This window comes from Ruegeria sp. E8 (assembly GCF_056533985.1).
Window position 1 is genome coordinate 230687 of record NZ_JBQFOY010000005.1, and the last position, 82031, is coordinate 312717.

Genomic DNA, 82031 nt, shown 5'->3' on the forward strand with positions numbered 1-82031 from the left:
TATCGGGTTCGTCAGGCACGGGCGCTGCCGTTTCAAGCGGGATGTCCGGAGCGATTGCCGCCTGTTCCAACGGGACAACGGGAACTGCCGCAGCCTCGGGCGCCGGAGCGATCGTGGCGGCAGGTGCAATGGATGGTGCGACCACGGTCTCGGCTTCAACGGGTGCTGCGCTCCCGTCAGTCGTGCCAACCGGAGTTTCTGCAACCGAGTCGGGTTCCACCGGCGGCGTTGCGGCCGTTTCCTCGGCGGTGTCTGAGCTATATTCGGGCGGGTCTTCACCATCTGGCGCGTCGGGTTGAGGCGGTTCCGGTGCCGTCGGTTGCAGAATTTCAGCGGTACCGGTGTCAGGCGACGGCACTTGTTGAGGGTCGTCCGAGGCCACACGCGCATCGCTGGTCGGTACCTCCGCCGGTTCAGGTTCCGGTGCCGTCTCGACCGGGGGGTCGGGCACTTCTGCGAGTTCAGGTTGCACCGGTTCGGCGGGGGCATCCGCCAAATCTTCGAAAGCATTGCCCAAGGCGACCGTGTCCGCTGTGCTGTCCGACGCAGGCGGTGCTGCCGGACCAGGCACAACAACGCTCAGGCCAAAACCGTGAGCCAGCAGCGACACGAGCAGGGCAATCGTCGCAACAGCCAGCGACCGGCGGATCATTCGAGGGCCTGCTCGGTCACGAGAAACACCGAGGACGCGCCAAGGCGGCGGAGCGTGCCGGTGACTTCGATCAAGCGGACGCCAGAGACGTTGCGGTCGGGTACGATCCTGACGGGTTCGCTGCCGTGACCCGTCATGTAAGCCTCCGGATCGGTCGCTGCGCCGCGAAAGCTCAGGCTTCCGTCCTGGTGCAGCACCAATGCGTCGGGCGGTTCCCGCCCTTCAAGCTCGGCTGTGTTCACAAGCTCCAGATCTGGGTCGAGCGGTGCCGCCAACGTGCCGGTGATCAGGAAGAAAATCAGCATCAGAAAGACGACGTTGATCAGCGGGATAGTCGAGTCGCGTTTGCGGCGGGGGTGGGCGTGGCGGATCATCGGCTCACTCCAACACCGTTACGCTCAACCCGTCGCGTCCTCGCAGACGAACCAGCAAATCCACCAGGCGCTGCGCAGAGGTATCAGCATCAAGGCTGACGAGAACCAGCCCGGTCTCGACCTGCGCGGCCAGCTCATCGAGCGAGGCCGGTGCGCCATTCAACGTCAGCCGCTCTGGGCCAAGCTGAACAAAGACCCGTTCCGTCGGTTCGCTGGCTGCTGCACCCCCGGCGGTTGCGCTGCTCAGCTCGATCTCGCTGAAACGCGAGAAAGTCGATGACAGCATGAAGAACAGCAAAAGCAGGAAGATCACGTCGATGAGCGGTGTCATCGACATGGGCCGTCTGACAAAGGGCGCTGCCCTACGCATGCTCGGGCGTGTCCGAGGAGGCCTCGGTGCCCGCCGCCGCGATGGCCTGACCCGGCACCAGCACGGTGCGCAGGGCTTTGTCCGCGAAGACCCGTTCGCGCGCGGTGCGGCTTTCGAACCAGGAGAGCAGCATCGAAGTGGGCATGGCCACGGCAAGGCCAACTGCCGTGGTCACCAAGGCGACCCAGATGCCACCGGCCAACAGAGAGGGATCGACAGAGGAACCCGCCGTCTGCAGGCTCTGAAACGCTTCGATCATGCCCAGGACCGTGCCAAAGAGCCCAAGCAACGGGGCGAGCTGCGCAATGGTGTCCAACAAACGAAAGCCTCTCTCAAGCCCGGCAAGCGCCAGACCCGCTTCGGCGTCCAAACGATCATCGAGGCTGGGCGTCTCGGGCCTACCCATTGCGGCGGCGACAATCGGGGCGAGGTAGCTGCGGCTGTCGGCAAGACGCGCCCGCGCCATCTGCCGGTCTCCCCTGTCCCAAGCTGCCAGCGCCTCGGACAGAACCCGGTGCCGACCGACCCCGCAAGCCGCATATTGCCAGATCTTGTAGATCGTTACCGCCAAGGTCAGCACAGACATCACGATCAGTACCGCGACCACCGGACCGCCCAGGGCCAGGATCTCGCGCAGGGCTCCAAGCGGGTTCATCCGAGAAGCTCCACATCGACACGGCTGCTTGGATACAGCGCCTCATGGCAGACCTTGCTCTCGGTCCCCGCGACAACGCAAGAATTCGCCCCGTTGATCAATGCCCGTCCCACCATGTCGCAGGCCATGCCGGGCAGATCAAACTGGCGCACGCGCGGTCGTCCTACCGGTAAATCGCGGAAATCGAAGAGCGACAGGCGCACGACACTACCGGTTGCATCGAATATCACGGTCTCGAACACGGCTTTGTCGATCTCTTCTTCTGTCATGTTTTGCGCAAAAAAGGTCAGGCGGCAGGCGCCATCAACATCCTTAAGCGCGTTCAGTTCAATAAGAAGGCCCGATGGCCGCTCCGTGGTGACCTGCGCGAGCAGCGTTGTCTGAAACGAAGATGCTACGACAACAAGCCCGGCAAGAGCAAGGCGGCGAAATAGCATGGTTTGTCTCCCGAGCGCAGATTTCTTGAATGCCATAGAACCGCGACACTCCGCGTCGGCTGTGCCAAAACTATGCCAACTCGTCCCTGCTTTAAAGGGCCATTCGGCTCTATTGCATAAATGGGCTGGGTATTCATCTCATGAATCCAGCATGGTAACTGTCATACATGAGCAGTTGATTCCCTACGAAGTACGAAGACCAGGAACTGGCCTTCGTACAACACGGCGCTGAAGCAGCGCGGTTCACTATCGATCTGGTTTGATCCTGAGACGCCCTGGCATGCGGCTCCGGCGGGCATGCGCGGTCGTCAGCCTGAGTTCAGCGATGCTGCGGTCCAAGTTTGCCTGACGCTGAAGGTGCTGTTCGGCGTGCCCGTTCGGCAGACGACCGGTATCGTCGAAAGCCTGCTGCGGCTGGCCGGGCTTAACCGGAAAGTCCCAGACTTCAGCACATTTTGCCGCCGCCAGAAGACGTTGAATGTCGCCATCCCCTATCCGCCTTGAACGGGCCTAGGCTCTCTCGGAACTGCTCGATAAACTCAAGCGTCACCAGTGACGGTTGCTTCAAAACCGGGCGCACTAGGGAAAGTGTATGTGACAAGAGAGGTTTGAACGGTCGGTAGCTCAATCCGTTGCCTGCATATTGGACGGCGTCCAACTCGCTCACCACGGAAACCCCGACACCTTTTACCGCCAATTCACAAGCCGCCGTGAACTGCCTGACTTCAATGTGGGAATTCAGTTTGACGTTGGCATTTTGAAACGCTTTTGAAAGTTGTCCGAAAAAATCGCTGTCGCGCCGTGTGTGAATAATCTTGGCATTTGCAAGATCCGTAGGTGTCACCTCGGAGAGTTTTTCCAATTCATGTCCGGTAGGAAACACGCAAACTGTACGGACATCGATGTCGCTGCTTTCGACAGCCGGATGCCCGTTAAAGCTGTCTGTGATTCCGAAATCATATTGCTCACCGATCATCCACTCGAGAATGCGTTCCGGTCTGTCAGGCTCGATCGTCATGGTTACACCTGGCCGATCTTCTAAAAACGTGGCGACGACGTTGGGAAGGTGACTGGTGGCGAACCCGGGCAAACATGCGACGCGGATGTGTCCAGCTTTGCGTTGGGTTATGTCCTGACTGACATCCGAGATCTGCTTCATCAGCTCAATAACACGCTCAATGCTGGGTTGCAGGTAACGCACCTCCTGTGTCGGCACTAGCCTACCTTCGCGGCGATCAAAAAGTTGAAACCCAAGCGATTTTTCCAGATCGGAAAGCAACCTGCTCACAGCTGGCTGACTGACTCCCAGATCAGAAGCGGCCCCCGTAACCGAGCCATTGATGGTTGCCGCCATGAGCGCCTCCAACTGTCTGATCCTCAGGGTTTGGCTCATTTTTAGTCCTATTTGTTGCTGGCGGTTTCAAAAACTATAATGCAATGTTATGTTTTTTGCCAATAATAAGGTCTTGAATTATATTCATCCCGATGTAACGTCGGTGGAATAATAATCTCACCAGATGCGCACTGCGCTTGGTGTTAGTGACCGCATCAGTTTGATGCATGGGAGGAATCATGAATAAGCAATTTCTCGGCGCTCTCGCCGTAACTACTGCGTTGTCCCCCGTGGCGGCGATGGCCCAAACTGAAGTTCAGTTCTGGCACGCCTTCACCGGCCGACTGGGTGAGCTTGTTAAAGCGCAGGTTGAAGAGTTCAACGCCAGCCAGGATGAATTCGTCGTGGTCGAAAGCCACAAAGGCAACTACTCGGAAACCCTGAACGCGGGCATCGCCGCCTTCCGCGCCGGTGAACAACCCCACGTCCTGATGGTCTTTGAGGTTGGCACCGCTACAATGATGTCGGCCGAAGGCGCGATCAGACCGGTCTACGAAGTGATGGCCGAAAGCGGCGCGTCATTTGATCCGGACGCATATATTGGCTCTGTCAAAGGGTATTATACAACCACTGACGGAGACATGCTTTCGCTGCCTTTCAACTCGTCCACACCGGTTCTGTGGGTCAACCGCGACGCGTTCGAAGCGGCCGGCGTTGATCCAGACACGGACCTGTCCACTTGGGAAAAAGTTGGCGACGTGCTTGACCAGCTGAAAGCTGGCGGAGAAGACTGCCCGCTGGTCACCGCATGGCAAAGCTGGATTCACCTTGAAAACATGTCGGCCTATCACGACGTCCCGTTTGCCTCACAGGACAACGGCTTTGCCGGTTTGGATACCGAGCTGATGCTGAACGGCCCGGCGCAAGTGGCGCACCTGACCGCTATGGGTGACTGGGCCAAGGATGGCAAATTCATCTACACTGGTCGCAGAAATGAGGGCGGCGCGAATTTCCGGTCGGGTGAATGCGCTTTGTTCACCGAAAGCTCTGCCGGATACGCGGGCATCAAAGCAGAGGCCGAGTTTGATTTCGACGTGCGCCCCCTGCCCTATTGGGAAGCTGTCACCAGCGAGCCGCAAAACACCATTATCGGTGGTGCATCCCTTTGGGTTATGGAAGGCCATGATCCCGAAGAATATAAAGGTGTTGGTGAATTCTTGAGCTTCCTGTCCTCGTCTGACGTTCAAGCCAATTGGCACCAGAACACAGGTTATCTTCCGATCACGGCCGAAGCGGGTGAGGTGACCCGTGCAGCGGGCTTCTATGACGAAAACCCCGGCACTGACATCGCAGTTATTCAAATGACCGCGAAAGAGCCGACTGCGAACTCGAAGGGTCTGCGCCTGGGTTCCTTTGACCAAATCCGCGGCATCATCGACGAAGAGCTCGAGGCCGTCTGGTCCGGTGAAAAGACCGCTCAGGAAGCGATGGACAGCGCAAAGGAACGCGGTGACGCGTTGCTGCGCCGGTTCGAATCCGCCAATCAATAAGGCGTAACTTCATGCGGGCCCCATCCGGGCCCGCATTTTCTTTCTTCGGTGGACTTTCTGGATGGAAAAACGCGTCACTTTTCGCGGCTGGCTGTTGCCATTGGCGCTGATCGCCCCTCAGGTCATCATCTCCGCCGTCTTCTTCTTTTATCCCGCTGGTCAGGCCGTTTGGCAGTCCCTGTTCATACCTGACCCGTTCGGCCTGTCGTCTCAGTTTGTGGGGCTGGGAAACTTTGAATTCCTGCTGAGCGACAAGTACTACCGCGCGTCTTTCGTCACAACGGCCGTGTTTTCGACGCTTGTAACACTCTGTTCGATGATCCCCGCGCTATTTCTGGCGGTCATCGCGGACCGGCTGATCAAAGGGTCGGGCGTCTATCGAACATTGCTGATCTGGCCTTATGCCGTTGCCCCCGCCGTGGCCGGTGTGCTGTGGTTGTTCATGTTCAATACACGTGTCGGCGTGGTGTCTTGGTACCTTAGCCAACTTGGCTATGACTGGAACCATGTTTTGAACGATACCGAAGCTATGGGGCTGGTTGTCGTCGCCTCGGCCTGGGGCCGCATCAGCTATAACTTTTTGTTTTTCTTTGCAGCGCTGCAATCCGTGCCCCGATCCGTAATCGAAGCGGCGGCGATTGACGGCGCGCATTTCTGGCGCCGGTTCTTCACGATTGTATTGCCGCTGCTATCCCCGACAGCCTTCTTCTTGCTGGTAGTCAACGTTGTCTACGCCTTCTTTGAAACCTTCGGCGTTATCCACACGATCACGGGCGGCGGCCCGCAACAGGCGACGACGATTCTTGTCTACAAGGTCTTCTCGGACGGGTTTGTCGGGCAAGACCTTGGCTCATCCTCGGCACAATCAGTCATTCTGCTGATCGTGGTCGGCCTGCTGACCGTGATCCAATTCAAATACGTGGAAAAGAGGGTGCATTACTGATGGCGGCCCAACATCACGGAATGGTCGAAAAGCGCGGCGCGGGCATCTGGCTGACCCATGCGTTCATGATCCTTGGCGTTCTGATCATCTTCTTCCCAATCTGGCTGGCCTTTGTGGCCTCGACCGTGACCCAGGCAGACATCGTCTCGCCGCCCATGCCCGTTGTGCCGGGCGATCAGTTCTGGGTGAATTACAAGGCGGCGTTGTTCTCGGGCATAAACGTGCCCGTCGCGACGATGTTGTTCAACAGTCTGGTGATGGCCATTGGCATTGCTGTAGGCAAAATTGTCATTTCGCTGCTGTCCGCTTTTGCAATCGTCTACTTCAAGTTTCCTGGCCGGACGACGTTCTTCTGGCTGATTTTCCTAACCCTGATGCTGCCGGTCGAGGTCCGTATCGTTCCGACGTTCGAAGTCGTCGCCGGGTTCGGCATGCTCAACAGCTATTATGGGCTGATCTTTCCTTTGATCGCCTCGGCCACGGCAACGTTCCTGTTTCGTCAGTTCTTTCTGACGATCCCCGACGAACTGGCCGAAGCTGCCCGCGTGGACGGGGCTCGCCCGATGCGGTTCTTCATTGATATCGTGGTGCCGATGAGCCGGACCAATATCGCGGCACTGTTCGTGATCCTGTTCATCTATGGCTGGAACCAATACCTGTGGCCGCTTCTGATCACGACCGATCCCGAAATGAACACCATCGTGATGGGCATCAAACAGATGTTCCCGTCTGGCGATGACTTTGCACATTGGCCAACGATTATGGCCACATCCATTCTGGCGATGATCCCGCCGGTCATCGTGGTGGTGTCGATGCAAAAGCTTTTTGTCCGCGGCCTTGTCGATAGCGAGAAGTAAGAAATGGCAACTGTCACCCTTGAAAACGTTAAAAAGAGCTTTGGCCCGACGGACGTCATCCATGGCATCGACATCGATATCGCTGATGGTGAGTTCATCGTGATCGTTGGCCCCTCGGGCTGTGGCAAGTCCACGCTGTTGCGGATGGTTGCGGGCCTGGAAACCGTGACTGCGGGCGAAATCCGGATTGGAGAGGAACGGGCCAACGACAAAGAGCCGATGGATCGCGATATCGCGATGGTGTTTCAGAACTATGCACTCTACCCACATATGTCTGTGCGCCAGAATATGGGATACGGCCTTAAGATCGCCGGGCTGCCCAAGAACCAGATTGACCAGAAGGTGACCGAGGCCGCCAAGCTGTTGCAACTGGAACCCTTATTGGATCGCAAACCAAGACAACTTTCCGGCGGCCAACGTCAGAGGGTAGCGATGGGTCGGGCTATTGTCCGAGAGCCCGCCGTCTTCCTGTTTGATGAACCGCTGTCGAACCTAGACGCTAAACTACGTGTCCAGATGCGTCTGGAAATCCGTGAACTTCAGGAGAAGCTGGGCATCACCTCGCTTTACGTAACTCACGATCAGGTCGAAGCGATGACGATGGCAGACAGGATGATCGTCATGAACGGCGGTATCGCTGAGCAGATTGGCACACCGTTAGAGGTTTACGAAACACCAAGAACACTGTTCGCGGCACAGTTCATTGGCAGCCCCGCGATGAACGTGTTTGATGCCCGGCGGGAAAACGGGACGGTCAAGATCGGTGAAATAGAAGTTGGCCCATCTGCGGGTCCTGATAGCGCGTTGAAGCTGGGCATCCGCCCGGAACACCTGTTGTTGGATGATAATGGTCCGCTGGAAGCGGCGATCCAGATGGCAGAACCGTTAGGGGCCAATACTCTTTTGCACGGTCAACTCGCGGGAGTTGGCGGAATGATCACAGTAAGCCTTCCGGGCGTCCATCCGATCGAGGGCCGGCATCCGAATATGCGGTTCTCGGTCGCCTCCGAGCACATGCATCTGTTTGACCAATCAACCGGGGAAAGGCTGAAAAGCTAATGGGGTTTCCACAGGTCGAAGCATTTCGTGGTGGTAACAACCTGATCCGTGTTGTGGGACATCGAGGGGCAAGAGGCGTTTTGCCTGAAAACAGCATGATTGGCTTTGGCTTCTCGCTGTCCATCGGCGTACCGCTTCTTGAATTTGATGTTGTTCTGACGGCCGATGACGTTCCGGTTATAACCCATAATCATCGTCTGCACGCATCTAGCTTTCGCGACAGTAATGGCCTGTTTCTTTCCGGAGAAGAGCCGAAAGTCTCTTCTCTGACTTTCGAGCAGATCCAGCAATTCGATATTGGACGGTTAGACGGGCATTCTGCCTATGGCCAACGCTTCCCGGATCAGGCGCAACTGGACGGCGTTCGTGTCCCAAGGCTGCTAGACTTGCTCGATTTGGTAACCGAACCAAAATACGGCGATGCCTGTCTGATGCTCGAATTGAAGTCGGATCCAGCTCTGGCTCACGATGCGGATTATCGAGAGAACTTTGTTGGGCGGGTTCTTCAGGAAGTTCGCGCCAAAAGTCTATCTTCGCGCGCGGTTTTGCACAGTTTCGATTGGAACCTTTTAGCAGAATGCCAGCGACAGGCTCCTGATATGCCGTCTTCTTACCTTACGCAACTTCCGGAAAACGAGGGTGATGTAGGCGAGGATTCCTCGAAAGCGGTTTGCCCGGATTTTCGCGGTCGCTGTGACGAAATTCCACTTTTGGTCAAGCAAGCCGGTGGTTCGCTTTGGTGCCCATACTATGCGGATGTGACAGCAGAAAATGTGGCCCTCGCAAAAGAGTTGGGCCTGTGTGTTGCCGTTTGGACGGTCAATGAGCACGAAAATATAGACAGAATGATCGATCTGCGCGTGGATGCAATCGTATCTGATTACCCCGGGCGGGTTCAAAGGCATCTGTCCGATTTAGGCATGGGGTGGCATGTCGGCAACCAGTGAATTCTACGTCGCTAATTCGTGGCGTTTTTTATGTTTCTTCCATGTCCGTGGTCAGGAGTTTTGGGCCAGTTGGCAGCCTGACCTAAGAGAGGATCTGGTTCATCCGGTTCGCATGTTTATGCGGCGGATTTGCGGTGAAGCAAGCGCCGGGTTTCGATTGTCTTTTGTTTGATCCTTCCTCGTTGTTTCAGAATGGTGTGGCCGCGTCCGAAGCAGACGTCAGCGGGCGTGAGGTTTTGCAGGCTTTCGTGGTAGCGACGGAGATTGTAATGCTCGACGAAGGCGTCAATCTGCTGCGTGAGATCGCCAGGCAGACAGTAGTTTTCCAACAGGATGCGGTTCTTGAGGGTCTGATGCCAGCGCTCGATCTTGCCTTGGGTTTGCGGATGATATGGCGCACCACGCACGCTATCCATTTGCTGATCTTCCAGCCAATCGGCCAGTTCACCGGAAATGTAGCTGGACCCGTTATCGCTGAGCAGACTCGGTTTGTGCAGCACCGTTGCCTGATCACAGCCCGACGCCTGTAGCGCCCGGTCCAGCGTGTCTGTCACATCCTCGGTCTTCATCGTTGTACAAAGCGTCCAGGCAATGATGTATCGGCTGTACGCGGACCAGGCGGTGCAAACGACGAATTCCTCCTCGCCGCCACTGCCCAAAACCTCAGCAAATTGGCGAAGATCTTTCCCGCATTGCAACAAACACAAAACGCCTGACCGGAAAGCCGCTCGACCTTAGTTCAGGCGCCCCCACTACGCACCAGCAATACGTTGTTATTTTTATATAATTTCCGCTTTTTTTTGCTGTTCGCCGCACGAGCAATATACAGAGAATTACAAACTCACCAAATGCGGAATTGCAGCCATTTAAAACCAAGAAGGGAACGACCGCATTCGGCACCCGATACGGCCAGAATTCTAAGCCCTAGTTCGACGCTCACTGATTTTGCAGGCGCTATAATCGTACCAATTCACTGTTCGTGTAGCCTGGATTGCACAACTGAGAAAAAGACCGAACATATCAAGTGTCGTTCATTCGGAATGCGGCACCGTCGGGCTTGGTTTCTGCTTCTTTTGCCAAATTCCACGGTTCCCGAGGAACAGGAAAGACAGCAGCGCTGCCACCAGCGACACGAAGAGGATCGCAAAAATCACATCAGACAAAAAATGCCGACCAAAAGCAATGCGAAGCAGCGCCCCAAATACCGAAACCGTGAGCGCAGATCCGAAGACAATTCGGCGCAATGTCTTGTTTCGAAGAAACCGAGTCAGAACGTAAGTTGAAATTGCAAAAGCTGCTGCTCCGGCGGCTTCGCCCGAGACAAATGAGCAATTCGCTTGACACTGAGCAACGATCTCAAAGGGTGGAGAGAATGAAAGGCTGCCACCAAACTCCACAACATCAGCCGGTCTGGCACGACCCCAGAACGACTTCAGCAAACCGTTGACCAAAAACGCGGGCCCGATCAAATACAGACAGAAAATGAATCCCCACACGCGCATCGGCACGCCGATGTATGTGCTGGACACCAAGCCTACAAGAACACCGCTTAACGCGAGCATTGCCATATAGAAGTATGCATTCTGTGCCGCTTCTCGAAACGCTGTCAAAGCCGGGGAACCTGCGGCAGCGAACTCTTTGACCGGCTCCCAGAATAGTGATGATACCCAAATATCAATCCATGGGGCTGAAGCGAACAACGCTTGAAAGGAAGCTACCAAAATAAACAGCCATATCATGATCCGGGTTCGATTATTTAGATATTTCGCCAGGTAGTTCAGCGGATTATGGTCTCGGGTGGTTGTAGCCAGATGGATTGGTTCGAACGTTTTCATGGGTATCACGGGATTTCTGCGCTTGATGTCATTTCGATGGATCATGGCGCTGGTGAGTAGTGGCAGCGGACAAAATAAGATTACGTTTATTGATTATTTGAATGTCATTCTTTTGAGTACGTCGTGGCCTTCCATGCGATGCTTCACGACGGCTGCGATATGACCGGCGACAACGGCAAGCATAGTATAGGCAAGCCATCTGTGAATGGTCGCTGTTATCGTTTCGAGATTGTAGCCCCACAGAGTCTCCACCGTCGGGAAAACCTTAGGCATCGTCAGGCCGAACAAAGATGTTCCATGTCCACCAAAATCCGTCTCGGCCCACCCTATGAAGATGATCATCAGCGGCAGAACGTAAAGCGTCAAGTGGCCCAAATGCGACAACACTTTTTCCCAGTTTGCCAGCGCCGCCAAAGGGGCCGGGGGCGGTGTAATGAACCGTATTGCTATGCGCACCACGATAAGGAACAGCAGCAGGACGCCCATGGAAATATGAAGCGAAAACAGGGTTTCCTCTATTGCTGAATCATCTGGCACCAATTTGGTCATCGCGTATCCACAGGCCCACATGAAGACGAAACAAATCGCCATGAGCCAGTGCAGAATCCGCGCGAAAAAGCTGTAACGTTCCATGTTAGCTATCCTTTCACTGAAGCTATTCGGCGAGGTGCTGCATGGGGATTAAACATTCATGCATGGATGCTGGAGCGGTTTCTCAACTGCGTTAATGGTAAGGGTTCTTTCGCGAACGGTCACATCTCGACCATTCGCGATGGGGCAGCTAGATACTCTTTATGAAGTTGGATCATGTCGCTTTCACTGCTGGACTCTTCAGAAAGACCCTGCTCGCCGCTTTGATCGGCGCGGGCTTCGTAATGGTTCTCGAACCAACCCATACGGCAAGCGTTCCAATATTGGCGGCATTTGCACTTTGGTTTACCCATCTATTCCTGGCGGCGGTACTCTTTCTGGCTGGGGTCTTGTTGTTTCAACGGCTCAGGTGCCCCGACCCGCTCCCGGCAATCGCTGCTGCACTTCTGTTGCCTATACCTTTCGCCCTGGTTTCACTCGGCTTGGACGTTGGCTTCGACAACGCAGATGATGACCTGGAAGCAGCTGGATCACCCGTTTCAATTTTCTTGAATGAGGTCGTTACAACCGCCCCTCTCGCCTTGGCTGTGGCACTGGCAATGACATTTCTTCTTCGCCGAAGTCCTTCAGATCAGAACGTCCTTAGGTTAGAAGAACAACCAGAAGAAGCTTCCCCGACATTGAAGCAACTCATTAACAGTGTCCCGCAGTCTCTGGGCGATGATATCATTCGCCTGCATGCTCAGGATCATTACGTGGAAATCGTGACCTCCAAAGGAAGCGCTCTCCTATCAGAACAGTTCGGCGATTGTTTGAACAAACTCAAAGACTTGGACGGCATTCAATGCCACCGATCACACTGGATCAGCTTAAAGCATGTCGACAACGTGTCGCGTAAAGGCAGTGCGTACATCTGCAGGATGAGCAATGGTGATCAGGTTCCCGTTAGCCGGCGAAGAAATGCAGAGTTGCGCGATAGGGTTGGCATTCGGGTCTCACTCGCTCAGAAGCCATAACGCGCGCTTCGAAAAGAGCCGCTATTCATAAGTTCCGCGGCATTGGTAACAATGGGCTGAATCCGTTGAAAAACGCGCGCTTGATTGTTTGGCATGGTGCTGATTCACTTCTCCCGACGCGCGGGAGGATTGGTGATGATGGGAGCGCGGTAAGTGGCTCAGGCGGCGTTGTTTTACGAGTTCTCGCTAGGAGGTCACATTCCACAAAATCATCTGCTGCGTGCTATTGCACCGGCACTTTAAGGGGTTAGGACTTTTCCACTGTCATTTGGTCTCTGACGCGCGGCTTTTCAGAACCGAAGCGATGCGTGCTGATCCCTTAATTCCGATAACCAAAATTCCCTTTGAACTAGGGTACACTTATTCCCCCGCTTGCACCCGTTTCTTCACAAAAACGAAAGGGTCGAACGCCACAGAAGTATAGATTTCAATCTATGCGAACGTACCAAAATGGCATTTACGGTAATTGACTCCCCAAAAAGGAACAAAATTGGTACCATTCAATCAGAATGTTACGTACATCTATCTTCGCATTCTTCTTATCTGCCAGCCCGGTTTTCGCCGAGTCTGCCCGCATTGCTGACGAGTGTATGGGCAATGCGACGGAAAGCTGTTTCATCATCATCGATGGGAAAATCACCACCGAGACGCTGAGCGCAGTCGAGGTGGCGCTGGAAAACCAGATGGACGGGTTCAAGGTTCTGTTGAACAGCGATGGAGGATCGTTCCAAGCCGGTCTGGCCCTCGGTCGGCTCATAAGGGAATGGGGTCTGCATACCGAGGTCGGTCGAGCGACCTATGTGGACTCCACCCTGAACAATGCTGCGTTCGAGCGGTTCGATGATATCGAAGATGGCCAATGCGTGAGCGCCTGCGCCTATGCCTTTCTCGGCGGCGTTGTCCGCAAAATCAACGGGAACAGTCGGCTGGGATTTCACCGCTTCTACCTCGCGCAAGGCGATCTGCCCGGAGAAGGTGGTCTGGCGGCGGGACAGCTTGTTGCAGCCGATGCCGTTTCATACCTTGTCGAAATGGGCGTGGACGCCCGGATCTTTGTCACCGCGAGCAGCGCGGGCGAGACAAAAATGAACTACCCGACACCGGAAGAGTTGGAGGAATTCGACCTTGTCACGCCAACCGGGTATTCACCGTTCTCCATTGAGCCATACCGGCAGGGTATCATCGCGGTCAGCCGACGACTGGATGCAACCCGTGGCTATGATCACGCTTTTCAGCTCACAGCTTATTGCAGGGGTGGGCAGCCACACCTTCTGCTGACAGCCGATCACCCGTGGATCGGCGATGCAGGCAGCGGACCCGAAGATGCGGTTGTAACCCTCGATGGGCGACAGATCCCGGTTCGGGGCTTTTCGGTGCACGCGGACGACACCAACAGCTATTTCACATTCCAATTGGCATCTTCGGACGTGCCCTCGATCCTGTCCGCGAAGAATTTGAGTGTAGTCTACATGCAACCGCGAGTCTCCGGCGGGCCGCAAGAAGCCAAGATCGAAATCACTGAAATCGACTGGGAAATGCTGTCCGCGGCATTTCGGTTCTGCATCTGAGGATTGAATGATGATGAAATATCTGCCGATCATCCTTCTTGCCCTTGTTGCCACGCAGGGGCTTTCGCAAGACAGGGAATTCTACCGGCTACGGTCAGACGATCTGCAATGCATCGTCGACAATATCGGGCTTTATCGGGCCATGGGTGACCTTGTCTATGTGGATGTCACGGATTGTCCACCAGAGGGCGAAGCAAGCATTCTCGACAATCTTGTGAATGAAATTCCCAACCCTGAGTTCTCCGAGGAATACGACAGTTTTCTGGTGCTGACCTCGCCAAATCTCAACTGCCTGAGCGGGGTAACCCTATCAGAGAGCTCCGATGCTTACCGGTTCTATCCAGACAATTGCCGGGTTGAAGCGGAATGACCAGGGTTGAGCGCATCGAATTGTCGCTTAAGGTCATTGCCACTCTCATCGCAATCTTCGGCATCTGGAAGTATTTTGCGGATCGACATAGTGAGCGCATCGTGGCGGCGCAAAACCGGTCGCTTGGCTATATCGAGCGTTTTGGCGGCTCTGATTTGGTCGCAGCGCGTGGTCGGCTTCTGGCCTTTTGGCAGGACTATCCGGAATTGGTGGTTGCCACCAAAGAAGGGAGCTTAACCGAACCCGGATATGCCCTAGCCGTCGATGCGGTCTATCGCGCGCATGAGAACCGGAAACAGGTGGATGAAGCGTTGTTTCGGATGCAGGTATTTCTGGACGAAATGTCGTTTTGCCGCAGTTCATCCGCCTGCGATGCGGCAATACTTGACGGGTTCTTCTGCAACTACGTCAGGCGGTTTTCACGGTCTTACAGACCGTTTTACGCGCGTCTATCGAAGGACATCGGCGCGGATCCAATCGACGCAAGCTTACGAAACTTAGCCAAGGAGTGCGCGGGCACAAAAGAACAGCCGAATGATTGATCTATTCGACACAATTCCTGAAAGCGGTCGTAATCGCCGGAATCACATTTTCCGGAGAGCCGATGAACCTCTCGGACGTGCAAGCGCCATAGTCATTTAGAAATAGAAAAGATGGATCGTCGCCGACCCAGGGATTGAAGCCAAGCGAGAAGCGCACGATAAACCCTTCGCCATGATCGATGATCGCTGTATTTTCCATCGTCACCCGGTTTCCGATAACGAAACGCGCGCCCTTGCCTGCATCCAAATCCCCCATCCGAATGCATTGATCGCCGATCCAGCTTTTCAAGCTCCAGCTACCGTCTGACGATATCTCATTGGGCGCGTAAACCTCGAAGAATGCACCATCACTTGCAATACAATACGCCGACATTCGGTATTTCTTGTCCTGCCGTTCTGAACGCGCGATTACACCGTTACCATGGGTGTCGATACTCCAGGACGACCAGGTCTTTGGGGCATAGGAAAGGCCGGTTTTTACCGCTTCGTCGCCTGCCTCGATCCAAGACATCTCTTCCGGGCCGCTCAGGCTGGCCTTGGCGAAAATTCGGCCATCCACCCCCATTTCAAGCACATAGCTAAGGAGGATGGCAGAAGCCTCTTGCTCAGACCCTTGCACGACCAGCGCGGGGCCCGATGAGTCATCGGTGACCGCCCGCCCGGGCCTGTAGAACTGATGCACACCGATGGCGGAGCCCGTTTCTATCCGTCGCTCTATGCCCCCCATAAATGCATAGGCGCAGGCCGAGGCGCACTTGCCCGGTGTGCGGCGCGTGAAGGTCCAGTGGCCGACCCCGATCCATTCAGGGTCTACCTCGTGGCTTCCAACCTCGGTGGCAAAGCCGCGGCGGCGCAATTCGCGCCCCAACTCGACCCCCTGCGCCAGGTTGCCACCAGAGGAATTGAATCGGATTCGTCTGGGCAACCAGTCGGGCCCGGCGTCCAGGAATGCTATAAAATCCTCGAGTGTGTGGGAGGTGATCGGCCCCTCCGCCTGGATCCAGGCCGCATCGTCGCGGCGGTGGTCGGAGCCGGCCAGTTCAAATGTCATTGCCATCGCAGGAATCGCGCCCAATAGCACGACAACCGTGGCAAATAGTAAAGTGCACCTAGTCATTGAACGCCCTTCGCCGACAATCAATTCTCAGATGAAACTCCGTTCAATATCTCACCCGGGCTAGCATCCGTCAAATCCACAGGAGAACGCTGAAGAAAAGCCGCAGAAGTGCCATAACATGCGTGATTGGAGCGCTTTCACTCAGAGCAGCCGGGCAAGGGTGTGATGCGCGCAACTCTGATCATAGGCTTTTTGTCAGCAGATCTGGCCGAGGGGTTGGCGTATCTCAGAGCTGGACGAACGGAGCTAAGCAATCGGCAGACAACTTGCCAATCGCGAAAGTCAAAATCGGACCCTACCACTATTGATGGTGAACAGGTACCGCATTGCGCTTACCAAAGCCCCATCCAACATCTTGTTCCGGCAATAAATTTATGAGGCTGGAGTCTGGACAGGAGGTTTCAAGTTTAGCTCTATCAAGACTGCACTTGCCGCCTGTATCCAACGCTCCTTCAGTGCGCTATTGCCATTGTGGCGCAAGCCCAGGGATTTCAACAATGCAAACCGCTTTGGGTCATCACCGCCGAAAGATACCGCTACGCGAGGCCACCAATAAGTCACCGCATCTTGCATTTGCTCGGCCATTCCATTTTCGGCCAGTTTAACTGCGCCTTCCAGTGCCAGTTCGCCATGATGTGCCTCAATAGGAGCAATCTGTCGGAAGGCGTCGGCAAGTGGTTGGTACGAAACTGTTGAAAACTCGGCCAACTGCTCCGCTACGGCACGGCTCATCAACAGGTTCATGATCACGGCGTCGGTCCAATCTGAGATCGGGTAATTGAACACGGCAAGGCGCATGTCATGCGCGCTGCGGGTCGCACCGATATCCTCATCGCGGTTCAGCCGCGCGGTCCAAGGGTGGTGGGTGACGTATCGCTCGGTATCTGCACCAAACTCGCCCATGATTTTCAAAACCCGGTCGGCATGATCGGTTTTCTCAAGCACAATTTTGGCGGCCGCGATCCGTTCCTTGATGCCCGGCCCCTGATTGATGATGTCTGCAAAACCGGCGGCCCCGGCCAATTCGCTATCCACAAAGGTGGCCATCAGCTTCATCAATTCCGCGCGGTAGCGTGGCGGCACGTTGGTCGGATTGGTCAATACTCCGCCCGCGGCCAGATAGCTGTCGAGTGTCATGGCTTCGGTCATTGATCCTCTCCCTTTACTGATCGTAGTCCACGACTACGCGGTCGGTCACAGGATAAGCCTGACAGCTCAGAACATAGCCCTTTTCGACCTCGTAATCCTCGAGCGCGTGGTTCGCGAGCATCTCGACCTCGCCCTCCAACACGCGACAGCGGCAGGTGGAACAAACCCCGGCCTTACAGGCGTAAGGCGCGTCCATGGCGTTTTCCAAGGCAGCGTCCAGAATGGACTGATCCTTGGGCAGCGTCACGGTCTGAGTGGACCCGTCAAGCGTGATCGACGCACTGGTCTGGTTTGCTTGCGTGCCCGCATCCGCTGCACTTGTCCTGCGCTTGGCCCGGCCCGGTTGGGCGCTGGCGAAGAGTTCGAACTTGATCTGGCTGTCGTCAAGCCCATGCTCTCGCAGAGCGGCAGCAATACCCAGCATCATCGGTTCTGGTCCGCAGATGAACGCCGTGTCCACGTTTTTGATATCGATCCAGTGCTTGAACAACGCGCTACACTTTTCCTGCGTCACCAGACCGGTAAAAAGATCAATCTCCTGCGCGTCGGTCTCAAGAATGTGGATCACGTTCAGGCGGCCCATATAGAGGTTTTTCAGATCCTCCAGCTCCTCACGGAACATGATCGTATTGATGCCCTTGTTGGCATAGATCAGCGTGAAGCGGGATTTCGGCTCGCGCGCCAGTGTTGTTTTCAGGATCGACAGAACAGGCGTGATCCCCGACCCGCCAGCAAAGCCAAGATATTGCTTTTCCGCATCCGCTTCGACAGGCACGTGAAAGCTGCCCATCGGCGGCATCGCCTGCACAACGTCGCCAACGCTCAGTTCCGCATTAGCCCAGCTTGAGAAAGCACCGCCTTCAACCCGTTTAATACCAACTTGCAGAACACCGTCATCCTTGCCCGCGCAGATCGAGTAAGAGCGGCGCAGTTCTTCACCATCAAAATCGCGCCGGAACGTCAGGTATTGCCCCGCAGTGAAGTCGAACTGATCCGCTGCGCCATTCACGGGCTCAAGGGTCACGACGACCGCATCACGGATGGTTTTGTGGATGTCGGTGACTTTCAGGTCGTGAAAACGTGCCATCCGGTGCTCCTCCTCAGATGCACTTGAAATAGTCAAAGGGTTCCAGGCAGTCGGTGCAGCGCCAATGGGCCTTGCATGGGGTCGAGCCAAACTGGCTGACTTTTTCAACGGCTTTGCTGCCGCAATGCGGGCAACGCTCTGGTCCGCCTGCCGGTTGCGGTGGCGCGATGCCATAGTCTTCCAGCTTGGCGCGGCCTTTCTCGCTGAGCCAATCGGTGGTCCAGGCCGGTGAGATGCTGGTTTCGATCCGCACATCCCCAATCCCGTGATCGCGCAGGGCGGTTTCGACATCCATGCTGATAACGGACGTCGCCGGACACCCGGAATACGTTGGTGTAACCGTAACGATCAGCGTTTCAGCGTCCCAACGCACGTCGCGAACGATGCCCAGATCCACGACCGAGATCACCGGGATTTCGGGATCGGGTACGGCGTCCAGCCAGCTCCAGATCTGATCTGTCGAGATATGCATCCGCTCTTACCACTTGGCTCCTGGATAGGCGCGTTGCAGCCATTGCATTTGCGTCAACAGATGGCCCAGATGCTCGGTGTGCATTCGGCCATCGCGCCCGCCCTTATGGGCGAAGCGGCTTTCCGGAATGGTCAGCGTTGCCTGGGTCAGGATCCGCTCGACCAGTGCGTCGTATTCGTCGCGCAGGTCGGTCGGGTTGGGAGCGATACCTGCGGCGACCATTTCGGCATCAACGTCGTCGCTGGCGAACATCTCACCCACATAAGGCCATAGGTAATCCAGCGCTTCCTGCATCCGGGTATGGCTTTCCTCGGTCCCGTCCCCGAGGCCAACAACCGTATCGCCAGAGCGTTCCAGATGGTAGGAGACTTCCTTGCTGGCCTTGGCAGCTATTGCTGCGACACGCTCGTCCGAAGATGTCATTAGGCGCCCCAGCATGATCGAGTGCCACGCGTCGAAAAGGAATTGGCGCATGAGGGTCCGACCGAAATCACCATTCGGCACTTCCACCAGAAGCACATTACGAAAATCCCAGGCGTCGCGCAGAAACGCCAGATCATCGGCGCTCTTGCCGCCATCGACCTCGCCCGCAAGGCCAAGCCACATCTGAGTCTGACCGATCAGGTCCAACGCGGTGTTTGCCAGCGCGATGTCTTCCTCCAGCACAGGCGCATGACCGCACCACTCGCTGACCCGATGGCCGAGGATCAGGGTGTTGTCCCCCATACGCAGCAGGAATTGCAGCAAAGCGTCGTTGGAAACCAAAACACTCATTACATCGCCCCCACTTCATCGGGAATGTCGAAGAAGGTCGGGTGGCGGTACACTTTGCTTTCGTTGGGTTCGTACAGCGGGCCTTTGTCACTGGGTGATGAAGCCGAGATATTGTTGGCCTCAACCACCCAGATCGAAACGCCTTCGTTGCGGCGGGTGTAAACATCGCGCGCGTTCTTGATCGCCATTTCCGCATCCGGGGCGTGCAGCGATCCGACATGTCGGTGACTCATCCCATGTTGGCCGCGGATGAAGATTTCCCATAGGGGCCATTCGGTATTCATCGGGTTTCCTCCTCAGGGTAAGCTTATTCAGCAGCCAGATTGCCAGCTTGTTTCTTGCGGGCATGGGCCAGCAAGCCATCGCGGACCCATTGGCCATCATCCCAAGCCTTGTTGCGTGCGGCCAGTCGGTCGACGTTGCAGGGCCCATTGCCCTTGATCACATCGAAGAATTCCGACCAATCAGGTTCCGAGAAATCGTAGTGTCCGCGCTCCTCGTTCCATTTCAAGTTCGGATCAGGAATAGTCAGGCCCAGATACTCGGCCTGCGGCACGGTCTGGTCGACGAATTTCTGGCGCAGCTCGTCATTGGTGTTGATCTTGATCTTCCACGCCATCGACTGCGCGGAATGCACCGAGTCCTTGTCGGACGGGCCGAACATCATCAGCGACGGGTACCAGAAGCGGTTCATCGCATCTTGGGCCATCTTGCGCTGCTCGGGCGTGCCCTCGGCCATCTTGCGGATCGCGTCATAGCCCTGCCGCTGGTGAAAGCTCTCTTCCTTGCAGATACGGATCATGGCACGTGAATATGGCCCGTAGGATGTACGCTGTAGCGGCACTTGATTCATGATCGCTGCACCATCCACCAGCCATCCAACCGCGCCGATATCGGCCCAGTTCAGCGTCGGATAGTTAAAGATCGACGAGTATTTCATGCGCCCGTCCAGCAGCATCTCGGTGATCTCATCGCGGCTGACGCCCAGCGTTTCTGCCGCGCAGTAAAGGTAGAGCCCGTGGCCGGCCTCATCCTGCACCTTTGCCAGAAGGATCGCTTTGCGCTCTAGCGTCGGGGCCCGCGTGATCCAGTTGCCTTCGGGCAATTGCCCAACAATTTCGGAATGCGCGTGTTGCCCGATCTGACGGATCAGGGTCTTGCGGTAGGCCTGAGGCATCCAGTCCTTCGGTTCGATCTTGATATCGGCATCAATCCGCGCCTGAAATTCAGCCAGCTTTTCCGGATCTTCGTTTGATGCCTCGGATTTCACCATCTGAGCATACATGTCCCGTCTCCTCCGTTACACGCGTTCAAGAATAAGGGCCGCGCCCTGACCGACACCCACACACATGGTGCAGAGCGCATAGCGCCCGCCGGTACGTCGCAATTGATAGGCTGCCGTCAACACCAGCCGAGCGCCCGACATGCCCAGCGGGTGGCCTAGCGCGATTGCGCCACCGTTCGGATTTACCTGCGGCGCATCATCGGGCACACCCAATTCACGCAGCGTTGCCAGCCCCTGAGACGCGAAAGCTTCGTTCAACTCTATCACATCCATCTGATCGATGCTGAGCCCGGCACGTTCCAGAACCTTACGGCTCGCCGGAACCGGACCGATACCCATAACGCGCGGCGCGACTCCTGCAACAGACATGCCGACCACACGGGCCATTGGGGTCAGGCCGTTCTTGGTGGCAGCGGCTTCGTTCGCCATCAGGATTGCGGCAGCGCCATCATTCACCCCCGAAGCATTCCCGGCCGTTACAGTTTTTTCCTGTCCGTTGACACCTTTGAGACTCGACAACTTTTCCGCCGATGTTCCCGGACGCGGATGCTCATCCGTATCAACAACAATCGGATCGCCTTTGCGCTGCGGGACCGAAACCGGAGTGATTTCATCCGCAAATATGCCTGCTGCATGCGCCCCCGCCCAACGCGCCTGACTGCGCGCGGCAAAAGCATCCTGATCTTCGCGGCTGATGCCATAGTCTTCGGCGACGTTGTCGGCGGTCTGCGGCATGGAATCCACGCCATATTCCCGTTTCATCTTCGGGTTCACGAAACGCCAGCCGATCGTCGTGTCATAAACCGCATTGCTGCGGGTAAACGCCGACGTGGCCTTGGGCATCACAAACGGTGCACGGGACATGCTTTCCACCCCGCCCGCGATGGCCAGATCGTAGTCGCCGGCCTTAATTCCACGCGCTGCCATTCCAACGGCATCCATGCCGCTGGCACAAAGGCGATTTATTGTAGTTCCAGGCACTTCAATGGGTAACCCGGCCAGCAGCGCCGCCATGCGCGCAACGTTGCGGTTGCTCTCTCCTGCCTGATTGGCATCCCCATAAATCACGTCGTCCACACTGGCCCAGTCAACCTGAGGGTTGCGCGCTTTCAGGGCCGCCAGCGGAAGAGCGGCCAGGTCATCTGTGCGGATCGAAGACAGCGCACCGCCATACCGTCCAATCGGAGTGCGCGTCGCGTCACAAATGAATGCGTCCATCTTAGATGTTCTCCTGTTCCTGCGGAACACTATCAACCGTCTGGTCGGTTAATAAATCTTCATCCGATTCGATGCAAGACTTATGTTACCAATTCTCACATCCCGCAAAAACTCTGTAACATTAAAAATTGCTACCCAAAACGGAGTTTGTGCCCGCAAAGACGGTAGGAGCGGCCTTGAACTCACAGCCGGATTCCAAGTTTTTCACCAAATGATGACCGGATCAGGGTTGGTCGACCAGCTCGGTTTCCAAAGTCGCTAGGGTCGGGCGAGGCAATCTTTCCAACAATTGCGAGACAGCTTCTTTGCATTCAGCACCCTTCCATCCATCCGGCAAGAAATCCTTCGGCAGGTTAGGGTGACGCAGCACGATACGGCGCCAAGCGTGCACGATCAGAACGCGCAAAACCGCAGATCGCATCGGATCCCCCGCCCCCTCGTCAGGCAGAAGCCGATTTACAACCTGAATTGCGTCCCAAATTTGATCGTAAGCAATCCTCAGCGATTCCGGCCCACACAGATCCCGAAGCCAGTTCGGAACGGAAATAGTGTTGCTTTCAACACCCAATAGATCCTCAATATCTTGAGGAACCGGCCCAGGGGCCATGGCCGTTGCCGGGTTCAACAGGATGTAATCCCCCGTCAGCATCAGATCCGACAATTCCTTGCGGGAATTCTCCGAGTTGCTGGCGACAAGTACATGCCAGATCTCCGGTAAGTTCGTTTCGCTGGAATAGATACGTGGCGCAGCTGCAGCGCTTTGGCGGCGACCAAATTCCGTAAGCTGGTGCACACTGTTTCGCCCAACTCGTGTGCTTTCGATCCAGCCTTCCTTACGCAACCGGTGCAGCGCTACCCGTGTCGCTTCCGCCTTGATCCCGACCAGGTTGGTGAGCGCGGTGATCAGTGTACCGCTAATCTGATCCGACCCATCCTGCGCCAGATCACCAAAAATCGTGACCAGAACAGACCACACACGCTGCGTACCCGTTGCAGTCAGTTGGCTGACACAGGTCTCGAACCAATCTGGAGCCGTATCTTTCATGCGCCAAGTATATTCAGGCCGGAAGGAATTGCCATCCGGCCCCACGTACTTAGTAGGCGACCATAGTCAATAGCTCATATTCGGCGACCATTTCATCGTCCTGCTGAGTCAGCGTGACATGCCAACGGACCTCGCCATACTCGTCGTTGCGCTTGGTCTTGCTCTTGACCGTCAAACGTACCTTGATGGTATCTCCCGCCTCGACCGGCTTCATGAAACGCAACCCGTCAAGGCCGGTATTGGCCAGAACCGGCCCCTCATTCGGTTCAACAAACAACCCGGCGGCAAAGGATAGCAGCAGGTAGCCATGCGCTACGCGACCCGGGAAGAACGGGTTACGTTCCGCTGCCGCCTGATCCATGTGGGCATAGAACGTATCGCCGGTGAAATTGGCGAAGTGTTCGATATCTTCCAAGGTGATGGTGCGCGGTGAGGTGTGGATGGTTTCGCCAATCGCAAGGTCATGAAACCGGCGCGTGAATGGGTGGGCGGGGCCTTCGACCTCGGTCGCGCCAGGCACCCACTTGTTCCCAATAGCCGTCAGCAGATCCGGCGAACCTTGAATGGCCGTTCGCTGCATATAGTGCTTCACGCCACGCACACCGCCCATCTCTTCGCCACCACCGGCCCGCCCGGGACCACCATGAACCATATGCGGCAAGGGAGAGCCATGGCCGGTGGATTCCTTCATCGAGTCGCGATTGTTGAAATACAGACGCCCGTGATAGGCCCCTGCCCCCATGGCAACCTGCCGCGCCACCTCTGGATTATGAGTAATGACCGACGCCACCAACGACCCCTGCCCCCGGTTCGCCAATTCGATCGCATGATCAAGATCGCGGTATCCCATCACTGTGCTGACCGGGCCAAAAGCTTCGGTGTCATGCACACGCTGCGCCGCGTCCGGGTTGGCGCAATGATAGAGCATGGGCGGAAGGAACGCGCCTTTCTCGGCATCCGCACCATCGACTGCAAAATCATCTGGGTTGCCGAAGACACGCTCGGCCTCTTGCCCGATGATTGCGGCCTTTTCCAGAACATCGCGTTTTTGACCATTCGACACCAGCGCGCCCATGCGTGTGGTTTCCAGCTTCGGGTCACCGATGACCGTTTTGGACAGCCGCGCGGACAACGCCTCGATCACGGCTTGCACCTGTGGTTCAGGCGCTATGATCCGCCGGATTGCGGTGCATTTCTGTCCCGCTTTTGCGGTCATCTCACGCTGAACTTCCTTGATGAATAGGTCAAATTCCGGCGTGCCCGGCTCTGCATCGGGGCCGAGGATCGAGCAGTTCAGGCTGTCCTGTTCCGCCACGAACCGCACCGAGTTCTGCAGGATCACAGGGTTCGAACGCAGTTTCAGCGCCGTATCGGCGGATCCGGTGAAACTGACGACGTCCTGCATTGTCAGGCGGTCCAGCATATCGCCCAGACCACCCGATACCAATTGCAGCGCCCCCTTGGGCAAGATGCCGGATTCAAGCATCAGCCGGACGCACAGTTCAGTCACATAACACGAGCTCGTTGCCGGTTTCACAATGGCCGGAACACCCGCCAGGAGCGTGGGAGCCAGCTTCTCCAACATCCCCCACACAGGAAAGTTGAACGCGTTGATATGAACCGCCACTCCGTGCAGAGGGGTGCAGATGTGTTGACCCAGGAAAGTGCCATTGCGGGAAAGCTGCTCGACTTCACCATCCAGATAGACATGCCCGTCCGGCATCTCGCGCCGACCTTTTGAGGCGAAGACGAACATCGTACCGATGCCGCCATCGATGTCGATCAGGTGATCCGACTGCGTAGCACCTGTGTTGAAGGACACGTCATACAAGGCCTTCTTATGCTGCCCCAAATGCAGGGACAGTGCTTTGAGCATCTTAGCCCGCTCATGAAACGTCATTTTGCGCAAGGCTGGTCCACCCACGCCGCGCGCATGGTCCAACATCCCCTGCACGTCCAAGGCACTATTGCCTGCCGTCGCGATGACTTCGCCTGTGACAGCGCTTGCAATGTTGCGGGCACCTTCGCCGGGCGAAACCCATTCACCGGCAGCAAAGCTGGAAATCTGTTGGATTGTCATGAGCGTCTCCTAATCTGTCTAGCGATCTTCGCGCAGCCCTTTGTTGGTTTGGCGAAATCCTATTTTAAACCGTACGGTCGGTCAATCTTTTCCCACGTCGAATTCGCTAACCGCACACCTTAGACCAGCGCGGGCAATCGCGCGAACCCTCTGAATCGGATCCGCCCACCGCGTTCAGCACCATCAGTGATGCGATAGTCGGGAAACCGAGCCAGGAACCGACCGACAGCCACCCGGCCCTCCATACGCGCCAAAGTCAGGCCAACGCAGGTATGCGGCCCTCCGGCAAACGCGTGATGCTTGTTGGGGCGGCGATCCAATACCACATCATCGGGCCGTTCAAACTGCCGCGGATCGCGGTTGGCCGCGCCGATGCACAGGTGAATATCAGTGCCGGTTGGAATGATCTGGCCGTGAAACGACACATCCTCGGTCGTCAGGCGATTGCCAAACTGATTAGGACTTTCCAACCGCAAAAACTCGTCCACCGCCGTGTAGATCAAATCCGGATCGGCCAGCAACTCGGCTCGTTTGTCGGGGTGCCGGTCCAACAGCTCCAACGCATTACCGATCAGGTTGGTCGTGGTCTCGTGCCCAGCGTTCAGGATGAAAATACAGTTCTGATACAGCTCAACCTCGGTCAGGCCGCCATCCGTATCGTCCTGAATCAGCCGGGTAAGGACATCCGTCGCAGGGTCCCCAGGATTGGCACGGCGATCTTCAATGATATGCCGAAGAAATTCCTTGAAGTCTGAAACCGAACGGTTGCCCCATTCTTCCTGTTCAGGTGTCAACTGAGGTTCCAATGCGCCGAGAATGGCCATAGACCAATCGCGCAGAGGCCCCCGCTCGGATCGGGGTATGCCCAACAGGTTACCAATGATCTCGATTGGGATGGCCCCGGCAAAATCCTCGATCAATTCGACCGTGCCCTTGACCTGCATCTGGTCCAGCAAGCCATCGACTAGCTGGATCAAGCCCGGCTCCATCTGCGCCAAAGCGCGCGGGTTCATCGCACCCACCATGACCTTGCGGACACGAGTGTGCAGTGGCGGGTCGTTGAACACAAGGCTGGTGGTGTGATGTTCGAACAAAGGGCTGTCGATCCCGTATTTGGGGCCGAAAACTGCCTTCTTGTCGGATATGAACCGTTCCGTGTCCCGATAAACGAGATCCAGATCATCGTATCGCGACAGCACCACTGTCCCGTCAGGTTGCCAGCAGACGGGTGTGTCCTCGAGCAATGCTGCGTAGGTTTGGTACGGGTCCGCGTGGAATCCTTCGGGCAGTGCGGTCAGGGAAAACATCAGTGACCCATCGCCCCCATATGTTCAGGAAGGACCAACACCAGCCAAGGCACTAGAACGATCAGGGCCAGACGGAAGATGTCCGCCACCCAAAACGGTGTAACCCCTTTGAAGATTGTGCCGGTCGACACATCCCCGACCACACCTTTCAGGATGAAAACGTTCAAACCGACAGGGGGTGTGATCAGGCTGATCTCGGTCACAACAACAACGACAATGCCGAACCAGATCGGATCATACCCCAACGATGTGACAAGAGGGAAGAAGATCGGCACCGTCAGCAACAGCATCGAGAGCGATTCAAAGACACACCCCAGAATGATGTAGATTCCCAGGATCATCAGGATCACCACAAAGGGTTCCACCTCATACGCCGTGACCAGAGCGATCAGCGCTTCGGGCAGACCGGCAAGGTTGATGAAATTCGAAAAGATCTGCGCACCGATCAGAACCGAGAACAAAGCCGCCGCAGTGTAGGTGGTTTCTTTCAACACCTCAAAGGTCGACCCTAACGTAAGCCCGCCCCGCGACAGAGCGATTAGGAAGGCGCCCATGGCACCCATGCCTGCGGCTTCGGTCGGGCTGAAGGTCAGGTTCAGCGGATAGAAATCGAACACACCATACAAGCCGCCAATCACAAGAAAGAACAGCAGCAGTACGGCCCAGACCGAGCGCAGCGCTGAAAGACGCTCACCCCAGCCGTGGCGTTCGCCCGCCGGACCGGCCTCGGGCCTGCGCCAAACAGTCCAGCGAACCGCGAACAGGTAGAACAGGATGCCCAGCACGCCCGGGATGATCCCAGCGACGAACAGCTTACCAATCGAGGTTTCGGTCAGCAGGCCATAGATAACCAGGATCACAGACGGGGGGATCAGAATACCCAGCGTGCCACCTGCCGCAATCGACGCCGTAGATAGCTCATCCGAGTATCGATAGCGGCGCATTTCAGGCATGGCGACTTTGGACATGGTCGCAGCGGTTGCCAGAGACGAGCCACAAATGGCGGAAAACCCGCCACAAGCCGCGACCGTCGCCATGGCGATACCGCCCCGAAAGTGACCCAGAAAGGCGTTCGAAACCGCGTATAACTCGCGCGCCAATCCGCCCTTGTTAACGAACAGGCCCATGAGGATAAACAGCGGAACGACGGACAGGCCGTAATCCTGCGCCGTGTCAGTGATCTGACGCCCCACCATCGACATTGCGGCCTTCAGTCCGCGCTCGGACAGGATGCTGCCGCCGCGTTCATATGCAAACCCAAGTGTCCCCACGAGCCCCATCGCAAACACGATGGGCAAGCGCACCAGTACAAGAACAAGAACAAGGGCAAAACCGATCAGCGCGGCAGTCATCAGGCGTGCTCCGACAAGGTTTGGGGGGCAAAGATGTACAAAAGGCCAGTCACGACCATCGCAACAGCCGTGATCGCAGTGAACCCGGCAATAAACCAGCCAACATAGAAGACAGGGATCGACAGGTATTCGGTGACGTCGCCATAGTCCCGCGCGCGTTCAGCCAGAATCCAAACGCGTTGGATCGGCCAAATCAGCATGATGCCGGACACCAGATAGACAATCGCGTCGCGCGCCCTACTCAGCCGTAAACGTGCAAATATTCCATCCGTCAAATCGACCGCGATTTGACCCTTCCCCGCCGAGATCATCGGCAAGACCGAGAACACAAGGATTGCCATCAGAATCCGGGTCAGTTCAGTTGCCGCCTCGATAGGGGCATTGAAGACAGAGCGCAGGATGACGTCGAAAAAGGTCATCACCATCAGGATGAACAGCGCCACACAGGCCAGCACGGTCGGCACGATACTGATGCGACGCGCGAAGGTCACGAGAGATTGCATGATAAACCCCCAACGGGTGAATATGGCTGGCGGTTCAGTCCCGCCAGCCAGGCTGCGTTACTGGGCAGCCATTTCATTTACGATCATGTCATAGGCGGCCTGGGCATCGACGCCGGTCCCGTTGACCTCGTCAATGACTTTGGCACGTACATCAACCGCGATCGTATTGAACTTTTCCAGGTCTTCAGCGGATGCAGCGTTGATCGCGTTGCCTTCAGTATCCACCGTCGCTTCACGGCCGATCGCGTCGATCTCATCCCAGATCTTGCCGATTTCGCGGCTCAGCGGCTCGCCAAAGACGTTCTCTTCCAAAGCCGCCTGCAGTTCTTCGGGCAGATCGGCAAATGTGTCCTCATTCATGATGAAGGCAAATGATCCGCGATACAGGCCGCCTGGAACTTCATACACGTTTTGTGCAACTTCGGTCAGCTTGAAACCCTTGCGGGATTCAAATGGCATGACCACACCGTCAGCCGCTTTCGAGGCCAGAGTTTCGTACACTTTTGGCGCTGGCACCTGAATACCCGTTGCGCCCAGCGCTGTGCCCACGTCACCGCCAACACCACCTGGGATACGGACCTTAAGGCCAGAAACTTCATCAAGCGTGGTCACAGGGCTGCTCGAATGAAGCTGCGCCGGACCGTGGGTGTGCAGAGCGATCACTTTGACGCCGCGATGTTCATCCGCCGCCTTGAGATGCTGATCGTACGTGCGCCAGTAGGCAACCGAAGCTTCTTCGGCCGAGCCCTCATATCCGGGCAGTTCGATCATCTTGGTGGTGACAAACCGGCCCGGCTGATAACCGTGGAAAATGATCGAAGCATCTGCGGCGCCATCCATGATCAGGTCCATCTGAGCCGGAGGAGGGGCAAGGCCCAGCTTCAATTCCGCAGTGACCTGACCATCGGTGGCCTCTTCAACCATCTCGACGAATTTCGGCCACATCTTGGCGTTGATGCCATGGGTCGGCGGTGCCCAACTGGAAATGGTCAGCGTGTAATCCGCCGCCAACGCCATGGTGCCCGAAACGGCGAGCGCGGCTGAGGCCAATAGTGTGCTCAAGTTGGCTAGTTTCATGGTTCTGTCTCCTCCCTACGAAACATGACTCAGGAATGCGTTAATGGTCACTTTTGTAACTATCAACATGTTAGTGGTTTCCAAAACGGCTCGCGACGCGCCACGATCCAGGGCTTTCATTCGCTGCGGTTAGCATATTTGCGTGCACCTCGTTGGTTCCGATTTCGTTGCAATAATTCATCGGCCCACCCCTCCAACGTGGGAAGCCGTAGCCATGGATCTGAACCATATCGACGGCTTCAGCGTTTTCGGCGATCCCTTCTTCGATGATCAAAGCACCCTCGTTGACCAGAACGGCCAGTATGCGAGAAGTGATATCTTCTGCCGAATAGGCCTGGCGAGAGACACCCTGCTTGGCAGAATAGGCCTCAATCAACGCTTCGACTTCGGGATCGCGGATCGGCTTGCGATTTCCATCTTCGTAGCGATACCACCCTTTGCCAACACGCTGGCCGAAGCGCTCCATCTCGCAAAGCTTGTCAGCGACTGTAACATAGCGTTCGTTTGGGTCTCGGGTCGCGGCATTGCGTTTGCGATTGGCCCAGGCAATTTGAAGACCGGTCAAATCCTGCAACTCATACGGACCCATCGGCATTCCAAATGCCCGCATCGCCTGGTCCACTTGATAGGGCAACGCACCATCCGCCAGCAGGTAATCGGCCTCGCGCCGATAGGCGGCCAACATGCGGTTGCCAATAAAACCATCGCAAATCCCGGACAGAACCGAAACCTTGCGGAGCTTTTTTCCCAGCGCAAACCCGGTCGCAATAACTTCGGGAGATGTATGCGGAGTATGCACAATCTCCAAAAGCTTCATGACATGGGCAGGGCTGAAGAAGTGCAGACCGATGCAACGAGATGGGTTTTCAATACCGTCGAATATCTCGACGGGGTTCAGATAGGACGTATTGGTTGCCAGAATTGCATCAGGGTGCATATGGCTGGCCAATTCCGCAAACACCTGCTGTTTGACGGGTAGGTCTTCAAAGACCGCTTCAATTGCCAGCTGTGCATCAGCTGCTTCCGCATATGTGTCCGCGGCACGAAAGGCGGCGAGGTGATCCCGAAGTTGCGCCTCGGTCATCTTTCCCCGATTGACGGCACCTCGCAGCAAGCCCTCAACCCGGTTGTGGGCGGCCGCCGCGGCATCAGGATCCCGCTCGATCAAAGTGACCGACAACCCACCATTCAGCACAGCGGTTGCAATTCCCGCCCCCATAAGCCCCCCACCGACAACGGCGATCCGAGTGATGTCACGCGCGCCTGCGCCCTTGATCAACGACGGTTTGGACACACTGCGTTCCGCAAAAAAGGCGTGGCGCAATGCACGACTTTCAGCGCTTTGGCGCAATGCCAAGTGGCGAGCACGCTCTTTCGGTTGCGCTTTCGAATATGGCTCAGCAGACCAGCTCAGCGCAGTCAGGTTTTCCAGCGGTGATTGCTGCCCCTTGGCGCGTTTCCTCAGGGCTTGGCGACTGACCTCCAGCAGATCAGGCGCGAACTCAGCCACAGCCCGCTGGCTGACAGGAGCTGGTCGTTCGGGCAGGTCCGCAACAAAGTCCAATATGGCGACCTTTGGATCCTCGGAAATAAGGTCAACACCCCCGAGCTTGGCAAGAGCCTCGGCTTTGATGATTTTGCCGGAACAGGCCATGTCGATTGCAGCCTCCATTCCGACGAGGCGCGGCAAGCGTTGCGTGCCCCCTGCCCCCGGGATCAGGCCCACATTGACTTCTGGCAGACCAAATCCAGTACCCGGCGCCGCAATCCGCCAGGTACAGGCCATGGCGATCTCGAACCCGCCGCCCAGCACATTTCCGTGCATACAGGCAATAAACGGCACCTCGCTGTCTTCGATCTTCTGTGCAACGTCAGGCAAATGTGGCTCAACCGGTGGCGCGTCGAACTCGGACATGTCGCCGCCTGCGATAAAGGTGCGTCCAGCGCAGCGCAGCACGGCCACACGCGCGCCTTTGACGGCATCAACCGCGTCAGACAGCCCTTGCCGAACCGCGGTCGAGGTCGCGTTTACAGGCGGGTTGTCAATCGTGACCCACGCCACGTCGCCCTTAAATTCAACGCTCACCAGCGACGACTGCAACATTTGCCATCCCTTTGATCGGTCCAGATTCGGTTCTGGTTTATATATTGACCAACCGTTCGGTTAATGCAATGATTAAGTTGAAACGAGAACAGATGAGACCGTCATGAGAGATACGATTCTTGCAAAAGATCATGGGAACTGGGTCGAAATAACCCTGAACCGTCCCGACAAGCTGAACTCGTTCAATGAAGAAATGCATATTGCCCTTCAGGACGCTTTGAAAATCGCGCGCGATAATGGGGCCCGTGCGATTTTGCTGACCGGAGCCGGACGCGGTTTTTGCGCAGGTCAGGACCTGGGCGACCGCGACCCGTCAAAAATGGATTGCCCGCCCGATCTGGGAAAAACCGTGCGCACCTTTTACGCACCTTTGGTGAGGCTGATCCGGTCTTTGGACTTTCCGGTAATCTGCGCTGTAAACGGCGTCGCCGCGGGCGCGGGAGCGAACCTGGCACTGGCCTGCGATATGGTTCTGGCCGGAGAAAGCGCAAAGTTCATTCAAAGCTTTTCCAAGGTTGGATTGATACCGGACACCGGAGGCAGCTGGCACCTACCCCGTCTGTTGGGAGAGGCCCGCGCCAAGGGGCTGGCCCTGACAGCCCAACCCCTTCCGGCCCAACAGGCCGAAGACTGGGGGCTGATCTGGAAGGCGCTGCCAGATGATCAACTGATGACAGAGGCGCGCGCCCTTGCAGAGCAATTCGCCAATGGCCCCACCCTTGGGTTGGGTCTGACAAAAAAGTGCATTCAAACCGCGGCCACCACGTCGCTGAGTGATCAGCTTGAGATCGAAGCTGACGCTATGAAAACCTGCGGTGAAAGCGCTGACTATGCAGAGGGCGTGTCCAGTTTCCTGGAAAAACGCGTACCAAATTTTCAGGGACGTTGAAAATGACGCCAAAGGAACGCGCCGAAAAATCCGCCGCCGCAATGTGGGCAAATGACGAAGCCAGCAAATGGTTTGGGATGAAGATTGCCGAGGTCGATGAAGGCCATGCGATCCTGACCCTGACAATCGCGTCCAATCACTGCAACGGACACGGCATTTGTCATGGGGGCGTCACCCATGCCCTGGCAGACAGTGCGTTTGCGTTCGCCTGCAACAGCCGAAACGTGGCAACAGTCGGTCAGCACACGATGATAAGCTATCTGGCCCCCGGAAAGAACGGCGACCGTCTGACAGCCACCGCGACCGAGGTCACTGTGACCGGGCGCAACGGCATCTACGACGTCCACGTCACCAATCAAGACAACACTTTGATCGCCGAGTTTCGCGGCATCTCGCGCGCTGTTGGTGGTCATAATTTCGAAGAATAGCTTCGCGACTGGAGGAGTTACGCGATGGAAGACCTTACCCCAAACAAAGCGGATCTGGACCCGATCGAGATCGCCTCGATCGACGAAATTCGTGCCACGCAGCTTGATCGCCTGAAGTGGGCCGTACGTCATGCCTATGACAACGTGCCGATGTATAGACAACGGTTTGACGAGACTGGCGTGCATCCTGAAGACCTTCAACAGCTGTCTGACCTCGCGAAGTTTCCGTTCACGTACAAGAACGATCTGCGTGACAACTATCCCTTCGGTCTTTTCGCGGTTCCACGTAGCGAGATCATTCGCCTGCACGCTTCGTCCGGTACGACGGGCAAACCTACGGTGGTAGGCTACACCAAGAATGATATCGACAACTGGGCAGACCTGGGCGCGCGCTCCCTGCGTGCCTCGGGATTACGCAAGGGCGATATGGTGCACAACGCCTATGGTTATGGGTTGTTTACCGGCGGGCTGGGCGCCCATTACGGAATCGAGCGTCTCGGCGCGACCGTGGTTCCCATGTCCGGTGGTCAAACAGAAAAGCAGGTCAGCCTGATCAACGATTTCCGCCCCGACGGGATCATGGTTACCCCGTCCTATATGCTCAATATCCTTGAGCAGTTCCACAAGGCGGGTCTGGACCCACGCGAAAGCTCGTTGAAGGTTGGCGTCTTCGGTGCAGAGCCCTGGACCGACGCCATGCGGGCCGAGGTTGAGGCCGCGTTTGATATGCATGCCGTGGACATTTACGGCCTGTCCGAGATTATGGGCCCCGGGGTGGCCAACGAATGCGTTGAAACCAAGGACGGCCCGGTGATCTGGGAAGACCACTTCCTACCGGAAATCATCGACCCCGCCACCGGAGAGGTCCTGCCTGACGGCGAAACCGGAGAGCTGGTGTTCACGACCCTCACCAAAGAAGGGCTGCCAATGATCCGGTACCGCACACGCGACCTAACGTGCCTGTTACCCGGAACGGCGCGGTCCATGCGTCGGATGGCCAAGATCACGGGGCGAAGCGATGACATGATGATCCTGCGCGGGGTCAACGTCTTTCCCAGCCAGATCGAAGAGCAGGTCATGGCGACAGGCGGCCTTGCCCCCTACTATCAGATCGAGTTGTACAAATCCGGTCGTATGGATGCCATGCGGGTCTTTGTCGAAGCCTCACTGGATTCAGCAGATGAGCTGTCAAAAACGGCGGCAGCGCGGATGCTGACCAAGCGGATCAAGGACGTCGTTGGCGTTTCCACGGAAATTGTTGTAGGTGACCCCGGCGACGTCGAACGCTCACAGGGCAAGGCGAAGCGCGTCATCGACAATCGCGACAAGGAATAAGCCGTGGCCCGGACAATCGCCAAAGACCACGACCAGAAACGGCAGCAAATCCTGAAAACGGCGGCCAAAGTGTTCGCTGATCAGGGGTTTGACCGTGCTTCCATGACCGTATTGGCCAAAGAGTGCGGAATCTCAAAAGCAAACATCTACCACTACTATGACAGCAAGGATGCCATTCTGTATGACATCCTTGAAACCTATCTGCGCGAACTGCGCGACCGAATCTGCAATGTGGATCTGAACGGTCTTTCCCCAGATCAAAAGCTGCGTAAGGCGGTGCGTGAAATTCTCTTTGCCTATCAGGGCGCAGATGACGAGCATCGGGTGCAGATCAGCGGGATGAGCACGCTTACGGATGAGCAGCAAAAACGACTGCGAAACTATCAGCGCGATCTGGTGAATTTTGTTCGCGACATCCTGAATGAACTGGCACCCGCGTCGTTTGAAGGTGATCAGGACAAGCTGCGCGGTGCTACCATGTCGGTTTTTGGGATGCTGAACTGGTACTATATGTGGAACACAGGTGCGGGTGCCAAAGCGCGCGAAGACTATGCCGATTTGGTCAGTACACTGACAGTGCACGGGGTGCAAAACCTGTAAGTGAACAGGACAGACGAGCCGCAATTGAAACCGACACAAAGGGCCCCGTCTCGCCTGAAAAGTGTTTTCGGCGCCGGCTTGCCTGCGACCGTGCACATCACCAGACTAGGCGTATGGATTTAGTGAGCAGCCTAACAAGGATCACAATGTACCGTTCTTTCGCAAAGACGACTTCTCGAAAGAACTGAACTCGCATTCAAAAGCACCAAATTACCGGTCAGAGCTGATGCAGAAGCCAGTCGGAAAACACCTGTACGGTTTCCGCGGCTGCAACGCGGGGCGGCCGAACGATGAAATACCCGTAGTTCGGAAGTTCGGTATCGGAAAGCCGAACCAGTTTTCCGTCATTCAACTCACCCATTACAAGATTATCCATCAAAGCAATTCCCTGACCGTCGATCACGGCTTGGACCCGCACATTTGGATCCGGTACAATCAGCACGTCCCTTCGGCTCTGCTGAGGCAGACCCGCCGCGTTCAACCATTCTGACCAAGCGTTGCTGTCATCACGGTCTCGCAGAAGGGTCAAACTGGACATCGCGCCCTCAATTCCGAAAAATGCGACCTGTTCCGCGGCCTCCTGATTGCCGACCGGAAAGGAACGCAGGGGCATGAACAGCGTTACGTCACCGTCGCTCCAGCGTCCATGGCCCCACCTGATGGCCAGATCAACATCTTGCATCTCGAACTCGGAAAACTGAATCATCGGTTGAATCCGCAGTTGCACGTCCTGATGTGACTGCATGAACGACATCAGCCGGGGCGACAGCCAACGGGCTGCGAAATAGGTCGAAACTCCAACCGTCAGCGTACGCGACACGGCTTGCTTGATCTCCTTTAATCCGGCTTCAATCTCTTGATAAGGGACCTGACAGACCGCCAACAGCTTGAGCCCTTCACCTGTCAAAGCCACTCCGCGCGTTGTGCGCCGAAAAAGGGTTAACCCCAGATCGGTTTCAAGCGTCTTGATCTGATAGCTGATCGCGCCCTTGGTCATGTTCAGCGCACCGGCCGCCTCAGAAAAGCTCGGGTAGCGAGCGATTTCTACGAAAAGCCTGAGAAGGTCATGATGGCGAAAGTGGCTGGGCATAATCTTGTGTATAAATTTTTTATACATCGCGAAAAGATATTTTCGATTTTCAGCGCTTTTTTGACATGCAAACTGATCCCCGGTTCTTTCGAAGCGGAGGGAAAGCGTTGGGACGTTTGAACACAACGTCGGATCTTGTGACGTCAGAAAGTCGTCGGCGCAAAACACACCGTCGCCGCCTGTCTCGGCACAATACACCGCTTGAACCCTCGTCTTTCCGAGGGCGCCGGATTCCGGCCTACGATCTTTTGGAGGAACGAGCTCTGGCAAGAATTGAAGAACAGGCGGATTGGGTACTTGATGAAATCGGCATTGAGTTTCGTGGAGACAGGGATGCCTTGGACTTATTCGCTCAGGCCGGGGCACGGGTTGAAGGCGAAAGGGTTCGCTTTGAGCCGGGACACGTGCGCGAAATATGCGCCACCGCCCCTGCTGAGTTTCAACTTCATGGCCGCGACCCCAGACACACAGTGACCCTGGGCGGGAACAATCTGGTTCTGATGCCCGGATATGGCTCACCATTTGTGAGCGATCTGTCCCGAGGTCGGCGTTATGCCACGCTGGAGGATTTCCACAATTTCGTGAAGCTCGCCTACATCTCCCCTGCCCTGCATCATTCTGGCGGCACTGTGGTAGAGCCGACCGATGTGCCGGTGAACAAACGTCATCTGGACATGTTGCTGGCGCATCTCACCCTGTCGGCCAAACCCTTCATGGGGTCCGTGACCGCCCCCGAAAGGGCACTGGACAGTATCGAAATGGCCAGATTGGTTTTCGGGCGTGACTTCGTCAAAAACAACGCTGTCATGCAAGCCAATATCAACGTCAATTCGCCGTTGATCTACGACCACACCATGTCAGGCGCGTTGCGTGTCTATGCCGATGCGAACCAATGTGTCTGCGTTTCCCCGGCGATATTTGCGGGTGCCATGGGGCCGCTGTCGCCCGCCGCCGTCGCGGCGCAGACATTGGCCGAAGCAATGGTAGGGATCGCCCTGACACAACTGGTTCGACCCGGCTGTCCGGTTGTTTTTGGCAGCTTCCATTCAACGATGAACCTACGCAGCGGCGCGCTGACCTTTGGCTCCCCCGAAGCAAACATGACGACAATGGCCCTGAGCCAGCTTGGGCGAAGGCTGGGTGTACCGGTACGATCTGGTGGAGGGCAGATCACGGCGTCCAATGCTCCGGACGGTCAGGCGATGCAGGACAGCACCGGCGCAATGTGGGCCACGCTCCTGTCCGGGGCGCACCAGGTCTGGCACGCGGCCGGCTGGCTCGAGGGTGGTCTTGTCATGTCCTACGAAAAGTTCGTGATGGATCTCGACCATTGCGGCGCGATGCTGAAACTGCTGCAAGGGTTCGAAACCGCGGACGAAGACTTTGGCCGTGATGCCTATTTTGAGACCGGCCCGGGTGAGAACTTTCTGTCCACCAGCCACACTTTGCGCCACTATACCTCGGCCAATTTCGAGCCACAGATATCAGACGCAGGTCCTTATGAGACCTGGGTCGAGAAAGGCGCACGCACCTCGGATCAGCGCGCTTCTGCCCGATGGCGTCACATGTTGGACGATTACCAGCAACCAGAAATGAAACCCAGTGTTCGATCGGCTTTGGAAGCCTTCGTTTCTGATCGCAAAGCGGCGATGCCGGATGAATGGCACTAGGAAGGACAGTCAATAACGAAAGAACTCAGCCGCACATCGGCCCTCGCTTCGCACCATACGGCACTTGGTTCGGGGTTAGAGGATTGGAATGGAAATGGTGGAAAACGATGAATGCGAAAGCGTGTATGAAAAAGTTGGCGATCTGCTCGACACTTGAGTGGCAGCACACTTTGGAAAAACTCCAATCAAATATTATTGGTTTTTGGATACATTATCCTGTATGAACGCAGGCGACGTCTAATTCAAAAGGGATCACATGTTCAGGAAACGCGCCGCTGAATGGGGTAAAAAGGCATGACAGTGATCTGTTTCACAAACCAGATGGATTTCGCACGTGATGTGCCAGACCGAATTGTTTGTTTCCGTCAGGGTGTGACGGAAAAGATCTGCCCAACCTGGCAGATCTTCGGCAATGCAAAATCCAGAAACATTCGCAAATACGTAGCCAATGTGCGCTGAACACTACGGCCCTTGAAACCGTAAGGAAGGCTCTCTCAATGTCCCAGAATATCTTCACCGGCACCATGCCAGCCCTGATGACACCTTGCAAAGTCGACCGGACACCGGACTTCGATACTCTGGTACAGAAGGGCAAGGAAATGATCGCGGCAGGCATGTCCGCCGTTGTCTATTGCGGCTCGATGGGCGATTGGCCATTGCTGTCAGATGCGGAACGAATGGAAGGCGTCGAGCGCTTGATTGAGGCAGGCTTGCCTGTTGTCGTCGGCACTGGGGCGATTAATTCAAAATCAGCGGTGGCTCTAGCCGCGCATGCGCAACAGGTTGGCGCTGCGGGGCTCATGGTCATCCCTCGCGTTCTGTCGCGCGGGTCGTCCATCGCAGCCCAACGAAATCACTTCAAGGCGATCCTATCCGCCGCACCAGACGTTCCGGCCATCATTTACAACAGCCCGGTCTATGGGTTTGCAACCCGGGCAGAGTTGTTCTTTGCCCTGCGGGCCGAACACCCCAATCTGGTAGGGTTCAAGGAATTCGGTGGCAAAAGCGACCTGCGCTATGCGGCAGAGCATATTACCTCGAAAGATGATCAGGTGACGCTGATGGTCGGTGTGGACACCGAAGTCTACCACGGCTTCGTCAATTGCGGCGCCACCGGCTCGATCACCGGAATTGGCACTGCCTTGCCCAAAGAGGCGCTTCTGCTGGCCGCATTGTGTCAAAAAGCGGCCGCCGGTCATGCCGAAGCCCGGACGCGTGCCCGCGAGTTGGAAGAAGCCTTTGGCGTGCTGGCCAGCTTTGACGAAGGCACCGATCTGGTGTTGTATTACAAACACTTGCTGGTTCTGAACGGCGAAGAGGAATACCGCTTGCACTTCAACGAAACCGACGAACTAACGGACGCCCAGCGCAACTATTGCGAACAGCAATACAGCCTGTTCCGCACCTGGTTCGCCGACTGGTCCAGCCAGGGTGGGGTCATTGCTGAATGCGTGTGATTGACAGTCACACCGGAGGAATGCCCACGCGGGTCATCCTCGACGGCGGCCCCGATCTGGGGCCGGGCTCGTTGGCAGAACGCGCACAGCGCCTGGCTACCGAGCATGAGGCGTTCTACAAATCGGTGTTATTGGAACCTCGCGGCCAACCCGGCATGGTCGGGGCGCTTCTGGTAAAACCTGAAGACACATCCTGTGAAACCGGAGTGATCTATTTCGATGCCGACGCCGTTCTTGGAATGTGCGGGCATGGCACAATTGGCCTGACCGTCACTCTGGCCCATCTAGGCCGGATCACTTCTGGTACTCATAAGGTCGAAACCCCGGCTGGTGTTATCGCGGTGGAGTTGGTGGACGCCAATACCGTGCGCGTGACCAACATCGAAAGTCGCCGGGTGCAGGCATCCGTTTCAGTGAAGGTGGAAGGCCATGGGATCGTGACCGGAGATCTTACTTATGGCGGCAACTGGTTCTTCATTGTCGATCCCAGCCCGATTGCCGTGGAATCAAGCAACATCCGTGCCCTGACCGATCTGACCATCGCCATCCGCGAGGCCTGTATCGCGCAAGGTGTGCGTGGTGAAAACGGGGAACTGGTGGACCACGTGATCCTGCAGGACAAATCCCCTGACAAAGACATTCATAGCCGCAATTTTGTACTGTGCCCGGACGATCAATACGACCGATCCCCATGTGGGACTGGTAGCTCGGCACGTCTGGCCTGTCTGGCAGCGGATTGTGTTCTCGCCCCCGGTGAAGAGATCATTCAGGAAAGCGTGATCGGCAGCCCATATCGGCTCAGCTATCAACCGGGTCCTAATGGTGGGGTCATCCCAACACTGACCGGGCAGGCGCATATCATGGCCGAAAGCACATTGTTTTTCGCGCAGAACGATCCGTTCCGCAGGGGGATATACCTCTGACTTATAACTGGGGACAGGCACGATCTGGCCCCCGGGACCGAACCATGAAATGAGATTTTCTGGCCATGCAGCAAGACACCCAGGCGGAAATAATTGTGATCGGCGCTGGTATCATCGGGATCAGCGCGGCGCTTGAACTGCAAAAGCGAGGCAGGCAGGTGCTGGTGCTGGACCGCGAAGGTGTCGCGGCAGGAGCGTCACAAGGCAATGCCGGAGCTTTCGCCTTCACCGAAATCGTGCCACTGGCCACACCGGGCATCATGCGCAAGGCCCCTAAATGGTTGTTTGATCCATTGGGGCCTTTGTCGGTTCCCCCCGCTTATGCTCTGAACATCGCGCCATGGATGCTGCAGTTCTGGCGGGCCAGCTGGCGGGATCGTTACACGGCATCGGTGTCAGCGCAGGCCGCACTGATGGATCACAGCCGCACGGCGTTGGAACGTCAGATTACGGATGTGGATGGCGAAACACTGATGCAACGCGAAGGCCAATTGCAGTTGTTCGAGAGCGAAGCCGAATTTCGCGCCAGCCTGCCCAAATGGAACCTGCGCAAGGATCACGGCATCCCCTTTGAACTACTGGACGGCCCCGACGCGATTGCCGAGATCCAGCCCGGGCTAAGCCGAAGATTTACGCATGCAGGCTTTACGCCCACCTGGATGAACACCGTCGATCCTGCGCGCTGGACCGGGCATCTTGCCGAACGGTTCCTGTCACGTGGAGGACAGGTTGAGGTCACAGTGATCACCGCATTGACACCGACCGACACAGGGGTGCACCTGACCACTACGAATGGTGAAATCAACGCGAAACAAGTGATTATCGCCGCCGGAGCCTGGTCTCACCTTCTGGCGAAAACCCTGGGGGACCACATTCCGCTGGAGACGGAACGCGGCTACAACACCACCCTGCCCGAAGGTGCCTTTGACCTACGCACTCATTTGACTTTTGAAGGGCACGGCTTTGTTGCAACGCGGATCAACGGCGGTGTGCGTATCGGCGGAGCGGTCGAGTTGGGGGGCCTGAAACTTGCACCCAATTTCAAGCGCGCGGATACGCTGCTGGCCAAAGCCGGACGGTTCATGCCCGACCTGAACCTGGAAGGCGGCACGCAATGGATGGGTTTCCGCCCGTCACTGCCCGACAGCCTGCCGGTGATCGACCGCGCGCGCCGTGCGCCGCAGGTTCTCTATACCTTTGGTCACGGCCATCTGGGGCTGACTCAATCCGCAGGCACAGCAGAGCTGGTTGCCGATTTGATCACTGACACCAAACCGAAACTCGACATGACACCTTACGCATCCACTCGCTTCTGATCGGGAATCCTCCTCGTGATACGCATCGCGTTTATTGATTAAAAGGTAGACGTATCGCTGAAAGGATACACCGAGTGGCACTTTTTGGGCAGCACCGCTTTGGCATCCGCTGCGGATGAAGCAGTTAATACACTCGACGCGCCGGGCGCGTCAGTTGCACAATGTAGCTGAGGAACCAAATGCGCAGCAGCAAAACCGTACATGTGATTTCAGCCCATGCCGAAGGGGAAGTAGGGGATGTCATCGTCGGAGGCGTCGCTCCGCCACCGGGCGACACACTTTGGGCGCAGCGCAGTTTCATTGCACAGGACCAGACCCTTCGCAATTTCGTGCTGAACGAACCACGCGGCGGTGTATTCCGCCATGTCAATCTTCTGGTGCCGCCGAAACACCCCGAGGCAGACGCCGCCTGGATCATCATGGAACCCGAAGACACGCCACCCATGTCCGGATCAAATTCAATTTGTGTTTCAACCGTATTGCTGGATGGTGGCATCATCCCGATGCAGGAGCCGGAGACCCATATGGTGCTTGAGGCACCGGGCGGGTTGGTCCGGGTGCGGGCGGAATGCCGCGATGGCAAAGCACAACGCATATTCGTGCAGAACCTGCCCAGTTTCGCTGACAAGCTGTCCGTCCCTCTCGAAGTACCGGGTCTGGGATCGATCTCAGTGGATACGGCCTATGGCGGCGACAGTTTCGTGGTCGTCGATGCCCGGAAGCTGGGCTTTGAAATCGTCGAGCATGAGGCCCGCGATATTGCCCGGTTGGGGGTAACGATCACTAACGCAGCCAATGAACAGCTTGGGTTCTCGCATCCCGAAAACCCGGACTGGAATCATATTTCATTCTGTGCATTCTGCGGCCCGTTGAGTGAAACCGAAACCGGGCTAACCGGCAAGTCCGCCGTGGCAATCCAGCCCGGCAAAGTAGACCGCTCGCCAACGGGTACGGCGGTGTCTGCCCGGATGGCGCTGATGGCGGCAAAGGGGCTGATGAAACCCGGACAAACCTTTGAAGCCGTCTCGATTATCGGGTCGCAATTTACCGGTCGCATCATTGACACTGCACAAGTGGGTGGGCGCCCTGCAATCATTCCGGAAATCAGCGGTCGCGGTTGGATTACCGGCATTCATCAACATATGCTGGACCCTGATGACCCATGGCCAGGCGGGTATCGTTTGTCCGACACGTGGGGTGTCTGAAAGCAGCCGTCGCGCGTTTTTTGAGATGCGAAGGAATACCGGTGTCTTCAGTTGAACACGGCAATTTGAGCCTACTAAAGCACCTTGTATGCAGGAGCCACCAGCAGATTTGGATTTCCCAAACTCTTCCTAGCAGGTCGAAATGTACGTTCGACTTGGAAAGGTCATTGGTTATCGGTAATTGTATCCAAAAAACGCGGCGGGAAATTTGAAATGGCAGGTAAACGCGCAATCACGAAACAAAGCCTACCCGACGTCATCGCAAATGATCTGCGTGAGCGTATCCTGAGCGGCGAACTTGCCGAAGGTGAGGCAATCCGGCAGGAAGCGCTGGCAGAGGAATACGATGTCTCGCGCATGCCAATCCGCGAAGCGCTGAAGCGTCTGAATGCCGAGGGTCTGATCCAATGGGCCAACAATCGCGGCGGCTCGGTTACCAAGCATTCCCTCGACGAAATAGCTGAGATTTTCGACCTCCGCATCCTGATCGAAGTGGACCTGTTCCGCCGGGCCATCCCGAACATGACGACCAACGATTTTGCCCGTTGCGAAAAAATCCTGACGCAAATGGAGGCGTCATACGACGAAAATGACGTCGGTAAATGGGGGATATTGAACTATCAATATCACTCGGCGCTCTATGCAGCCTCGCAGCGGAAGCTGACCAATGAGCTGCTGGATCGCGTCAACCTGCAATCGGACCGCTATGTACGGATGCACCTGAGCGTGATGAAACAGCGCGAACCCGCCAAGAAGGAACATCGTGACCTTCTGCGGCTGGCCCAAGAGGGCAAAGTGGATGAGGCCTGCGAAGGCTTAATGCATCATATTCGTCGGACCAAGGAACAACTTCTGGATATGATCGTTGCGAAACGCCAGACAGAGGATTCCTGACGCGTGTCTTGTATGTTCAATTTTTGGATACAATATCCATTGGGTCGAACATCCCGATTCATGAGGCCAAAATGACCTCCACTCCACATGGCAAACATCTGATCGCCGGCAACTGGATGACTGGCGATGAGTTCTTTGCGTCGCAACCCGCGCATGGGCCGTCTTATGACTTCTCAACAGGCCGCGTTTCAGATGTCGATGCAGCCGCAAGGACCGCAGAGGAGGCATTCTGGAGCTATGGCTATTCCACCCGGGAAGACCGTGCTGCTTTCCTGAATGCCATTGCTGACGAGATTGAGGCGCGTGCCGATGCAATTACCGAGATCGGCTCACAGGAAACCGGCCTGCCCGAGGCTCGGCTACAAGGTGAGCGCGGTCGCACATCGGGCCAGCTACGGCTGTTTGCGACGCATATCCTCAGCGGTGAATATCTGGACCGCCGCCATGACGGCGCGCTGCCGGATCGTGCACTCCTGCCCCGCCCCGACCTGAAAATGATCCAGCGCCCGATTGGACCGGTTGCGGTATTCGGTGCTTCAAATTTCCCGTTGGCGTTTTCAACCGCCGGGGGCGACACAGCCGCCGCGTTGGCTGCGGGCTGCCCGGTTGTCGTCAAAGGCCACAGCGCCCATCCTGGTACCGGCGAGATCATCGCCGAAGCAATCCACGCCGCCGCCCAGCGCTGCGACGTACATCCGGGTGTTTTCAGCTTGATCCAGGATGGTGGCCAAGCTGTAGGATCAGCCTTGGTGCAGCACCCGTTGATCAAGGCCGTTGGTTTCACCGGATCGCTTGCTGGAGGCCGCGCCCTGTTCGACCTGTGCGCGGCGCGTCCCGAACCAATTCCGTTTTTTGGCGAGCTTGGATCAGTCAATCCGATGTTCATGCTCGATGCCGCGCTAACGAACCGAGGTGAGGACGTGGCCAAAGGCTGGGCTGGGTCGCTGACGATGGGTGCAGGTCAGTTTTGCACCAGCCCGGGCGTTGTTGTGATGCTGGCTGGGAATGCAGCGGATCGTTTCGCCGATACAGCACAGGCCGCATTGACCGAGGTTCCGGCTCAGACAATGCTGACCGACGGCATTGCTGAAGCCTATCGCAACGGTCAAACCCGGGTCGCAGAGACAGATGGCGTTCAGGCGGTTCTGACTTCGATGTGCGATCAGCGCAACGCGACCCCCTACCTGTATCGAACCAGTGCTGCGACGTGGCTGGCCAACGAAACCCTCGCGGAAGAAGTGTTTGGCCCGCTGGGCATCATTGTGGCCGCAGACACCCCCGACGAAATGCTCGAAGTCGCACGCAGTTTGCGCGGTCAGTTGACCTGTACCCTGCATATGGACGAGGACGACATGGATACGGCGCGGTCCTTGTTGCCGATCCTCGAACGAAAGGCCGGGCGCGTGTTGGCCAATGGCTTCCCCACAGGGGTCGAGGTGTGTGACAGCATGGTTCACGGCGGTCCATACCCGGCTTCGACCAATTTCGGGGCCACATCGGTCGGCACATTGTCGATCCGCCGTTTTCTGCGGCCGGTCTGCTATCAAAACCTGCCTGTCGCCCTGCTGCCAGAGCAATTCCCCTAGTACGTTTCCGGAAACTCCCGGTCGCCGCCCCCCCAAGCGCAAAAGCGCATTAGGGGATCGGCGAAGCGAAATAATGGATGGACGAGTAACAGCGTTCACTTTGTGACGAAGGTGCTAGCGCCGTTCGTTCCGTGGTTGAGATGACAGCTTCGCGTCTTCCAGCAACGGCTCCAGACGCTCTAGAAATCCTTTACCGACCAGAGATTTCAGCTCACGTTCCGTTAAGTCCGGGCGGGTTTTCAGGGCAGAGTTCAAGGCTTGGCTGGCTTGTTCCGATTGGTTCCTGCAAAGTTGAACGATGGCGTCAATAACACATGGAATGTGATTTCTCGGATCCGCACGACGGGCATTCTCAATCTCTGTTACAGCTTTCTCGGTATCGCCCATCATCAAAGCAGACATGGCGAGGGCCGATCCCCAAATTGCCCGGCGTGGATCCATTGGACTGGCTGAAATCCCGGCCGTCAGGTCAGCATTGGCTTCGGCAAACCGACCAGCAAGCAAATAAACAGTCCCCAGCGCCGTTCTGGCCTGCGCATTGTCGGGGTTCAGGTCCAAAGCATGCTGAAGGATTGGAATGGCCTGATCACGTTCACCGATATCCGCAAGCGCACAACCCGTCATGCCCAGAATTGTTGAATCCAGGCCATCCAGTTCCATCGCGCGTTCCGCTGCTTGTGTGACGATCGGGAATAATGCGTCACGATCCGCCAATATGCCGACCCTGTGACCCAATCCCAGCACAAGGGCGAGATAGGCATGTGCAAGCGCCAAATCCGGCTCAAGCTTTAACGCCTCAGAAAGCAAAGCCGCAGCCTCTTCGAATGCCGCCTTGTTCCATCCCTTCAGTGAAAGCACGCCTGTCGCTTTCAAGGTCAGAGACCGAGCAGAATTGTCACCTTCGTTCACCGACAAATCCTGCATCATCGCCCGGACAAGCTGGGGCTCCAGCAGTGGCAAAAGCGCTTCCAGCAGATCATCAGCCAAGCTCAGGCCATCTGAACACTCGATCCGGCGCGCCCAATGGTGGTGTCCGCTTTGAGTTTCGATAAGCTGGAAATTGGCGCGAATTCCGGTCTTAGTGCGTTGCAAACTGCCTTCAAGCATGTACCAGACACCAAAACGTTCGCGTATCGCTGCGAAGTCGATGTCCTGGTCTTTCACCGTAAAACTCGCGGTTCTTGAAACGATGGACAACAGCGGTATTCGTGTCAGTACCGTGGTTAAAGTCTCAACCAGATTGTCCGCAGCAGCTTGCAGGATCGGATCACCATCAAAGACCTGCAAAGGGAGAATGATCAGCGATGGAAGATTGCTTGCATCACCGGACACCCTCTTAGGTGCACTTGGTTGCGGGTCGAGCACTCCTACAAAGCGAAAGCCGCGCCCATGTACCGTTTTGATTAAGGCCTGCGTTTTGCCGTCATCGCCCACGGCCCGCCGCGCGCTTTTCAGACATGTCGAAATCGCCGCCTCGGAAACGATACGCCCACCCCACAGTTTTTCGATGATTTCATCGCGCCCAATAACCCGGTCGCTATTATCGATAAGAAGACACAGCAACTCCAATGCGCGCGGCTCAGCTTTGACCGGCTGACCCGCACGGCGCAACTCGAACGCCCCTGTGTCCAGTTCGAATTCTCCAAAGCGGAACATGCTGTGATCCCCGGAATTCGCGATCATTCGAACACGCTAGCGCAGCGCCTCAACCTTTCCAAGTAATCCTCATGAAATCCTCAAGCCGACCTCAAGCATGGTCTCGGGGCTGGTTGTAGATCTTTTCTCATCAGCGGGCACGGCCTGCATCACGATAGGGAGAAGATCAATGAACGCGAATGTGACTGCAACCCAAGGGCTTGAAACACCAAATTTCGACGCCATCAAAGCCAAACAGAATGCTGCCTGGAGCTCTGGTGACTATGCCAGGATCGGGACCACGCTGCAGATCGTGGGTGAAACTCTGGCCGAAGCAATGGACCTTGCACCATCTGCACGCGTGTTGGATGTCGCCGCCGGTAATGGCAATGCAACATTGGCGTTTGCGCGTCGCTGGTGCGATGTAACCTCGACCGATTACGTTCCTGCCCTGCTTGAACGAGGGCGCGACAGGGCAGAGGCCGAGGGTCATACCGTTACCTTTCGGCGTGCCGATGCCGAGGCGCTGCCGTTTAAAGACGCCAGCTTTGATGCGGTGGTGTCGACATTTGGTGTCATGTTCACACCAGATCAGAAAACGGCGGCCAGCGAACTTGTCCGCGTGACCCGATCAGGTGGGAAAATTGGGCTGGCCAACTGGACGGCGTCCGGTTTCATTGGCCAGCTTTTCAAGACGCTGGGTCGGCATGTCCCACCGCCTGCGGGTGTGAGCTCTCCCGCGCAATGGGGGGATGACAAATGGATCTCTGATACCTTCGCAGACGCGGGCCGGGTTTCCATCGCCAAACGCAGCTTTGCGTTCCGCTACCGTTCACCTGCCAATTTTGTTGACGTGTTTCGAACCTGGTACGGACCCGTCCACAAAGCCTTTCAGGCGTTGGACAGCGCAGGCAAATCCGCGCTGGAGGCCGACATCCTTGCGCTGATCGACAGAATGAATACGGCCACGGACGGATTCATGTGCGTACCTGCGGAATACGCGGAAATCGTCATCGACAAGAAGTAAATCTCTGGTCGAAGCGCGGTGCCTTGGTCATAGGCACCCGCCGAGACCTGCGAAAGAAGGACTAGAAAAATGACGTCTCAGACCCTTCAAACCAATGTTACGCGAGCTGACCGCGTGAGCATTGCGGCGCGCCAGCATCCGCTTCGCACACTGTACCATCAGTCTCCTGAAAATGCTCAGATTACGGACCACGCCAGTACAGGTTCACGGGATACAGCTGCCGATGATCCACTCTACACATCTGTTACCTTGGGAACCGGATTGCCAATGAACCTGAAAGTAGGAGTTCACAAGGCCGTCGGTGGCGAGAGCGATTACCCTGTACCCGGCGAAATCTTTGCCGCTGCCATCGCAGGCTGTTTGGACAGCGCAACCAGAATGATCGCCAACTTGCTTGGAATACCTCTGGCAAAGCTGGAAGTGCATGTTGCCGTAGACGTCGATGTGCGCGGAACCTTGATGGTCGACAGAAACGTTCCGGTTGGGTTTCAAGCGGTGAATGTTTCCATCGACATTGAAGGCGCAAAGGGTGTTTCGCAGGATCAGATAGATCACCTACTGAAACTGGCCGAGAGGTCCTGCGTCGTCTTGCAAACACTGCGGTCGCCGCCTGAAATTCGGGTCGGCCGAAGATAGAACGTGAGCCGACGATCCACTTTGCTGCGCCTTCGTCGTCCGCCTGCTCACAAAGGATTGTGGATCGCTGGGACTATTCTTGATTTGGCTTGACGACGGGATCGACCGGCGGCTTCTGCTATGCTTTGGCTTAGAAATTGCCCTAGCTCAACAACCCCTGCAAATAAGCGCCATATGTGGATTTCGCGAACATGCGCGCGCGTTCCTCTAACGTCTCGTCGTCAATCCAGCCGTTGGCCCAAGCAATTTCATCAAGGCTTCCAGTCTGCATCCCCTGCCGGTCCGTGATCGTGCGCACGAAGTTGCCAGCATCCAGCAAAGATCCGTGTGTGCCGGTGTCCAGCCACGCAAACCCGCGGCCCATGGTCTGAACATCCAGCAAACCTTCGTCCAGATACATCTCCAACAGCGATGTAATCTCCAACTCACCACGATCTGACGGTTTAACTTCATGGGCTCGGGCCGGAGCGTCGCCGTCAAGATAATAAAGCCCGGTTACCGCGTAGTTCGAGGGTGGAATCTTGGGTTTTTCGATGATTGCCCGGGCTTTGTTTCCTTCGAAATCCACCACACCATATCGTTCGGGATCGGCAACGCGATATGCAAACACTGTACCGCCGCGTTTCAGTTGGTCCGCTTCAAGCAACAGATCCGGAAGGCCATGCCCAAAAAAGATGTTGTCACCCAAGATCAACGCCGAAGGTGCACCTGCCAGAAAATCCTCGGCCAGCGTATAGGCTTGCGCCAGACCATCAGGGGAAGGTTGAACGATCCATGTCAGCGACAGCCCGTATTGGCTGCCGTCTCCCAATAAACGCTGAAACTGGTCCTTATCCTGAGGGGTGGTGATGATCGCGATCTCGCGGATCTTCGACAGCATCAGAACGCTCAGGGGGTAAAAGATCATCGGCTTGTCATAGATCGGCAGCAATTGCTTCGAGATCGCCATGGTCACCGGGTAAAGCCGGGTTCCGGACCCACCAGCAAGAATAATGCCTTTGCGCTGCATAATCTGTCCTTTCAAGGTTCAGCCTTTTGCTGACTCCAATTCGCCTAAAATCTCGGCCAGACCAACTCTCCAGTCTGGTCTTGGGATTCCGAAAAAATCGGTCAATCGCGTGCAGTCCAAACGTGAGTTCAGCGGTCTGGGGGCCGGGGTTGGATACTCTTTTGTCGGGATGTCTTCGATCTGAACAGACTGACCGGATTGCGAAACAATTTCGCGGGCAAAATCTGCCCAGCTGACATCTGGTGCACCGGAATAATGAAACACGCCACTTCCGGCCTCAAGGCCGGTTTTGGCCATCGCAAGCAACGTATCGGCGATGTCAGCCGCAGGTGTTGGCCCGCCAATCTGATCTGCGACAATAGTCAACCTGTCACGGGTCTCTGCCAGTCTGAGAATGGTTTTGACAAAGTTCTTTCCGTGGGCCGAAAACACCCAGCTTGTACGTAGAATGGCGTACTTACCACCTGCAGCCGCAATTTGGCGTTCTCCGTCCAGTTTGGTCTGACCATAAGCACCCAGCGGGCCGGTCGGGCTGTCAGTGGTCCAGGGGGTCGTGCCGGAGCCATCAAAAACATAGTCTGTCGAGATATGCAGGAAAGGCAGGCCCCTCTCGGCGGCGGCTTGGGCCATTGCACCGGGCGCATCCCCGTTGATCCGTTGCGCCAAATTTCTTTCTTCTTCAGCCTGGTCTACGGCTGTATAGGCTGCTGCATTGATGACCACGTCTGCGTCTGTTTTTAGAATCTTGGCCGCACATTGGGACGGATCAGACAAATCCGCCGCGGAACGATCCAACGCCTCAATCGTGACGCCATATGTTTTGGCGCGGCGTCGCAATTCGGTGGCGACCTGACCACCATGACCGAACACAAGCGCCTTCATTTGGCCACTCCCAGACGTTCCCCCACGCCGTTGCGGGCTTGAAGTGCGTTCAACCAAGCGCTGTTGTTCAGGTACCACTGAACCGTGTGTTCCAGCCCTGTTTCGGGCGTGTATGAAGGACGCCAGTTCAGTTCAGTGCGAATTCGCGTCGGGTCGATGGCGTAGCGCTGATCGTGGCCGGGGCGATCAGTGACAAAGGTGATCTGATCGGCATAAGGCGTTTTGCCCGGCTTCAATCGATCCAGAATCGAACAGAGCAGTCTGACAAGATCAAGATTGGTCATCTCATTCTCGCCACCAATATTGTAGCTGCGGCCCAACTCGCCCTTTTCCAGCACCAGCAACAGCGCTTCGGCATGGTCTTCGACATGCAGCCAGTCGCGGATATTGTCTCCTTTGCCGTAGATTGGGATCGGACGTTCGGACAGCGCATTGAGAATGACCACGGGGATCAGTTTTTCGGGGAACTGGTAAGGGCCATAATTGTTGGAGCAATTGGTGAGAACCACTGGCAGACCGTAGGTTTCCCGCCAGGCCCGGACGAGGTGATCCGAACCCGCTTTTGAGGCCGAATAGGGTGAATTGGGCTGATAGGGGCTGTCTTCGGTGAAAAACCCGGCTTCTCCGAGAGAGCCAAAAACCTCATCGGTTGAAATGTGGTGAAAACGGAAACTCTCAGGGCGGCCCGCTTCCATCCAATAGGCGCGCGCTGCTTCCAGCAAAACATATGTACCGGTCACGTTTGTATCGATGAATGCTGCGGGGCCGTCGATCGAACGGTCGACATGGCTTTCAGCGGCCAGATGCATGATCGCATCGGGTTGGTGGGTTTTCAGGATCGTCGCCATCGCCGTCGCATCGCGAATGTCTGCGTGTTCAAAACCGTATCCCTGCGCATCCGCAACAGAGGCGACATTGTCCAGACAAGCCGCATAGGTCAGAGCATCGACATTGACGACCGAATGCCCTTCGGCAATCGCGCGACGGACAACGGCAGAGCCGATGAAACCAGCCCCGCCCGTGACCAGAATTTTCATGGCGTGTCCTCAAATACGAAGGGTGTTTCAATGTCGCGCAGGAATGGCGCGTTTCGGTCTTTTTCAGAAAGCTGCAGGTCCGAAACATTCAACGGCCAATTAATTCCGATATCGGGATCATCCCAGCGAAAAGCGCCTTCTGTTTCCGGAGCGTAAGTATCCGAGCATTTGTAAACGATCTCGGTATCTGACTCCAATGTCACGAATCCATGCGCGAAACCCGCTGGGATCAGCAACATTCGACCATTCTCAAAGCTGAGTTCCTCTCCGACCCATTGGCCATATGTGGGCGAACCTTTGCGAATATCGACTGCGACGTCGAAAAGTCGACCGCGCCCGCAGCGCACCAGTTTATCCTGCGCCCTTGGTGGTGCTTGAAAATGCATGCCACGCACAGTGTTCACCGCGCTTGAAAGCGAATGATTATCCTGAACAAATTCCGTTTTTATCCCTTCGGAAGCAAAGGTATCAGCGTTGTAGGTTTCCTCAAAAAACCCGCGATGATCACCAAAACGTCTTGGGGTAATTAAGATCACTTCCGGAATGGACAGCGCCAATATTTCCATCGTTAAATATTTTCATCTCTACGTGCAGTGTTCATGCCTCGAAGGCTATTTCAAATTTACATCGCTGTCACCAAGACCTGCGTCATCTCGTGAGCGAATCGAACAGCTTGGACAGCACTTACTTCCAGTTCACATCACCCAGAAATATGTACCCCGCGCCGTAGATCGTCTTGATCAGACGCGGGTTCTTTGGGTCCTCGCCCAGTTTGGTACGCAATCTTGAAATTCGAACATCCATGGCCCGGTCAAAACTGTCACCCGCCGCGCCACCCAGAGATTCCTGCATTTGCCCTCTGCTGATCAGGCGCTTGGGGCTTTCCAGAAACAGACGCAGCACTTCGCCCTCAGCATGGCTGAAAGGTGTTTCAACACCGGAACCATCCTCAAGAATGTAACGGTCGAAATGAGCGGTCCAGCCGTTGAATTCGGCCCTGTCCGAATGTGAAGTCTGACTGCGAGGGGCCCTTAATCTGGCCCTGATCCGCGCCACAACTTCTGCTGGGTCGAACGGTTTAGTAATATAGTCGTCCGCGCCAAGCTCCAGCCCTGTCACACGATCCTGAACCTGCGCCCGCCCGGAAACAATGATCACTGCCGCGCCTTGCTCAAGCGCCAGTCTATGAACCAAAGCCAACCCGTCGGTATCCGGCAAGGACAAATCGACGAGGCAGACATCGGGCGTCACACGATTGAGCGCAGCTTCAAACTCACGCGCCCGCGAAAAACTCTGCGTTCTGAAACCGGCATCTTCCAGTGCATCCGTCAGAATGCGACGAATTTCGGGCTCGTCATCGAGTATAGTGACAAGCGGTTGCGTCATCAGGTGGCCTCGGTTTGGATCAAAGCAGACAATTGTGCCTGCGAAAACGGTTTACGCAACAACGGGGCCAAAGCAAGGGCGCGCTGATACAACGGGTCAGAATTAGGTAAAGATGTCATAAGGATACACGATAATCCGGGCTTCACCTGTTTCAGAATATCCAGACCGGTACCACTTCCTTCCAGACGAATATCAGACAGGACAAGTGAAATGCTTTCAACACTTTCTATCAACGCCAGTGCTTCATCGACCGAGTTCGCTTCGATGACGGCAAAGCCCAGCTCGACCAGCATATCCCGAAACTGACCACGCAAATCCTCACTGTCCTCAACCAACAGCACCAGACCGTTTTGCACAGGTGGAGCGGGACGATAAGGCAACCGTAGCACAACGGACGCGCCAGACGGCGTGTTTTTGAGATGCAGGTCGCCACCGGCGAGTTTTACGGTGTCATACACCATGGGCAAGCCCAGCCCGGACCCGTCACTGCCTTTGGTGGTAAAAAAGGGGTTCAGCGCCTTTTCGAGCGCCTCGGACGAAAACCCAGATCCAGTGTCCGAAACGGTCACTTCAACCCATATTTCACCGATAGCATGCGCACTTATGGTGATCTGGCCCGAACTGCCACAGGCATCCCGAGCATTCAGTACAAGATTCAGCAAAGCATCCTGCACCATCCCCGGATCCAGCATCAGCGCCTGATCCGGCAAGGTGTTAACTACGGACAAACCCACGCCACGCGGCAAAGATGGAGAGGCCAATATTCTAAGGTCTTCCAGCAACGCTCGCATATCCGTGGCCTGAGGATGTGGCGTGCGGTTTCCGGTCATGTCTGCAATCCGGTTCAGCAACTGGCCGCCTCGACGTGCCGTCTGTTGGGTCGCGGCTACAAGCTCGTGCGCCTCTTCAGATAGATCCATTTTGTCCAGTCTGGACTGCATCCCGAGGATAATCGTCAGCAGATTGGAAAAATCATGCGCCAAACCGCTTGTCATCTGGGCGGCCATCGCCCGACGACGCGTTTGTTGCAATGCAACGCGTGCTTGTGTTTCTTCGGTGATGTCTACCGACATCACATAGACGCCCCCTGCTCCATCCGGTGTAAAGGAAACACGGATGCGGCGGGAATCCTGATCCTCGTTGAACTCAAAAACGGATGTTTCGCCGTCATACGCTTTTGCCAGATGCGTTTCGACACGCCGAAAAGCAACAGGCCCAAGCGCCTCGGAGATGTGGAGCCCCAGAATTTCGGACGGACGTCCGGGCATGACCGCACTCAGGCGCCGGTTCGAATAGTCATAACGCCCAGCGCTATCCAAATGGGCGATATGAGCCGGCATCATCTCGGTCGTCATACGTGTGCGCGCTTCGATCTCGGTCAATTCGCGCTTGGCCTCTTCCAGCGCTGCAATCGTGGCCGCAAGCTTGCGGTTGGTCGCAGACAGTTCTTCGGCGTGGCTCAAAAGTTGCTCCGACAATTCCTCTGATCGCGCCCGCAAAAGGTTTTCTGCACGCCGGGTCCCGGTTATGTCGGTGTATACCGCAACCCACCCGCCTTGCGGCAGCGGCGCACCTTCTATCGAGATGACCTGCCCGTTAGGCCGAACCCGCTCCATATAGTGAGGCTCGAACGCCAAGGCCTGCTCGACGCGCAGCTTGACCATGTCTTCCACGCTTTCATCGTCGCCATATTCGCCTCGGCTGGCGAGAAAATAGATGGTATCGCGAAACAGCGCTCCGCGTTGGACCAACTCATCCGGCAGATCGAACATTTCCTTGAAACGGCGATTGCTGAGCACCAGTTGCAGTTTGCTGTCATAGATGGATAGCGCCTGACCGATGAGGTTCAAACCAGCGGTCGTCATCGCCTTTATGCGTTGTTCGGTAATGTCCAAGGTCGTCCTCTCCACAGCCCCTGCGTACCATCAGATACAATGCACTGGTAGTGGAATTGGCGTAAGGTGCGCCGTGTTGAACGCCTGGACGAGGGCATCCGTTACGATTGCGGCGAAAGCGAGATGCGAATCTAATATCTGGGGCGCGATTTGGCACCTTCAGAGGTGATCGAATGCAGCGACAAGGTATGATCCATGTTCCGCATCCGATGACGCAGCATCTGTCTGCTCAAACGGGCGAGATCAGATGCAAACTCGGGATTCTCCGCTACGTTCTCGAACTCTCCCTGACCGTGATGATCGAACAGGATCGGCGGCAGGTCAGCTGCAAATTCGATCAATGTGAACCGTTCGTCCCGTAAAATTCCAAGACACGAGTCACTGTTGCCCGTCCCCAATCGCCGCTGCCAGAGGGTCGGGTTTTCGGGTTCCGAGAAGTCCAGCTCGCTGAAGGAATAACCGCGCCAGTCATCGGGAATACTACCATGCAACAAAGGCAGCAAAGACCGGCCATCCATTGCGTTCGGCGCAGTCTGGCCAATCCAATTCAGGATCGTCGGTGTGACATCAACAGACTCGGTTGGAACGGTTATCTGCGCACCGGCTCTGGCCTCATTCCCCGGCATGCGGATCATCAGTGGCGTGTGATAGGCCGCATCATAAACCGTCATCTTTCCCCAGCTATGCCGATCCCCGAGCATTTCGCCATGGTCCGCAGTGATCACCAGCAAGGTGTCGTCGTATTGGCCACTGTCCTTGAGATATTGAACGACGCGGCCGATGTGATGATCGACCTCGGTTGCCAACCCCAGATATATGGCGCGCAAAGTACGTACGTTTTCGTCCGTCGCCTCAACCTCATCAAAGCCATGCACGAACTCTTTTGCCGTGTAGACATCCAGTTTTGGCCCGAAGAACGGGTGAAGTTCTTTTTCAGCGGCTTCGCTCGGTAACCGCTGCGGCAGAGGGATGTGCGCCGGATCGTACATGTCATTGTACGGGGCCGGGGCGACCAAAGGCGGATGCGGGCGGATGTATGTCAGGTGGGCAAACCAACCTTGACCGCAATGGGGCGCGATCCCGTCCAGGAACGCATCAGTCAGGAACGCTGTATCGCTGTCCTCCGCCTTATACAAAGCAGGATCGTTCAACTTGGGCGACTGGCCGTCTGGCGAGACGGGCTTGTAGACATCCCAATACGCCTCGAATTCATACCCTTTTTTCATCAGATGCGATTGCCATGGATATGACTCTTCAAGCCGCATTTCGACAATTTCGAGGAACCCGTTCATCGATTGCTCATAAGATTTAAGCACCGGATCGTTTGCATCGTGAACACGAGGATCGGCAGAGGTATCTGTGTACCCGAACAGCATCGGCATGTATCCGGCTTTGCGCATTTCTGTGGCAATGTTCGGGGTGTCATGGCGCAGCGGAGTACCGTTTCGCACAGAGCGATGGTTCATCGCATATTGACCGGTCAGAAGTGACGCACGGGATGGGCCGCAGGGGTTGGTGACCGAAAAATGCCGCGTGAAGGTTACGGCCTCATCCATAAAAGCCCGAAGGTTCGGAAGGTTCACATGTTCAGCCAACGCACCATTCAGGCAATCGGCCCGCAATTGATCGATGATGATGAACAGGACATTCTTGGCGTGAGGCATACCGACTTCTCCGATTCCGCACCCTGGGTTCCGCAGCGGACTGTGTCCCGCTTCCCGTCTTCACGCAACCGATTAGTCGGATAGTTCGCTGCTTTCTTTTTCGCTGAAAAACTTATTTCAATTCTTGAAAGCCCCTATGCGGGGCACAGCGTGACGCCTAGGCCATTCCCCGCGGCAAAAACCCGACCGGATCGCACAAAGTCATTGCGGGCTTTGAAAGTTTTGATTCACATGGCAGCATGACGCAGCCAACGATCACTTCAGAGCGCGATGCCAGCGGCACTTATGTGCGCATCTCCGGTGGGTTGCTCACGCAATCCTTGCAAGACGTGGAGCGTGACTTTGCTGCAATCCAACCTTCCGGTGACAGTGTCATTTTGGACCTGTCCGGGGTTGAAGCGCTGGATACCGGTGGCGCGTGGCTGGTTGCAGACCTTGGCCGGAGGTTCACGTCAAACGGCGCCACGCTAGAGTTTCAAGGTGTGAAACCCGCACATGCGGCCTTGATTGATACTGTCACCCGCAGCATCCCGGACAAGCCCGGACATCTTGAAGAACCGCGCGGTTTTGCGGACTGGGTCGCCCAAGTCGGTCAGGGTACGTTCGGAGCCTGGAAGGACACCCTATCAATCCTCGAGTTTCTGGGCCTTACGCTGAACCGCTTGTTCCGAACCCTGATCAAACCCTGGCGTCTGCGCCGGGCAGCGTTGGTCACGCACATGGAAGAAACCGGCGTCAAAGCCCTGCCCATCGTGGCCCTGATGGGTTTTTTGATCGGCGTTGTACTGGCCTTTCAGGGCGCAACACAGTTGAAGCAGTTCGGTGCAGAAATCTTTGTGGTCGAGCTGATCTCAATCTCGATCTTGCGAGAGCTGGGGATCTTGCTGACAGCCATTATTGTCGCTGGTCGCTCGGGGTCTGCCTTCACGGCCTCCATCGGTTCGATGAAAGTGCAGGAAGAGATTGATGCCATGCGAACACTTGGCCTTGACCCGATCGAGGTCCTGGTCATTCCGCGTGTTCTGGCTTTGTTGATTATGCTACCTATCCTTGGCTTTGTCGCAGATATGGCGGGCCTGTTCGGTGGCGCCTTGATGAGCTGGATCGACCTAGGCGTAAGCCCGGGCATGTTTATCACCCGTTTGAAAGAAAACACCGACGTCTGGCAGCTTGCGGTTGGTTTGATAAAGGCACCATTCTTTGCATTGGTTATCGGCGTTATCGCCTGCTGGCAGGCCATGCAGGTCAAGGGCTCGGCGCAAAGCGTCGGGCAGCGGACAACGGCATCGGTCGTGCAATCCATTTTCATGGTGATTGCCATCGACGCCCTGTTTTCGATTTTCTTTTCCGAGATCGGGATCTGACATGAACGGTGGCATGCAACAGATACCAGCGTCTACCGCGAAGCAGCGAGAAGCCGTGATCCAAGTTCGTGGTCTCAGAAACCAATTTGGAACGCAGGTGGTTCATGACGATCTGAACCTCGACGTCTGGCGCGGTGAGGTTCTGGGTATCGTTGGCGGATCCGGTACAGGCAAATCCGTTCTGCTTCGAACAATCGTAGGTTTGAACAAACCTGCGGCAGGCAGTATCGAGGTGTTGGGTGTCGATGTTCTAAACGGTCCCGAGGAAGATCGCCGCAGAATTGAACGTCACTGGGGTGTGGCCTTTCAGGACGGGGCACTGTTTTCATCGCTGACCGTGCTGCAAAACGTGATGGCCCCGCTGCGAGAACATACAGGCCTCAGTGAAAAACTGATGGAATCTCTGGGCGCGTTGAAGATCAGCCTTGTAGGCCTTCCCCAACTGAGTTGTGGCAAATTTCCATCGGAGCTGTCGGGCGGCATGCGCAAGCGCGCCGCCCTTGCCCGGGCGCTGGCGCTTGATCCCGAAATCGTTTTTCTGGACGAACCAACCGCCGGATTGGACCCTATTGGCGCGGCTGCCTATGATGAGTTGATCGGCGAATTGCAGCAGGCTTTGGGATTGACGGTTTTCATGGTCACCCATGACCTGGACAGCCTTTACGCCATCTGTGACCGAATTGCAGTGCTTGCAGAAAAACGCGTGCTGGTTGAAGGTCCGATTGAGGAAATGACCAAGGTAGATCATCCTTGGGTGCAGGAATATTTCACAGGCCCCCGCGCCCGCGCGGCGCAGCAGAAGGGTCAGGACAGGTAAAGGCGATGGAGACCAGAGCAAACTACATCCTGATCGGCGCGTTTACCCTTGCGGGTATTTTGGGCGTGTTCGGCTTCTTTCTGTGGTTGGCCAAATTCGAAGTCACCCGCCAATATGCTTATTACGATGTTTTGTTCGATAATGTCTCGGGCCTGTCGGCAGCCGGTGGGGTGAATTTCAACGGTTTGCCTGTCGGGCAGGTGATTTCACTTAACCTCGACGAAAGCGACCCATCCAAGGTGCGTGTGAGGATTGAAGTGGATGCCGATATTCCAATTACCGACGAAACAATCGCTCAGCTTCAGTCATTAGGGGTAACCGGCGTCGGCTATGTCGAACTTACCGGCGGGTCGCCGACCGCCAAACGTTTGCCGCAGGACAGCGTTATTCAAAGCAAGCGCAGCACGATCCAGTCTTTGTTTGAAGGCGCACCAAAAGTGCTGGACGAGGCCGTTACGCTTCTGGAAAGCCTGAATAAGGTCGTTGACGACAAGAACCGGGAGGCCGTGAGCAGCATTCTGGACAACCTTGCCTCTGCCACGGGGCGACTGGACAAGACTTTAACAAGCTTCGAGTCCGTTGCCAGCGACATTGGCAGTGCAGCCAAGGATATTGGCGAGTTCTCAAAACGTCTGGACCCTCTGATAGAAACAGCAGAAACGACACTCAAGACCGGCACAGATACACTTAACTCGGTCAAAACAGCGTCCGAGTCTGCTAAGACCGCGCTGGACGAAGCAAAAACGACGATCCAGACAGCAGACCGTATCCTGCAACAAGACATTCGACCCTTCATCGAACGCGGGTCACAACTGGCCGAACGCCTGACCCTTTTGTCGGACGAGGGCAGCGTCACGCTGGGGATCGTGAACGAAACCGTGCTGAACGCCAATACAACGCTCGGTTCGATAACCTCCGCGATGGAGACCGCCAAAGGGGCGCTTGCTTCGGCTGAAACAGCATTCGATTCAGCCAATCGCGTTATGGACGAAAACGTGGCGCCTGTTGCAGAAGATATCCGAAAAGCGGCCAACCAGGTGACCGAGACGGTCTCGAACATCACTGAAAAAATCGACCAGATTTCGGACGATGTCCTAAGCGCATCGAACTCAGCGTCCGAGTTGCTGGGTACCATAGACGACATCGTGCAGAACAATCGCCGTCAGGTGTCGGATTTCCTGCGCGTGGGCCTGCCGCAATTTATCCGTTTCATAGAAGAATCCCAGCGTCTGGTGATCAGTCTCGATCGTCTGGCGGACAAGATCGAACGTGATCCTGCGCGTTTCCTGTTGGGCACTCAAGCATCGGAGTTCCGTCAATGATCAAACCCGTTTTTGCAATTCTGGCGGTTGCATTGATCAGCGGATGCGCCGGTCTGGGCACTTTGAAGCAGGCTGCGAAACCCAACGATTTGTATCTGCTGACGCCTAAAAGCACATTCTCGTCTGCGCTGCCCCGAATACAGAAACAGATCGTAGTCGAGGAACCAACAGCAACCGCCGCAGTGAACACAGATCAGATCGCCATTCAACCAACCCCGTTGCAGGTTCAGTACTTGCCGCGTGCCCGCTGGGTGGATCGCGCGCCTTTGATCGTCCAGACGCTGTTGGTCGAAAGCTACGAGAATTCCGGCAAAGTTGCCGCCGTCGGTCGCTCAACGGTTGGTCTACGTGCGGACTATGTAATCGCCCCTGATCTGCGCGAGTTTCAGGGCATTGTTGTCCCGGACCCTGAAAACGGAAACAAAGTTCGCATCGAAGTGCGCATGAACATCAAGGTCATCGACGAATACGAAGACAAGATCATTGCCTCAAGCTCGTTCCAGGAAAACGTCGTTGCAGCAAGCGAACAGACACCCGACCTGATTGAAGCGTTTGATTTAGCCTTGGGGCGCGCAATGCGCGATGCTGTTGAATGGAGCATTCGCAGGATCAACACGCATGTGGCCAACAATCCAAGGTCCAATCCGCGATAGAGGAAGGCGCATGTCGCGGCAGTGAGAGTGGGCAACCGTTCGCCCACAATTGTTCCCGCTTTAACATACTGTTTTATGAGCCGCGTCTTAGAAATGAGCCGCCGTAGCTCGTTTCCAGTCCGCTGCAAACTCCTCTGGAATGTCATCCGCCAGCAGCGCGCCATCTTCCAAGTAAGTGTATAGCTCACCATAGGTGCGTTCATGCTCGTCCGCTGTGCGGCGTAATATGTCGCGCGGGTGCAGCTCGGATACTTTTTCCTTGCCCATCGCACCCAAAAGTTCGCGGAAGCTTTCCAGCGTGGCATCATGATAGCGATGAACGCGCTGGCGTTTTTGCGGGATGTTCACAGCGCGCCCGCGCACCGGATCTTGCGTGGCCACCCCGGACGGGCAGCGATTGGTGTTGCAATGTAAGGCCTGAATACAACCGATCGCAAACATCATCGCGCGCGCCGCGTTGCACATATCTGCGCCCAACGCGAATTTCTCGACCATGTCGTATCCGGTGGCCACCTTGCCCGAACAAATGATCCGGATCTTGTCCCGCAACCCAACGCCCCGCAGGCAGTTACTTACGAAAATCAACGCTTCATTCAGAGGCATACCCAAACGGTTGGTGAACTCGACAGGGGCAGCACCGGTGCCCCCTTCTGATCCGTCTATGGTAATGAAGTCCGGCAGAATTCCTGTTTCCAGCATCGCCTTGCAAATCGCCATGAACTCGGACGGATTGCCGATACACAGCTTGAACCCGACGGGTTTGCCGCCCGACATTTCGCGCAAATGTTGAACGAAATGCAGCAGGCCTGTAGGGCCTTCAAAGGCACTGTGGGTTGGGGGTGAAATCACATCCTGATGCTCGGGCACACCGCGAATTTCAGCAATCTCGGCATCGACTTTGGCAGCGGGCAGAACACCGCCATGCGCAGGTTTGGCGCCCTGTGACAACTTGATCTCGATTGCCTTGACCACGTCCTTTGTGGCCCTTTCGGCAAATTTCTCTTTGTCAAACCCGCCTTCCGGGGTGCGACATCCGAAATAGCCGGTGCCGATCTGCCAGATGATATCCCCACCTTCGGCCAGATGATGTGGTGACAATCCGCCTTCGCCCGTGTTGTGGGCGAACCCCCCATCCTTGGCCCCGCCATTGAGTGCGCGGATGGCGTTCGCACTGAGCGCGCCAAAGCTCATGGCGGACACATTGAGGCGCGAGGCACTATAAGGCTGCGTGCATTGTGGACCACCCAACATCAGGCGATCTTCGCTTTTGTCCACGTGTTTGGGCGCAAGCGAGTGATTTGCCCGGTGATAGCCAACCTCGGTAATGTCGTATTGAGTTCCAAAGGGCTGTGTGTCCATCTGACCTTTGGCCCGGGAATAAACCAAGCCACGAATGATCCGGTTGAAAGGTCGGCCGCTTTCATTGGTTTCAACGAAGTACTGGCGGATTTCCGGGCTCACAAATTCCAGCATGTACCGGAAATGTCCCAGAACGGGATAGTTGTTCAGTACATTATGCTTGGTGGTCATGATGTCATAAAAACCGATGATCGCGTAAGGCACCAGAAGGATCAAAAGCCAATGCACGGGGGGCCAGAAGAACCCAAGAAGCAACACGAGCGGCAGGCACAAATAGCTCAGAAAGTAATATATTCTGCGTACAATCATGTTCCGATCTCCTCATGTCGCTGGCCGACTGATATGGCTCGCCAATTGCAACCAACGTGAAACAGATTGATTTTTGATTGCAACCCTTTGATGGATTTAATCCAATCAGGGACGATATCATGAGGCCGTGTTATGGCCTATTCGCCGGTTGAACCGAACGCCGCTGGTAGATATGCAACCCACACCAGAAAACGATAGGTCAACATTTGGTAAAGACGCATTCCCAACCCCGGCGTGACCGAAAAAGCCTTATGTTTCTTGCCGTCTTCGTGGGCGGAGCGCTGGGGTCCTTGTTGCGAGAAGCGTTTGCACTGGACATTCCCGGCCTCAGTTTCCTAACCTCGACCTTCGGCATTAACGTCGCGGCGTGTTTCGTGTTGGGATGGCTCTATTCCGTGCGCCACAAGGTGCATGCTCATGTGCTGCATCTGGGCGCAGTTGGATTTTGCGGCGGGTTATCAACTTTTTCGTCGTTTGTGGCTGATCTAGAACGTATTGCCGAAAGCGATCTGTGGGCCGTCCCGCTTGCAGTCGGTTTGGAAATCGCTTTTGGCATTGGCGCTGCGCTGGTCGGAGAAAAGCTGGGACGCCGTTTTCATTCCGGAAGCTCTTCGTCATGAACGACCTCTATCTTCATGTGATGTTCGGACTGGGCGGGGGCCTGGGGGCGATCCTACGTCATTGGCTGGCTTTAAAAGTGCGGCATGATTTGCCCTTGTCAACGTTGATCGTCAATGTAGTGGGCAGCCTGCTGCTGGGGATCTGGATCGGCTATCTGGGCGGCCCTGTCGACATCCCCGAGGACCAAAGACGGCTGGTCTTTGGATTCTGCGGCGGGTTTACCACGTTCTCCAGCTTTGCCTATCAATCTCTCGAACTTCGGCGCGAGCGCACACTGGTTCTGGCAGCAGGCAATATCCTGATCAGCCTAGCCCTGTGCTGGTTCGCCCTTTGGTTGGGCCTGACCCTGATGCGTTAGTGCACGTGGGCGGCAGTCTGTGACCCCGGCTTTGGTGCGCGACAAAAGAAAAGCAGGGGAATTGTCGCCACTGCCAAAAGGCCCAGATTGTTGAAAACAGTCAGATAGGAAATCATCTCTGCCTGTTTCATGATTTCCTGCCCCAATATCGCAGCCCCCTCAGCGCTGTCAGGTGCAAGGCCAAGCGGGCTCAGATAGGCTTGTGCCGCAGGATTGTATGGCGTCACATTCTGGCTCAGCACCGCCGTGTTCGTCTGCAAGCCGCGTACGACCCATGTGCCGACCAGCGAAATACCAACTGATGATCCCAATTGCCGCGTCACGTTGAAAAGACCCGAGGCTTCGTCCTGCCGGCCTTTGCTGATGCTCTCGAATGCCAATATCGACATTGGCACAAACACCAACCCCATACCCAGACCGCTGACCGCTCCCGGCCATGCCAACTCCCAAAAGCCGGCATTGAGGTTGATGGCGCCCATCATGAAATTCCCGATTGCCGTCAGCAACAAACCGGTTCCGGCCAGCAGGCGGGGATCAAAGCGGTTTACCAGCACCGCGCCGGTCAGAACCATGGACAACCCTGCAGTCAATCCGCGCGGTATGAAAAGATGGCCCGAGGCAATTACTGGAAAGTCCAGCAGGCTTTGAACAAGCGTTGGCAAAATCGCGATGCCACCGAACAGGGAAACAGCAAAACCGGCGATGATCAGGTTACATAGAGCAAAGTTTCGATCTGCAAACAGGCGCAGGTCTACGATCGAGTTTTGCGCGGTTGAGGCGTGAAAGACAAATCCCAAAGCCCCCAGAACCGAAACGATCGCGGCCAGCTGGATGACGCGGGACGAAAGCCAATCCATGGTTTCGCCCTGATCCAGAACGAATTGCAGGCACCCGATCCCCAGTGCCAGCAGAGCCAGACCTTTCCAGTCGATCTCCACGTCCTCGGTTTTGTCATCAGGCAATTCTCCGGCCAGCAGAAGCAAGGCCAGAGCAGCGACCGGAAGGTTGACGAAGAAGACCATCCGCCAGGAAAAATACTCCGTCAGGATTGCGCCAACTGTAGGCCCCAGAACCGGGGCCACCACGACACCCAGACCAAAGATAGCCATCGCCTGCCCGCGCTTTTCCCGCGGGAAGGCATCAAACAGGATGGATTGCGACAACGGGATCAGAAAGGCCCCGAACATGCCCTGCGCCAGCCGAAAGGCCACGATGACCTCGAGGCTCCACGACAATCCGCACAACACAGACATGGCGGCAAACCCGGTCACCGCGGTCAGGATCAGCCGCCGCCTTCCAACGCGTCGGGCGACGAACCCTGTCAGCGGCATGATGACAACCGCCGACACGATGTAGCTGGTCAATATCCACGTCGCCTGATCGGTGGTCGCCCCAAAGGCCGCCTGTATATGCGGCAAGGCTACATTGACGATCGTACTGTCCAAGACCTCCAATATGGCGCTGAGAACCACGGCGATGACGATCACCGGATTCACATGGCTGGACGCCACAGAGGTCATTTGCCGTCCGCCGGACCTGTTGTGTCTACCACGACTTTGCTGCTGCCTCCGACCCGCAAGGGCGCATCGGTCGGGTCAAGCTCTATCCGAACCGGAAATCGCCGGGTGACCTTAACCCAATTCCCGCTCGAATTTTCGGAAGGCAACAAAGAAAACGTGTCCCCTGACCCGCGCCCGATTGAAGCCACCTTGCCGGTCAGGGTTACTCCGGGCAGCATATCGACTTGCACAGTCACAGGCTGTCCGGCGTGAATGCGTGCCAAAGCGGTTTCCTTGAAATTGGCGTCCACCCACCACTCAGACGCCTCAACAATCGAAAACTGCGGGGCGTTGGCGGACACCGACGATCCGGGCCGCAAGGTCAGGTTGGCAATCCATCCGTCCGCCGCAGCATAGACTTTCGTCCAGGCAAGGTTGGTTTCAGCAATTTCAAGCTGTGCTTGCGAGGACAGGATATCGTCCTGTTTCGCTTCCAACCCGCTTTGCAGCGCCAACAGGCTGGACTGGCTGGTCGTCAACCTTGCCGAAGCTTGCGCAAACTGAGAAGTCGTCTGATCCAGCGACGCCTGTGCGACATCGCCTGTTGAAAACAGCACCTTTGCACGTTCGAAGCTTTTGTTCGCCGTGTCATATGCCGATTGTGCGCTTTCTACTGAAGCTTCGGCGGCTGTAATCTGAGTCGAGTAGGACTTGGCCTGTTGCATAGCACTGTCCAAATTGGCTTTGGCCTCGTCCACAGAAGCCTTGAATTGCCTATCATCGATAGTGAACAGAAGATCGCCTTTTTTCACAGGCTGACTTTCCAGAACATGCAAGTCGGCCACCTGACCGGTGACCTGAGCCGCCACATAAATGATATTCGCGCCCACATAGGCGTCCTGGGTGGATGGATACCGTTCCTCATGCCGCCAGAACAGAAAAAGCCCGACCGCAATAACTGCAAGCATAAAAGCCACTGCCGCAGTTTTGAGAGGTTTCATTCTCGTATTCCTTTCTGCCTCGCACTTTACATCACGTGCATGTGCATTCGGATCGCCAGATTACCCAATACCCAGATCGTGCCGAGGATCATGATCAGCAGAACCAAGGTGGAAAACAAAACCAGATGCAGGTCTTCGCGACTGCTGCGCCGGCGATCGATATGAAGAAAATAGACGAGCTGCAGAATAAGTTGTGCCAGCCCTAGCAACCCGATGGACAGATAAACACCGGGCGTTTCTATCCCGAACAGATGGGCAACGCCGAACGTCGCCAGCGTCAATAGAAGCGAACCACCGTATCCGATAACATAACGCCGACGCTCGCGGCGATGCATTTCCGAGCGCTTATCCATAGGTCAGACCTCCGAAATAAACGATGGTGATGATCCCGATCCAAATCAGATCGAGGAAATGCCAGAACAGCGCCAGCCGCACCACGCGCGAAATGATAACGTCGCTCATTCCTTTCACACGCAGCTGAATCCCTAAAACAATCAGCCATAGGCATCCTGCGGCGACGTGCAGACCATGCAAAGGGACCAGCCCGAAGAAGGCCGACAGAAAACCGCTGCGCTGCGGTATGCCGCCTTTTTCCGCCATGGCCATGAAATCACGTATCTCAAGGACCAAAAAACTGAGCCCCAGCACAAGTGTGACGCCGAACCACAGAACAATACGAACGCGCGGCAGATTGTATTTCAGCGCCAGCATGGCAAGGCCAACCGTCAAGCTGCTGGTCAATAGGATCAGCGTCTGTGCAAAGATGCTTTTCAGATCAAACAGCTCATGCGGACCGGGGCCACCTGCCTGTGCGTCAATCATCGTGATATAGATCGCGAACATCAGGCCGAAATAGACCAGATCGCTCATCAAAAAGACCCAGAAGCCAAAAGTAACAACCTCAGTCACCTTCTCAGCGCTGGCGTGACGGTGCCCCAGATTGATCCCCGGATAGCTGTGAGTGGGCGCGCGTTTCATGTTGCCGCCTCCAGATCAGGGCGGGCGAGGCCGCGATTTTCCGGTGACGCTTCAAAATCGCGATCTACCGGAGTTTCACCGTGAACCAGCGCAAGCCAGGCCTCGTGATCTCTGCGCACTTCTTCCGCCGGTATGGTGAACTCGGTGCTGTCATCGAATGTCCAGACGATCACCGCCAAAATCATCAAAACGGTCATTAATACGGCCAGCCACCAGATCCACCAGACGAGCGCGAACATCCAGATACCGCTCAAAACACACAGGACGAAGCCGATGCCTGTATTGCGGGGCAATTCGATATCTTCATATGCATCTGGGGTTGGATAGGCTGTGCCCTTCTCCTTCGTTGCTGCGAATTCGTCGCGATCCGTTACTTGTGGGATGATCGCGAAGTTGTAAGCCGGGGGTGGTGAGGGGATAGACCATTCCAACGTGCGGCCGTCCCAGGGGTCCCCCACGGGTACGCGGGCATTATCGCGGTCCCGAATGCTGACCCACAGCTGGATCAGAACCGAGAACAATCCGCAGGTGATAACCAGCGCACCGATGATGGCCACAATCATAAAGGGTTGGAAGGACGGATCGCTATAACTGAACGATCGGCGCGGCATTCCCATGAGCCCAACGAAGTAAAGTGGCATGAAAGTCAGCAGAAAGCCCACAGTCCAGCAGGCAACCGAAACGCGGCCCCAGAATTCATTCAGGCGAAAGCCGAAAGCTTTAGGGAACCAATAGTTGTAGGCCGCCAGCAACCCGAACAGTACTCCGGGCAACAGAGCGTTGTGGAAATGGGCCACCAGGAACAAGGTGTTGTGAACCTGATAGTCCACGGTCGGGTTGGCCAGGATCACACCGCTGAGCCCGCCGATGACAAACAGCATCAAAAAGGACAGGCTGTACAGCATTGGTACCGAGAACCGGATGCGCCCTCGCCACAGCGTCGCCATCCAGTCATAGACTTTTACACCGGTCGGGATGGCGATCAGCATCGTCGCGATGCCAAACACGGCGTTGATCAGCGCACTTTGACCCATGGTGAAAAAGTGGTGCAGCCAGACGGTAAAAGACAGCACCGCAATCGACATTGTAGCAATGACCAGCGAGTTGTAGCCGTAAAGCCGCTTGGCCGAGAAGGTCGCAAAGACCTCGGAATAAATACCGTAGGCAGGCAGGACCAGCAGGTAAACCTCGGGGTGGCCGAACAGCCAGAACAGATTGGCGTAGTTCATCATGTTGCCGCCAAGGTCATTGGTAAAGAAATGGAAATCCAGATAGCGGTCGGCCGCCAGCATCAGGGCTGCAACACCCAAGGGAGGCATGGCAAAGATAATCAGGATGGAGCTGCAGATGATCGTCCAGCAATACATCGGCAGCCGCATGAACTTCATCCCTGGCGCGCGCAACTTGTAGATGGTCACGGCGAAATTGATGCCGGTAAGCGTGGTGCCGACACCCGAAACAACGATGGCCCAGATCCAATAATCCGGCCCAACACCCGGATTGAACGCAGCGCCGGTATAGGGGGGATAGGCAGTCCAGCCTCCGGTAGAAAACTCGCCAATCACCAGTGACACCATCAACATCATGCCTGCGGACACTGTCAGACCCAGACTGATCTGGTTCAACCGTGGAAAGGCCACATCCCGCGCCCCGATCATCAGGGGCACAACATAGTTCGCAACGCCAAAGACAAAGGGCACGGCCACAAAGAACACCATGATCGTGCCATGGGTGCTGAACAACTCGGCAAAGTGTTCGGCTTCCAGAAAACCATCACCCGGCCCTGCGGCCTGCTGCGCCCGCATGACCACGCCTTCCAGCACACCCCGTGCCAGCATCACGATGGCGAAAACGATGTACATGATGCCGATCTTCTTGTGATCGACACTGGTCAACCAATCGCGCCAAAGGGGCGTCCACAAACGGAACCAGCTCAGCAGGCCGACCACGACGACAACGCCTATAATGACGACCGCAGCGGCAGCGTTGGCAACGATCTCATTTACATTGGGGGTCTGGATCAGCCCGGTAATCGGAAAAGCATCCCAGTTGAGGCGGCCAAAGAACCCTGTATCGGAAGACGTCATTGCTGCGCCTCCTGTCCGAATGATGCCGTTCCCGGCTGTTGATCAACCGGCAGAGCTTCACCGCTGTGATAGCGGTGAAGGATTGTGTGAAACAAATCTTCTTCCATGGTGAAGTACAGCGCGTCCTTCGGCATCCTTGCGGTGCCCAACGCGGCCTGAACCTCATCCCTGTCTGTCCGCATCGCAAGAGTCTGGTAGGTTGCCGGGTCCAGTTGGATACCGTTCTCACGAACTTTATCGACCCATGTTTCAAATTCATTATTGGGCATGGCCACGGTGCGAAACTTCTGTTTAGTAAAGCCCCGCCCGTTGTATTGCGTGTTTTCGCCCTGCATGACTTCGGGAACATCTGCGACCAGATGCAGTTGGGTCGTCATGCCCGGCATCGCGTAAATCTGGCCAGCCAGCGCTGGGATCATGAAGGATTGCATCACGGTATCGGTGGTCAGTGTCATCGCCACTTGCCGTTCGGTGGGAATGCCAAACTCGCCCACACTGGCAATACCAAGGTCGGGATAGATGAACAGCCATTTCCAATCCAGCCCAACCACCTGCACTCGCAGAGCTGGATCTTCGCCAAACGTTGCCGAATACGGATCAAGCCGGTGAGTTGCCTTCCAGAGATAGAATGACAGCAGGGCCACAATCAGAACCGGCACCCCCCACATGAGGAACTCCAGCTTTGCCGAAAAATCCCAATCTGGCCGATAGGCTGCGCTGCTGTTTTTTCGGCGCCGATATCGCAACGCGAGCAGAGGCACCAACACCAAAACGGGCAGAACCGCCAACATGATTAAAACGGTCGCCCGCAGCAGATGGGTTTTCTGGATCGCAGCGATCGGTCCATGCGGGTCCATGAAACTGTCGCTGGCCGCACCCATCTGCGCCGTCGATGCCAACAAGATAAAGGCCAGCATAAACAGAGAAGTTGGGTTGGACGTTTTGACATTTGCCATAACTGACTGCCCTCTCCTCAAATAAATTCAATCAGACTATCGGCAAGTGTGTGAATTTTCTCAAGAGTTTTTCCAAACCACAGATTGCCGAGGGCAATTCCCTCTCAACTCCGAGTATAAAGGACAGCGGTTTGAGCAATATCTAACCGTTGACTTGCGATCCTGGTCGGGACAGACAAATCGGTAATGCGTATTTTGCTTTTCTCCATTGCGTTAATCCTGCTGCCCCAGACCACGCTGGCACAGGATCGAGCGGCGATCGAGCGCCAGTTTCAGTCATGGTTGCAGGAGACGATTTGGCCACAAGCAAAAGCCAAAGGCGTGTCGCGCGAAACGATGCAACAGGCATTTTCCGGCGTTACCCTAAACTGGAAACTGCCGGATTTGGTACCGCCGGGCACCAAACACAAAACACCCAAAGCTCAAAAACAGGCCGAGTTTGGCTCGCCCGGGCGTTACTTCAATCCCGGATCGGTTCAGGGGGCAACGTCGGTCGGGCGTAAAATGGCACAGCGCCATGCTGCGGCACTTGCAGCGGTCGAAGCCGAAACCGGCGTTCCCGCCCGCATTATTCTGGCGATCTGGGGAAGGGAAAGTGGGTACGGTCAAGTTCCAATCCGCCATGACGCATTCAGGGTGCTGTCAACCAAGGCCTTCATGAGCACCCGCGCAGATTACTTCACTGCCGAGCTTATAGCCGCCCTTCAAATCGCGGAAGCAAGACATCAACCTGCGCGGCAAATGAAGAGCAGTTGGGCCGGTGCATTGGGCCAACCCCAGTTCATGCCATCCAACTATCTGACCTATGCCGCGGATGGGAACGGCGACGGGAAGTCTGATATCTGGGGATCACCTGAAGACACGATTGCATCCATTGGTAACTACCTCATGCAACATGGGTGGATTACCGCGCGGGACTGGGGCTTCGAAGTATCTGTGCCCAATAGCGTTTCATGCACTTTAGAAGGTCCTGACCAGGGGCGGCCAATTCAGGAATGGGTCGAGATGGGCGTGCGCCGGGTCTCGGGTAAGCCTTTTCCGGCTCATGAACTGCGTGGTGAAGGCTATTTGATGATGCCAGCGGGACGTCATGGCCCGGGTTTTTTGGTTACTCCGAATTTTTATGTTCTCAAGGAATACAACAAAAGCGATCTTTATGCCTTGTTCGTTGGTCATGTCGGAGACCGCATCCAATACGGCATCGGCGATTTTGATGGTCGCTGGGGAAAGGTCGGCGGATTGTATCGATCTGACATCGCCCGGATGCAACAGGCTTTGGAACAAAGGGGCCATGATGTAGGCGGGGCAGACGGCCTGCCGGGTTTCAAAACCCGCCGTTCGATAGGTCGATGGCAAGAAGCCTCGGGGATCGCGCCGACCTGTTTTCCCGAGGTGTCGATGAAAAAACGCTTAAAGCCGTGAGGTGATCTGGAGTAGCGCGCCGACTCTCATGGTCTGTCCGCGCATCGGTCCAAAGCTCATAATCAAGCGTTTGCAGCACCTATCCACAGGATAACGTGGAAATTGTTGCCCAAATGAAAACAGCAAGCAACAATGCGAAACGGGAGCGAGGAGGTTTCGCCGAGACAGGCAGCCGAGCTTTTTTGCGGAACTTTGCAGCGTCCAAAGGCACTCTAGTGCACTGGCGATCTGTCGGGATCGGATATTCTTACCTCAACAGTCTTCGGTAGGCTCATATATTCAGCGCCAATTCAGGCCCAAAAACCGTATACAAAATAACGTGATGCGGGAAACCACGACGCAATCTGGTTGTTGCCCGCAACCCGAATGAAACGACGGCACAAAAAACCAAACCAGATTATGAACTTTCTGTGATAGGTAAATCTAAGCCTGTGCCTTTCTACGGGATGCATCTAACCATTTCACCGAACACGAGTTGCACAGGTTCGTTTGCACCTCGCATCGGACGAGGCTTTTGACTTCACCATGGCAAGCTGGCACGATTTGACCGATAGTGGCCTGACCTTTCGGGTATCATTGAATGACAGGGTATTGCAGCCTATGAGGACACTCCGCACGTTTCCTGCTCTTCTGGCTGAGTTTAGTAATTGAGAGGCACCATGACACGCAAAGTCACCAAAGCAGTTTTTCCAGTAGCAGGGATGGGAACGCGGTTTTTGCCAGCGACCAAGTCCGTTCCGAAAGAAATCATGACGCTGGTGGACCGCCCTTTGGTGCAATACGCGATTGACGAAGCCCGCGCCGCCGGGATCAAGGAATTTATTTTTGTAACGTCGCGTGGAAAATCCGCGCTGGAAGATTATTTCGACCACAACCTTGTGCTTGAGCAGGAGCTGAAAGCCAAAGGTAAAAACAAGCTTCTTGATGTCCTGAACAAGACGAATATGGAAAGCGGCGCGATTGCCTATATCCGTCAGCACAAAGCTCTGGGATTGGGGCACGCGGTCTGGTGCGCGCGGAGGCTGATCGGCGATGAACCCTTTGCCGTCATGCTTCCCGACGATGTCATCGCCGCCGAAAAACCCTGTTTGCAGCAAATGGTCGAAGCCTACGAAGAAACCGGCGGGAACATGGTGGCCGCGATGGAGGTTCCAACGGAAAAGACCAGTTCTTACGGCGTACTTGACGCAGGCGACAGCATCGGCTCGGTCGTTCCGACCAGAGGCATGGTCGAAAAGCCCGAACCATCCGAAGCACCGTCCAACTTGGCGGTCATCGGCCGGTACATTCTTCGACCCTCCGTTTTGAACAACCTTAACGCAAAGAAAACCGGAAGCGGCGGTGAAATCCAGCTGACCGACGCCATCGCCGAAGATATCGCGTCTGGAGTGCCCGCCTTTGGTTACAAATTCGACGGCCAGCGTTTTGATTGCGGATCAAAATCAGGTTTCCTGCAAGCTACCGTTGCTTTTGCCCTTGCCCGCGATGATCTGCGAGGAGATCTGAGCCAGTATCTGAACGATATTGTCGCAACCGGAAAAGCTGCTCAATAGCAATAGGTTACTTCCTTCAACAGCGTTAAACGCTGGATTGGAAAAGCTTCCGCAGCCCCTGTGACACAATGGGTATCCATAGCAATTCGGTTCGTCAGCCGGTGACGTAAACCTGTTACCGCAATACGCGAGCAGAATACTTGAGCTCACTCAAGAAACTTCAGCCAAAACCGTTGATGCTCACCAACGGAGTCGTTCGGTCAAATACGGCTGCAGTCGCTAAACAGGATGAAGCCCACAATACAACTCGTGCAGTCATCACGTTGAAAGAAAACCGAACCAAGCAGGTGGATCAGAACCTGTTTGTTTCTTTCCTTTCCTGGTTTCGAAATCCATTTGATTTGCCTCAGATTTCGAGCCGAGCGCAACCTCATGCACTTTGGGTGTAGCGTACCACTTAACAACCTTTGCTGGGCTTCAACCTGCAGGCGATAGGTTAGCAACAGATTTCCTGAGCGGTCGGTCCAGTCAGAATGGATTGAGGCACTTCACGGCAGGGTAGCGCGCACCCGAAGTTCCGGATCGACAGCTACAGGAGGATACCCGTGTCACAGACTTCACCCCGATTGAACCTGCCCTTTCTGCAACCCTCGCAAGCACAAAAGCATGTCACCCATAACGAAGCCCTGCGACAGCTTGATCTGGTCGTGCAACTGGCTGTGAAGTCGACGAGCGCCAGCACCCCACCTGCTGCTCCCAAACAGGGCGAAGTTCACGCGCTCGGTGCAGCTCCTACCGGCGGTTGGGCTGGACATGCCGGAAAGCTTGCTGCCTGGCTCGACAATGCATGGCGCTTCCTGACCCCGGACATCGGTTGGCGCGCCTGGGATGAAGCTGCCGGAGATCTGAAGTTTTGGAGCGGAACTGCGTGGGCTCCGCTACCTGTCAGCACTCAAAACCTGAACGGTGTCGGGGTGGCAACAAGTTCCGACAGTACAAACCGCCTGTCCGTTCGCAGCCCGGCCACGTTGCTGAACCATGAAGGCAACGGGCATCAGTTGAAAATCAACAAAGCCAGCGCAGGCGATACAGCGTCGCTCTTGTTTCAATCGAACTGGAAGGGTCATGCTGAAATGGGGTTGTCCGGCAGCACCGGTTTTTCCATTAAAGTGTCGCCTGACGGCGGCAGCTGGACCGAAGCGTTGGCCTTTGATCCAGCGACCGGTACCGCATCAGGTGCAGCTGTTCAGACAAATGCAAGCGACACAACCGCGGGCCGCCTGATGCGCGCCGATTATGGCTATGGTCCGGGTAACCTTCTGGGTGCTGTCTCGGAAAACTCGGGCACACCGACCGGGGCAATCATTGAGCGGGGCAGCAACTCAAATGGTGAATATGTGAGGTTCGCCGATGGCACCCAGATTTGTACGACCAAGCTGACCGCTGTTGCCTGCACAACGGCTGAAGGCGCTCTGTTCTCGAGCGGCTCAATGACCTGGGATTTCCCTGCAACTTTCTCTACGCCCCCTAGCGTTAGCGGCAGCGGAGGTGGCGCAATCCGCTTTACAGGTTTTGACGCTCCATCATCTTCACAGGTCGCCTGCAAGGTTTTGGCAGCAATTTCAGACTCAGCGACTTTGTCGCCAACCGTAACGGCCATAGGCCGCTGGTTCTAACGACATCAGCCGCCTGAAACGGTCTCGGGCGGCTTTTTCGACCACAGAAGTGATCACAGGCTCAAAACCCACTTGAAAACGCAAGCTGACAGACGCTGTCTGCAGAAAGAACTCGCAGCCAGATCTTTGCATTCTACACAAATTTCTGTTCGCACCCTTATTGCCTCAAAAACAGCAAGAATCTATGGGATGTCTCCCGCAAAGGCTGTCAGTCATTGAAACCGGCGAAAGTTTCTTTGATTGTACCCGCGCCGTTGGTGGTAATTGGTAAGAAGGATTTCAGCAGATGCGTATTGCAATGATCGGGACCGGTTATGTGGGCCTCGTATCCGGCGTTTGTTTCTCGGACTTCGGTCATGACGTGATTTGCGTCGACAAGGCGGAACAGAAGATCGACATGCTGAAAGCCGGAGAGGTGCCGATCTATGAGCCCGGATTGGACGTGCTGATGGCAAAGAACGTCGCTGCCGGGCGCCTGAATTTCACAACCGATTTGACAGCGGCCGTGGACGGTGCAGACGCAGTGTTCATTGCGGTCGGAACCCCCACCCGGCGCGGAGACGGCCACGCAGATCTGACCTACGTGATGGCAGCAGCGGAAGAAATCGCGCAGGCTGTTACCGGGTATACGGTCATTGTCACCAAATCGACGGTGCCCGTAGGAACCAACAGAAAAGTGCAGGACGTGGTTGCGGCAGCCAACTCCAACGCTGATTTCGACGTCGCTTCGAACCCCGAATTTCTGCGCGAAGGTGCGGCGATCGATGACTTTATGCGCCCGGACCGCGTGGTCGTTGGCGTTGAAAACGACCGCGCCGCAGAAGTGATGTCCGAGATTTACCGACCGCTCTATCTGCGCGACTTCCCGATCCTGACCACCGATCTGGAAAGCGCAGAGATGATCAAATACGCCGCAAACGCGTTTCTGGCGACCAAGATCACTTTTATCAACGAAATTGCCGGCCTGTGCGAAAAGGTCGGTGCGGATGTCAAAGAAGTATCCCGCGGTATCGGTCTGGACGGGCGGATCGGCAACAAGTTCCTGCATGCCGGGCCTGGCTATGGGGGTTCGTGCTTTCCCAAGGATACGGCCGCGCTGGCCCGGATCGGGCAGGATCACGCCCAACCCATGCAGATTACCGAAACTGTCATCCGCGTGAATGACGAAGTCAAAAAGCGGATGATCGAGAAAATCCGTGAAACCTGCGACGACCATTTCAACGGCAAGACGGTAGCCGTTCTGGGAGTCACCTTCAAACCCAATACGGACGACATGCGCGACGCGCCATCACTGTCCATCGTTCCCGCCTTGATCGGCGGCGGCGCAAAAGTGCGTGTTGTCGATCCGCAGGGCAAATCAGAGGGCGACGCACTTTTGCCAGGAGTCGAATGGTGCGACGACCCATACGTGGCAGTTCAAGGCGCAGATGTCGTGGTTTTGCTGACGGAATGGAATGAGTTCCGCGCTCTGAACCTGACCCAGCTTGCCGGTTCCATGAACACTGCCCGAATGGTTGATTTGCGCAACATCTACTCAAGGACACACGCGCTGAAATCCGGCTTTGACAGCTATGTGGGCGTTGGCCGCTGATCGCACCCTGCCCCACTGTAACTTCACCAAACACACCAACCGGACCCTTAAGGGTCCGGCGCGTTACAATTTTCAATGGTTCACTCAGCAGCCCAAATCTTGCGGCGGCGTTCCTTGACCATGTCATTACCTTCATCGGTGCCGTCGTGGAACGTGTTGAACCACTCGTCCCACGGCGTTTCCCACGTACCATAGTTGCAGTCGAAAAAGCGGTGGTGAAGCTGGTGAAAGAAATCCCCGACCTGAAACTTGGCCTTGCTGCCAAATTTCACATGCTCGAACCCGGCATGAGAGGTCGGTGCCCCGATACCGTGGTGGAACAACAGGAAAATGGCGTGGATCGGATGCGAGGGCAGCAGGAAGAAGATCATCGTATCGAACATCAGGAAGAAGCTCTCGACCGGATGCATCGCCAGCCCTGACCACGGGCCAGTGTTGATGTTGCGATGATGCCAAGCGTGGACTTTGGTATAGAACACGCCAACGTGCAGCAGTCGATGCAGCCAGTAGAAATGGAACCCGGCCCAGATCGGCACAAAGACGATGACGGCGACGAACCAGACCGGATTGCTGTCAAAACTGATCATCGTGATCCAGCCATTGGCGTAGGAATAGAGGATCAGACACTCCCAGAACGTCCAGAACGTCAGCGCGGGGCCAAGGGTCCAGAACATGTTGTCCCAGACCTGGTTTTTGAACGTGAAAACCTTGGCGCCCTTCATCATCGGGCGCATGTCATATCGGTATTCATCCTGTTGGGTGCGGAACCTCCAAAGGGCCAGATGTAAGCCGCCGGCGACCACCATCAGGATACAGAAATTGCGAAACCAGATTTCCGCAATCCAATCCCAACTGAAAGTCTCAATCCGGCTCAGTGATGGCGTCAGATAGGTCCAGGTGATGATCGCAAAGACCAGCAGCAGCGCCCGCAACGCAAGCGGGTTCCAGCTTTGCAGCAGGTACTTCAATGCGGCCAACGGTTTCATGGGCCAATCCCAATAGGGCGAGGTCTGAATCGGCAACTGGGGCGTATAGTTCCAGATCTTGCGCTTGGGACGTGGCGGCAGGGCTGGGTCTGACATGGTAGGCTCATTTCATCTGTTCACTGATCACAAACCTAAGGCAGAGGCGTTAAAACTCAGACCATATTGTCTTGCCGGTGAGGCTAAGTTTAGCTTAGCCTGCTCACATGAGCCCCCGCGTCCCCTCCCTCAACTGGCTTCGCGTGTTCGAGGCCGCAGCCCGAACCGAAAGCTTTGCCCGTGCGGCGACCCAGCTGAACATGACGCCCGCCGCTGTCAGCCAGCAGGTTAAAGCACTAGAGACCAGATTGGGTGCACCCTTGTTCCACAGGCACGCGCATGCGGTAACGCTCACCGAGGCCGGGCGCGCCTATCTGCCGTCGGTGCAGCAATCACTGCTCATGCTTGAAACCGCGACCACCGGATTGTTCGGCGAAACCCGCGAGCAGAGGCTTTATGTGCAATCCGTGCTTCTTTTTGCGCACGGTATTCTGGCCGGAGGTATCCCGGCATTTCAGGCGGCGCATCCCCAGATAAATCTGTCACTCTCAACGGGAAACGTTGTCTCGGATTTCGCCAATCGGTTCACCGACTTGCAGATCGTGTTTGGGAACCCCGCACTGTTTGAGGCGGAAAGCGATGAGCTGATGCGCGAACACCTTTACCCCGTTGCTCCGCCCGAAATTGCAACACAGGTTGAGTCGCCTCAGGATCTGTTTCAGTTTACCTTGATCGAAGTTTCGACCCATCGTGCAAGCTGGCCGCATTGGTTCGAACACCAGCGGCTGTCAGCAGGGCAAGCACGGTACTTTTTTGCGGACAATTCAATGATGTCGGCCGAACTTTGCGCCAACGGCTTTGGCATAGCGCTGGCACGCGCGCCGGCCTCGGATCGAATTATGAAGCTGTCCGGTTTGATCCCCTGCCTGCCCGACATCTCCTGCCCGGGGCAAGAGGCTTATCATCTGGTCTATCCGTCACGTACGACCTTGCGCCCGGCAGCACGAACGTTTCGCGATTGGCTGATGGATTACAGCGCTGCGGTCCAGACACGGTAACGCCCCTGCCCCGTGACCTCGCGCACCAAACCACGCCGCGCGAAAAGGTCGAAATTACGCTGTACCGCTGCGCGAGAGGCTTTGGTCAACTCTTCCGCCAATGGAGCCGAAACCATTGGCCAAGCTGTCAGAGTATCAATCAAACGCGGCGGGGTACGCCCGCTTAGATCCTGCGTGGCCTCTCTGGCCTTGGTTTCCCATGCACTGATCCGATCCAGATGCAGCAACCCTGCGAGTGCGGCCTGCCCTGCCCCGCTGATCCATGCACTCAGCTTTTCCGTCGAATCCCCCATTCCACGCAACGCACCCGGTCCAGACAAAGCCAACGGCATGAACAGCGCACCGCCGCGTCCCATTGTTGCCGCATGGCGTGCTGCAATGACTGCCGCCTCGGTGTCCTGGCCAATGCCTTGCGACACCGCCCGCCATGCGTGAAACGCAATCGCGGACTGAGTCACCGGGTGCAACCCTTCCGCATTTTGCATAACCTCAGACAGGTCAACGATGGCCTCGGGGGCCGCCGCAGTCCCCTGCGCAAGCCGGTCGAGAAACGCAGTCAGGCCGCTTTCCCATCCACCCGCAGCAGGCGCCGCGCCCGAACTCAGACGACGCACGGCCCAACCCGCCCGGAACAAGGCCTGCACGTCGTCATGGGTCGCGCCGATCCGCAAGCCAGTCCATAAGGCCAGACGATCCACACTGATCCGGTCGCCCGTCCACCAACCCAGATCGGATGTTTCCATCAACGCAAGACGGTGCGTCCACCCCTCGGGTCCCGCCCGCAGCCGTTCATCCAATGCCCCGAACGTCAGGGCCAGATCGGCAAGCTCCGCGGAAAGCTCGGACTGCGCGGCCCGCCAATCGCGCGGGTCGAAAAGCTGACGCTGTTCGGGGCGTGGACCGGGTAAAAAGAAATCCTCGTCCGGGTCGTCTTCATCCGGCGGCAAAAACCACAGGTCATCCTCTTCGGACGGATCGCCATCATAAATGCTGGAGGGGCCGAGATCTTGGTCCTCATCTTCCGGAAGGGGCATGGGTTTCTTCGACGTCATAGCCCGCATTCTTCGGACATTCCTGCCGGTTCACAAGGGGTTTTCCGTCAACCCGCGAAAGAACGGGTCAGAACATCCAACTCGCCTTCCAGATCGGTCTGAGGAGAGCTGCCCAACAACATATACCCATAACCATCCTGCGCCCATGTCGCAGTCGCCAACCCACTCAGCACAGCCTGCTTGACCTCGGCACTGGGGGCGTTTGGCCCCTGACGGATAACGCAGAACGCAAACGGCTGACCCTGTTCATCGGCAAAAACAACCTGAACCAAAGGCTTACCTTTAAACGACAGAACCTGTGCCCGTTTCAGCTCCAGCCCCGGCAGGGCCTCCAGAGTGCCACGGTTCAGGGATCGGCCAAGCTCGGCCTCGGCCATCGCGAATTGCTTGTCCAGCGACGCCTCGGAACTGTCCAGCGAGGCAATCGTCTCGGGCACATAGAGCGACTGATAGATCGCCGCCTGCTGCGCCCAACCCAGTTCTGCCGGGCGTGTCGCCCAGAACGTCAGGGCAACCGCTGCAACACCAACACTCGCGGCCACAGCAACAAGGCGCACAAACCCACCGCCAGTGTTTTGCGCGACGGGTTCCGGCAAATCTAGTTCCGGGTCTTCGGCAGGCAGTTCTTCGAAAACGTCCTGAACAACAGGCGCAAACGGGTCCAGCGCCATCAAGCGGCGTTCAAGCTCAGCATCATCCTCAACCGCGGCCTCGATGGCGCGGCTCTGAGCCTCGTCCAGTGTGCCTTCCAGATACGCTAGCAGCGTCTCGTCGGAAAACGTCATTTGCCACTCCGTCGCGCGGTGTCTGCCGCATCAAGCTGCATCACGGTTTTCAGTTTCTGCCGGGCGTTCGAAAGCCGGCTCATGATTGTACCGATGGGAACCTTCAGCAAGGCAGCGGCTTCGCGGTAGCTGTACCCTTCGACGAATACAAGCATAACCGTTTCCCGCTGCGCTTCTGGCAGTTGCATCACTTGAGTAAACACTTCAGACGCGAAAATATTCGTTTCTGAATCCGATCCCGTTGCAACAAGCTCCGCCTCCGGTGTCACCGACAGCGCCTGAGCCCGCCGGACAGAGCGTGATCGCACCTCATTCAGCCAGATCGACCGACAGATCGTCATCAACCAACTGTCCAGACGATCATGCGAAGTCACCTGATGATGCCGTTCAAGCGCACGCAGGCACGTGGCCTGTAACAAATCGTCCGCCACATCCGACGCGCCCGACAAAGCCAGCGCAAACCGCCAGACGCGTTTCGAATGCGTCTGCACTGCGCCTCGGACGGCCTGTTCGGAAGTCATTTGGGCACTCATCGAATAAATTGCGACCTGTGTGTGTTTGTCAGTAACGGACCGGGCCCGCAGGGTCAGGACTGACATAAACCGTGGAGGAAAGAAATGAAACTTCTGTTGAAGGCAGTCACGTTTGCGTCGGCGATTGTTGCAACCCCCGTTCTGGCAACGGGCTGGACTCTTGACGGCGATCGTTCGCATCTGGCCTATGGGTCGATCAAGGAAGACTTCCTGGGTGAGGTCAACAGCTTTACCAACGTCAGCGGGCATGTGACCCAGAATGGCATGGCTGAAATCGAAATCGACCTGTCTTCGGTCGAGACCAATGTCGATATTCGCAACGAACGGATGATCGAGTTCGTCTTTCGCAACGCAGGCACCGCAACCCTGACCGCCGAATTCGATATGGCACAGGTTTCAGGACTTGCTGTTGGTGAAACCACGACAATCGATGCCGCATCCACCCTCTCGCTGATCGGAACGGATGTTGAGTTCGATGCAGAAATGTTTGTCGCGCGCCTGTCCGAGACGTCCGTGCTTGTCTCGACAAACGACATGGTATTCCTCGATACGGACGAGGCCGGTATCGATGACGGGCTGAACAAACTTATGGAACTGGCAAGCCTGACCAGCATCACCCGGGCGGTGCCGATCACGGCACGGCTGATCTTTCACACCAGCGGTGCCACAAATTAATCAGTCCCATGCAAGGCAAATCCAACCATTGACGTCAGCAAATTGCTGACCGGTGAAATATCTTCGCGGTGGCGAACTGATCTGATTTGATCAAGTTTGCAACCGCGTTCTTCCTGTGGGCACCAGCTGTTTTTACGTTCATTTCGTCTGCTGCGCGCGTGATTGATTGTAGTCTTGCTGCGGCTTCGAAGTAGACGAGGTGTTTTGATGATGAGACGTTTTTCCAGAGGTTGTGCATAAGTTAGGTTTATCCAAAGCATTATCTTTTTCAACCGTCACGAACGGGTTTCATGCGGTTATTGTGCCGGCTCAAATGACCCAAGGAGTGGCTCAACATGGCGCGTCGCGCACGACAGTCCCGTTCACGCAGCACGGAGGCCGGATCGGTACCGGCGTCCCCCTATATTCAACGCAGGCTGGCCTATTTTGACCCTCTGAATGAAGAGGATCTGGTGCGGATCGAAACCCAGGTTGACTGGATTTTCGAAGAGGTCGGCATTGCGTTCCGGGATGACCCGGAGGCGCTGGAATTGTGGCGGCGCGAAGGGGCGCGGATCGACGGCGACATTGTGCGGGCTGATGCGAGCTGGATCCGCGATCTGTGCGCCAGGGCACCGAAGAAATTCACCCAGGTCGCCCGCAACCGGGATCGCTCGGTTGTGATCGGGGACGGCAATCAGGTCTTTGCCCCGGTCTATGGTGCGCCTTTCGTGCGCGATCTGGAGGGCGGCCGCCGCTATGGCGACATCGAGTCCTTCGAGAAGCTGGTCAAGCTGACCTATATGCACCCCAACCTGCATCACGGCGGCTTTGTCACCTGTGAACCTTGTGACGTTCCGGTCAGCAAGCGGCATCTGGACATGCTGTTCACCCACATGACCGCCAGCGACAAGCCGCATCTGGGCGCGATCACCGAGATGAGCCGGGCGCAGGACAGCGTCGAGATGGCCGAGATCGTCTTTGGCGCCGATTTCATGGAAGACAATTGCGTCATCATGGGCAATGTGAACACCAACTCGCCGCTGCTGGTGGACCGGGTCGTGACCGAGGCCGCGCGGGTCTATTCGACGCGCGGACAGGGCATGATCGTGGTGCCGTTCATCCTGTCCGGCGCGATGGGTCCGGTCAGCACCGCCGCCAGCGTCGCCCAGGCGATGGCCGAGGCGA

General features: G+C 56.1%; 78 protein-coding genes and 2 pseudogenes (1 of these 80 cut by a window edge). 36 read left to right on the forward strand and 44 right to left on the reverse strand.

Features of this window, described 5'->3' with window-relative positions:
• The 5 genes in view from ACR0LF_RS09375 to ACR0LF_RS09395 are tightly spaced (at most 25 nt apart) and all read right to left on the reverse strand, a layout consistent with a single transcriptional unit that may run on beyond the window.
• Positions 1-652: the 5' portion of an energy transducer TonB family protein gene (locus tag ACR0LF_RS09375; protein ID WP_480576421.1), read on the reverse strand. The gene continues 509 nt to the left of window position 1, outside the view; 652 of the gene's 1161 nt are visible here — the first part of the coding sequence; the start codon lies at positions 650-652; its stop codon lies off the left edge, out of view.
• Positions 649-1026, reverse strand: a complete 378-nt coding sequence (locus ACR0LF_RS09380; RefSeq protein ID WP_480576418.1) for an ExbD/TolR family protein — start codon at positions 1024-1026, stop codon at positions 649-651. Before ACR0LF_RS09380 ends, ACR0LF_RS09375 begins: the two co-directional genes overlap by 4 nt.
• Positions 1027-1030: 4 nt before the next feature.
• Positions 1031-1363, reverse strand: coding sequence for an ExbD/TolR family protein (locus tag ACR0LF_RS09385; RefSeq protein ID WP_480576415.1), 333 nt, complete (start codon positions 1361-1363; stop codon positions 1031-1033).
• A gap of 25 nt (positions 1364-1388) precedes the next feature.
• Entirely contained in the window at positions 1389-2051 is a 663-nt protein-coding gene (locus tag ACR0LF_RS09390) for a MotA/TolQ/ExbB proton channel family protein (protein ID WP_480576413.1), read from the reverse strand.
• Positions 2048-2524, reverse strand: a complete 477-nt coding sequence (locus ACR0LF_RS09395; RefSeq protein ID WP_480576410.1) for a hypothetical protein — start codon at positions 2522-2524, stop codon at positions 2048-2050. Before ACR0LF_RS09395 ends, ACR0LF_RS09390 begins: the two co-directional genes overlap by 4 nt.
• A gap of 159 nt (positions 2525-2683) precedes the next feature.
• Here ACR0LF_RS09395 and ACR0LF_RS09400 point away from each other — a divergent pair.
• Positions 2684-2983, forward strand: a pseudogene (locus ACR0LF_RS09400) (transposase); the annotation flags it as partial.
• Here ACR0LF_RS09400 and ACR0LF_RS09405 read toward each other — a convergent pair.
• Complete coding sequence (locus tag ACR0LF_RS09405; RefSeq protein WP_480576407.1) at positions 2934-3881, reverse strand: LysR substrate-binding domain-containing protein; 948 nt, start codon at positions 3879-3881, stop codon at positions 2934-2936. The pseudogene ACR0LF_RS09400 and the gene ACR0LF_RS09405 overlap by 50 nt on opposite strands.
• Positions 3882-4060: 179 nt before the next feature.
• On the opposite strand from ACR0LF_RS09405, the gene ugpB reads away from it, so the two are divergent.
• The 5 genes from ugpB (at position 4061) to ACR0LF_RS09430 (ending at position 9177) form a co-directional block, all read left to right on the forward strand.
• The gene (gene ugpB / locus ACR0LF_RS09410) at positions 4061-5371 is read left to right on the forward strand and encodes a sn-glycerol-3-phosphate ABC transporter substrate-binding protein UgpB (RefSeq protein WP_480576404.1); all 1311 of its coding nucleotides are present in this window, start codon (positions 4061-4063) and stop codon (positions 5369-5371) included.
• A 61-nt stretch (positions 5372-5432) separates the two neighbouring features.
• Positions 5433-6314, forward strand: a complete 882-nt coding sequence (gene ugpA / locus ACR0LF_RS09415; protein WP_170415890.1) for a sn-glycerol-3-phosphate ABC transporter permease UgpA — start codon at positions 5433-5435, stop codon at positions 6312-6314.
• Between the two features lie 20 nt (positions 6315-6334).
• Positions 6335-7171 carry a sn-glycerol-3-phosphate ABC transporter permease UgpE gene (gene ugpE / locus ACR0LF_RS09420; protein ID WP_170416212.1) on the forward strand — a complete coding sequence of 279 codons (837 nt, stop codon included), beginning with the start codon at positions 6335-6337 and terminating at the stop codon, positions 7169-7171.
• Between the two features lie 3 nt (positions 7172-7174).
• Entirely contained in the window at positions 7175-8230 is a 1056-nt protein-coding gene (gene ugpC, locus ACR0LF_RS09425) for a sn-glycerol-3-phosphate ABC transporter ATP-binding protein UgpC (RefSeq protein WP_480576400.1), read from the forward strand.
• Positions 8230-9177: a glycerophosphodiester phosphodiesterase family protein gene (locus tag ACR0LF_RS09430; protein WP_480576397.1), complete on the forward strand. Its 948-nt coding sequence runs from the start codon at positions 8230-8232 to the stop codon at positions 9175-9177. Before ugpC ends, ACR0LF_RS09430 begins: the two co-directional genes overlap by 1 nt.
• Positions 9178-9293: 116 nt before the next feature.
• On the opposite strand, the pseudogene ACR0LF_RS09435 reads toward ACR0LF_RS09430, so the two are convergent.
• The 3 genes and pseudogenes from ACR0LF_RS09435 to ACR0LF_RS09445 form a co-directional block, all read right to left on the reverse strand.
• Positions 9294-9785, reverse strand: a pseudogene (locus ACR0LF_RS09435) (transposase); the annotation flags it as partial.
• 423 nt (positions 9786-10208) lie between these two features.
• Positions 10209-11012 (reverse strand): phosphatase PAP2 family protein, encoded by an 804-nt coding sequence (locus tag ACR0LF_RS09440; RefSeq protein ID WP_480576394.1) that lies wholly within the window; start codon positions 11010-11012, stop codon positions 10209-10211.
• Positions 11013-11105: 93 nt separating this feature from the next.
• On the reverse strand, positions 11106-11645 hold the full coding sequence (locus ACR0LF_RS09445) for a cytochrome b (RefSeq protein ID WP_480576392.1): 540 nt from the start codon (positions 11643-11645) through the stop codon (positions 11106-11108).
• Positions 11646-11806: 161 nt separating this feature from the next.
• Here ACR0LF_RS09445 and ACR0LF_RS09450 point away from each other — a divergent pair, with 161 nt between their 5' ends.
• The 4 genes from ACR0LF_RS09450 to ACR0LF_RS09465 all read left to right on the forward strand — a co-directional run bounded on the left by ACR0LF_RS09450 (position 11807) and on the right by ACR0LF_RS09465 (position 15099).
• On the forward strand, positions 11807-12619 hold the full coding sequence (locus ACR0LF_RS09450; protein ID WP_480576389.1) for a LytTR family DNA-binding domain-containing protein: 813 nt from the start codon (positions 11807-11809) through the stop codon (positions 12617-12619).
• Between the two features lie 590 nt (positions 12620-13209).
• A complete protein-coding gene (locus tag ACR0LF_RS09455; protein ID WP_480856263.1) occupies positions 13210-14187 on the forward strand; it encodes a COG3904 family protein in 978 nt (325 codons plus the stop codon).
• A 7-nt stretch (positions 14188-14194) separates the two neighbouring features.
• A complete protein-coding gene (locus ACR0LF_RS09460) occupies positions 14195-14557 on the forward strand; it encodes a hypothetical protein (protein ID WP_480856265.1) in 363 nt (120 codons plus the stop codon).
• Positions 14554-15099, forward strand: coding sequence for a hypothetical protein (locus ACR0LF_RS09465; RefSeq protein WP_480576381.1), 546 nt, complete (start codon positions 14554-14556; stop codon positions 15097-15099). The genes ACR0LF_RS09460 and ACR0LF_RS09465 overlap by 4 nt, the downstream gene beginning before the upstream one ends.
• A gap of 1 nt (position 15100) precedes the next feature.
• Here the strand turns inward: ACR0LF_RS09465 and ACR0LF_RS09470 are convergent, their stop codons facing one another.
• From ACR0LF_RS09470 to ACR0LF_RS09540, 15 genes are all read right to left on the reverse strand, one after another.
• On the reverse strand, positions 15101-16150 hold the full coding sequence (locus ACR0LF_RS09470; RefSeq protein WP_480576379.1) for a COG3904 family protein: 1050 nt from the start codon (positions 16148-16150) through the stop codon (positions 15101-15103).
• A gap of 438 nt (positions 16151-16588) precedes the next feature.
• Entirely contained in the window at positions 16589-17365 is a 777-nt protein-coding gene (locus ACR0LF_RS09475) for a Phenylacetic acid catabolic protein (protein ID WP_480576376.1), read from the reverse strand.
• Positions 17366-17378: 13 nt separating this feature from the next.
• Complete coding sequence (locus tag ACR0LF_RS09480; RefSeq protein WP_480576372.1) at positions 17379-18452, reverse strand: 2Fe-2S iron-sulfur cluster-binding protein; 1074 nt, start codon at positions 18450-18452, stop codon at positions 17379-17381.
• 13 nt (positions 18453-18465) lie between these two features.
• Entirely contained in the window at positions 18466-18924 is a 459-nt protein-coding gene (gene paaD, locus ACR0LF_RS09485; protein ID WP_480576369.1) for a 1,2-phenylacetyl-CoA epoxidase subunit PaaD, read from the reverse strand.
• 6 nt (positions 18925-18930) lie between these two features.
• Entirely contained in the window at positions 18931-19698 is a 768-nt protein-coding gene (gene paaC / locus ACR0LF_RS09490) for a 1,2-phenylacetyl-CoA epoxidase subunit PaaC (RefSeq protein ID WP_480576366.1), read from the reverse strand.
• The gene (paaB, locus tag ACR0LF_RS09495) at positions 19698-19982 is read right to left on the reverse strand and encodes a 1,2-phenylacetyl-CoA epoxidase subunit PaaB (RefSeq protein ID WP_480576363.1); all 285 of its coding nucleotides are present in this window, start codon (positions 19980-19982) and stop codon (positions 19698-19700) included. The genes paaC and paaB overlap by 1 nt, the downstream gene beginning before the upstream one ends.
• Positions 19983-20005: 23 nt before the next feature.
• Positions 20006-20983, reverse strand: coding sequence for a 1,2-phenylacetyl-CoA epoxidase subunit PaaA (gene paaA, locus ACR0LF_RS09500; RefSeq protein ID WP_480576360.1), 978 nt, complete (start codon positions 20981-20983; stop codon positions 20006-20008).
• A gap of 15 nt (positions 20984-20998) precedes the next feature.
• Complete coding sequence (pcaF, locus tag ACR0LF_RS09505) at positions 20999-22201, reverse strand: 3-oxoadipyl-CoA thiolase (RefSeq protein ID WP_480576357.1); 1203 nt, start codon at positions 22199-22201, stop codon at positions 20999-21001.
• Positions 22202-22424: 223 nt separating this feature from the next.
• Positions 22425-23246 carry a PaaX family transcriptional regulator C-terminal domain-containing protein gene (locus ACR0LF_RS09510; RefSeq protein ID WP_480576354.1) on the reverse strand — a complete coding sequence of 274 codons (822 nt, stop codon included), beginning with the start codon at positions 23244-23246 and terminating at the stop codon, positions 22425-22427.
• A 49-nt stretch (positions 23247-23295) separates the two neighbouring features.
• On the reverse strand, positions 23296-25326 hold the full coding sequence (gene paaZ / locus ACR0LF_RS09515; protein WP_480576351.1) for a phenylacetic acid degradation bifunctional protein PaaZ: 2031 nt from the start codon (positions 25324-25326) through the stop codon (positions 23296-23298).
• Positions 25327-25445: 119 nt separating this feature from the next.
• Entirely contained in the window at positions 25446-26633 is a 1188-nt protein-coding gene (locus ACR0LF_RS09520) for a cytochrome P450 (protein WP_480576348.1), read from the reverse strand.
• The gene (locus tag ACR0LF_RS09525) at positions 26633-27985 is read right to left on the reverse strand and encodes a TRAP transporter large permease (protein WP_480576344.1); all 1353 of its coding nucleotides are present in this window, start codon (positions 27983-27985) and stop codon (positions 26633-26635) included. The genes ACR0LF_RS09520 and ACR0LF_RS09525 overlap by 1 nt, the downstream gene beginning before the upstream one ends.
• Positions 27985-28488: a TRAP transporter small permease gene (locus ACR0LF_RS09530; protein WP_480576341.1), complete on the reverse strand. Its 504-nt coding sequence runs from the start codon at positions 28486-28488 to the stop codon at positions 27985-27987. Before ACR0LF_RS09530 ends, ACR0LF_RS09525 begins: the two co-directional genes overlap by 1 nt.
• Positions 28489-28545: 57 nt before the next feature.
• Entirely contained in the window at positions 28546-29565 is a 1020-nt protein-coding gene (locus ACR0LF_RS09535; protein ID WP_480576338.1) for a TRAP transporter substrate-binding protein, read from the reverse strand.
• 70 nt (positions 29566-29635) lie between these two features.
• Positions 29636-31669, reverse strand: a complete 2034-nt coding sequence (locus ACR0LF_RS09540) for an FAD-dependent oxidoreductase (RefSeq protein WP_480576335.1) — start codon at positions 31667-31669, stop codon at positions 29636-29638.
• A 103-nt stretch (positions 31670-31772) separates the two neighbouring features.
• Here ACR0LF_RS09540 and paaG point away from each other — a divergent pair, with 103 nt between their 5' ends.
• The 4 genes from paaG to ACR0LF_RS09560 are packed head-to-tail and all read left to right on the forward strand — an operon-like array spanning position 31773 to position 34921.
• On the forward strand, positions 31773-32558 hold the full coding sequence (gene paaG / locus ACR0LF_RS09545; RefSeq protein WP_480576333.1) for a 2-(1,2-epoxy-1,2-dihydrophenyl)acetyl-CoA isomerase PaaG: 786 nt from the start codon (positions 31773-31775) through the stop codon (positions 32556-32558).
• A gap of 2 nt (positions 32559-32560) precedes the next feature.
• The gene (paaI, locus tag ACR0LF_RS09550) at positions 32561-32986 is read left to right on the forward strand and encodes a hydroxyphenylacetyl-CoA thioesterase PaaI (RefSeq protein ID WP_480576330.1); all 426 of its coding nucleotides are present in this window, start codon (positions 32561-32563) and stop codon (positions 32984-32986) included.
• 24 nt (positions 32987-33010) lie between these two features.
• A complete protein-coding gene (gene paaK, locus ACR0LF_RS09555) occupies positions 33011-34321 on the forward strand; it encodes a phenylacetate--CoA ligase PaaK (RefSeq protein ID WP_480576329.1) in 1311 nt (436 codons plus the stop codon).
• Between the two features lie 3 nt (positions 34322-34324).
• Positions 34325-34921, forward strand: a complete 597-nt coding sequence (locus tag ACR0LF_RS09560) for a TetR/AcrR family transcriptional regulator (RefSeq protein ID WP_480576326.1) — start codon at positions 34325-34327, stop codon at positions 34919-34921.
• A 217-nt stretch (positions 34922-35138) separates the two neighbouring features.
• On the opposite strand, the gene ACR0LF_RS09565 is transcribed toward ACR0LF_RS09560, so the two are convergent.
• Positions 35139-36011: a LysR substrate-binding domain-containing protein gene (locus ACR0LF_RS09565; RefSeq protein ID WP_480576323.1), complete on the reverse strand. Its 873-nt coding sequence runs from the start codon at positions 36009-36011 to the stop codon at positions 35139-35141.
• Between the two features lie 65 nt (positions 36012-36076).
• Here ACR0LF_RS09565 and ACR0LF_RS09570 point away from each other — a divergent pair, with 65 nt between their 5' ends.
• The 7 genes from ACR0LF_RS09570 to ACR0LF_RS09600 all read left to right on the forward strand — a co-directional run bounded on the left by ACR0LF_RS09570 (position 36077) and on the right by ACR0LF_RS09600 (position 45062).
• On the forward strand, positions 36077-37681 hold the full coding sequence (locus ACR0LF_RS09570; RefSeq protein ID WP_480576320.1) for a trimethylamine methyltransferase family protein: 1605 nt from the start codon (positions 36077-36079) through the stop codon (positions 37679-37681).
• Between the two features lie 497 nt (positions 37682-38178).
• Complete coding sequence (locus ACR0LF_RS09575) at positions 38179-39138, forward strand: dihydrodipicolinate synthase family protein (protein ID WP_480576317.1); 960 nt, start codon at positions 38179-38181, stop codon at positions 39136-39138.
• Complete coding sequence (locus ACR0LF_RS09580; RefSeq protein WP_480576314.1) at positions 39129-40061, forward strand: 4-hydroxyproline epimerase; 933 nt, start codon at positions 39129-39131, stop codon at positions 40059-40061. The genes ACR0LF_RS09575 and ACR0LF_RS09580 overlap by 10 nt, the downstream gene beginning before the upstream one ends.
• A 65-nt stretch (positions 40062-40126) precedes the next feature.
• A complete protein-coding gene (locus ACR0LF_RS09585; protein ID WP_480576312.1) occupies positions 40127-41377 on the forward strand; it encodes an NAD(P)/FAD-dependent oxidoreductase in 1251 nt (416 codons plus the stop codon).
• A gap of 179 nt (positions 41378-41556) precedes the next feature.
• A complete protein-coding gene (locus tag ACR0LF_RS09590; RefSeq protein WP_480576309.1) occupies positions 41557-42582 on the forward strand; it encodes a trans-3-hydroxy-L-proline dehydratase in 1026 nt (341 codons plus the stop codon).
• A gap of 213 nt (positions 42583-42795) precedes the next feature.
• A complete protein-coding gene (locus tag ACR0LF_RS09595) occupies positions 42796-43476 on the forward strand; it encodes a GntR family transcriptional regulator (protein WP_480576306.1) in 681 nt (226 codons plus the stop codon).
• A 71-nt stretch (positions 43477-43547) separates the two neighbouring features.
• Positions 43548-45062 (forward strand): aldehyde dehydrogenase (NADP(+)), encoded by a 1515-nt coding sequence (locus ACR0LF_RS09600; RefSeq protein WP_480576302.1) that lies wholly within the window; start codon positions 43548-43550, stop codon positions 45060-45062.
• 114 nt (positions 45063-45176) lie between these two features.
• Here the strand turns inward: ACR0LF_RS09600 and ACR0LF_RS09605 are convergent, their stop codons facing one another.
• A complete protein-coding gene (locus ACR0LF_RS09605) occupies positions 45177-46718 on the reverse strand; it encodes a winged helix-turn-helix domain-containing protein (protein ID WP_480856268.1) in 1542 nt (513 codons plus the stop codon).
• A 169-nt stretch (positions 46719-46887) separates the two neighbouring features.
• Between ACR0LF_RS09605 and ACR0LF_RS09610 the strand changes: the two genes are divergently transcribed.
• Together ACR0LF_RS09610 and ACR0LF_RS09615 are read left to right on the forward strand one after the other, a co-directional pair.
• Complete coding sequence (locus ACR0LF_RS09610; protein ID WP_480576297.1) at positions 46888-47724, forward strand: class I SAM-dependent methyltransferase; 837 nt, start codon at positions 46888-46890, stop codon at positions 47722-47724.
• A 267-nt stretch (positions 47725-47991) separates the two neighbouring features.
• Positions 47992-48360 (forward strand): OsmC family protein, encoded by a 369-nt coding sequence (locus ACR0LF_RS09615; RefSeq protein ID WP_480576295.1) that lies wholly within the window; start codon positions 47992-47994, stop codon positions 48358-48360.
• Positions 48361-48502: 142 nt separating this feature from the next.
• On the opposite strand, the gene rfbA is transcribed toward ACR0LF_RS09615, so the two are convergent.
• From rfbA to ACR0LF_RS09650, 7 genes are all read right to left on the reverse strand, one after another.
• The gene (rfbA, locus tag ACR0LF_RS09620) at positions 48503-49369 is read right to left on the reverse strand and encodes a glucose-1-phosphate thymidylyltransferase RfbA (RefSeq protein WP_480576292.1); all 867 of its coding nucleotides are present in this window, start codon (positions 49367-49369) and stop codon (positions 48503-48505) included.
• Between the two features lie 18 nt (positions 49370-49387).
• Positions 49388-50251: a dTDP-4-dehydrorhamnose reductase gene (rfbD, locus tag ACR0LF_RS09625; protein ID WP_480576290.1), complete on the reverse strand. Its 864-nt coding sequence runs from the start codon at positions 50249-50251 to the stop codon at positions 49388-49390.
• Positions 50248-51288 carry a dTDP-glucose 4,6-dehydratase gene (rfbB, locus tag ACR0LF_RS09630; protein ID WP_480576287.1) on the reverse strand — a complete coding sequence of 347 codons (1041 nt, stop codon included), beginning with the start codon at positions 51286-51288 and terminating at the stop codon, positions 50248-50250. The genes rfbD and rfbB overlap by 4 nt, the downstream gene beginning before the upstream one ends.
• Positions 51285-51854 carry a dTDP-4-dehydrorhamnose 3,5-epimerase gene (gene rfbC, locus ACR0LF_RS09635; protein ID WP_480576284.1) on the reverse strand — a complete coding sequence of 190 codons (570 nt, stop codon included), beginning with the start codon at positions 51852-51854 and terminating at the stop codon, positions 51285-51287. Before rfbC ends, rfbB begins: the two co-directional genes overlap by 4 nt.
• A 118-nt stretch (positions 51855-51972) precedes the next feature.
• The gene (locus ACR0LF_RS09640; protein ID WP_480576281.1) at positions 51973-52674 is read right to left on the reverse strand and encodes a response regulator transcription factor; all 702 of its coding nucleotides are present in this window, start codon (positions 52672-52674) and stop codon (positions 51973-51975) included.
• Positions 52674-54569: a PAS-domain containing protein gene (locus ACR0LF_RS09645; protein WP_480856271.1), complete on the reverse strand. Its 1896-nt coding sequence runs from the start codon at positions 54567-54569 to the stop codon at positions 52674-52676. Before ACR0LF_RS09645 ends, ACR0LF_RS09640 begins: the two co-directional genes overlap by 1 nt.
• A gap of 131 nt (positions 54570-54700) precedes the next feature.
• On the reverse strand, positions 54701-56233 hold the full coding sequence (locus tag ACR0LF_RS09650; protein WP_480576275.1) for an alkaline phosphatase family protein: 1533 nt from the start codon (positions 56231-56233) through the stop codon (positions 54701-54703).
• Between the two features lie 239 nt (positions 56234-56472).
• Here ACR0LF_RS09650 and ACR0LF_RS09655 point away from each other — a divergent pair, with 239 nt between their 5' ends.
• From ACR0LF_RS09655 to ACR0LF_RS09670, 4 genes are read left to right on the forward strand one after another with little or no spacing between them, the layout of a single operon-like run.
• Positions 56473-57597, forward strand: coding sequence for an ABC transporter permease (locus ACR0LF_RS09655; protein WP_480576272.1), 1125 nt, complete (start codon positions 56473-56475; stop codon positions 57595-57597).
• Between the two features lie 13 nt (positions 57598-57610).
• Complete coding sequence (locus ACR0LF_RS09660) at positions 57611-58414, forward strand: ABC transporter ATP-binding protein (RefSeq protein ID WP_480576270.1); 804 nt, start codon at positions 57611-57613, stop codon at positions 58412-58414.
• Between the two features lie 5 nt (positions 58415-58419).
• Complete coding sequence (locus tag ACR0LF_RS09665) at positions 58420-59736, forward strand: MlaD family protein (RefSeq protein ID WP_480576267.1); 1317 nt, start codon at positions 58420-58422, stop codon at positions 59734-59736.
• Positions 59733-60389, forward strand: coding sequence for an ABC-type transport auxiliary lipoprotein family protein (locus tag ACR0LF_RS09670; protein WP_480576264.1), 657 nt, complete (start codon positions 59733-59735; stop codon positions 60387-60389). Before ACR0LF_RS09665 ends, ACR0LF_RS09670 begins: the two co-directional genes overlap by 4 nt.
• Positions 60390-60476: 87 nt before the next feature.
• Here the strand turns inward: ACR0LF_RS09670 and ACR0LF_RS09675 are convergent, their stop codons facing one another.
• Positions 60477-62057 (reverse strand): FMN-binding glutamate synthase family protein, encoded by a 1581-nt coding sequence (locus tag ACR0LF_RS09675; RefSeq protein WP_480576261.1) that lies wholly within the window; start codon positions 62055-62057, stop codon positions 60477-60479.
• A gap of 251 nt (positions 62058-62308) precedes the next feature.
• Between ACR0LF_RS09675 and ACR0LF_RS09680 the strand changes: the two genes are divergently transcribed.
• A complete protein-coding gene (locus tag ACR0LF_RS09680; protein WP_480576258.1) occupies positions 62309-62677 on the forward strand; it encodes a fluoride efflux transporter FluC in 369 nt (122 codons plus the stop codon).
• Positions 62674-63036, forward strand: coding sequence for a fluoride efflux transporter CrcB (gene crcB / locus ACR0LF_RS09685; RefSeq protein ID WP_480576255.1), 363 nt, complete (start codon positions 62674-62676; stop codon positions 63034-63036). The genes ACR0LF_RS09680 and crcB overlap by 4 nt, the downstream gene beginning before the upstream one ends.
• Here crcB and ACR0LF_RS09690 read toward each other — a convergent pair.
• Genes ACR0LF_RS09690 through ACR0LF_RS09715 form a run of 6 tightly spaced genes read right to left on the reverse strand, consistent with a single transcriptional unit; the run spans position 63033 to position 69557 of the window.
• Positions 63033-64556: a DHA2 family efflux MFS transporter permease subunit gene (locus tag ACR0LF_RS09690; protein ID WP_480576252.1), complete on the reverse strand. Its 1524-nt coding sequence runs from the start codon at positions 64554-64556 to the stop codon at positions 63033-63035. The two genes, crcB and ACR0LF_RS09690, sit on opposite strands and share 4 nt — an antisense overlap.
• Positions 64553-65536 carry an HlyD family secretion protein gene (locus ACR0LF_RS09695; RefSeq protein ID WP_480576249.1) on the reverse strand — a complete coding sequence of 328 codons (984 nt, stop codon included), beginning with the start codon at positions 65534-65536 and terminating at the stop codon, positions 64553-64555. Before ACR0LF_RS09695 ends, ACR0LF_RS09690 begins: the two co-directional genes overlap by 4 nt.
• A 26-nt stretch (positions 65537-65562) precedes the next feature.
• Complete coding sequence (locus ACR0LF_RS09700) at positions 65563-65889, reverse strand: cytochrome o ubiquinol oxidase subunit IV (RefSeq protein WP_480576246.1); 327 nt, start codon at positions 65887-65889, stop codon at positions 65563-65565.
• On the reverse strand, positions 65882-66514 hold the full coding sequence (locus ACR0LF_RS09705; protein ID WP_480576243.1) for a cytochrome c oxidase subunit 3: 633 nt from the start codon (positions 66512-66514) through the stop codon (positions 65882-65884). Before ACR0LF_RS09705 ends, ACR0LF_RS09700 begins: the two co-directional genes overlap by 8 nt.
• Positions 66511-68601: a cbb3-type cytochrome c oxidase subunit I gene (locus ACR0LF_RS09710; protein ID WP_480576240.1), complete on the reverse strand. Its 2091-nt coding sequence runs from the start codon at positions 68599-68601 to the stop codon at positions 66511-66513. The genes ACR0LF_RS09705 and ACR0LF_RS09710 overlap by 4 nt, the downstream gene beginning before the upstream one ends.
• The gene (locus tag ACR0LF_RS09715) at positions 68598-69557 is read right to left on the reverse strand and encodes a cytochrome ubiquinol oxidase subunit II family protein (RefSeq protein ID WP_480576237.1); all 960 of its coding nucleotides are present in this window, start codon (positions 69555-69557) and stop codon (positions 68598-68600) included. Before ACR0LF_RS09715 ends, ACR0LF_RS09710 begins: the two co-directional genes overlap by 4 nt.
• 186 nt (positions 69558-69743) lie before the next feature.
• Between ACR0LF_RS09715 and ACR0LF_RS09720 the strand changes: the two genes are divergently transcribed.
• The 4 genes from ACR0LF_RS09720 (at position 69744) to ACR0LF_RS09735 (ending at position 75739) form a co-directional block, all read left to right on the forward strand.
• Positions 69744-70979 carry a lytic murein transglycosylase gene (locus tag ACR0LF_RS09720; RefSeq protein WP_480576234.1) on the forward strand — a complete coding sequence of 412 codons (1236 nt, stop codon included), beginning with the start codon at positions 69744-69746 and terminating at the stop codon, positions 70977-70979.
• A gap of 659 nt (positions 70980-71638) precedes the next feature.
• Positions 71639-72532, forward strand: coding sequence for a UTP--glucose-1-phosphate uridylyltransferase GalU (galU, locus tag ACR0LF_RS09725; RefSeq protein WP_480576231.1), 894 nt, complete (start codon positions 71639-71641; stop codon positions 72530-72532).
• A gap of 545 nt (positions 72533-73077) precedes the next feature.
• On the forward strand, positions 73078-74148 hold the full coding sequence (locus ACR0LF_RS09730; protein WP_480576228.1) for a DUF2793 domain-containing protein: 1071 nt from the start codon (positions 73078-73080) through the stop codon (positions 74146-74148).
• 286 nt (positions 74149-74434) lie between these two features.
• The gene (locus ACR0LF_RS09735) at positions 74435-75739 is read left to right on the forward strand and encodes a UDP-glucose dehydrogenase family protein (protein WP_480576225.1); all 1305 of its coding nucleotides are present in this window, start codon (positions 74435-74437) and stop codon (positions 75737-75739) included.
• An 80-nt stretch (positions 75740-75819) separates the two neighbouring features.
• Here the strand turns inward: ACR0LF_RS09735 and ACR0LF_RS09740 are convergent, their stop codons facing one another.
• Positions 75820-76821: a sterol desaturase family protein gene (locus ACR0LF_RS09740; RefSeq protein WP_480576222.1), complete on the reverse strand. Its 1002-nt coding sequence runs from the start codon at positions 76819-76821 to the stop codon at positions 75820-75822.
• Between the two features lie 107 nt (positions 76822-76928).
• On the opposite strand from ACR0LF_RS09740, the gene ACR0LF_RS09745 reads away from it, so the two are divergent.
• A complete protein-coding gene (locus tag ACR0LF_RS09745) occupies positions 76929-77819 on the forward strand; it encodes a LysR substrate-binding domain-containing protein (protein WP_480576219.1) in 891 nt (296 codons plus the stop codon).
• Here the strand turns inward: ACR0LF_RS09745 and ACR0LF_RS09750 are convergent.
• From ACR0LF_RS09750 to ACR0LF_RS09760, 3 genes are all read right to left on the reverse strand, one after another.
• The gene (locus ACR0LF_RS09750; RefSeq protein WP_480856275.1) at positions 77792-78853 is read right to left on the reverse strand and encodes a helix-turn-helix domain-containing protein; all 1062 of its coding nucleotides are present in this window, start codon (positions 78851-78853) and stop codon (positions 77792-77794) included. The two genes, ACR0LF_RS09745 and ACR0LF_RS09750, sit on opposite strands and share 28 nt — an antisense overlap.
• A 65-nt stretch (positions 78854-78918) precedes the next feature.
• Entirely contained in the window at positions 78919-79656 is a 738-nt protein-coding gene (locus ACR0LF_RS09755; protein WP_480576213.1) for a hypothetical protein, read from the reverse strand.
• Entirely contained in the window at positions 79653-80177 is a 525-nt protein-coding gene (locus ACR0LF_RS09760; protein ID WP_480576210.1) for an RNA polymerase sigma factor, read from the reverse strand. The genes ACR0LF_RS09755 and ACR0LF_RS09760 overlap by 4 nt, the downstream gene beginning before the upstream one ends.
• A 96-nt stretch (positions 80178-80273) precedes the next feature.
• Between ACR0LF_RS09760 and ACR0LF_RS09765 the strand changes: the two genes are divergently transcribed.
• Both ACR0LF_RS09765 and ACR0LF_RS09770 read left to right on the forward strand, forming a co-directional pair.
• Positions 80274-80864: a YceI family protein gene (locus ACR0LF_RS09765; RefSeq protein ID WP_480576207.1), complete on the forward strand. Its 591-nt coding sequence runs from the start codon at positions 80274-80276 to the stop codon at positions 80862-80864.
• Between the two features lie 335 nt (positions 80865-81199).
• The coding region (locus tag ACR0LF_RS09770; RefSeq protein WP_480576204.1) for a trimethylamine methyltransferase family protein at positions 81200-82031 on the forward strand (832 nt) is incomplete at its 3' end.

Coding starts and splice junctions, on each gene's coding strand:
- ACR0LF_RS09380 (WP_480576418.1), bottom strand. CDS start 1,026: ATGATCCGCCACGCCCACCCCCGCCGCAAACGCGACTCGACTATCCCG.
- ACR0LF_RS09385 (WP_480576415.1), bottom strand. CDS start 1,363: ATGTCGATGACACCGCTCATCGACGTGATCTTCCTGCTTTTGCTGTTC.
- ACR0LF_RS09390 (WP_480576413.1), bottom strand. CDS start 2,051: ATGAACCCGCTTGGAGCCCTGCGCGAGATCCTGGCCCTGGGCGGTCCG.
- ACR0LF_RS09395 (WP_480576410.1), bottom strand. CDS start 2,524: ATGGCATTCAAGAAATCTGCGCTCGGGAGACAAACCATGCTATTTCGC.
- ACR0LF_RS09405 (WP_480576407.1), bottom strand. CDS start 3,881: ATGAGCCAAACCCTGAGGATCAGACAGTTGGAGGCGCTCATGGCGGCA.
- ugpB (WP_480576404.1), top strand. CDS start 4,061: ATGAATAAGCAATTTCTCGGCGCTCTCGCCGTAACTACTGCGTTGTCC.
- ugpA (WP_170415890.1), top strand. CDS start 5,433: ATGGAAAAACGCGTCACTTTTCGCGGCTGGCTGTTGCCATTGGCGCTG.
- ugpE (WP_170416212.1), top strand. CDS start 6,335: ATGGTCGAAAAGCGCGGCGCGGGCATCTGGCTGACCCATGCGTTCATG.
- ugpC (WP_480576400.1), top strand. CDS start 7,175: ATGGCAACTGTCACCCTTGAAAACGTTAAAAAGAGCTTTGGCCCGACG.
- ACR0LF_RS09430 (WP_480576397.1), top strand. CDS start 8,230: ATGGGGTTTCCACAGGTCGAAGCATTTCGTGGTGGTAACAACCTGATC.
- ACR0LF_RS09440 (WP_480576394.1), bottom strand. CDS start 11,012: ATGAAAACGTTCGAACCAATCCATCTGGCTACAACCACCCGAGACCAT.
- ACR0LF_RS09445 (WP_480576392.1), bottom strand. CDS start 11,645: ATGGAACGTTACAGCTTTTTCGCGCGGATTCTGCACTGGCTCATGGCG.
- ACR0LF_RS09450 (WP_480576389.1), top strand. CDS start 11,807: ATGAAGTTGGATCATGTCGCTTTCACTGCTGGACTCTTCAGAAAGACC.
- ACR0LF_RS09455 (WP_480856263.1), top strand. CDS start 13,210: ATGGGCAATGCGACGGAAAGCTGTTTCATCATCATCGATGGGAAAATC.
- ACR0LF_RS09460 (WP_480856265.1), top strand. CDS start 14,195: ATGATGATGAAATATCTGCCGATCATCCTTCTTGCCCTTGTTGCCACG.
- ACR0LF_RS09465 (WP_480576381.1), top strand. CDS start 14,554: ATGACCAGGGTTGAGCGCATCGAATTGTCGCTTAAGGTCATTGCCACT.
- ACR0LF_RS09470 (WP_480576379.1), bottom strand. CDS start 16,150: ATGACATTTGAACTGGCCGGCTCCGACCACCGCCGCGACGATGCGGCC.
- ACR0LF_RS09475 (WP_480576376.1), bottom strand. CDS start 17,365: ATGACCGAAGCCATGACACTCGACAGCTATCTGGCCGCGGGCGGAGTA.
- ACR0LF_RS09480 (WP_480576372.1), bottom strand. CDS start 18,452: ATGGCACGTTTTCACGACCTGAAAGTCACCGACATCCACAAAACCATC.
- paaD (WP_480576369.1), bottom strand. CDS start 18,924: ATGCATATCTCGACAGATCAGATCTGGAGCTGGCTGGACGCCGTACCC.
- paaC (WP_480576366.1), bottom strand. CDS start 19,698: ATGAGTGTTTTGGTTTCCAACGACGCTTTGCTGCAATTCCTGCTGCGT.
- paaB (WP_480576363.1), bottom strand. CDS start 19,982: ATGAATACCGAATGGCCCCTATGGGAAATCTTCATCCGCGGCCAACAT.
- paaA (WP_480576360.1), bottom strand. CDS start 20,983: ATGTATGCTCAGATGGTGAAATCCGAGGCATCAAACGAAGATCCGGAA.
- pcaF (WP_480576357.1), bottom strand. CDS start 22,201: ATGGACGCATTCATTTGTGACGCGACGCGCACTCCGATTGGACGGTAT.
- ACR0LF_RS09510 (WP_480576354.1), bottom strand. CDS start 23,246: ATGAAAGATACGGCTCCAGATTGGTTCGAGACCTGTGTCAGCCAACTG.
- paaZ (WP_480576351.1), bottom strand. CDS start 25,326: ATGACAATCCAACAGATTTCCAGCTTTGCTGCCGGTGAATGGGTTTCG.
- ACR0LF_RS09520 (WP_480576348.1), bottom strand. CDS start 26,633: ATGTTTTCCCTGACCGCACTGCCCGAAGGATTCCACGCGGACCCGTAC.
- ACR0LF_RS09525 (WP_480576344.1), bottom strand. CDS start 27,985: ATGACTGCCGCGCTGATCGGTTTTGCCCTTGTTCTTGTTCTTGTACTG.
- ACR0LF_RS09530 (WP_480576341.1), bottom strand. CDS start 28,488: ATGCAATCTCTCGTGACCTTCGCGCGTCGCATCAGTATCGTGCCGACC.
- ACR0LF_RS09535 (WP_480576338.1), bottom strand. CDS start 29,565: ATGAAACTAGCCAACTTGAGCACACTATTGGCCTCAGCCGCGCTCGCC.
- ACR0LF_RS09540 (WP_480576335.1), bottom strand. CDS start 31,669: ATGTTGCAGTCGTCGCTGGTGAGCGTTGAATTTAAGGGCGACGTGGCG.
- paaG (WP_480576333.1), top strand. CDS start 31,773: ATGAGAGATACGATTCTTGCAAAAGATCATGGGAACTGGGTCGAAATA.
- paaI (WP_480576330.1), top strand. CDS start 32,561: ATGACGCCAAAGGAACGCGCCGAAAAATCCGCCGCCGCAATGTGGGCA.
- paaK (WP_480576329.1), top strand. CDS start 33,011: ATGGAAGACCTTACCCCAAACAAAGCGGATCTGGACCCGATCGAGATC.
- ACR0LF_RS09565 (WP_480576323.1), bottom strand. CDS start 36,011: ATGCCCAGCCACTTTCGCCATCATGACCTTCTCAGGCTTTTCGTAGAA.
- ACR0LF_RS09570 (WP_480576320.1), top strand. CDS start 36,077: ATGCAAACTGATCCCCGGTTCTTTCGAAGCGGAGGGAAAGCGTTGGGA.
- ACR0LF_RS09575 (WP_480576317.1), top strand. CDS start 38,179: ATGTCCCAGAATATCTTCACCGGCACCATGCCAGCCCTGATGACACCT.
- ACR0LF_RS09580 (WP_480576314.1), top strand. CDS start 39,129: ATGCGTGTGATTGACAGTCACACCGGAGGAATGCCCACGCGGGTCATC.
- ACR0LF_RS09585 (WP_480576312.1), top strand. CDS start 40,127: ATGCAGCAAGACACCCAGGCGGAAATAATTGTGATCGGCGCTGGTATC.
- ACR0LF_RS09590 (WP_480576309.1), top strand. CDS start 41,557: ATGCGCAGCAGCAAAACCGTACATGTGATTTCAGCCCATGCCGAAGGG.
- ACR0LF_RS09595 (WP_480576306.1), top strand. CDS start 42,796: ATGGCAGGTAAACGCGCAATCACGAAACAAAGCCTACCCGACGTCATC.
- ACR0LF_RS09600 (WP_480576302.1), top strand. CDS start 43,548: ATGACCTCCACTCCACATGGCAAACATCTGATCGCCGGCAACTGGATG.
- ACR0LF_RS09605 (WP_480856268.1), bottom strand. CDS start 46,718: ATGTTCCGCTTTGGAGAATTCGAACTGGACACAGGGGCGTTCGAGTTG.
- ACR0LF_RS09610 (WP_480576297.1), top strand. CDS start 46,888: ATGAACGCGAATGTGACTGCAACCCAAGGGCTTGAAACACCAAATTTC.
- ACR0LF_RS09615 (WP_480576295.1), top strand. CDS start 47,992: ATGAACCTGAAAGTAGGAGTTCACAAGGCCGTCGGTGGCGAGAGCGAT.
- rfbA (WP_480576292.1), bottom strand. CDS start 49,369: ATGCAGCGCAAAGGCATTATTCTTGCTGGTGGGTCCGGAACCCGGCTT.
- rfbD (WP_480576290.1), bottom strand. CDS start 50,251: ATGAAGGCGCTTGTGTTCGGTCATGGTGGTCAGGTCGCCACCGAATTG.
- rfbB (WP_480576287.1), bottom strand. CDS start 51,288: ATGAAAATTCTGGTCACGGGCGGGGCTGGTTTCATCGGCTCTGCCGTT.
- rfbC (WP_480576284.1), bottom strand. CDS start 51,854: ATGGAAATATTGGCGCTGTCCATTCCGGAAGTGATCTTAATTACCCCA.
- ACR0LF_RS09640 (WP_480576281.1), bottom strand. CDS start 52,674: ATGACGCAACCGCTTGTCACTATACTCGATGACGAGCCCGAAATTCGT.
- ACR0LF_RS09650 (WP_480576275.1), bottom strand. CDS start 56,233: ATGCCTCACGCCAAGAATGTCCTGTTCATCATCATCGATCAATTGCGG.
- ACR0LF_RS09655 (WP_480576272.1), top strand. CDS start 56,473: ATGACGCAGCCAACGATCACTTCAGAGCGCGATGCCAGCGGCACTTAT.
- ACR0LF_RS09660 (WP_480576270.1), top strand. CDS start 57,611: ATGCAACAGATACCAGCGTCTACCGCGAAGCAGCGAGAAGCCGTGATC.
- ACR0LF_RS09665 (WP_480576267.1), top strand. CDS start 58,420: ATGGAGACCAGAGCAAACTACATCCTGATCGGCGCGTTTACCCTTGCG.
- ACR0LF_RS09670 (WP_480576264.1), top strand. CDS start 59,733: ATGATCAAACCCGTTTTTGCAATTCTGGCGGTTGCATTGATCAGCGGA.
- ACR0LF_RS09675 (WP_480576261.1), bottom strand. CDS start 62,057: ATGATTGTACGCAGAATATATTACTTTCTGAGCTATTTGTGCCTGCCG.
- ACR0LF_RS09680 (WP_480576258.1), top strand. CDS start 62,309: ATGTTTCTTGCCGTCTTCGTGGGCGGAGCGCTGGGGTCCTTGTTGCGA.
- crcB (WP_480576255.1), top strand. CDS start 62,674: ATGAACGACCTCTATCTTCATGTGATGTTCGGACTGGGCGGGGGCCTG.
- ACR0LF_RS09690 (WP_480576252.1), bottom strand. CDS start 64,556: ATGACCTCTGTGGCGTCCAGCCATGTGAATCCGGTGATCGTCATCGCC.
- ACR0LF_RS09695 (WP_480576249.1), bottom strand. CDS start 65,536: ATGAAACCTCTCAAAACTGCGGCAGTGGCTTTTATGCTTGCAGTTATT.
- ACR0LF_RS09700 (WP_480576246.1), bottom strand. CDS start 65,889: ATGGATAAGCGCTCGGAAATGCATCGCCGCGAGCGTCGGCGTTATGTT.
- ACR0LF_RS09705 (WP_480576243.1), bottom strand. CDS start 66,514: ATGAAACGCGCGCCCACTCACAGCTATCCGGGGATCAATCTGGGGCAC.
- ACR0LF_RS09710 (WP_480576240.1), bottom strand. CDS start 68,601: ATGACGTCTTCCGATACAGGGTTCTTTGGCCGCCTCAACTGGGATGCT.
- ACR0LF_RS09715 (WP_480576237.1), bottom strand. CDS start 69,557: ATGGCAAATGTCAAAACGTCCAACCCAACTTCTCTGTTTATGCTGGCC.
- ACR0LF_RS09720 (WP_480576234.1), top strand. CDS start 69,744: ATGCGTATTTTGCTTTTCTCCATTGCGTTAATCCTGCTGCCCCAGACC.
- galU (WP_480576231.1), top strand. CDS start 71,639: ATGACACGCAAAGTCACCAAAGCAGTTTTTCCAGTAGCAGGGATGGGA.
- ACR0LF_RS09735 (WP_480576225.1), top strand. CDS start 74,435: ATGCGTATTGCAATGATCGGGACCGGTTATGTGGGCCTCGTATCCGGC.
- ACR0LF_RS09740 (WP_480576222.1), bottom strand. CDS start 76,821: ATGTCAGACCCAGCCCTGCCGCCACGTCCCAAGCGCAAGATCTGGAAC.
- ACR0LF_RS09745 (WP_480576219.1), top strand. CDS start 76,929: ATGAGCCCCCGCGTCCCCTCCCTCAACTGGCTTCGCGTGTTCGAGGCC.
- ACR0LF_RS09750 (WP_480856275.1), bottom strand. CDS start 78,853: ATGCCCCTTCCGGAAGATGAGGACCAAGATCTCGGCCCCTCCAGCATT.
- ACR0LF_RS09755 (WP_480576213.1), bottom strand. CDS start 79,656: ATGACGTTTTCCGACGAGACGCTGCTAGCGTATCTGGAAGGCACACTG.
- ACR0LF_RS09760 (WP_480576210.1), bottom strand. CDS start 80,177: ATGACTTCCGAACAGGCCGTCCGAGGCGCAGTGCAGACGCATTCGAAA.
- ACR0LF_RS09765 (WP_480576207.1), top strand. CDS start 80,274: ATGAAACTTCTGTTGAAGGCAGTCACGTTTGCGTCGGCGATTGTTGCA.